Below are 113509 nucleotides of genomic sequence, written 5' to 3' on the forward strand. Positions count from 1 at the left end.
CCCAGTGGCGGGCGGCGGGGTGCCGGTGCTGGGTGGCGGGGTCGAGCCGTCGGGCGCGACCGCCCGGCCGGTGGACGGCGAGATCATGCCGGGGCAGAGGTTGCGGCTCGTGAGGTTGGCCATGATCTGCCCGATGGCGTCGCGGGTGTTCTGGATCCCGTCGTGCATGAGGATGACCTGACCCGCCTGGAGGCGGCTCGCGTTGGACACGATCTGGCTGACGCTCGCGCCGTTCCAGTCCTGTGAGTCCACGTCCCAGATCACCTGGCGCATGCCGAGCGAGGACGCGACGGACTGAAGGGTGGAGTTGGTCTCCCCGTACGGCGGCCGGAACAACTGCGGCCGGACGCCGGTGGCCGACTGGATCGCCGAACTGGTCTGGGACAGGTCGGACTGCATCTGCGCCTGGCTCATCGAGGTCATGTGGGCGTGGTTCCAGCTGTGGTTGGCGACCCACATGCCGGCGGCCACCTGTGCCTGTGCCGCCGACCGGTTGTTCTGGACGTTCTGCCCGACGTTGAACATCGTGGCCCGTACGCCGTTGGCGCGCAGCACGTTCAGCAGCGCGCTGGTGCTGCCGGTCGGGCCGTCATCGAAGGTCAGGCCGACGTAGCCGTTGCAGGCGGCGGCGCTCGACGAGGTCGAGGTGGCCGCGAGGACGACGCCGCACATCGCCACGGCGGTGGTGAGGACGGCCAGTACCGCGCGCAACCGCCTCGACCGTAGGGCCGTGCCGGGGGAGAGCCTGCTCATCTGGTGCCCCTTCTCGCAGGCCGGATGCGCCCAGTGTGCGGGCAGCACAGTCCGGACAGGTGTGGGTGGATGGGAGGTCGAACCGCAACCGTCACGACGTCGATCACATTGACCTCGATGGATCGGAGTATTACAGCGGGAATTCCAACACGTCAACAAGTTCCGGTAATGCTCCGAAACGAATCGGGGGTGACGCATGGCGGACCACGCCGCGTCTGGCCAGGTGGGCGACCAGCGGTGCACACCGTTGGACCGTCGGGGGATCAGGTCCTGCTCGAAGTGATCCGACATTTGCCGAAACTATCGGTGTCGATCCGATCGCGCAGGCAGGTCGACTGGCGCGGCGGTGCTCGGCGCCGGTCGGCGCGGGTGACCGGGCGGTCCCTTCGCCCCTTCGGTGAACCGCGGCGCCGACGACCTGACGCGCTGATCCGGGTCCTGGCCGGCCCCGGCGTAGGTTTCGCTTTGATCAAGCCGTTGACACCGTCGTGCTGTGCCCGGAACTATCAGCGGCAGTCCACTGCCCCTGCCTTCATGTCACGAGTCTCATGACAACGATGTCAGGGCAACTCCGAAGGAGAGCGTGTTGGCCGAGACCGGCGCCCCCAGGGGTCCACTCTGCCCAGACGTTCGACGTACTCGACCCCGATCGAGTCGAAAGGCCCCGTCCCTCATGTCGCATACCCTCCATGCGCGTTCCCTGTCACCCCGCCTGATCGCCGCGACAACAGCCGCCCTGCTACCGCTGGGACTCCTCGTCGCCGCGCCCCTGGCCCACGCCGCGCCCACCACGGCGACGCCCGGCAACTTCAGCTCCTCGTTCGAGCCGGCCGACCCGCAGCCCGCCACCAGCACCGTGGAACTCGGCGCGAACGGAAAGCCGGTCCAGGCGAACCTGAGCGGCCAGATCACCACACTGCCCGGCAGCCTGCTCGGCCAGGTCAGCACCGTGACCGCGAGCGCCGAGCACCCCCCGAGCGAGGTCGCCGCGAACCTCACGGACGCCGACCCGTCGACCAAGTGGCTCATGTTCCAGCCGAGCGGTTGGGTGACCTACCAGCTCGCCAAGCCCGCGACGGTGGTGCGCTACTCGCTGACCGCGGCCAACGACGAACCGACCCGGGACCCCAAGGACTTCGTCGTGCAGGGGTCCAACGACGGCAGCACGTGGACCGACCTGGACAAGCGCACCGGCGAGACGTTCAGCGGCCGGTTCACCACCAAGACGTACAGCTTCACCAACACGAGCGCCTACGGCTACTACCGGCTGAACATCACCGCGAACTCCGGTGACGCACTCGTGCAGCTCGCCGACTGGAACATCAGCGACGGCTCGAACGTCCTCCCGCCGATGGTCAGCGAAGCCACCGCCGGCCCGGACGGCGGCTACACCACGAAGCCGGGCGCCGGGTTCACCGGACTGGCCGCGTTGCGTTACGCAGGTGGTGCCGACGGCAACGGCCGCTCGTACGCGACCAACAAACTGTTCGACGTCCACATCCCGGTCGGTCCGAAGACCCGCCTGTCGTACAAGCTCTTCCCCGAGTTCACCAGTGGGGACTCCCGGTACCCGTCCACCTACGCCGCCGTCGACCTGCACTTCACCGACGGCAGCTACCTGAGTGGTCGCTCGCCCGTCGACCAGCACGGCTACCCGCTGACGGGCACCGGCCAGGGCGCCTCGAAGGTGCTCTACGCCGACCAGTGGAACCTGGTGCAGGCCGACCTCGGCACCGTCGCACGCGGCAAGACCATCGACCGCATCCTGCTCGCGTACGACAACCCGCAGGCCACCGAGGAGACCCGGTTCCAGGGCTGGATCGACGACATCGAGCTGACCGCCGCCCCGGCGTCGATCGACGGGTCGACGTTGACCAACTACGTCGACACCCGGCGCGGCACCAACTCGACGTCCGGTTTCTCGCGCGGCAACAACCTGCCGATCACGTCGGTGCCGAACGGCTTCAACTTCTTCACCCCGGTGACCGACGCGACGTCCGACTCGTGGGCGTACGAGTACCACCGGACCAACAACGAGGCCAACCTGCCCATGCTGCAGGGTCTCGCCATCTCACACGAGCCGAGCCCGTGGATGGGTGACCGCAACCAGATGTCGGTCATGCCGGTCGTCGGCGACGGACCCCTCAGCGGTGCGCCCGCCAGCCGTGCGGTCGCCTTCAGCCACGACGACGAGACGGCACAGCCGGACCTCTACCGGGTCACGCTGCAGAACGGCCTGATCGCGGAGATGTCGCCCACCGACCACGCCGGGATCATGCGGTTCACCTTCCCGTCGGGACAGGCGCGGGGAAGCCTCGTCTTCCACAACGGCACGTTCACCATCGGCGCGGACGGCACCGTCACCGGCTGGGTCGACAACGGCAGCGGCCTGTCGGCCGGTCGGAGCCGCATGTTCGTGTCCGGCGCGTTCGACCGGGCGCCGACGGCCTCCGCCGCGACGTCCGCCACCTTCGACGTCTCGACGACCCGGGAGGTGACGATGCGCCTCGCGACGTCGTTCCTCTCCGTCGACCAGGCACGCCGCAACCTCGACCTGGAGGTCACCGGTAGGAGCTTCGACCAGGTCCACGCTGCCGCGACGGCCGCGTGGAAGGACCGGCTCGGTCGGGTCGAGGTGCGGGGCGCCACCGAGGCGCAGTTGGTCACGATGTACTCGAACCTGTACCGGCTGAACCTCTACCCGAACTCGCAGTCGGAGAACACCGGCACCGCCGCCGCGCCGCGTTGGCAGTACGCCAGCCCGGTTTCGGCGCCGACCGGCGCATCGACCCCCACCCGGACCGGTGCGAAGATCGTCGACGGGCAGATCTACGTCAACAACGGCTTCTGGGACACCTATCGCACCGTGTGGCCCGCCTACTCGCTGCTGTACCCCGACATCGCCGCCAAGATCGCCGACGGGTTCGTCCAGCACTACCGCGACGGTGGCTGGATCGCCCGTTGGTCGTCGCCCGGCTACGCCGACCTGATGACCGGCACCAGCGCGAACGTGGCCCTGGCCCAGGCGTACCTCACCGGGGTCAAACTGCCCGACCCGCTCGCGGCGTACGACGCGGCCGTGAAGGACGCGACCGTCGCGTCCGGGCGCGGCGCGGTCGGACGCAAGGGCATCGAGACCTCCCTGTTCCTCGGCTACACGCCGACGTCCACGGCGGAGTCGGTGTCGTGGGCGCTGGAGGGCTACATCAACGACTACGGCATCGGCAACATGGGTGCCGCCCTCGCCAAGGACCCGGCCACGCCGAAGTCGGAGCGTGACCGGCTCAAGGAGGAGTCGCGGTACTTCCTGGAGCGTGCCCAGAACTACGTCCACCTCTTCGACTCGAAGACGAAGCTCTTCCAGGGTCGCGATGCGGCCGGCAACTTCCTCGCCGGTGACCCACTGGACTGGGGTGGCGTCTACACCGAGACCAACGGGTGGAACTTCGCGTTCACCGCACAGCAGGACGGCCAGGGCCTCGCCAACCTGTACGGCGGGCCGAAGGCACTGCGGGACAAGCTCGACGCGTTCTTCTCCACCCCGGAGAACGCCGACCGTCCCGGTGGGTACGGCGGCATCATCCACGAGATGATCGAGGCGCGTGCGGTGCGGATGGGTCAGCTCGGCATGAGCAACCAGCCGTCGCACCACATCCCGTACATGTACGACTTCGCCGGTGCGCCGGCCAAGACCCAGTCGACGGTACGGGAGATCCTGCGCCGCCTCTACGTCGGCAGCGAGATCGGCCAGGGCTACCTGGGCGATGAGGACAACGGCGAGATGTCGTCCTGGTACATCCTCAGCTCGCTGGGCATCTACCCTCTGCAGGCCGGGTCGTCCGGGTGGGCCATCGGGTCGCCGCAGTTCACCAAGATGACCGTGCACCGCGCCAGCGGCGACATCGTCGTCAACGCGCCGAACAACAGCACGCGCAACGTCTACGTGCAGGACGTGTCGGTCAACGGCAAGAAGCAGCGCAGCCTGTCGGTGGATGTGGCCGCGCTCGCCAAGGGCGGCACCATCGACTTCCAGATGGGCCCCAACCCGTCGTCCTGGGGCAGCGGCAAGAACGACGCGCCACCGTCGCTGACCAAGGGTGACAAGGTGCCGAAGCCGTTGCAGGACACCACCGGCCCCGGTATCGGCACCGCGACCGCGACGGACGGCCAGGACGCGTCGAAGCTGTTCGACGACTCGTCGACCACGCAGCTGACCTTCACCTCGGCGACCCCGCAGATCAACTGGGCCTTCCGAACCGGCAAGCAGAAGCCGACGTACTACACGGTCACCTCCGGGGCGAGTGCCGGCGATCCGGCGGACTGGCGGTTGCAGGGTTCCAACGACGGCATCACCTGGACCACTGTGGACTCCCGCAAGGACCAGGCGTTCCCGTGGCGCAACCAGACCCGCCCGTACACCATCGACAAGCCGGGGCGGTTCGCGCAGTTCCGTCTCGCCGTGACGAAGACCGTCGGCGCCGCGCAGACCAACCTCGCCGAGATCGAGTTGCTCGCCGGGGGTGACGTCGACCTCACCGGAGGCGACATCGCAGTGACCGCCGCCGGCAGCGTGCACGCGACGTCCGGCGTACCGGTCTCGGTGCCGCTGGCCTCCGTAACCGGCGGCACCGCCAGCGGTTACCAGGCCACGATCGACTGGGGTGACGGCACGCCGGTCACCGCGGGCACCATGACGCTGAGCTCACGGACCGTCTACCGCATCGGTGGGTCGCACACCTACGCCACGCCGGGCTACCACCAGGCGAACGTCACGGTGACCGACGGCGAGAGCCAGAGCTCCGCGACGGTCGGCGTCGAGGTGGGGTACGCCCCGAGCTCCGGACTCACCGCCGCGTTCGACACCGTCTGCGTCGGCGACGAAGGGGTCCTCGCCGCGGACTGCGACGCCAAGTCGTGGGCGTACTCGCGGGCGGCCCTGGCGGCGGGCGGCGCGACCCAGGGCCAGCGGCAGCAGGTCCCGGGAACCGCGCTGCAGTTCACGCTGCCGGTCATCCCGGCCGGGCGGCCCGACAACGCCTCCGGCAACGGTGCGACGGTCGTTCTCGACCTTCCGGACGACGCCCGGAGCATCTCCTTCGTCGGCGCCGGAACGCAGGGCAACCAGAGCACCACCGGCACGGCGACGTTCAGCGACGGCAGCACGGCCAGCATTCCGATCCAGCTGAGCGACTGGACGTTGGGCGGCAACCCCGACGGCACCCCGTCGTACGGCAACATCGTCGTCGCGAAGACGGCGTACCGCCTGTACGGCACGAGCCGGGACGGCGCCCAGCCGTTCCTGTTCGCCACCGCGCCGTACCAGATCCCGGCGGGCAAGACGCTGGTGTCGGTGACCCTGCCGACGCAGACCGGCGATCCTCGCTCGGAGGGCCGGATCCACGTGTTCGCCGTCGCCAACGACGGCACGCCGGCCCCCGCACTCGCCACCGTCGCCCCGAAGGACCAGACGGCGAACGTCGGTCAGGTTCTCGCGGCGAACCTCGGCACGGTGACCGGCGGCGTTCCCGGCACGACGGGCTACCGCGCCCGCGTCCAGTGGGGTGACGGCACGGTTCCGGACGACGTCACGATCGGTGCGTCCGGTGCGATGAGCGGGCAGCACACCTACGCGCGGGAGGGCACCTACACCGTGCGCGTCACCGCGTGGGACACGCTGTCGAGCAGCACCGGGTCCTTCACCGTGACCGTGGCAGGTGGCAGGTCCCAGCCGACCATCGCGTTGTCGGCCGACAGCACCGTCGCCACTGGCGCGGCGATCACCGTCGACGGCAGCGGGTTCGCCGCCGGCGAGCAGGTGACCGTCACCGTCGGCACCGACCCGGCACGGACCACGAAGGTCACGGCGTCCAAGGCGGGAACGGTCCGAGCCTCGGTCACCACGTCCGGTGACGCGCAGCCCGGCCGGTACGCGGTCACCGCGACGGGAACCTCCTCGCGTACGCCGGCCACGGCCACGGTCCAGGTGACCGAGCAGCAGGCCGCGCTGACGTACCAGCCGCGGGTCGCGCTGACGACCACCTCGGGGCCGCGCGCCACGTCGATCACGGTCGACGGTTCCGGGTTCGCACCGAACGAGGCGGTCACGATCACCTTCGGCAACGGCCTCGCGGTCAGCACCGTGCGCGCGAACGGCGACGGTGTCATCTCCGGCGCGACGGTCAGCGTGCCGGGTGCGGCGAAGACGGGCGCGACCAGCGTCACGCTGACGGGTGCCACGTCCGCGACGAAGGTGGCCCGACCGTTCACCGTCACCGGCTAGAACCGGACCGGCGCTAGTTGGTGCCGCAGTGTCGGGCGGGCCGTGCTCACGGCCCGCCCGACCTGCGTCACTACCGCCAGGGCGGGGACACCGCACCGGAGGCGCAGGTGATGGCGTACGACGCGCAGCTCGCCGACGTCGCCCGGGCAGGGCTCGACGCCTTCCAACGGCGGGCTGACCCAATTGTGGTGTCTGCGGGTGGCAGCACCCGTACCGTCAGGCGCGGCCGTCACGACGGCGCGGCGGTGTCATTGTCGGCCGGTATACCGCAGAGTCATATTCATACCTCTGAGGTATATCGCTCACTGGACCATCGACCCGCCGGTGGCGGCTCAGCCTGCTCGCGGTGCGGACAGTCGTAACTGCCAGCGCGCACCCTGGCTGGTGAGCCGGATGATCGCCAACGGCTCCACGTCCAACTGCCGGTACGTCGCGGTCGGCAGGTCGAGGGCGTGGACGACCGCGACCCGGATCACCAGCGGGTGGGCGACGGCGATGATCCGCTGGCCGCGTGTGCGTTGCCCGTCCAGCCAGCGACCGACCCGGTCCCGCACCGTCGCGACGGATTCGCCTCCGTGGGGTGCGGAGTCCGGCGTGGACAACCACTCGTGCAACGACTGCGGCTGCTCGGCGGCGATCTCCTCGAACGACCGTCCGGCCCAGTCGCCGTAGTCACAGTCGGCCAACGCCGCTTCGACGGTCGGCAGCAGACCGAGGGCGTCGGCGGTCTGTGTGGCGGCTGCCTCCGGACTGGACAGGCAGGCGTCGTCGACGCGCAGGTGACCGCGCCGGCCGGATGCGGCGCTGGCCTGGGCGAGGGCGGCACGCAGGCCGCCCTCGTCCAAGCCGTCGTTCGTCCCGCCGAACCGGGCCCGGCGCAGGGCGGTGGTGTGACCGTGGGCGACCAGCCGGAGGCTGGTGGGGCTCACGTGCTCGGCAGCGCGGCGGCGGTTCGACGGCGCCGATCGTGGTGCATCAGCGCCGCGAACAGCAGGCCGATCCCGGTCCAGAGCACGACCTGGGTGCCGAGCGAGGCCAGCCGGAAGTCCCACAGCAGAGTTGCGGGGAAGTCGTCCGGGACCTCCTGGAAGGAGGGCATCACCACGTAGGACACCACGGTGACAAGCAGGAACCCGCCAGCGGCCGCAGCGGCACGTTGCCACGTAGGCGCGTCGTTGCCGACCGCCCGATAGCCCAGTGACCCGGCCCAGACCGCCACCAGGCCGAGCACCACCATCAGCAGATAGGTGACGGTGCGCTGGTTGATGGTGGCCGGGTCGCCGACGGCCGGAGGGTTCGCCGGGTACTTCAGGAACGGCACGATCACCGCGCCGAGCAGTGCCGCGCCGGCCAGCAGCAGGCCCGCCCGACCGTCGTCGTAGGTCCGCCGCCGACGGGACAGCAGGACGTACGCCGTGGCCAGCAGGCCACCCATCGCGGCGCCGAACAGGCCGGTGGCCAGGAACAGGCCGCCACGCTGGCCATTCCGGCTGACCAGGGCGTCCTCGTGGTCGTGCCCACCGGCTGCGGACTCGGCGTGCGCTGCCGCCGCCTCCTCGATGGCGATGGCCGCGTCGACGTGCGGCTCACCGGCGACGTAGGCGAACGCCCCGGCGAGCAGGCCGGCGATCAGGCCGGCGAGCAGGCCACGAACGAGGACGGTGACGAACGGGGGAGCGGTGGTGGCTGTCAGTGGCACGGGACGCCCAGCAGGTGCCGACCGTCGTGCATCAGCTCGTGCAGGTACATGCCACTGCGCGAGACCGCCCCCTGATCGAAGGCGACGAGGTAGGTCAGCAGGCTGAGCACGGCAACGGTCGCCAGGACCGTCCACAGGAGACGTGAGCTGCCAGCGGGGTGCACCAACGGCTGGCTGGACGTGGAAGTAGACATACGAGCACGAACCTCCCCGGGAATGACGCGTCCCCATCGCAAGGCTGCGGACGACCGAGCGTCCTGGCTCGCGGACCCCGGTGAGGCCGAGGAACCGCTTACAGTGGCGCGACCGCGCCGGATTCACACCGGCTTCCCTCGCGTCGCCGCAGATAGTGGGTCGACGGTATCGGTGCCGCCTCTGGTGGTCAACCCGCCCCCACCAAGGCCGGACGGGCGGCAGAAGAATAATCGACATACCTAGATGCCAAAGATATGATGCTTGATTGCGCCGAGAGTGCCCTCAGTGACCCATCGGCGCCCTGTTGCCGCTAGCATGGTCGAACTGCCGGGTGGTCCGCAGCGTCGGGCCGACCCCGGACATCTGACCAATGACTGGGCGGGGTGTGGGTGTACGTGAGCGCGCCGGGACGTGTCCGATGACGACCAACGAGGCTCTGCCGGGATCCGGCATCGTGGACGCGCACCATCACCTCTGGGTCCGGGCGCGGCACCCGCAGCCCTGGATCGACCCGCACACCATGGCCGCGATCGACGCCGACTTCACCCCGATCGATCTGGCCCCGGCGGCCCGGGCCGCCGGAGTCACCCAGACCGTCGTCGTGCAGTCCGTCGCCGTCCGGACGGAGACGCCCGAGCTGCTGGGCATCGCGGCCGACGATCCCCTGATCGCCGGCGTCGTCGGCTGGGTCGACCTCACCGCCGCCGACGTCGGCGATCGCCTCGACCGGCTCCGGGCCGCACGGGGCGGAGACTGGCTGGTCGGGATCCGGCACCTCGTCCAATCCGAACCCGACCCGGCGTACCTCGACCGCCCGGACGTCCGGCGGGGCATCGCCGCCGTCGGCGCGGCTGGCCTCGCCTTCGACCTGCTGGTGCGTGACCACCAGCTCCCGGCGGCCACCCGGCTCGTCCGTGACCTGCCCCAGATGCGGTTTGTCCTGGACCACCTCGGCAAACCATCGCTCGGGCGTGCCGGCCTCGGCGACTGGCCCCGTCACCTGCGTGCGCTCGCCGCCGAGCCCAACACGACGGCGAAGCTCTCCGGCCTGGTGACCGAGGTGGACAGCCCGTCCTGGACGACGGCGGACGTGCGGCCCGCCGTCGAGTGCGCGCTCGACGTGTTCGGCCCGAACCGGCTGATGTTCGGCTCGGACTGGCCGGTGTGTCTGCTGGCCACCTCGTACACCCGGTGGGTCGAGGCCCTCACCGACCTGCTGGACCCGCTCCGCGACGACGAGCGTGCGGCGATCTGGGGACGCACGGCCCGTCGGGCGTACCGGCTGGAGACGTCGTGACGCCGTGGCGGCCCGCGGCCTGACGGGCCGAGGGCCCCGCCGCCTGGGCCTGCTGATCGATCGGTCGTAGGTTGTGCCAGTTTGATCAGACGTATGCCCGCAGTGGCCTGGGTATCGCCGACAAAACATGTCGGCAAGACCTTGGCAACATATGTAGATGCGTGGCAAGGTAACGCCTGATCGAGGGAAACATCCGACCTATCTCTACGGGCGGTGCCCGGGCATGCGAGGTCCGACGATGAGTACGGTCGAGGCAACCGCCGGCTCGCAGCGCGGCGAGTTCAGCGACTGGGTCCGGGAACGGATCTCCCACGCCGTCTCCGAGCTGACCGCGGCGACCGCGCTCGTCGTCCTGTTCATCGCGTTGAGTTTCGCCAGCCCCTACTTCCTGACCGCGGACAACCTCTTCAACATCGGGGCGCAGACCGCGGTGATCGCCATCATCGCCACGGCGCAGACGATGGTCATCATCACGAAGGGCATCGACCTGTCCGTGGGGTCGGTCGCCGCGCTGGCCGGCGTCCTGGGCGCGATGGTCGTCCGCGACCTCGGCTTCTCGCTCTGGGCGGCGACGGTCGTCGCGATCGGCGTCGGCGCGCTGGCCGGGCTGCTGAACGGGTTGCTGGTGACGGTGGCCCGGATCCCGCCGTTCATCGCGACGCTGGGAACGATGTCCGTGGGCCGCGGTCTCGTCTTCATCTTCAGCGGAGCGGTCGGCGTCTACGGTCTGCCCCGATCCTTCCAACTGCTCGGCAACGGGGAGATCCTCGGCATCCCGTTCGCCGTGGTGATCACCGTCCTTGTCGCTGTCGGGGTTGCCTTCCTGCTCTCCCAGACTCGCTTCGGCCAGTACACCTACGCGATGGGCTCCAACCTGGAGGCGGCCCGCCGCTCCGGCATCGGGGTGCGGCGTCACCTGACCGGGGTGTACGTCCTGGCGGGTGTGCTGGTCGGGCTGGGCGGCATGATCGCCGCGTCCCGGGTCAACTCCGGCCAGCCGAACTACGGGATCTCGCTGGAGCTCGATGTCATCGCCGCCGCGGTCATCGGTGGCGCCAGCCTCTTCGGAGGCCAGGGCCGGATCGTGGGGACCATCATCGGCGCGTTCCTCATCGCCCTGGTGCGCAACGGCGCGGTCCTGCTCGACATCAGCATCCACTACCAGCAGGTGATCGTCGGCCTGATCATCTGGGCCGCCGTCTACTTCGACCAGTACCGCCGACGGCGGCTGGAAGCACGGGGTTGACATGCCATTCCGAGAGTCCGAACGAGGAAGGACACGCACCATGGCGCACACCACCACCAGCCGACGGACGCGACGGCCCATCCTGCGCGCACAGGCCATCCTGGCCCTGGCCGCGGCGACCGCCCTGCTCAGCGCCTGCGGCGGCGTCGAGGTTCGGGACGGAGGCGACGGCGCGACCAAGGACGCGAGCGGGCCGTTGAAGCTCGCTGTCGTCCCCAAGGCGGTCGGGGCCGACTACTGGAACACGGTGAAGGCGGGCGCGGAGTGCGCCGCGCAGCGCGCGGGGGACGTCACCGTCCAGTGGGACGGGGTGACCACCGAGACCGATGTCGAGGGCCAGGTCAACCTGATCCAGAACTTCGTCACCAAGAAGGTCGACGGCATCGTCTACGCGGCGACCGACTCCAGTGCGCTGGCGCCCGCCACCGACAAGGCGCTCGCCGCGAACATCCCGGTCGCGATGATCGACTCTGGCACCAGCCCGCAGCCGTCGAACGTGCCGCTGTTCGCCACCGACAACCGCGCGTCGGCGACCGAGGCCGCGAAGCTGCTCGCCACCGAACTCGGCCCCGGCGACCACCAGGTGGCACTCGTCGAGTTCCAGCCCGGATCGCAGACCAACACCGAGCGGGTCGACGGCTTCAAGGCCGGCCTCGCCCAGTTCCCCAACCTGAAGCTGGTCGGCCAGCAGCCCAGCCGCAGTGACGTCAACGAGGCACGACGCGTCACCGAGAACATCCTCACGGCCAACCCCAACCTCGCCGGCATCTTCGCGGCCAACGAGCCGAGTGTGCTCGGCGCCGCGCAGGCCATCCAGGCGGCAGGGAAGTCCGGCAAGGTGGTCATCATCGGCTGGGACGCCGCCCCGGACGAGATCGCTGGGGTGCGCAGCGGCCAGATCTCGGCGCTGGTTGTGCAGAACCCGTTCAAGATGGGCTACTTCGGCGTCGACAAGATGGTCAAGCACCTGCGGGACAAGGCGCCGCTGGCGTCGGCGGACACCGGCGTCACGTTCGTGAAGAAGGAGAACATCGACTCCGCGGAGATCAAGGCGGTCCTCGAACCGAGCTGCGCCAACCCCCCGGTGCAGTGATGGCCACCACCCCGACGGCCACCGCCGACAGCGAACGGCAGCCGACCGCCACCGAACCGCCGGTCCTCGAAGCCCGTGGCATCGTCAAGCGGTTCGGGCACGTCGAGGCGCTGCGCGGCGCCGACTTCACGGTCCACCGGGGTGAGGTCGTCGCGCTGATCGGCGACAACGGCGCCGGAAAGAGCACCCTGATCAAAACGCTGTCCGGTGTGCACCCGCCCGACGAGGGCGAGATCCGGGTGGGCGGCCGTCCCGTCCAGTTCTCCACCCCGCTGGACGCGCGGCGCGCGGGGGTGGAGACCGTCTACCAGGATCTCGCCGTCGCCGACGACCTCAGCGTGGCCGCCAACCTGTACCTCGGGCGGGAGATCCTGCGTTCCGGGCCGCTCGGTCGGCTGGGGCTGCTGGACAAGCGCGCCATGCGGAACGGCGCCGCCGCGGCCCTCGACGAACTGGGTGTCCGGATCCCCCGGGTCACCACCCCGATCGCGATGTTGTCCGGTGGGCAGCGGCAGTGCGTCGCGGTGGCCCGCGCCATCATCTGGGCCACCAGCGTGGTCATCCTGGACGAGCCCACCGCGGCGCTCGGCGTGGTCCAGACCCAGCGGGTGCTCGACGTCGTCCGGCGGGCCCGCGACGCCGGCATGTCGGTGGTGCTGGTGAGCCACAACATGCCTCAGGTGCTCGAGATCGCCGACCGGGTCGAGGTGCTGCGTCTCGGCCGGCGGGCCGCCCGGCTGCGCACGGACGAGGTCACCACCGACGACCTGGTCGCGGCGATGACCGGAAGCCTCAGCGCGGAACGGGACGAGCGCTGACGGCGGCTCAGAACCGTACCGGCTCGGCGTTCGTGTCACCGTCGTCGGGCAGCCCGTGCAACGACTCCTCCACCCCGATCAGGTGGTTGGCCATCCGGATGCGGGCCCGCTCCGGGTCGCGGGCCCGCAGGGCCCGCAGGATGGCGACATGTTCGTCATGGGTACGTCGGTCCGCGCCCTCCTCGTGCAGGCTCCGCCAGAGCCGCCCGCGTAGGGTGCGCCCGGCGAAGGCCTCGATCAGCCCGACGAGCACCGGATTCTCGGCGTGCACCGCGATGATCCGGTGGAAGGCGATGTCGATTTCCATGATCCGCTCGTGGTCCTGCGGCGACTGACCGGCGATCCGGGCCGCCTCGTCGAGCAGTTCCCCCGCCTGGGCGAGAGCCTCGTCGGTGATCCTGGTCGCCGCCAACCGGGCGGCCTCGCACTCCAGCAGCCGCCGGACGGTGTGGATGTGCCGTGGGTCGCCCTGGCCCTGGAAGTCCACCACGAAGCCCATCGGGGCCAGCAGTTGCGGCGCGTCGAGGTTGGTGACGTAGGTGCCGTCACCCTGGCGGATGTTGACGATGCCGAGGATCGACAGGGCCGACATTCCCTCGCGCAGCGAGCCCCGCGAGACGCCGAGCGACTCGGCGAGGTCCTTCTCGATGGGCAGCCGGTCCCCGGGCTTGAACCTTCCTTCGAGGATCATCCGCTTGATGCCGTTCACCACCTCGTCGGTGCGCGACATGACACCTCCTAGCGGCCAGCGGGCGTGGCCGTCCCACCCGCGATGACGTACGGCTCCGGAGATGACACGGTAGTCGGCTGGGCCGCGGCCCAGTAGGCGCCGTCGGGGAAGCGGTAGAGCGCGACCGACTCGGGACGCATCCGCGTGGAGTAGCCGGGCTGGCTGGGCAGGACGTAACCGCTGCCGGAGCCGGCGTCGCGGATGATGCACGGGTCGGTGAAGTGCTCGTGCAGGTGGTCGACGAACTCGGTGACACGGTCGGTGAGATCACCCGAGATCGAGACGTAGTCGAGCACCGAGACGTGTTGCACCATCTCGCACAGCCCGACACCGCCGGCGTGCGGGCACACGGGGACGTCGAACTTCGCGGCGAGGAGCAGCACGGCGACGATCTCGTTGATGCTGGCCAGCCGGCCGGTGTCCAGTTGGCAGAAGTCGATGGCCCCGGCCTGGAACAGCTGCTTGAACATCACCCGGTTGTGGCAATGTTCGCCGGTGGCGACTCCGATGGGAGCGACGGCGCGGCGGACGGCCGCATGGCCCAGGATGTCGTCGGGGCTGGTCGGCTCCTCGATCCACAGTGGCTCGAACTGGGCGAGGGCCTTCACCCACTCGATCGCCTGTCCCACGTCCCACACCTGGTTGGCGTCGATCATCAGGTTGCGGTGCGGGCCGAGGATCTGGCGGGCGATCCCGCACCTGCGGATGTCGTCGTCGAGGTTGGCGCCGACCTTGAGCTTGACGTAGCCGTAGCCGCTGTCCACCGCCTCCTGACACAGTCGGCGCAGCTTGTCGTCGCCGTAGCCGAGCCAGCCGGCGGAGGTGGTGTAGGCGGGGTAGCCGGTCCGGTCGAGCTCGGCGAGACGCTCGGCCTTCGTGCTCTCCTTGGCGCGCAGGATGGCCAGTGCCTCGTCCCGGGTCAACGCGTCGGACAGGTAGCGCAGGTCCGCGATGTCGACGAGCTGCTCGGGGGTCATGTCGACGAGCAGCCGCCACAGCGGCTTGTCGGCGATCCGGGCGACCAGGTCCCACGACGCGTTCAGCACGGCGGCCAGCGACAGGTGGACCACGCCCTTCTCCGGCCCGAGCCACCGCAGTTGGGAGTCGGAGGTGAGGAGGCGGTAGACCGCGCCCATGTCGGCTGCCATCGTCGCGACGTCCAGGCCCACGAGGCGCTGTGCCTGATGGACCGCCGCCGCGACGACGATGTCGTTGCCCCGACCGATGGTGAAGGTGAGACCGTGGCCCGCGAGGGGCGCACCCACGCTGTCGACGCCGTCGGTGTGCAGAACGACGTAAGCCGCCGAGTAGTCGCCGTCCTTGTTCATGGCGTCGGAGCCGTCAGCGGTCAAAGAGGTGGGGAAGCGGACATCCTCGACGGTGACGGCAGTGATCTGCGGCATGCGCTCCTCGCCCGGCTAGGCCAAAGATCAGATGATCTCTGCGAGTATACGGAGGGTCAATCCGGCGAGTCAACGACGTCGATCACCTCGGAATCGAAGACATCTAATGTTTTTCGGTGGTACGGATTCGTCGGTGTGCCGTCCTCCCGATCGTCGTACCCGGTCCGCGAGCACTGGCTGCAGTGGTGGCGGCATTCGTCGCGCTGGTGGGTGCCCTCGCGGTGCGGCGGCCCCTCCTCGACCCGGCGGCTGCTGAGACGCTCCCGGCCCGATGGGGGCAGTGGTGCGGGGCGTGGACAGTGGCCGAGAAGATTGGATGTCCACTGCGGAAAGCTGCATTGACGGCCGAATATGGGTAGGGACCTTTACATCTGAAGACTTAATACATCACACCTTTCCGAATGTCGACACCTGCTCGGGTCTCGCGTGCCGCGCGGGCATCGGCCGGCCGCGCGTCGGCAGGGCTCGGCCCCGTCGGCGCGGCCGGTGACGACCGTCACGGGCAGCACCGTCGACACGCCCGGGACCGACATGTGGGGTGTGACAACGGCAGCGTCCCTATATATGGTGTCGAGCGCAGCTGGTTCGGCCGCTCATCCGGAGCGGCCGAGGCAACAGGGAACCCGGTGGGAATCCGGGACTGTCCCGCAGCGGTGAGTGGGAACGACAGCCGTCATCAGCACTGGGCCACCAATCGGTCTGGGAAGCGACGGCCAGTAGGAGACCGGCGAACCCGGTCGTGCCCGCGAGTCCGAAGACCTGCCAGCGCGCCGCGTACCCGCACCCGGGTCGCGCGGCGGTCCGAGGCCGCGTGGGACGGCCGACGCCACCCGACCCACGTCCGCAGGGCGTGGCGTCCGCCGGTGTCTGCCTCCACGCGTCCGAGGGCCCTCAGGTCTCGAACTCGCGAGGAGTGAGTGGTGACAGTCACCGAGGTAGTCCCGGCCAGCGGCGACGCGGCTCTGCGACGGACGCCGATGCAGGTCCGCAAGCGCAACGGCAGCACCGAAACCGTCGAGTTGAACAAGATCGTCCGGGCGGTCGAGCGGTGGGCCGACGACCTGACCGACGTCGACCCGATGCGCGTCGCCACCCGTACGATCAGCGGCCTGTACGACGGCGCGACGACCGCCGAGCTGGACCGGCTGTCCATTCAGACCGCGGCCGAGATGATCGGTGAGGAACCGCAGTACTCGCGCCTCGCCGCCCGGCTCCTGTCCGGCTACGTCGACAAGGAGGTGCGCCGGCAGGGCATCGCCTCGTTCAGCGCGGCGATCCGGATCGGCCACGCCGAGGGACTCATCGGTGACGACACCGCGGCGTTCGTCGCCGCCCACGCCGCGCTGCTCGACGACGCCGTCGATCCGTCCAGCGACCGGAGGTTCGAGTACTTCGGCCTGCGCACGGTGTACGACCGGTACCTGCTGCGCCACCCCACCAGCCGGCTGGTCCTGGAGACCCCGCAGTACTGGCTGCTGCGGGTGGCCTGCGGGTTGTCCCAAACGCCGGACGAGGCGATCGGCTTCTACCGCCTGATGTCCAGCCTGGCCTATCTGCCCAGCTCACCGACGTTGTTCAACTCCGGTACCCGGCACACTCAGATGTCCTCCTGCTACCTGGTCGACTCCCCGCTGGACGAGTTGGACTCGATCTACCAGCGGTACGCCCAGGTCGCCAACCTGTCCAAGTTCGCCGGCGGGATCGGCATCGCGTACTCCCGGGTCCGGTCCCGGGGCGCCCTGATCCGCGGCACCAACGGGCAGTCCAACGGAATCGTGCCGTGGCTGCGCACGCTGGACGCGAGCGTCGCCGCGGTCAACCAGGGCGGCCGGCGTAAGGGCGCGGCGTGCGTCTACCTGGAGCCGTGGCACCCGGACATCGAGGAGTTCCTGCAACTGCGGGACAACACCGGCGAGGACGCCCGGCGCACCCACAACCTGAACCTGGCCAACTGGATCCCGGACGAGTTCATGCGCCGGGTCGAGGCCGACGAGATGTGGTCGCTGATCGACCCGCACGAGGTGCCCGAGCTGCCCGACCTGTGGGGGGAGCGCTTCGACGCCGCGTACCGGGAGGCCGAGGCGCAGGGTCGCTACGTGCGGCAGGTCCCGGCGCGGGAGCTGTACGGGAAGATGATGCGGACCCTCGCCCAGACCGGCAACGGGTGGATGACCTTCAAGGACGCCGCCAACCGACTGTGCAACCAGACCGCCGAAGAAGGCAACGTGGTGCACCTGTCCAACCTCTGCACCGAGATCGTCGAGGTGTCCAGCGACGCCGAGACGGCCGTCTGCAACCTCGGTTCGGTGAACCTCGCCGCCCACCTCACCGACGACGGCATCGACTGGGAGCGGCTGCGCGCCACGGTCCGTACCGCGGTGACCTTCCTCGACCGGGTCATCGACATCAACTACTACCCGACCCCGCAGGCGGCGGCGAGCAACCCCCGCTGGCGGCCGGTCGGGCTCGGCCTGATGGGCCTGCAGGACGTGTTCTTCGCACTGGGGCTGCCGTTCGACTCCCCGGTCGCGCGGGAGCTGTCCACCCGGATCAGCGAGGAGCTGTACCTGACCGCGCTGGAGACCTCCGCCGACCTGGCCCGCCGCTTCGGCGCGCACCCGGCGTTCGGGCAGACCCGGGCCGCGCGGGGCCAGCTGCAACCGGACCTGTGGGGTGTCGAGGGTACGCAGACCGCGCGCTGGGCCGCGCTGCGGGAGCGGGTCGAGGCGTACGGGCTGCGCAACTCGCTGCTGGTGGCGGTCGCCCCGACCGCGACCATCGCCTCGATCGCCGGGTGCTACGAGTGCATCGAACCGCAGGTGTCCAACCTGTTCAAGCGCGAGACCCTGTCCGGGGAGTTCCTCCAGGTCAACACCGCTCTGGTACGCGAGCTGAAGGCCCGCGGTCTGTGGACCGACCGGATCCGGTCGGCGATCAAACGCGCCGAGGGGTCGGTGCAGGAGATCGCGGAGTTGCCGGCCGCTGTGCGGGAGCTGTTCCGCACCGCCTGGGAACTGCCGCAGCGGGCGCTGATCGACCTGGCCGCCGCCCGCGCCCCGTTCATCGACCAGTCGCAGTCGCTGAACCTGTTCCTGGCCGCACCGACCATCGGCAAGCTCTCCTCGATGTACCTGTACGCCTGGAAGGCCGGGCTGAAGTCCACCTACTACCTGCGCTCGCGCCCGGCCACGCGGATCCAGCAGGCCACCGTCAGCGCTGTCGCACCCGTCGCTGTCGACGCGGAGGCGCTGGCCTGCTCGCTGGAGAACCCCGAGTCGTGCGAGGCCTGCCAGTGACCGCCGCCGACACCACCACCGACACCACCGATACGAGGACCACGCACATGCTGCTCGACCCCGGGATGGACCTCACCCTCCGCCCCATGCGCTACCCGCACTTCTTCGACCGGTTCCGCGACGCCATCCGCAACACCTGGACGGTCGAGGAGGTCGACCTGCACGCCGACCTCGCCGACCTGGACAAACTGTCGCCGGCCGAGCGGCACCTGGTCAGCCGGCTGGTGGCGTTCTTCGCCACCGGCGACACGATCGTCGCGAACAACCTGGTGCTCAACCTCTACCAGCACGTCAACAGCCCCGAGGGTCGCCTCTACCTGTCCCGGCAGTTGTTCGAGGAGGCCGTGCACGTCCAGTTCTATCTCAACCTGCTCGACACGTACGTGCCGGACGAGAGCGAGCGGTTCGCCGCCTTCGCCGCGATCGAGAACATTCCCTCGATCCGCCGCAAGGCCGAGTTCTGCTTCCGCTGGATCGACTCCCTCAACGACCTGCGGGAGCTGCGATCCCGGGAGGACCGGCGCACGTTCCTGCTCAACCTGATCTGCTTCGCCGCCTGCATCGAGGGGTTGTTCTTCTACGGGGCGTTCGCCTACGTCTACTTCCTGCGCTCCCGTGGCCTGCTGCACGGCCTGGCCTCTGGCACCAACTGGGTGTTCCGTGACGAGTCGATGCACATGGCGTTCGCGTTCGACGTGGTCGACACCGTCCGCGGCGAGGAGCCGGACCTGTTCGACGACGACCTCGCCGAGCAGGTTCGGCAGATGCTCACCGAGGCGGTCGAGTGTGAGGTGCAGTTCGCCGAGGACCTGCTGGGCCACGGCGTGCCCGGCCTGACGTTGGCCGACATGCGGGAGTACCTCCAGCACGTCGCCGACCGCCGCCTCGCCCAACTCGGCATCGCCCCGCACTACGGGTCGAGCAACCCGTTCGCCTTCATGGAGTTGCAGGACGTGCAGGAGCTGTCCAACTTCTTCGAGCGGCGGGTGTCGGCGTACCAGGTCGGGGTGACCGGCACCGTCGCCTTCGACGACGACTTCTAGGCGGCGACCGATCCGGGGGCCTGGCGTCGCTTGGTGAGCCACCGCATCACGTGCAGGGGATGCGACGCCGGGTCCGGAATCGGGTGGAAGACGTGTTCCACCTCGCCGTCGGCGATGATCAGGGTCAGCCGCTCGTAGAGCGTCATGTCACCTGCGGTGCGGGTCGGCAGACGCAGCGCGTCGGCCAGGGTCAGCCTCGGGTCGGGGATCAGCGGGTAGGGCAGCCGCAGCCGGTGCGCGAGTTCACGCTGATAGCCGGTCGACTGCGCGGACAGGCCGTAGACCCGGGCAGCGCCGGCCGCGCGGAGTTCCGCGTGGTGGTCGCGGAACCAGGTGGCCTGCTCGGTGCTGCCGCGCGCGCCGTGGATCTCCAGCAGCCCGTTGGGCAGGTCGACGCCCGGCCGCCCGGTCAACGGGTAGACGAAGATGACGCTTCGCCCGGCGCCGAGCGCACCGAGATCGACCGGACGGCCATCGGTGCCGTAGAAGGACAAAGACGGCAATCTGCTGCCGACCAGCGCGGACGGGTCGGCGTCGACCACGGGACCGCCGGGTGCGACCTGAGTCGCGGCCGCGTCGAGGCGAGCGTCCAGCGCGTCCCGCTGGGCGGTCAACTTGCCGATCCGTTCCTGCAGGTTGGTGATGGTGCTGCGGTACGTGGCCACCGCCGCCGCGCACACGTCGGAGTCGTCGGCACCGCCGGCGATCGACTCCACGAACGGGCGGGTCTCCTCGACGGTGAGGCCGAGCGCCATCAGCTCGCGGATCTGTGCCACCAGCCGGACGGCGATCGCGTCGTACTCGCGGTAGCCGTTGCCGAGCCGTCGCGGCACGACCAGCCCGACCGATTCGTAGTACCGCAAAGCCCGGACCGTGGTCCCGGTCCGACGTGCCAACTCACCCACCCGCATCCTGCGACCCTAAACCCGCACCCCAGGGTACGGGTCAACGTGTTCATCGTCGCGGTGTCACGGCCGCCGTTTCCTGTCAGTCTGGCTGCGAAAAGGCATCCTGAGCAGGGAGTGTGTGATGACGGCAATCAGTCGGGTGCGTGGTCGGCAGATCCTCGACAGCAGGGGTAACCCGACCGTGGAGGCGGATGTGGTCCTCGCCGACGGCTCGGTCGGCCGGGCCGCCGTGCCGTCCGGCGCGTCGACGGGGGCGAACGAGGCGGTCGAGCTGCGCGACGGAGATCGCACGCGGTTCCACGGCAAGGGCGTCAGTACGGCCGTCGCCGCGGTCAACGGCGAGATCGCCGACGCGGTGGTCGGCCTCGACGCGGAGGACCAGGCGCTGATCGACGAGACGATGATCGCTCTCGACGGTTCGAAGGACAAGGGTCGACTGGGCGCCAACGCGATCCTGGCGGTGTCCCTGGCGACCGCGAAGGCGGCGGCGCTGGCCCACCGGCAGCCGCTCTACCGCTACGTCGGTGGCGTCGGCGCCCGCCTGCTGCCGGTGCCGATGATGAACATCATCAATGGTGGCGCGCACGCCGACAATCCGCTCGACTTCCAGGAGTTCATGATCGCCCCGGTCGGAGCGCCGACCTTCGCCGAGGCGGTCCGGATGGGTTCGGAGGTCTTCCACACCCTCAAGGCGTCCCTGGCCGCCGCGGGGCACAGCACCAGCGTCGGTGACGAGGGTGGCTTCGCGCCGAACTTCACGGGCGCCGACGAGGCGCTGCGGTTCGTGCTGCGCGCCATCGAGGACACCGGCTACGAGCCCGGGACCGACGTGCTGATCTGCCTCGACCCGGCCAGCTCGGAGTTCTTCCGCGCGGGCGTCTACGACTACGTCGGGGAGGGGCGCAAGCGCACCGTCGAGGAGCACATCGACTACCTGCTCGACCTGGTGGCCCGATACCCGATCAGCTCGATCGAGGACCCGATGGCGGAGGATGACTTCGACGGTTGGAAGCGGCTGACCGCGATGGCGGGGGAGCGTGTGCAGTTGGTCGGCGACGACGTCTTCTGCACAGATGTCGATCGGCTGCGCGACGGAATCGCTGGTGGTTACGCCAACTCGATCCTGGTCAAGGTCAACCAGATCGGCACGCTCACCGAGACCCTCGCGACGGTGGACGCCGCCCACAAGGCGGGCTACCGGGTGGTGATGTCGCACCGGTCCGGGGAGACCGAGGACACCACCATCGCTGACCTGGCCGTGGGCGTCGGCTGCGGTCAGATCAAGACCGGCTCGCTGTCGCGCTCCGACCGCACCGCCAAGTACAACCAGCTCATCCGCATCGAGGAGGAGCTCGGCGACCGCGCCATCTACGCCGGGAGCCGTTAAGCGTACCCGGTTGTGCGGCGCCCTGGTTTCCTCAGGTGGTGGGGCTCAGCTCGGCGAGCAGCTTCTCCACCCGGCCGCGGATCTCGTCGCGGATCGGGCGGACGGCCTCGACGCCCTTGCCGGCGGGGTCCTCCAGCTTCCAGTCCTCGTAGCGCCTGCCCGGGAAGACCGGGCAGGCGTCACCACAGCCCATCGTCACGATGACGTCGGAGGACTGCGCGGTCGCGTACTCCAGGAGCTTGGGGGTCTGGTCGGTGATGTCGATGCCGACCTCCCGCATGGCCGCCACGGCGGCGGGGTTGACCGTCTCGGCCGGCGCGGAGCCGGCCGAGCGGACCTCGACGGTGTCGCCGGCGAGGTGGCGCAGCCAGCCGGCGGCCATCTGGGAACGGCCGGCGTTGTGGACGCAGACGAACAGGACGCTGGGCTTGTCGCTCATGGTGTGGCGCCTTCCGGTTTACGCGGTGCGGGAGTGCGTGGGGGTGAAGAAACGGCGACGCGCCCACAGGGAGACGTAGACGAGCCCGACGAGGACGGGCACTTCGATCAGGGGGCCGACGACTCCGGCGAGGGCCTGGCCGGAGGCGACGCCGAAGGTGCCGATGGCGACGGCGATGGCGAGTTCGAAGTTGTTGCCGGCGGCGGTGAACGCGAGGGTGGTGGTGCGTTCGTAGCCGAGGCCGATGGCCCGGCCGAGGGCGTACGAGCCGGCCCACATCAGCGCGAAGTACACCAGCAGTGGCAGGGCGACGCGGACCACGTCCAGGGGGCGGCTGGTGATGGCGTCGCCCTGCAGGGCGAACAGGATCACGATCGTGAACAGCAGTCCGTAGAGGGCGGCGGGTCCGATCCGTGGCAGGAAACGGCGCTCGTACCAGGCGCGGCCCTTGGCCCGCTCGCCGAGACGGCGGGTGAGGTAGCCGGCGAGCAGCGGGACGCCCAGGAAGATGAGCACGTTGCGCGCGATGTCCCAGGCCGAGATGGTCAACTCTGCCCCGGACAGGCCCAGCCAGCCGGGGAGCACCGAGAGGTAGAACCAGCCGAGCAGACCGAAGGCGACGACCTGGAAGACGGAGTTGAGCGCGACCAGGACCGCCGCGGCCTCCCGGTCGCCGCAGGCGAGGTCGTTCCAGATGATGACCATGGCGATGCAGCGGGCCAGGCCGACGATGATCAGGCCGGTGCGGTACGCGGGCTGGTCGGCCAGGAAGATCCAGGCCAGTGCGAACATCACCGCGGGGCCGACGAGCCAGTTGAGGACCAGCGAGGAGATCAGCAGGCGGCGGTCGCCGGTGATGGTGTCGAGGCGGTCGTAGCGGACCTTCGCGAGCACCGGGTACATCATGATCAGCAGGCCGATCGCGATCGGCAGCGAGATCCCGCCGATCGTCACCGAGTCGAGCGCGCTGTTCAGGCCGGGGATCAGTCGGCCGAGGAGCAGCCCCGCAACCATCGCCAGCCCGATCCAGAGCGGGAGGAACCGGTCGAGTCGGGAGAGTCGGCCGACGATGGCGCTCTCCGGCGAATCGCTCCGAATTGTGGTGCTCATGCGGCCGGTGCGACGGTGAGCAGGGCGGCGAGCTGGCGCAGGATCGCCGGCCGGGCGCGGTAGTAGACCCAGGTGCCCCGACGCTCGGCGTCGACGAGCCCCGCTTCCCGCAGCGTCCTGAGGTGGTGCGAGATGGTCGGGCCGGTCAGGTCGAACGCGGGGGTCAGGTCGCAGACGCAGATCTCGCCGCTCTCCGCGGAAGCGATCATCGACATCAGTTGCAGACGCACCGGGTCGCCCAGGGCCTTGAACGCGGACGCGAGCACTGCGGCGGCCTCGGCCGGCACGCGTCGCTCGGTCAGGGAAGGACAGCAGGACGCGTCCACGGCCGGCGCGGCTTGATTCGACATTTCTCTAGGTTGACACTGATCTAATCAGCGTGCAACTGTCTGTTTCGACGGACGTCGAGTCAGGCGTCCGATGTCTTCCGGGAGGGGAACCCGCTGATGGTCGACATCACCGTGCGTCCCATGGTCGCCGCCGACGCCGACCGGGTCCTGGCGATCTACCAGGCCGGCCTCGACGCCGGCAACGCCAGCTTCGAGATCACCGCGCCGACCTGGTCGGCGTTCGACACTGCGCGGCTGAGCGCGCACCGCTTCGTGGCTGTCGACCGCGACGGCGGCGTCCTCGGCTGGATCGCCGTCTCGCCGACCTCGACCCGCGCGGTGTACGCCGGTGTGGTCGAACACTCCGTCTACGTGGACCCGGCCGCCCAGGGCCGTGGCATCGCCCGGCTGCTGCTCGACGCGCTGATCGCCTCGACCGAGGCGGCCGGCATCTGGACGATCCAGTCGGGGATCTTCCCGGAGAACGCCGCCAGTCTGACGCTGCACCAGCGGGCCGGGTTCAGGGTTGTCGGCGTACGCGAACGGGTCGGTCGCCACCACGGCCGCTGGCGCGACGTCGTCCTGCTCGAGCGACGCAGTCGCGTCATCGCCTGACCGATCCTGGCCCGGAAACCGGGCCTCCGCCCACCTTTTTGTTTCGACAATCTTCTAGATAGAGGAGTTGTGTGATGAGTGCCCTGGACGAGCTTCCTGTCGTGGTGATCGGCGCCGGCCCGACCGGTCTCGCCGCGGCGGCGCACCTGCACGAGCGCGGCCTGACCTTCGCCGTCCTCGAAGCCGGCGAAAACCCGGGTGCCGCCGTACGGCAGTGGGGGCACGTGCGCGTCTTCTCACCGTGGCGTTTCAACATCGACCCGGCCGCCCGCCGGCTCCTCGACGAGGCCGGCTGGGTCGTCCCCGACCCGGAGGCCCTGCCGACCGGCGCGGAGCTGGTTGGCGACTACCTCCAGCCCCTCGCGGAGCTGCCGCAGCTCAAGCCGCACCTGCGGTACGGGGCACGCGTCGAGGCGATCAGCCGCCTCGGCCTCGACCGGCTGCGCACCGCCGGACGCGACACCGCGCCGTTCCTGCTCCGCCTCGCCAACGGCGACGAACTGTTCGCCCGTGCCGTCATCGACGCCTCCGGCACCTGGCGTACGCCGAACGTCCTCGGTGCCTCCGGCCTGCCCGCGCGGGGTGAGGCGGACGCGACGGCGTACCTGGAGCACGCGCTGCCGGACGTGCTCGGTGTCGACCGGGACCGGTTCGCCGGCCGGCACACCCTGGTCGTGGGCGCCGGCCACTCGGCCGCGAACACACTGCTGTCCCTGGCGGAACTGGCCGAGTCCACACCGGGTACCGAGGTGACCTGGGCGATCCGGACCGCCTCGCCGGCGCGTACCTACGGCGGCGCGGAAGCCGACGCGCTGCCCGCACGCGGCGCCCTGGGCGCACGGCTGCGTACGCACGTCGACGCCGGGCGGATCCGGCTGCGCACCGGGTTCGCCGTGCATACCCTCGCCCCGGCCGACGGTCGGGTACGCGTGGTCGTGCGGCACGTCGACGGCACCGACGAGTCGGTCACCGTCGACCGGATTGTCGCTGCCACCGGCTTCCGCCCCGACCACTGGATCGCCGCCGAGCTGCGACTGGACCTGGACCCGATCCTGGGTGCCACCCGTGCTCTGGCCCCGCTGATCGACCCCAACGAGCACTCCTGTGGCACCGTTGCGCCACACGGCGTGGACGAACTCGCCCACCCGGAGAGCGGCTACTACGCCGTCGGCATGAAGGCCTACGGTCGGGCGCCGACGTTCCTCATGGCCACCGGCTACGAGCAGGTCCGCTCCGTCGTCGCCGCCCTCGCCGGGGACTGGGAGGCCGCTCGTGACGTCCAACTCGACCTGCCCGCAACCGGCGTGTGCAACAGCAACCCCGCCGACGGTCAGCTTGACGGCTGTTGCGCCGGCTGATCACCGACTACGACGACGGTCCCCGCCACCGGCCCGTTCGACGGGGACCGTCACCGTCGGTCGGCGCAGGCGACGCACGTACGCGCCGACGGGCGGGCGACGAGCCGTTCGGTGGGGATTGGACGGGAGCACCGTTCGCACACGCCGTAGCTGCCGGCGTCGACGCGTTGCAGCGCGACGTCCAGCTCGGCGAGGCGTTGGCGGGTCGCGTCCAGGACGGCGGTGAGCTGTGCGCGTTCGAAGGCGATCGTGCTGCCCTCGGGGTCGTGTTCGTCATCGGCGTTGGACGACCGGGACGCCTCGAACAGGCTCCGCAGGTCGCCGTCCAGTGCGGTGGCCTGAGTTTCGGTCTGCTCGCGTAGCCGCAGCAGTTCCTGACGAACCGCGCTGGAATCCTGGTTCATGGCCGTTCCACCGTACTCCGGGATGACGGTGGTCACAGGACCTGGCATTCCGAGACGACCGGTCATATCGTGGTGTCTGTCAGCCAGCCGGGATCCGGGGAGAGGAGTGCCAGGAGATGCCACGACCGAAGTCGCAAGCCTCCGCCGGGACCAGGCAGCGGCTGTCCGACGCCGCGTTGGACCTGTTCCACCTGCGCGGCTACAACGGGACGAGCGTCCAGGACATCGTGGCCGCCGCCGGGGCGCCCAAGGGCACCTTCTACAACCACTTCGCCAGCAAGGAAGACCTCGCTCTCGACTCGGTGGCGAGGTACTCCGCGGCGATGGGGTTGGAGATGCTCGACGAGAAGCAGGGCGGCACGCCGCTCGAGCGGATCACCAACCATCTCCGCTTCATCACCGGCCTCAGTGACACCATGGGTGACCGTGGTTGCCTGCTCGGCAACTTCGCCACCGAGATCCCGGCCCACAGCGGCGTTCTGCGGGACGCGGTCGACGCCGGCTTCGGCCGCTGGGTCGCCGCTCTCGCGGTGGCGATCGAGCAGGCGCGTGCCGCCGGTGAGCTGCACGGGAACGAACCTGCCCGGGAGTTGGCCGGCTTCGTCGTCTCCAGCTACGAGGGGGCGGCGGCGCGGGCGAAGGCGTCCGGTGACCCGACAGCCGTCCAGGAGTTCTTCGCGATCACCACGGCGCGGATCCTCACGTGATTCGCGCCGGATCCAAACCGTAGTAGTCCGCGTTGTCCTGTTTGTCGCGGAGTGTATCCGTTATAAGACGACCGGTCGTACGCATTCGACCGGGCAACCATCACCCCATAGGAGTGAGACATGAGCACGTACCTGATCAACCACCTGCGTATTCCGGGTGGAGTGCCGACCGAGGAGTCCCTGCGTTACCTGGAGCAGGTGGAGGCCACCACCAAGCCGTACGGCGCGAAGTGGCTCGTCCTGGACGCCCAGGTGCAGGTCATCGAGGGCTCCTGGGAGGGCTCGGCGGTCCTGATCGAGTTCCCGGACGCGGAGACCGCGAAGACCTGGTACAACTCCGCCGAGTACCAGGCGATCCTGCCGCTGCGCGTCAACCACACCATCAACGACCTGATCCTGGTGGACTCCGTCAGCCCCGACTTCACGGTGGCCGGCTACGCGCAGAAGATCCGGACCCTGCTCGGTCAGTGACCAGAGGTCGCTGAACTGCCGTACCTCGACCCCCGCGCACGCCACGGCCTGCGCGGGGGTCGGTCACATGAAGTTGCGGGTGTGCAGGGCGGAGAGCGCGGCGGCCTCGTCCGGGCGGAAACCCAGCCGGACCAGTCGACGCTGGCGGCCCTGGTCCATCGCGTGCTGCAGAGCCTGCACCCGGTCGAAGCCGGCGGACACGTCGTCGGGGTGCCAGCCACCCGCCGCGAGCACCACCAGCGCGTCGAAGACGTCCGCGTTGAGGCCCGCAGTGTCGACGAGCGCGTCGTGGCGGCGGTGGATCGCCGCCCGCAGCCGATCTCGCAGCAGCGGGTCGAGCTGGGCCTGATGCTCCAGGTGCGCCATGCCGAACACCACGTGCCGGCGCTCGTCCTGCATGGCGAGCCAGCAGACCTGCCGGGTCACCGGGTCCGGAGCGTTCTGGTGCAGAAACGACAGCAGATCGACGAAACTGCCCTCGCCGAGCACGGAGAGCAGGAACGAGGCCAGCGCGAAGTCGGACTCCGCGACGAGCGTGAAGAGCGACTGCCGGCCGCCGGCCGACGACGTGCCCAGCTCGGCACCCCGCAGCAGCGCCCGCCGGCTGAACACCTCCATGTGCCGCGCCTCGTCGGCCATCTGCACGGCGAGAAGCTGCACCACCTCACGGAAGTGCGGGTGGATGCGCCCCACGAACCGGGCCGGCACGACGAGCGCGGCCTGCTCGTTCTCGACCAGGTAGGTCATCACCTGCACGACCGCGGCCTCGACATCGGCCGGCAGCGCGAACGGATCGTCCCAGGGCACCGCGGTCTGTGGATCCCACTGTCGCGCGGCTGCCTGGGCGTACAGGTGCGGAGCGACATCGGCCCACACCAGGTCACGGTCGTCCAGGTCGAACCGGGCCTCGGGACCGCCGGCTTCGAGCAGCGCGCCCCGGGCGCCGAGCCCCCACCGTGCCGGCGGGCGGCTGCTCAGTGCCGACGGAAGGGCGGGCCCGGCCCGCTCCGCGCCGAACCAGCGGTCGTCATCCGCCGTACCCCGGACGACCACGGCGACCAGCTCGCTCCGGTCGCCCAGGTCCGGCCATTCGACCCGATGGCCCCGGACACGACACCAGGCCGGCAGGTGTACGGGAAGCGCCGGGTCGCGCCCGGAAACCGCCAACCGGCCTCCGGGTGGCAGCCCGGCCAGAGCACGTTGGACGAGTAGGTGCGCCCCCCGGCCGAAGCCGAGGTCGCCGAGGTGGACCTCGACGTCGGCGCCCGGGGCCGCGCTCACGGCCGGTAGTCCGTGGCCGTCACCCGCCCGTCGGGCGAGAAGAAACCGGTGGCGTCGACCGCCCTGGCGAGGAGGTCGTACCCCGAGGTGCGGCCGTCCTTCCAGGCCGTCAGCCCCTCCAGGTCGAGCAGCGGGCGCACCTGCGGATCGGCGTACGACATGCCGAGCAGAAGCGTCCCGAAGAGCTGGACCCCGGCGGACTCCGGCTCCCGGACCGTCATGTTGCAGTGGTCGTACCGGGCGGTCTGCGCGATGATCCGGGTGCCCTCGGGTGGCAGCGTGCCCTCCTTCACGAACGCCAGGTGGTTGGCGTCGATCATGCACGCGGCGTCGACCTCGCCGGCCACCAGGGCGCGGGCCGCGTCACGCTCGCCGCCGATGTGGTCGCCGTGCAGGCCGACGCCGACGTCGAAACGGCGCACGTCGACCTCGACCCCGGCCGCCGCGAGGTGACCCAGCGGAATCAGCGTCGCCTGTGGACTGTCGACCGCGCCGACGGCGACCACCATCCCGGCGAGGTCCGCGACCTGCCGCGCCGGTGAGTCGGCGCGGACCACCACGATCGAGGTGAGGTCCTGGTCGGTGTCGCGCATCGTGAGCGCGCGGACGGCCGTGCCGTTGGCGGCCGCCAGTCGCTCGGCCCGTAGCCAGGCCAGGGGTGAGTTCCATGCCGCGTCGATCCGCCCGGCGACGAGATCCTCGACCTGGCGCTCGTAGTGCGAGTAGAGCACGAAGTCGAAGTCCAGGCCGCGTCCGCGCAGCCAGGCGCGGAAGCCCTCCCAGATGGTCACCACCTTGGGGTCGTACGCGACAGCGCCCATCAGGACGGTTGGCGTCGACATCAGCGATTGGCCTCGTCGAGCAGCGGCAGCCCGGTGGCTACCCGACCGACGAAGTCATGCAGGGCGTCGGTGGTCGGGGCCATCACCCGGGCTGCGCGCGAGTCGCGGAAGCGGCGTTCAAGGCCCAACTCCTTGCGGAACGCGCTGCCACCGCAGAGTTGCATCGCGCCATCGGTGACGTCTGCGGCCGTTTCGCCGCCGAGCGCCTTGACCTGCAGCACCCGCAGCATCGCGTCGTCGCGGCCGGTCTCCAGTGCGGTGAGGGTGTCGCCCAGGAAGGCCCGCAGCGCGTCGGTGCGGATCATCAGGCGGGCGAGGTCGCGTCGGGTGACGGGCGCGTCGCGGAGGGCGGCCCCGGTGTGCGCGAGGGTCGTCCCGGTGAGGTGCCGGCCGGCCTCGGCGACCGCGCTGTCGGCGAGGCCGAGACAGAACGCGCCGTTGAGCACCAGGAACCAGGGGAGGACCGCGCCGAGCGCGGTGTCGAGCCCGGCGCCGTCGGCCGCGAGCATCGCCGCCGACGGGACCCGAAGCCCCTCGGCGGTCATCGGCCGGGAGCCGTTGCCACGCAGGCCGAGCCCGTCGAAATCGCCGGTCACGCTCAGGCCGGCGCTGCCGGCCGGCACCAGCCACAGCGTCATCGGACCGGCGTCGCCGGACAGCGGGAGGCTCGACCAGACGTAACTGTCGGTCTCGCCGGCGGAGGTGACCCAGCTCTTGCGGGCATCGAGGCGGACGCTGCCGTCGTCGGTGACGCTCGCGGTGCCGGTCGGGGACCAGAAGTGGCTGCGCGAGCCGTACTCGGAGAAGGCCAGCGTGGTGAGATGACCGCCGGTGGCGATGGCCGTGCGGACCTCGCGCGGGCCGTGCGCCTCGATGACGGCGGTCGCCGCGTAGTGCATGAGCACCACCATCGCGGTGGAGCCACACTCGGCGGCGAGCCGCTCGATGACCTCGGCGACCGTCCGCATGCCGTGGCCGCTGCCGCCGACCTCGGTTGAGGAGGCCAGGCCGAGCAGGCCGGCTGCGGCGAGGGCGGCGACACCCTCACGGGGGAAGGTGCCTTCGCGGTCGACGTTCGCGGCCTGCGGGCGGATCACCTCGTCGAGGACCGTGCCGAGCCGGTCTGCGACATCGGCGTCGGATGGGGCATTGTCGACAATGGTCGTCATGCGGGTGTCCCTTCAGTCAGACCGGGTGGGACCGCCGTCGACACTATCCGAATTGGATGACACCGCGCGAGCGTCGGATTACCGTCTGGAGCGGGTGCCGTCCCGGTGGGGCCGTCCGTGCCCGTCGTCCCCGTATCCGGAGGCCGAGGGGGCTGGCTGGACTCGATGTTGCTGTTGGGCCGCCGGCAGTTGGCGCTGCACCGTTTGCACCCGTGGCTGATCGAGGTGAGTCACCGGACGGCCGGCATCGGTCCCGAGAGCCTGGCCTGGTTCGACAACTGCATTCGGATCCTGGAGCCGGTGCCGGCCGTTGTCGCCGCGAAGCTCGAGGCGATCGCGAAGATGAACGGCGTGGTGACCCTCTTCGCCCGCAGCGAGGCCGCCTCCGGGGCATTCAGCTTCGCCGGTGCCGACCTCGCGGCGTACCCGCACCTGGTCGCGGCGTTCCGCCAGCCCGCCGCGCCCGCGCCCCGAACCGACCTCTTCGAGCGGGCCCTGCGCAGTCTGCTGAGCGGTCTGCTGCTCGCCGAGCCGTCCGAGGCGCCTGACGGGCCCGGCGCCCAGGTGGTGTCGGCCGTACCGTCCTCCGGCGTGGCCCCGGCTGGTCTACGTTTCGATGGTGGGGGACCGGCGGGTGAGCGTCGACGGGCGACGAGAAGGTCGCGCGTGAGCTGGTGAGAGGTGCGCAATGGCAGATTCTGATCTTGCCGGTCTGCGGGAACGGGCCGCGAACGGTGACCGGGACGCAATCGACCAGCTCGTCGAGCTTGCCGGCGAACGGGGCGATCTGGCCGAGTTGCGCCAGCTCGCGGAGGATGGCAACGCCGACGCGGCGGCCCAACTGGTTGAGCTCGCCAGCGAGCTTGGTGACATGAACGAGCTGCGGCGTCTCGCCGACCGAGGCGACCGGGACGCGGCCGATCAACTCGTCGAGTTGGCGGCGGAACGGGCCGACGTGGGCGAGCTTCGACGGCTCGCCGACGGGGGCAACCGCGCTGCGGCCGACGTGTTGGCCGAGCTCACCGAAGAGGAGACCGAGGAAGAGTAGTCGGCGCGTCACGGCCGACTACCGGGCGGGCGACGGGACGTGGATGCCGCGGCCCACCCGGTGTCAGCGTGGTCGATGGTCGGGTCAGGCCTGCGCCGCCCGGATGGCATCGCGCAGCGGGGTGCTCGGCCGGCCGATCAGCCGGCTGAGGTCGTCGCTGTCGGTCACCAGCTCACCGATCGCGATCGAATGGTCGAGCGCGGCGACGAACCCGGCGGTGCCGGCGTCGAGCCCGACGCCCTCCAGGGTCGCGGCCAGCTCGGCGGCCGACAGGTCCTGGTGGACGACAGTGGTGCCGGTGACCTCCGTGACCGCGTCGGCCAACTCGTCGAAGGTGAACGCGGTGCCGCCCAGTTCGTAGACGGCGTTGCCGTCCTCCTCGCGGGTCAGCGCCGCCACGGCGGCCCGCGCGTAGTCGGCCCGGGTCGCGGCGGAGACCTTGCTGCCACCGGTGGCACCGAGGATCGTGCCGGACTTCAGGTACTGCGGCAGCTGGTCGGTGTAGTTCTCGGTGTACCAGCTGTTGCGCAGCACGGTGTAGGCCAACCCCGACGTGGCGAGGACCTCCTCGGTGGCCTTGTGCTCCGGGGCGAGCGGGTTCGTGGTGGTGTCGGCGTTCAGGATGCTGGTGTAGATCAGGCGCTCGACCCCGGCGAGCTTGGCCGCGTCGATGACCGCGGTGTGCTGCGCGACGCGCTGGCCGGGAGTGTCACCGGAGATGAGCAACAGGCGGCGTACGCCGGCCACGGCGCCGGGCAGCGTCGACGGGTCGTCGTAGGTGGCCTTGCGGATCTCGACCCCGCGCGCGGCCAGGTCGGCGGCCTTCTCCGGGGTGCGGACGATGGCGGCGATGTCGGTGGCGAGTACGCCGGTGTCGAGGAGCTGGTCGATGACCAGACGGCCGAGCCGACCGGTGGCGCCGGTGACGGCATAGGTGGGCATGGGAACCTCCGTTAATGCAGTGGCAGATCTGCAGGCACTTACGAATCTATAGCACTAGCTCTTGGGTAAGCTTAAGGTAGGCTGGTGAGGTGAGCGACAATCCGTCCCAGCACCCGGCGGGGCCTACCCAGGAACTCGTCAGCGATGTCTTCGCGCGGGGCTGCACCTCCCGTGCCGCCTTCGAGGACGTCACCTCGAAGTGGGCCTCGCTCGCCCTGCTGGCGCTCGGCGAGGGCCGCTACCGGTTCAACGCGCTGCGTCGCCGTATCGACGGGGTCAGCGAGCGGATGCTCTCGCAGACCCTGCAGACCCTCGAACGCGACGGAATGCTCACCCGCGAGGTGCTCACCGCGATCCCACCGCGCGTCGAATACTCGCTGACCCCCCTCGGCGCCCGGGTCGCCGAGCAGCTACGCGGCCTCGCCGACCTGCTGGAAGCCTCGGTGCCCGAGTTGCAGACCGCCCGCGACACCCACGAGCGCGACCGGGCCTAGCTCACGGGCGCGGGGTGCGGCGTCAGAGCGGGGCGAGTGCTTTTGCGATGTTCCGTTCGGCGAGGTCCAGCATCCACTGCCGGTTGGGGAAGTCCGTGGCAGCGATACGCAGTGGTCCCTCGATCAGGGACAACACCTGTGCGTACCGGTAGAGCTCGAGCCGGTGAGGGTCGAGGTCGACGGGACGCAGTGCCGGGTACGCGTCGCCGAAGCGCAACTGGAGCCAGGCGTGCTCCCACTCGACGTCGAAGTACGTCAGGCCTTCAATGTCAATCATGGCGGGTTCGTTGGTGCCCGTGACGAATACGTGGTCTGGTCCCAGCTCGCCGTGTATCAGCCCGTACGTCTGCCGTGCGGTGACCGCGCCGCGGAGGTGACGCACGTGGGCGGTGATCCGGCCGTGTGCGTCCGCGAGCCGAGCGTCGCCGGTCGCCACCGTGTCGAGATGACCGAGCGCCCGGTCCACGATGATGTCCTCCGCGCATCGCCTCGGGGATGCGTCGTCGCGGGCGATGGTCGCGAGCTTGCCGTGGCGCGGGCCGAGTGTGGTGTGCATGCGGTGCAGGGCGTCACCGAGCGCGGACAGAACCGTGGCGGCTGCGGACGGGTCGCGATCCATCAGCGCCTCGAGCGTCAGGTCACCGACGTCCTCGACCAGCGCGATGTCGGAGCGGAGGTAGCGGCCGTCGCGGTCGAGCATCAGCAGCCGCGGGATCCGTACGCCCGCAGCGGTGAGCGCCTCATGGTTGATGGCGAACAGTTCCGCCCCCGACGCGTCGGTGAACGGGTCGTCTGGGACTGTCGGCGACGGCGGCCAGTAGTTCTCGCCGGCTGCCCACACGTAGAGGATCACGCTCGTCTGGTCGTCCAGCCGAAGTCGGTAGACACCCTTCTTGCTGCCGCCGGTCAGCCGGTCCAGAGCAGTGAGTCTCCGGGCACTGCCCAGTTGCTCCGCCACCAGGTCACGCACATCGCCCGGCCGCAGGAAAGCGCGTGTCATGTCCGTCTCCTCCCGGCACAGGGCGTGCACCACGCGCCACGCCTCAGGCGTGCAGCGTCTCGCGCGGCGGCACGCCGTAGCTGGCGTGGTAGCGGGCGGTGAACCTGCTGTGGCTGGCGAAGCCCCATCGACTGGCGATCGCCGAGACGGTCTCCTGGCGGGGATCGGCCCGTACCAGGTCGTGGTGGGCCCGAGCGAGTCGGATCCGACGCAGGTACGCCATCGGGGTGGTGCCGCGATGACGGCGGAAGGCGAGTTGCACCGCCCGCAGGGAGACGCCGGCGGCAGCCGCGATGTCGGCCGCGCTGATGTCCCGGTCGGCGTGCTCCTCCATGAAGGTTATCGCTCGTCGCAAGGTGGCGGTGCTGGCGTCGTGTCGATCCGCGGCGGTCGGCTCGGTGAACGCGGTGTTGGGAAAGACGGCGAGCGCCGCGGCGGCGAGCATCCGCGCGGCGTTGCCGATCACCAGCGGTTGCGCGCTGGCGATCGGGCTGTTCAGCACGACGTCGGTGACGAAGCTGGTGGTGATGCGCCACTGCCGGGCGAGCGCCGCGTCGGCGGGACCCAGGTGGGTGAACTGGATCGGACCGGGCCGTCGGGCCGGCGCGGTGGTGGCCACCTGCTCCAGCACTGACAGGTCCAGCACGCAGATCTCCACCTCGCCGGGTAGCCAGCGTGCGCTGCACGGCTCTCCGGGCTTCGTGACGAGGTAGACGTCGCCGGGTCCGAACCGGTTGGCCGATGCGCCGCAGGTGCGGTCGATCCGGGCGGTGCGGGTGTGGGTGATGGCCAGCCCTCCGAGGTTGCTCGCTCGCATGTCGAGTTGCCCCGTGTGGCGGACGGTCGCCATGGCGAAGGGTCCGGTCTCCACGCTGTGATGGGTGAACCGGTATTTGCTGCTGCTGTGGATGCGCAGTTTCGGGTCATACGCGGTGGACAGGAACCCGTGGATGGCCACCGGGTCCCAGCTGTCGAAGTGTCTGGTCTGCACTGTTGATGACGTCATCCGCTGTCTCCGTCCGGTGAAGGTGCCGCCGGGTGATGGAACGGGACCGGTGGCGAGATCGGGACGTGCCGGGGTGCTCGGCGGTGACCCGCAGATTGCTGGCCGGCGGTGTGGTGCGGTGGAACGTCGCGAGCGGGACGGCAGCGACCGGTCGGGGTGGCGTCGTAGCTGGCCTGATCGGTGAAGGGAACGCGTACGCAATATCTGTCGATGGGAATGTCACCATACGACAACCGTCGTCGGCCGTCCCACGAACAGCAGGGGTGTGTCGGCAGGTCGACTTCGCTTTCCGACTAGCGCGCCGGCTGACTCTGCGCCTTCGGGCCTAGCCATCTTCGCGGTGGACAGCGAAATCTTGTTCACGTTAACCCGGAAGTCGGGGGGCGACCGGGCTACCGCCGAGTGACTGGCCTGAGGAGGGGGTAAACCTTGGACAGTACCGATCCTGACCGCATCGTTCGACTGGCCGTGGCAGAGGTGCTGGCCCGGGTGGCGGACGAGGACAGCTTGGGGCTGGGCGAGGGCGACGCGTTGGAACGGCTCGGGGCCGGCCTGCGCGAGGTGCTGCGGCGCGCACTCGACGACCGGGTGCCGCTGACCACACCGGACTTCGTCGACCAGTGCCGTGACCTTGGCCTGAACCGGGAAGCGTTCGACCTGCTGGGGCACTACCTGATGACCGCGCTGCTGACCCACCACGTCGGGCCGGACGCTCTGATCCGGGTGGGCGTGCTCCTCGGCACCGTCGGGCGCTACCTGCCCGGGGCCCGTCCGGTCCCGCATCGCAACGGACGCCCCGTGCCGCAGCGACGCGACGTGCGCGCCGACAACAGTGTCGTCGGCCGATACCGCCGAGCGAAGCTGCCCGAGCACCTTCCCAACGCGCCGAGCTGGACCTGCACCGGATGCGGAGGTGAGTGGCCCTGCGCCACCAAGCAGAGTCAACTGCTCGCCGAGTACGGTGGCGCGCGCGCCGCTCTCGCGGTCTATCTCGGCTCCTGCCTCGTCGTCGCCGCCCAGGACCTGCCCACGCTGCCGCTGACCCGGGTCCGGAACCGATTCCTGGGTTGGCTGCCCCGCGCCCGGATCTGACCAGGCCGTCGGGCGTCCCAGCCGGAGGCCGGTCAGCCGCCGGGATTGGCACTAGGCAAAAAGGTCATCGATGCGATGGAATGTGCACCACGCGTCGCGCCCTGGGAGGACACCCATGACGTCTGCTCCGTCGTCCGTCGGCACCCGCGCACGAGTCGCCAGCATCCTGGTCGGCATGCTGGTGGCGGCGCTGCCCGCAGCCCCGGTGGCCGCGTCTCCCGGGACCGGGTCCCCGGCGGCCCAGGCCGGGTCGGCGACCCGCCACCACCCCGTTCCGCCGCACGTCGTGGGTGACCAGACGGTCCCGGCCTACTCCTACGCCGACGCGATCCGGGAGAGCGTCTGGGTCCAGACCCGCGCCGACAGCGACGGTGACGGCGTCCGAGACCGGGTGGCCGTGGACCTCGTCCGGCCCCGCGAGGCCGCCGCCGCAGGGGTCCGTGTGCCGGTCATCATGGACGCGTCGCCCTACTACCTCTGCTGTGGCCGGGGCAACGAGAGCGAACTCAAGACGTACGACGCGAACGGCGTGATCGCCAAGGCACCGCTCTTCTACGACAACTACTTCGTCCCGCGCGGATACGCCTTCGCCGCCGTGGACCTCGCGGGCACCGCCCGCTCGACCGGCTGCGAGGACGTCGGCGGCCCGGCCGAGGTGGACAGCGCCACGGCGGTGATCGACTGGCTCAACGGGCGGGCTCGCGCCTACACCGCCGACGGCCGGCCGGTGAGCGCTGCCTGGAGCACCGGACAGGTCGGCATGATCGGCAAGTCGTGGGATGGCTCGGTCGCCAACGGGGTCGCCGCCACCGGGGTGCCGGGGCTGGCCACGATCGTGCCGATCTCGGCGATCTCCAGCTGGTACGACTACATGCGTTACCAAGGTGTTCTTCGTTCCACCGACTATCCCGGCTACCTGCACTCGTACGTCAATGGTCGCGACGACGAAGCCTGCGCGGACGTGCTGGCCCGGCTCCGCGCGGACAGCGGCGAGGAGACCGGCGACTACAACAGGTTCTGGGCACAGCGTGACTACCGGCCCTCGGCCGACCGGGTCCGGGCCAGCGTGTTCGTGGCGCACGGCCTCAACGACCTGAACGTCACGACCAACCAGTTCGCCGACTGGTGGCAGGAGTTGGCCGACGAGGGCGTGCCCCGCAAGCTCTGGCTCTACCAGGCCGGCCACGAGGACCCGTTCGACGTTCGGCGAGCCGAGTGGGTGGCCGCCCTGCACCGCTGGTTCGACTACTGGTTGCAGGGTCTGCGCAACGGGGTGATGGACGAGCCGCGGGTCGACCTGGAGACCGCTCCGGGTACCTGGACGACACAGCGGGACTGGCCGGCCCCCGGCACCCGGGACGTCCGGATCGCACTCGGCGACGGTGACGGCCTGACCGGCACCCTCGGCGGTCGCGGCGCGCGGCCGGGCCAGGAGCGGGCGTACGTCGACGAGTTACTGACCGAGGCCGAGCTGGTCGCCGAGCCGAGCACGGCGACCGCCGGCCGGCTGGTCTTCCTCTCCGGCACGCTGACCACCGCGCTGCGGATATCCGGCAGCCCGTCGGTACGGCTGCGGATCCGGGTGGATCGGCCGACCACCGAGCTGACCGCCCGGCTGGTCGACTACGGCACCGCCGAGCGACTCCAGTACGGCACCTCGGAAGGGGTGCGGACGTTGGACACCGAATCCTGTTGGGGAGCCTCCACGGACGCCGACGATGCTTGCTACCGGGACACCGAGGAGATCACCGACGGCACCGACCACGCGGTGCTGACCCGAGGTTGGCTCGACGCCGCACACCACCGCTCGCTGCGCCTGCGCACCCCGCTGCTGCCGGATCGGTGGTACACCGTGACCGTGCCGCTGAACGCCTACGACGCGGTGCTGCCCGCCGGGCACGTACTCGGTCTGGTGCTCGGTCAGAGCGACCCGGAGTTCACCGAGACCGACGACCGGGACGCCACCGTCCGGGTCGACCTGGGCCGCAGCGAGCTGATCCTGCCGATCGCCGGCCGAGCCGGCCTGCCCGCGGTCGACGCCGCACCACCGGTGCGGACCGCGCCGGCCGATCCGTCGGCCGCCCGGACGGCCCGTGACACCCGGCCGGTGCCCTGACCCGGCCCGGTCAAGGCTGGTCCCGATTGGACACTCCGCGCGTTCGAGGGGTCACCCACTGCTGCCCCGACCTGCGCTCCGCGCAGGTCGGGGCAGGGTGTTCATCGGGCGCACTCGCCGCGTACGACGGGTGTTCACCGTCCTCTCCGAGGCTCCTTGATCGAAAGAGCATTCGCTTGATCGAGGAGAGGCTCTCACGTGAGAGACATGCAACCCGAAGAGACCGAGCGCGCGCAGCTGTCGCGGCGCAAGCTGGTCAAGTACGCGGGCGTCGGCGCGACGCTGGCCGCGGCCAGCCCGCTGGTCGGTGCCAGTGCGGCGTGGGCCGACGAGGACCGTCGGCCGGGTGACGACACGAGCGACCGGGGCAGCTCCAAGAACCGCGTGTGGCGCGCTGGTGACCACCACGTCCACTCCGAGTACAGCGGTGAGTTCGACACCACGAAGTCCCCGATCGTCTTCCACAAGGGCGCGGACGCGGTCTACCCGATCGTCACCAACGCCATCATGGCGAAGAACTTCGGCCTGACCTGGGCGATGTGCACCGACCACGGTGGACCGACCCACTCGAAGGTGAACATCGAGCAGGCCTACCCCGATCTGCTGCGGTCGCGCAAGCTGGTCCCCGAGGTGCTGCAGTTCTGGGGCATGGAGTTCGACGCGCCGTCGCTGGACCACCACACCCTGATGATTCCGCGTCACGACGACGAGGCGAAGCAGCTCTTCGAGCTGGAGAGCCGGTTCGCCAAGTACGACGCGTTCCCCACCGACCCGGCCCGGGACACCGAGGCCAAGATGGTGGAGTTCCTCAAGGTCGCCCGTGGCATGCCGCACAAGCCGCTGGTGATTGCCCACCACGCGTCGCGCTCGGCGCCCGGCCTCGGCGTCTACGGCCAGGACACTCCGCGCGAGTTCCGTAACGGCAACAATGCGGCGCCGGACGTCTACATCGGCTTCGAGGGCGCCCCGGGCCACCAGGCCGGCCCACTCAACGGTGGCGCGCGGGGTGGTTACAACAACCACCCCACCTACGGCGGGTTCGACCAGATGACCGCCCGGGTCGGCGGGTTGTGGGATTCGCTGCTCGGCGAGGGCCGTCGCTGGTGGATCACGGCGACCTCGGACTCGCACGTGCACTGGACCCGCGGTGGCTCCGACTTCTGGCCGGGCGAGTACAGCAAGACGTACGTGCACGCCCGCCAGGACTACGGCGACATCATGGACGGACTGCGCAACGGTCGGATCTTCGTCACCACCGGTGACCTGATCCGCAACCTCGACGTCACCGCCAAGTCCCAGGGCAAGACCGCCGCTGTGGGCGAGACCGTCACGGTCAGCCGGCGCAGCCGTACCGATGTCGAGATCGAGATCAAGTTCCGGCCGCTGGGCGGCGTGAACGGCAACGGCGACCGGCCCGAGGTCCGCCGGGTCGACCTGATCGTCGGCCAGATCACCGGCCCGAGCGCCAACCTGGACGCCGACACCAACCCCACCACCAAGGTGGTGGCCCGGTTCGGCCCGCGTGACTGGCGTCGGCAGGGCGAGGACTACGTCATCCGGCACACCCTGCGCAACGTCGAGGCCGACACCTACGCGCGGGTGCGGGGCACCAGCACCGACGAGGCCGAGCCGCTCGCCGACGGGCTGGAGAGCCCGTGGGACGACCTGTGGTTCTACTCGAACCCGGTGTTCGTGCACGTGCGCTGACCCACCGCGACAGCGGACAGCGGGTCCGTCCGGCATCACCCGACGTGCGGCGTCGGGTGGAGCCGGGCGGACCCGCGTCGCGTTTCTCCCCTGGTTGCGGCCGTCCCCCGGGTCAGTCGGTGCTGCTGCGGCGGCCTCGGGGAGTGGCGGTGCGCCCGCCACGGACGGCTGCCGCGCCGGCCCGGCCGGTCGCGGGTGCCGTCGCCGGCTTGACCTGCGCCACCACCGCACAGAGGTCACGCAGCGGGTCGGTCGCCTGGGCCGAGCAGGCGACCCGCTGGAGCAGTGCCCGCAGCGTCGCCGACTCGGTTGGCACGAGCGCCCCCAACAGGTGTGCCTCGACCTGCCGCAGCGCCAGGCGGCGTTGCTCCCAGGCGGCGCGGCCGACGTCGGTGACGTCGACCAGCCGGTTGCGCCGATCGGCCGGGTCCGCCCGGCGGGCGACGAACCCGGGTCGCTCCAGGTCGTCGATCAGGTACGTGAGGACGGTGCGATCGATGCCGAGCTCCTCGGCGATCGCACCCTGGTTTCGGGCTGGCCCGTTGATCGCCACGGTGAGCACCTGGTAGCCGCGTGGGCCACCGGGGAAGTCGGTGAGCGCGTGCTCGGCCGCCCGGACGTAGCCACGGAAGACGATCCCGAGCATCCAGCCCAGGTCGTCGTCGAGCGGATCGGGCCGGTCCGGCCGTTGGGTGGCGTCCGTCATCCCCCGACAATAGCGCAGTGGCGCAGACCTTGTTGGCAGAAGATGTTCTGTGTGGCATAAGGTTTAGGCCATGACGCATCGCCCGAGGCGTCGCGTGAAACGGGAGGCTCGCACATGAGCGACTACGGCCATGACCTGCTCTTCGGATCCTTCGTCACCCCCAGCGCCGGCGATCCGGGCCGCACGGTCGGCGTCGCCGTCCTCGCCGAGCAGGTCGGGCTGGACCTGGTCACCTTCCAGGACCACCCGTACCAGCCGGCGTTCCTCGACACCTGGACACTGCTGAGCTTCGTCGCGGCCCGGACCAGCCGCGTGCACGTGGCGGCGAACGTGACGAACCTGCCCCTGCGCCCACCGGCGGTGCTCGCCCGCAGCGTGGCCAGCCTGGACCTGCTCAGCGGCGGCCGGGTCAGCCTCGGCCTCGGCGCGGGAGCGTTCTGGGAGGCCATCGAGGCGATGGGTGGCCGACGGCTGACCCCCGGGCAGGGCGTACGGGCGCTGGAGGAGGCGATCGAGGTCATCCGTCAGCTCTGGGACGCCGAGGCGCGCGGCGGAGTGCGTGTCGACGGCGAGTTCTACCGGGTGCGGGGTGCCAAGCGAGGGCCGGCTCCGGCACACGCGGTGCCGATCTGGCTGGGCGCGTACAAGCCTCGGATGCTCCAGCTCACCGGCCGTCGGGCCGATGGCTGGCTGCCCTCGCTGAGCTACCTCCAGCCCGGTGACCTGGCCAAGGGCAACGCGATCATCGACGACGCCGCGCAGCAGGCCGGCCGAGCCCCGCAGGACGTGCGTCGGCTCCTCAACATCGCCGGCACGTTCTCGGCCAGCGGGCGGGGCGAGCTCAACGGGCCGGCCGAGCAGTGGGTGCAGGAGCTGGCCGAACTGGCGCTGGGCGAGGGCGTCAGCACCTTCATCATCGCCAGCGACGACCCCGACGACCTGCGCCGGTTCGCCGGCGAGGTGGCCCCCGCGGTGCGCGAACTGGTCACGGCCGAGCGCGACCGCGGCACGGAGCCGGAGCGTACGCCGGAACCGGAGCTGGCACCGGAGCCGATGGCCGCGCCCCCGGTGCGGCCGAGCCGCGCGACCGTGACCGGCGGCGCCTTCGCTGTGGTGCCCACCCCGGACGATGGCGTGCGGCGCAGCGACCAGCAGGTCTGGGACGAGTCGACCCGACCCACCGGTCCCGCGCCCGATCCGAACCGCACCTACACCCCGCACGAGCAGGCCACCGGTGCGCACCTGGTGCAGATTCACGACGGCCTGCGCGGCGAGCTGGCCCAGATTCACGACCTGATCGAGCAGGTGGCGGCCGGCGAGATCGACGCGGGTGCGGCCCGGTCCCACATCAACACGATGACGATGCGGCAGAACCGGTGGACGCTCGGCGTCTACTGCGAGTCGTACTGCCGCATCGTCACCACCCACCACACGATCGAGGACCAGTCGTTCTTTCCCCGGCTGCGCGCGCGTGACCCCCGGCTCGGTCCGGTCGTCGACCGGCTCGAGCAGGAACACCACGTCATCCACGACGTACTGGAGGGTGTCGACCGTGCCCTGGTCGCCTACGTCGGATCCCCGGACGGCCTCGCCGAGCTGCGGGCCGCGGTGGACCTGCTGACCGACGCCCTGCTGTCGCACCTCAGCTATGAGGAGCGTGAGCTGGTCGAACCGCTGGCCCGGCTGGGCATCGCCTGATCGTCGCGGTGCCCGCCGCGGTCGGGGGTTGCCGACACTCAACGTGAGAGACTACTTTCGAAACATGTCTCTCAAGAATCCGTACGGGGATTTCGAGATCACCGAGCCGCAGGCGCTGCGGGCCCTCGCCCACCCGGTCCGGCTGGCCATCCTCGACCGCCTCCAGCGGCACGGCCCGGCCACCGCCACCGGGCTCTCGCCGCACGTCGGCGCCACGCCCTCGGTGGTCAGCTGGCACCTGCGGCACCTCGCGACGTTCGGCCTGGTCGCCGACGCGGAGGGCACCACCAGCAAGCGCGAACGCTGGTGGCAGGCCTCCGCCCGGGGGTTCCGCTTCACGCTGCCCGACGATGCCGAGGGGCAGGCCGCAGGCCGCCAGCTACGCGGCGAGATGTTCGCCCGGACCGCCGAGGCGCCACAACAGTGGCTCTTGCACGACGAGCCGCGGCTGGACGACGAGTGGCGCGGGCTGGCCGGGGTGGCCGACACCCGGTTCGTGGCCACCCCCGAAGAACTGCGTCAGCTGGAGACCGCGATCGAGGAGTTGCTCGCCCCCTACGTGCGACGAAAGGAGGACGACGCCTCGCCGGCCGGCGCCCAACTCGTCCGGATGCTGCGCTACCTCCTGCCCGAGCCCGGCGACGACCCGGCCGCGTCGTGACCGCCACCGGCACCGGGACCGCCACCGGCACCGCGCCCCGGCTGGCTCTGCACCGCGACCGGCGGTTCCGCACCTTCTGGCTCAGCGAGACGATCTCCCAGTTCGGTGATCGGATCAGCGAACTGGCCCTGCCGCTGATCGCCGTCACCTTGCTCGCCGCGACACCCGTGCAGGTCAGCGTCCTCACCGCGTTGATCTGGCTGCCCAACCTGCTGGGCCTGTTCCTGGGTGCCTGGGTGGACCAGCGCACCCACAAGCGACGACTCCTGATCATCGCGGACCTGGTCCGCGCCGCGGTGCTGCTCAGCGTGCCGGTGGCCTACCTGTTCGGCGCGATCACCCTCACCCAGCTCTACCTGGTGGCACTGCTCACCGGCGTTGGGGCGGTGCTGTTCGCCATGGCGCGTCAGGCGTTCTTCGTCGCCCTGGTGCCCCGCTCGGCGTACGTGGACGCGACCAGCAAGCTGAGCATGAGCCGGTCGCTGTCCTTCATCGCCGGCCCGGCCGTCGGCGGTGGGTTGATCCAGGCGCTCAGCGCGCCGGTCGCGATCGTCGTCGACGCGGTGTCCTTCCTCGGCTCCGCGCTGCTGCTCAGCCGCATTTCGGTGACCGAGCCGCCACCGCCGCCGCGTCGGACGTCCACCCTCGGCCTCGTCCGCGAAGGGCTGGCGCTGGTGCTGCGGCAGCCGGTGCTGCGGGCCGCCCTCGGCTGCACCAGCACCGTCAACTTCTTCACCTTCATCATCAGCGCGCTGCTGGTGCTCTACGCCAGCCGCGAACTGGACCTGTCGGCCGGCGCGATCGGCGTCGCCTTCGGATTCGGCGCACTCGGCGGGCTCGCGGGCGCGGCGCTCGCCCCACGGATCTCGCGCGCCATCGGGCTGGGCCGTACCGCCATGATCGGCGTGGTGCTCTTTCCCGCGCCGTTGGCGCTGACGGCGCTGGTGTCTGGACCCACGTGGACGAAGGTGGCCATGCTGGCGGCCATCGAGCTGGTCTCGAGCGTCGGGGTGATGCTGATGGACGTGAACCTGAACGCCCTCCTCACCGCCGTGACACCCGACGACGCGCGAGGACGTCGGGCAGGTGCCTACAGCGCCGTCAACTACGGGATCCGACCGCTCGGCGCGCTGGTCGGTGGTGTGTTGGGCACCAGCATCGGGCTGCGGCCCACCCTGGTCGTCGCCGGCCTGGGCGGCGTGCTCGCCGTACTCTGGTTGCTCATGTCGCCGGTGCGCCACATCAGGACCCTCGACGACCCGGTTGCCTGATCCGCGCGGGCGCTCACCTGAACGAGCGATATACCTCAGAGTCATGAATATGCCACTGAGGTATATCGCGCTCAGGGGACAGGCGAGCGGAGCAGCCAGTCACCGAGGCGGACGACCGCAGGTCAGGCGGCTTCGGCCGACAGCACCCGGGCCAACTCGGTGGGCTGGGAGAACATCGGCCAGTGGCCGGTCGCCATCGTGACCAGTCGCCAGCGGTCGCTGGTCAGCAGCTTGGCCACGGCGTCATTGGGCTCAGGCCCGTCGAGCAGGCATTTGATGTACGTCGCCGGGAGATCACCCAGTGCGCCGGTCAACACGGCCGGCTCGGTCAGCGTGGCACCCGGATGCGCAGTAGCGCCCTCGACGAGCCGTGTCACCTGTTCGTCGGTGAGCCCCTGACCGTCGAACTCGGCCGCACCGGGCTGCGGCCAGAAACCGTCGTCGGCAAGCATCGCCTCGAACGCCGCCCGGCCCTGCCAGAAGCCGGACGCGAACGACTCGCCGTCGACCGGCACCTCCGAGTCGACGAAGACCACCCTGGTCAATCGGTCGCCGATCCGCTCGGCGGCCTGACCCACCGGAATGCCCGCGTAGCTGTGCCCCACCAGCACCACGTCGCGCAGGTCGCGGCCCTCGACCTCGTCCACAATGTCCTGCACGTGGGTTTGCTGCCCAGCGGGCACGCCCCGCTTCTCGGCGAGCCCGGAGAGCGTCAGTGGGTGGGCGCCGTGGCCGGCCGCCCGAAGTGACGGCACCACCTCGGCCCATGCCCACGACCCCAGCCACGCCCCCGCCACCAGCACGAAATCAGCCATGACGAGGACCCTAGCGCCGCCCTGCGACAGATCGGCGGGTCACGACCAGGTGCGGGCCCCGGCGGCGAACACCTCCGGCGGACTCTCCACCGGAAGCACGCAGAGCAGGTGACCACCGGGTGCCCGCAGGATCCGGCATTCGAGCCACTGCGACACCTCGGTGGCGCCCAGGGCCAGCAGACGCGCGGTCTCGGCTGGCACATCGTCGGTCTCGATGTCCAGGTGGTAGCGCGGTGCGTCGTCGACCGCCTGAACCGCGGTGACCAGCCCCGGCAGCGCCTCATGCAGGCCGATGAACTGCGGCTCCGCCGGAACGGGCCGGGTGCTGACGCCGAGCGCCGCCGACCAGAACTCCGCCGCCCGGGCGGCTTCCGCCTCGGGAGTGTCGATCAGCAACGCGTACACGCGGCTTCGGTGCATGCACGGCACGATATCGAGGATGCGGGGCCAGCGCTCAACCGATCAGCGGGGGCGGAGGGCCGACCAGGGCGGCGAGCCGCTTCGGGGCAAGCACGCAGTAGCTCTCGGTGAGGAGTTCGCCGACCTCCTCCCAGTCGGTGTCCGTGTTCAGGACCATGCCCATCACGTTCGGGCCCCAATCCGGTTTGTAGAAGGGGTGCCCGCCGGCGAGGAGCCCGGCGATCTCGTCGAGTGGCGACCGGAAGGTCAGCAGGCAGGCGGGCTGGTCGAGTGCGGCGGCCCGCGCGAGGACCGCCTGGCGGTCGGGGTCGACGGTGTAGACGTGGGCGATGGTCCGCTTGCGGATCCGCCAGCGGGTGCCCACCCAGGCGGGCTCCTCGTAGGTCTCCGGCAGCCCGAGGCAGATCGGCCGCAGCCGGTCGAGGATCTCGGGTGCAACGTCTCCGGGTGCGCTCACGGGCAGCGACGCTAGCCGGCCGGTGTGACAAGTTCCGCTCGTCGAAGGCGGCCCGGGCCGGTGGTGCCCGCCGTGTCGATCCGCCAGGATGGGCCGAGGCGACCCCGGGCCGTCGTCCTGGCCCGACCCACCCCCGTGCCCGTTGAGGAGTGCCGTGCCGTCCACCCTGCTCTCCCGCCGCGACCTCGACTTCCTGCTGCACGACTGGCTGCGGGTGTGCCAACTCGTCGAGCGTCCCCGCTACGCCGAGCACTCCCGGGAGACCTTCGACGACGCCCTGGACCTCGCCGAACGGGTGGCCACCGAGCAGTTCGCCCCGCACAACCGCGCCGCCGACCTCGCCGAGCCCACCTTCGACGGGCAGCGGGTGCGACTCATCCCGCAGGTCCGCGCGGCGCTGGACAGCTTCGCCGAGACGGGCCTGCTCACCGCCGGGCTGGACGCCTCGGTCGGTGGTCTGCAACTGCCCCACGCCGTCGCGGCGGCGTGCTTCACCTGGTTCCAGGCCGCCAACGTGGCCACCTCGGCGTACCCGTTCCTCACCCTGGGCAACGCCAACCTGCTGCTGGCGCACGGCAGCGCCGAACAGGTCGACACGTACGTCCGGCCCATGCTGGAGGGGCGGTTCTTCGGCACCATGTGCCTGTCCGAGCCGCACGCCGGCAGTTCACTGGCCGACATCACCACCCGCGCCGAGCCTCAGGCGGACGGCACGTACCGCCTCTTCGGTACCAAGATGTGGATCTCCGGCGGTGACCACGAGTTGGCCGAGAACATCGTCCACCTCGTACTGGCCCGGATTCCCGGAGCGCCGCTCGGGGTGAAGGGCATCTCGTTGTTCATCGTGCCCAAGGTGCTGGTCGGCGCGGACGGGTCGCTCGGCGACCGCAACGACGTGGTGTTGGCCGGGCTCAACCACAAGATGGGTTTCCGGGGCACCACCAACACGTTGCTCAGCTTCGGCGACGGCGGGCACACCCCGGGCGGCCGTCCCGGTGCGGTCGGCCACCTCGTCGGCGCACCGCATCAGGGGCTGGCGCAGATGTTCCACATGATGAACGAGGCCCGGATCGGGGTCGGTGCCGGCGCCACCGCGCTGGGTTACACCGGTTACCTCAAGAGCCTGGCCTACGCCAGGCAGCGGCCGCAGGGCCGCCCGGTCGGTGCGAAGGACCCGGCGGCGGCGCAGGTGCCGATCATCGACCACCCCGACGTACGACGGATGCTGCTGGCACAGAAGAGCTACGTGGAGGGGGCGCTGGCGCTGGTGCTCTACTGTGCGCGGCTGCTCGACGAGCAGAAGACCGCCCCCGACGACGCGGACCGCGCGCGGGCGCATCTGCTGCTGGACGTGCTCACCCCGATCACGAAGAGTTGGCCGTCGCAGTGGTGCCTCGCCGCGAACGACCTGGCGATCCAGGTGCTGGGAGGTGCCGGCTACACGCGTGATCACGACGTGGAGCAGCACTACCGGGACAACCGGCTCAACCCGATCCACGAGGGCACCCACGGCATCCAGGCGCTGGATCTGCTGGGGCGCAAGATGACCATGCAGGGCGGTGCGGGCCTTGCCCTGCTGACCCGAACGATCGGGGACACGATCGAGCGGGCTCGGCGGGCCGGGGGAGAGGCGGCTGGTCTGGCGGACCGGCTGGCCGGTGCTGTGGACCGCGTCACCGCGGTCACCGGTCGACTCTGGGCCGACGGTGACCCGGTGCTCGCCTTGGCCAACGCCAGCGCCTACCTGGAAGCGGTCGGGCACGTGGTGATCGCGTGGATGTGGTTGGAGCAGGTGCTGGCGCTGCCCCCGGAGGGCGCCGGCGACGCGTTCCACGCCGGCAAGCGCCAGGCCGCCCGTTACTTCTTCACTGTCGAGTTGCCCCGGACCGGCCCGCAGTTCGACCTGCTGGCCAGCCGGGACCGGACCACCCTCGACATGCGGACGGACTGGTTCTGAGCGGGGCTGGTCTCACCGTCGGCGGGCCTGGTGGCTCATGGCCTGCCGTCCCTTGATCACGCCCAGGATGATCACGATCACCAGCGCGATCAGACCGATGATGATCAGCCAGCGGACCGCCTCGAGGATCAGCCCCAGCAGAATCAGCACGCCAGCGACCACGCCGACGACCCAGAGCATGGCACGCATCTCGACCTCCCGTAACTGGCCGCGCCTGGTGCGGCCGGCCCGGCTTCTCCTTCCCCGTCCGGGCGACACCATGCGCGAGGGGCATACCGGAGTCGGTCAGGCGCCGGCACGCGCCACGTAGACGGTGTTGGCGGACTCACCGCCGGTCAGCGGGTTGGCGAACGGCACGACGTGCGCCCGTACGCTCGCGAACACCTCGGAGAGGGCCGTGGTGAACTCGGTGTCCGGCGGGTCGTCGGACCAGAGCGCGAAGACCCCCTCCGGGCGTAGCAGGGCGGCCAGCCGGCGCAGCCCGGCCGGCGGGTAGAACGCCGCGTGGCTGGGGTGCAGGACGTTGCGTGGTGAATGGTCGACGTCGAGCAGTACGGCGTCGAACCGCCGCCCGGGCACCTCGACGTCGAAGCCGATGTCACCGGCCACCGCCGCGAAGAAGTCGGCCTGCACGAACCGGGTCCGCGGGTCCTCGGCGAGCCCCGCCGCGAACGGCAGCAGCCCCTGCCGGTGCCAGTCGATCACGTCTTCGATCGCCTCCACCACCAGCAGCGAACGCACCCGGGGGTCGCCCAGTGCCGCGCAGGCCGTGTAACCCAACCCGAGGCCACCGACGACCACGTCGAGCGAGTCACCGGCAACCTCGGCGAGACCGAGCCGGGCCAGCTCGATCTCCGCGACCGGGAACAGGCTGGACATCAGGAACTCGTCGTCGAGCTTGACCTCGTACACCTCGACCTGGAGTGCCGGGTCCCGGCGTCGGCGCAGGCTGATCGCGCCGATCGGGGTTTCCCGCCAGGCCAGCTCTTCGAAACGCGCGCCCACGGGTGCCCTCTCGCCGTCGGATTCGTCCCCGGATGCTACCGCTTGCCCCGTGCCGGCCACGCAGGGTCCACGGGACATCGACGCAACGCATATCCTGTGCCCGGCCGATCCACCGGAGGGGACCTCATGCCGTCGCGGCAGGACCAGCTGCACTCCTACCAGTTCAGCGTTCAGCGGGCGGTCGCCGCCCTGGTCATGCGGGAGACCGACCCCGCACAGTCGCCGTTTCGGCGGCTGGCCGGCGCCGGTCTGGCCAGCGTCCTGGTCGCCGCGATCGGGCTCGGTGGGTCGGCGCTCTACGGCCTGTTCGCCGGTGGCGGCAAAGGGTGGCGCGACCAGGGCGCGGTGATCGTGGAGAAGGAGTCCGGCGCCCGGTTCGTCTATCGCGAGCAGAAGCTGCACCCGGTGCTCAACTACGCCTCGGCGCTGCTCATCGTCGGCGCGGACACGTCGAAGACCGTGCTGGTGTCCCGACGCACGATCGCCGGTGTGCCGCGTGGCCTGCCGCTCGGCATCGCCGACGCGCCTGATTCGCTGCCCGCCGCCGGCCGGCTGGCCACCGCGGCCTGGACCGTCTGCTCGACGACCCCCGCGGGCGAGGCGCCCCGCTCCGCGCTACTGATCGGCACCGAGCCCGATGGTGGCCGGCTGCTGGGCGACGAGGCGTTGCTGCTGCGTCACCCCGACGGCGGGCTGCACCTGGTCTGGCACCAACGGCGCTACCTCGTCCGCGATGCCAGCAGGGTGTTGGCGGCGCTCGCCACCACCCGCGCGCAGGCGGTGCCGGTGGCGCCCGCCCTGCTCAACTCGCTGCCCACCGGCGCCGACCTCGCCCCGCTCGACCTACCCCAACTGGGCCAGCCCGCCACCCAGGTGCCGGGCACCACGATCGGCACGGTCTACCTGGTGAGCAACTCCGGTGGCGGCCGGCAGTACGCGGTGGCCCTCGACGCCGGGTTGGCCGGCATCACCGAACTGCAGGCGGGGTTGTTGCTGGCCCGCACCGGGCAGGGTGAGCCGGTGCCGATGACCCTGGGCCAGTTCGCCGCGCTGCCCACGGTGCCCGACCTCGCTCCGACCGGCCCGAACGCTCCGCCGCCGACCCCGCCCCGGCTCGCGGCCGGCGGCGAGGGCGCGCTCTGCACTCGGGTCGCCGACGACGGTGGGGTCGGGGAGGTGCGCTGGGGCGTACCGCTGCGGGACCTGGCGGCCGCGCCACGGACCGCGCCGACCGGCGGTGCGGTGCTGGCCGACCATGTCGTGGTGGAGCCGGGTCGCGGCGCGGTGGTCGAGGCCGCCGCGGCGCCCGGCGCGACCGGCGGCGCGGTCTCCGTGGTCACCGACCTGGGCCGACGGTACGTGCTGGCCGACCGGGAGGTCCTCGCGATGCTCGGCTACCGCGACGTGCGCCCGTTGCGACTGCCGGCCGGCCTGGTCAGCCTCGTGCCCGCCGGCGCCACCCTGGACCCGGCCGCCGCCCGGGCCGTCGCCGCCCCAGACTGATCACCCAAACCCCGCCCGCCCGCCCGCCCGCCGGCCGGCCTGCCTGCCGGCGGTGATCAAGAGGTTTGCGTCAGAAATTGGCGCGAGTCTGACGCAAACCTCTTGATCACCGGAAGGCAACGCGGGCGGAGGGGTGTCAGTCGGCCGGGCGGCGCAGGATGGTGACCGCGAACGGCGCGTCGTCGCGCCACGGGCGCAGGTCCCAGGTGGCGAAGCGCTGCTCCACGCGCAGCCCGGCGGCCACGGCGTCGGCGTCGAACGCGGTCAGGGGATAACCGCGTTCGGTGCCGAAGCCCACGGTCAGCACACCGTCGGGGCGTAGGTGCGCGGCGATTCGGCGCAGCACCTCCGGTTCGGTGCCGACGGCGACGAAGGCGAGGACGTTGCCGGCCAGCACCGCCGCGTCGAACAGCTCCGCCTCACCCAGCGCCGGTAGGTCCAACTCGGCGAGGTCGGCGACCAGCCACGTCGGGCCGGGATGGTCGGCGCGGGCGGCAGCCACCAGCGCGGGATCGGCGTCCACCCCGACCACGGTGTGCCCACGCTGGGCCAGCGCGGCACCAACGCGGCCGGTGCCGCTGCCGGCATCGAGAATCCGGGAGCCGGGCGCGACCAGAGCGTCCACCAGTCGGGCCTCGCCGGCCAGGTCCGCGCCCTCGGCCGCGAGCTTCCGAAACCGGTCGATATACCACTGCGAGTGCTCGGGACCGGTATCGGTCGCCCAGCGGGTCGGGTTGGCCATGTGGCCACCGTAACCGGGCCGCCGAGGGCGCGGCCGGAGACCCGGGGGAGACGCTCACCCCTTCTCCGCGCCGCTGGTCAGCCCCTCGGTGAGAAGCCGCTCGCTGGCGAAGAAGAGGATCACGATGGGCAGGGTGAGGACGACCGACCCGGCCATCAGCACCGTCTTGGGCACCTCCACCCCGTCGGCGAGCAGGGACAACCCCAACGACACCGTCCACCGGTCGGGTTTGTCGACGAGGAACAGCAGGGCGAAGAGGAACTCGTTCCAGGCGATCATGAAGTCGTAGAGCGCGACCGCCATGATCGACGGCATGGCGAGGGGCAGGCTGACCCGCCGGATGATGCCGAGCCGACCGGCGCCGTCGATGGCGGCGGACTCTTCCAGGCTGACCGGGATGGTCTCGAAGTAGTTCCGCAGCATGTAGACCGACACCGGCAGGGTCTGCGAGATGTAGACCAGCACCAGGCCGAACAACGACCCGCGCAGCTCGGCGAGGCTGAACACCACGAACAGCGGGATCGCGATGACGATCGACGGGAACAGGTAGACCGCCAGGAAGAGGAAGTCGACCTGCCGCCGTCCGAAGAACCGCAGGCGGGCCACCGCGTACGCGCCGGGGATCGCCACCACGAGGGTGAGCACGGTCGCCGCGACCGCGACCACCCCGCTGTTGCGGATGAAGGTGAGGAACCCCTGGCCACCGTCGTCGGTGGCCTTGAGGACCTCGGCGTACGTGGCCACGGTCAGCTCACCGAAGCCGACCACCAGCGAGCCGGGGTCGAGTAGCAGCCGCTCGATGGGGCGTACCGAGAGCACCAGCATGTAGTAGAAGGGGAAGACGGTGACCACCAGGAACGCGGCGATCACCAGGCGGCGCAGCCAACGCAGGCTCACCGTCTCGACGAGGTCCCGGTCCATCAGCCCACCCTCCGTCCGAAGAAGCGCAGGTAGATCAGCACGAACACGATGAGCACCACGGCCAGCACGACCGCCTGCGCGGAGGCGGCGCCGATGTCGGTACGGGCGGTGAGGAACTCGTACACCCGCACGCTCACCACCTCGGTGCCGGCCGCACCACCGGTGAGCAGGTAGACGTCGTCGAACTTGTTGAACGTCATGATGAAGCGCAGCACGCCCAGCAGCGCGATCACCGGCAGCAGTTGGGGCAGCAGGATGTGCCGGAAGCGTTGGGTGGGGGTGGCGCCGTCGACCCGGGCGGCCTCCTCCAACTCTCCGGGGACAGCCTGGAGCCGGGCCAGCAGAAACAGGAACGCGAACGGGAAGTACCGCCACGCCTCGAACACGATCACCGTGGTCAGTGCGGTCGACTCCTGGGAAAGGAACGGCACCGGGGCGTCCCAGCCGAGCAGCCGTTGACCCCACGCGTTGACGATGCCGAGCTGGGGGTCGAGCATCACCTGCCAGACGAAGGTCACCGCGACCACCGGCGCCACGTACGGCAGCAGCATGGACGCCCGGACCAGGGTGCGGCCCCGGAACGGCCGGCGCACCACCAGGGCGGCCACCAGACCGAGCAGGATCGACCCGACGGTGCCGCCGACGCTGTAGACGAGTGTGACCCACAGCGTGTCGGCGAAGCCGGGGGTGTGCAGCACCCGGTCGAAGTTGTCCATCGTGAAATCGCCGAACAGGCCGGTCTTTCGCAGGGTGGCGAGCCGGACCCGCTGGAAGGCCAGCACCACGGTCCACACGATCGGAATGCCGATGACGGCGATGGTGACGAGCAGGGTCGGTGCGACAAGCGCGAGCCCGGCGCGGGACTCACGGCGGCGCAGGGTCAGTGGTCGGCGTCGGCGGGCCCGTGCCGGCCGCTCCCCGGTGGGGGAGCGGCCGGTCTCGGGCGCGGTGGTGGTCAATTGACGCCCGCCTTGATGGCCTCGACGTCCTTCTTGGCCCGGCCGGCGGCGGCCGCGGCGTCGGACTTGCCGGAGTAGACGTCGTTCAACGCCTTGGGCACCGGTAGCTCACCGAGCATGGCGCCGACCAGCTTGCCCTGCCCCTGGGTGAGCCCCCAGCGCCCGAAGGTGTCGGGGCTGCGGCGCAGGTTGGCGAGCACCTCGTCGCCGTACACCTCGGCCAGCGGCTTCTTCACGTCCACCCCGGCCTGGCTGGTGTTCCACGCGGTGAGGAACTTCTCCGGTTCGGCGACGGTGCCCTTGCGCACCGGGAAGCGGCCCTCCGGGGACATCCCGAACCAGCGGGGGTAGCCGTCGCCGAGCATGAACTCCACGAAGGACTTCGCGGGGTCGGCCGCCGCGCCGTCCAGTACGGCCCACGAGCTGATCTCGCCGTACTGCGCCGGTTCGGTGCCGTTCGGGCCCTTGATGGCGGTGACGAACCCGCTGTTCTTCGCCAGGAACGTCGGATCGGCCTGGCACTGCGGGCAGGTCGGCTTGGCGTCGTTACGCAGCCCGGCCAGCTCGTCGAGGATGAACGGCGACCAGATCACCATGGCCGCCTTGCCGGCGAAGTAGGTGGCCCGGGTGGTGTCCACGTCCTGTGCGCCCTTCACCGAGCTGGTGCGGATCAGGTCGCCGTAGAAGCGGAAGGCCTCGACGCACTGGGGCGAATCCAGTGTCACCTTTCCGGAATCGTCGGTGAGCTGGCAGCCGTTGGCCAGCGCCAGGTGCTCGAAGGTCTGCTGGGTGAACACGTCGCTGGGGGCGGTCGCCGCGGTGATCCCGGCGACGCCGCCGGTGTTCAGTCTCGCCGCGGCGGCGGTGATCCGCTCGTACGTGTCGGGGGCGGCCAGCCCGGCGGCGGCGAACAGGTCCTTGCGGTAGACCAGCAGCTGCCCCCACCCGTCGCTGGGCACGGAGAGCTGCTTGCCGTCGTCGGCGGTGAGCGCCAGTGCTCGGGGGGAGAACGTCTGCTTGCCCAGCTTGTCGACGACCTCCGCGTTCGCCGAGGCGTGCAGCAGCTCGTTGCCGGCGAGCGTACGGATGCCGGCCAGGGAGACCGACCCGACCACGTCGGGCAGGTCGCCGGCGGCGGCGTTGGCGGCGATCAGGGACGGGAACTGGTCCTCGTTGACGGTCACGAGGTCGACCTGGATCCCGGTCTGCGCGGTGAAGTCGGCGATGATCGCCTTGGTGGCGGTGACCCGGTCGGCGACGTCCTCCAGGCTCCAGACGGTGATCTTCTTGCTGTTGCTGTCCGGTTCGTCGTCTCCGCAGGCGAGCAGGGTGGACGCTGCTAGTGCCATGATCAGGGTGGTGGCGAGTATCCGCCTCGGAGGTGCTGACATCGGTGGCACTCCTCTCGAAGGGTACATGCCGGATTCAACACCTTCGATAGATCAATAACAAGACATATTGCGATTTTGTGTCTATCCTGGAGCCCAGTGCTACCGGGATGTGACACATGGGCAACTGGGTTGTCTCACTCGCCGGGCCTCGACGGATCAGCCTCGAGCCCTGCCCGCCGGATCCGCTCGGCCCCGGCCAGGTCCGGGTCCGCACCTGCTACTCGGGAATCTCCGCCGGCACCGAGCTGACTCTCTACCGGGGCAGCAATCCCCGGCTCAGCAAAGACTGGGACGACACCGCCCGGATGTTCGTCCCCCGGCAGACCCCGGTGCCCTACCCGCTGATCGGCTTCGGCTACGAGGAGGTCGGCGAGATCGTCGAGGTGGCGCCGGAGGTCACCGACCGACAGCCGGGGCAGCTCGTCTGGGGCATCTGGGGGCACCGGGCCGAGGCGGTGCTCGCCGCCGACGCGGTCCGTCCACTCCCCACCGGGTTGGACCCCCTCGCCGCGGTCTTCGCCCGACCCGGCGCCATCGCCCTGACCGCCGTGCTCGCCGGTGACCTGCACCTCGGCGACTGGGTCGGCGTCTTCGGGCAGGGCGTCATCGGGCTGCTCGCCACCCGACTCGCCGTGCTCTCCGGGGCCCGGGTGGTGGCCGTCGACCGGATGCCCGACCGGCTGGCGCACGCCGCCCGCTACGGCGCCCGCACCACCGTGGACGTCGCTGTCGAGTCCGCCGCCGCCGTGCTGCGCCGGGCCACCGGAGGCCGGGGCGCGGACGTCTGCCTGGAGCTGTCCGGTGCGTACCCGGCACTGCACGAGGCGATCCGATCCACCGCACACGCCGGCAGAGTCGTGGCCGCCGGCTTCTACCAGGGCCAGGCCGACGCGCTCGGCCTCGGCGAGGAGTTCCACCACAACCGCATCCAGTTGGTGGCCGCCCAGGTCTCCGGGCCCACCCCCGCGCCGAGCATGGCCGGCCGGTGGACCGGAGACCGGGTGGCACAGACCTTCATGGATCTGGTGGCTGAGCACAGCCTCGATCCGATGCCGCTGGTCAGCCACATCGTCGACGCCAGCGCGGTCGCCGACGCCCTCGCGCTGCTCGACCGCGGCGCCGGTGACGTCCTCCAAGTGGTGCTGAGGTTCTGATGACCACCATCGCGCTGGCCTGCCAGGAACAACTCCTGCCGGGCACCGACCTGATCCAGAAGTACGCCCTCGCGACCGCCCTCGGCTACCAGGGCATCGAACTGCGCGGCCGAGGCGACCTGGCGTTCGCCCGCCGCCTGCCCGAGCTGCGCCGGGCCCGCGCCGCCGGGGTGGTGATGCCCACCGTCTGCGTCGAGATGGACCACTTCATCGGCGACTTCGACCCCACCCGGTCCGCCGACGCCGTCCGCAACCTGCGCTCACAGCTCTCGGTGATCGCCGAGCTGGGCGGCGTCGGGGTGATGACTCCGGCAGCCTGGGGAATGTTCTCCCGGCGGCTACCGCCGTTCGAGCCACCGCGCCCGCCGGCCGGCGACCGGCAGGTCCTCCTCGACGCCCTCGGCGAACTGGCCCAGCACGCCAGGGCCGAGGGGGTCACCGTCTTCCTGGAACCCCTCAACCGGTACGAGGACCACATGGTCAACCGTCTCGACGAGGCGGTCGCGCTCTGCGCCGCGCTCGGGCTGCCCTCGGTCCGGGTGGTCGCCGACACCTTCCACATGAACATCGAGGAGGACGACATGCACCGCGCGCTGCGCGCCGCCGCGCCGTACCTCGGGCACGTGCAGGTCAGCGACTCCAACCGGTTCCAACCCGGCGCCGGGCACCTGGACTGGCCCGCGCTGGTGCGTACCCTGCTGGAACTGGACTACCAGGGCTGGCTGGCCCTGGAGTGCCGGCTGCGCGGCGACCCGGTGCGCGCGCTGCAGCAGGCCGCCACGGTGTTGCGACACGCGCTGCCCCGCAGGGCCGCCGCGTGACCGCCGGTGGGGTGACCGCCGACGCCGACCCGGCCCGCACGGGTGGGCCGGGCGACGTGGCCGGGCTGCGCCGACTCGCGGTCGACACGCTCGACGCCAACTGGGAGCACGACCACACCGTGCCGTCGCGCACGCTCTACCCGCACCAGTGGAGCTGGGACTCCGCGTTCATCGCGATCGGGCTGGCCCAGGTCCGCCCCGAACGAGCCTGGCGGGAGCTGGCGAGCCTCTTTCGGGCGCAGTGGGCCGACGGGCGGGTGCCGCACATCGTGTTCAACCCGGCGATGCGCGTCGGCGCGTACTTCCCGGGGCCGGAGATGTGGCGCTCGGCGGACGCCCAGGGTGCCCCGACGGTGGCCACCTCCGGGCTGGTGCAGCCGCCGGTGCACGCGCTCGCCGCGTGGCTGGCGTACCGGCGGGCACCCGGCCCGGCCGGCCTGGACGCCCTGCGCCGGCTCTATCCCGCCCTGGTCGCCCAGCAGCGCTACCTGGCCGACCGGCGGGACGTCGCCGGCGACGGCCTGGTCTGCATCGTGCACCCGTGGGAGTCCGGGTTGGACAACAGCCCCGCCTGGGACGAGCCGATGGGCGCGGTCGGAGCCGACGCGGCCGTCATGCGGGCGTACCGTCGGCATGACACCACACACGCCGATGCCGCGCACCGCCCCACGGACCTGGACTACGCGCGCTACCTGGCGATCGTCACCGCCTACCGCGACCACGGCTACTCCGACCGCGACCTCGCCGACGCCCACCCGTTCCTGGTGGAGTGCCCGCTGTTCAACGCGGCGTTCGGGGCCGCCGAACACGCCCTCGCCGAGATCGCCACGCTCGTCGACGCCGACCCCGGGCCGCACCGGGTCCGCGCGGCCCGGGTCACCGAGGCACTCCTACGACGGCTGTACGACCCGAGCACCGGCACGTTCCAGCCCCGTGACCTGCGCACCGACCGGCTGGTCGGCGCCCGTACCGTGCTGGGGTTGACGCCGCTGATCCTGCCCGACCTGCCGGCGCGGCACGCCGACGCGCTGGTCGTCGAGGCCCGGTCGGCCCGGTTTGGGGTGGACCGGCGGATGGACCAGCCGTTACCCACCTACGACCGCACCGCGCCCGACTTCGAGCCGCTGCGCTACTGGCGCGGGCCGAGCTGGCTGAACATCGGCTGGCTGATCCGGCGCGGGCTGCTCGCGCACGGGCACCCGGAGCTGGCCGCCGGACTGCGCCGCTCGATGATCGGCCTGGTCGTCGGTGCGGGCTGCCACGAGTACTTCCACCCGGACACCGGCGCGGGGCTGGGCTCACCGGCGTTCAGTTGGACCGCCGCGCTGCTGCTCGACCTGCTGGCGGAGTGAGTCTGCACTCCACCGACGTGGGGTGGTAGCGTGCCCGGTCCCGGCGGCCGGAAGGAGCATCGTGCTGGCGGCGGGCCGCTGCGCCGCTGCCGCAGTTTGTCGGCGTCGGTCTCGGGTAACCGCCCGGGCGTGACCGACAGCGCGGGCGGCGACGGGTTTCCGCACTTCATCGACGCGGTGTCCCGGCGGTCCGGCCTACCTACCGAGCAGGCCGCTGCCCTCGCCCGCGCCGTCCTGCAGACGATGGCCGAACGGGTGACCGGCGGCCCGCCAGACGCGCTGGCCGGGCACCTTCCGAACAACGTGGGCGGCTACCTGACCGGGCCGACCTCGGATCCGGCCGGGGCCGTTGGCCCGGACCTCGACGTGGGGCCGTATGTGAGCGGTGGGGGCGGGTTGAACACCGGCGTGGGTCTGGAGGTCGGCGGCGCTGCACCTGGGCCGCCGACGGATGCCGGTCCGGCGGAGTTCCTTCGTCGGGTGGGACAGCGCGCCGGGGTGGACCCGGCGACCGCCCGGGCCGGTACCGGCGCCGTCTTCGCCACCCTGCGGGAGGCGATGACCGTAGGGGAGTTCCGGGAGATGGTGGCGCGACTGCCGCGCGACGACGACGGCGGTGGGGCAGCGTTCTGACCCGGCGGCGAACCGCGGATCCGGTTCGCTGCGGCGTGATCCGGAGGCCGGACGGGCGGTGTGCGCTGGGCTGATCACCGCTCGGAAGCGTCGTCCTCCGGCACGTCCTCCGGCTCGGCGACCCAGGCGGAGAAGACCGGCACCCCGTGCCACGGGCCGGTGGCGCCGTCGGCGCGGGTGTCGGTGGCGACGGCCACCACGGCGTACGGGTGGCCGAAGCGCAGCTCGGCGGTACGGGCCACGCCCTCCGGCGGCAGGCTGACCAGTCCGAACATGCCGGTCACCGCCGCCGCCTCGAAGCCGTAGCGGCCGTAGCGGGCCATCGCCGCCTGTCGCGCCTCGAAGCCCAGCACCGGCTGGGACAGCGCCTTCGCCAGCGCCGCCGTGGCCGCCGGAAAGCCGAGCGCCGCAGCGGTCAGGTCGTGCTCGCTGCGGGCCGACCAGCAGGGGAGTGTCGCGGTGTGTCGCTCCTCGCGGCCGTCGCGGGCCCGGGTCCGGACCCGCTCCTCGCTCAGCGTCCACAGCGGGGTCTCGCCGAGCGGCAGGTCGAAGAGCGAGCGGCTGCCGGCCGGTTGCGCGCCGTCGGCCGCGCCGGCGCTGAGGTTGTACGCGACGGCCAGCACCTCGGCCGGCGGCACCTGCGGTGCGGCGGCCACCGAGAGGACCACCAGACCCGGGCCGTTGTCGGTCTGTGCCGGCGCGGCGTGCACGATCACGTCACCGGCCCGGGTGTCGGACACGATGGCGCACCGGTGGCCGTGGCTCGGGCTGCGCAGGGCCCGGCGTAGGCCGCGTGCCCAGGCGCTGCCGGCGCCGAGCGCGTGGGCGTCGGTGAGGTCGAACGGGGTCGCCCAGGAGATCTGGGTGGCGAGCGCGCTGGCCAGGGCGAAGACCACGTCCGAGCTGACCTTCAGGGGAAAGGTGTCGATCAGGCCGTGGGTGTGCTCGCGTGCCCAGGCGTCCAACCCGGCCTGATCGGGAAGTACGCCGACGTCGGTCGTCGTGGGCAGCGCGGCTCGCCACTCGGTCGACCCGCGGCTGCCCTGGCCCGGCCGGTGCCAGAGCGCGGTGGCGGACGCGACCAGCGGATGCGGCGCGTCCAGTAGCGTCCGGGCGGCCTCGGCCGCGCTGGCCAGGTCGGTGCCCAGAGCGTCAGCCAGGTCCTCGGCGGCCGGGTCGGAGTCGGCCGCGGTGGCGCAGACGGCGAGCAGCAGCCAGGCGCCGAGCGGGGAGGCGACGTGGTGCCGGTCGCCGATCGTGGCGTGCAGCCGCGCGGCGTACGCGGAGAGCGGCCCGTGCAGATCGGTCGTCATGCCCCCACTCTGCCCGCCGACCCGGCTCACGACCACAGCTCGAAGGGCTCGTCGATGTCCTCGCCGGCGAGGAACGGGGTGATCAGCCCGGGAAGCCGCCCCGGGTAGAACCGGTCCCGACTGGACACCACCTCGGGCAGCGGCCACCAGCGGAAGCCGAAGTAGTCCTCCCGTTCGTAGTCCAGCCGGTGCGCCTCGTCCACGTCCGGGCCGGGCCCCTCCAACCGTACGGTGACGACCACCTCGTCCTGAACGTGCCGCAACTGGCGGTGCGGGAAGCTCGCCCGCCGGCGCCAGGTCGGCGCCCCCACCTGGTCGGCGGCGACCACGATGCCGGTCTCCTCGCGTAGCTCCCGCACGGCCGTGTCGAGGTAGGTCTCCCCGGGGTCCATGCCACCGCCGGGCAACTCCCACCAGGTGCCCAGCCGAGGATGGTCGGGGTCGCGGGTGTGGAACAGCAACACGCGGTCGGTGCCGTCGGTGACCACCACCCGCACCGCGCGCCGTTCCACGATCGGCAGGTCGTTGGGTAGGTCAATCATGGGCTCAGTCTGCCGCAGCAGTGCCCACGCCGACGGCCGGCGCGGCGGCGGGTAGGCTGCCCGCCGTGGCTGGTCTGTTGAGGAATGTCGCGGCTCGCATCTCCCGGGTAGGCGCGGTGATCCCGTCACCCCGACGGACCGGGCCGGCCCCCGCGCAGGTGGCCCGCCGCCGTCAGGTGAGCGCCCTGCAGCGGCGGGAGCTGACCTACGCACCGGAGCGGGACGGTCAGGCCGACCCCGGCGAGATCGTCTGGACGTGGGTGCCGTACGAGGACGACCCCCGGCAGGGCAAGGACCGGCCGGTCCTGGTCGTGGGGCGGCACAGCCGGACGCTGTTCGGGCTGATGCTGTCCAGTCAGAGCGAGCGGGACGGGCAGCGGCACTGGTTCGCGCTCGGGCCGGGTGAGTGGGACCGGGACAACCGGCCGAGCTGGGTCCGGCTGGACCGGGTGCTCACCATGCGCGAGGACAGCATCCGCCGCGAGGGTGCGGTGCTGGATCGGCCCCGGTTCGACCGGGTCGGGCAGGCGCTGCGCGCCGGCTACGGCTGGCGCTGACCCGCGCGCCGCTGCGGCTGCCCCTGTTCGAGGTCTCCCAGGCCGCCCGGCCGAGGTGTTCGGTGCGTGCCTGTCGAGCTGCCCCACAGATGGGGCGTCTGGGGTGGTGCCGCGCGGTCCGGTGGTGTGCTGGGCTGCGTGCTGCACCCGGCAATGGGGCGTCTGGGGTGGTGCCGCGCGGTCCGGTGGTGCGCTGGGCTGCGTGCTGCCCCGTTACTGGGGCAGCTCTACAGCGACGCAGGCAGGCGTCCTGGGTCAGGAGCCGGCGCGGACCTGATCGACGTGGTCAGGCCGACTCGCGGCTCGGGCCGACCGCGGCACCCTTCGCGTCCGGCGGCGGGTACGGCCGGTCGGCGAGCAGCCGCGCCAGGTGTGCGGTGTTGAGCGCCAGGGCCTTGGTGGTACGGCCGGTGGTGTCGGGTTTGGGTCCGGCGTCGCGGTAGTCCACCGTCCGCAGTGCCTCCCCGACCCAGTAGGTCGCCGCGGCGGCGGCGAGGGTGAACCCGACCTCGTTGAGTGCCTGCTGCACCTGGCCGATGGTGTGGTGCGCGCCGTCCTCGTTGCCGACGACGGCCACCCCGGCGACCTTGCCGTAGGTGCGGAGCCGGCCCTCGTCGTCGGTCTCGGAGAGTTCGGCGTCGAGACGTTCGAGGACCATCTTGCAGACGCTGGACGGCTGACCGAGCCAGATCGGCGTGGCGATGATGAGCACCTGGGCTGCCATCAGCTTGGCGCGGATCGCTGGCCAGCCGTCGCCGTCGCCCTCGTCTGTGGACACCCCGAAACGCACGTCGTGATCGACGACCCGGATCATCTCGCCCTGCACGCCCTGCGCGGCCAACTCGGCGAGCACCTCCCCACCGAGCTGCTCGGCGCTCGATGGCGCCGGCGACGGCTTGAGGGTGCAGTTGAGGACGAGGGCGCGGATGTTCGCCACGTCGAGTTCCTTTCGGCCGTCAGATGGGTTTCGTTCCCCATACCCGGCAGGCATACGTATATTCAATTCGCAAGTTGATACGACACCTTGAACGACTACCTGCGCGACCTGAAGGAGACCCCCCCCCACGGGCAATCTCCCTGACTGACGATCGACCGCTGCGCTGACCGGGCGGCCTCGCGGCAGCGGTCAGCGCTCCAGCAGGCGGACGCTGTCGATCAGTTGCCGGGGGGCACGTGCGCCGCCGAGGCTCTTCGCCTGGTACATGGCGGCGTCGGCACGGCTGAGCGCGTCGGTGAGCTGGGCCGGGCCGGTCACCGGGGCGAGCCCGACGGAGGCGGTGACGCGGACGCTGCACCCGTTGAGCCGAATCGGCGCGGCGACGGTCTCGCTGAGGCGGCGGGTGGCGTGCTCGATCCAGCGCCTGTCGACGGTGGGGCTGGAGAGCAGCCCGGCGAACTCGTCGCCGCCGAGGCGGGCGACGAGGTTGTCTCCGGCGAAACCGGCGAGGCGGTCGGCCACGCTGATCAGCACCTGGTCGCCGGCGGCGTGCCCGTACCGGTCGTTGATCTGCTTGAAGTCGTCCAGGTCGAGCACGACGGCGATCAACGGCTCGCCGGCCGCGTCGGTGAGCAGGGTGGCGGCCAGGCGGTAGAAGGCGCGTCGATTGGGCAGACCGGTGAGCGGGTCGTGGCTCGCGGCGTGCCGCTCGGCCGCGAGCTCGGCTTGGAGGTGGTCGATCTCGGCCTCGGCGCGCACCGCGCGTCGGCGCAGTTGCCAGGAGGAGACCAGCGCGCCGGCGGCACAGAGGCCGGAGGCGACACTCATCGGATCCGGCACGAACCCCCCCATCGCCTCGACCGCCTCCAGCCTCCGGTCGACGCGGCTCGCCGCGTCGGGCCACGTTTTGCCTGATGGTCACCCCTCTCGGGGTAACTCAACGTGAACGGATGGCCACCGATCATGTGCGTTATCATGCTCGCCGTCCGATGCAGATGCAATAGCAGATGCACGTGCACGACGGTCCAATGTCGATACCGCACCCCCTCGCCGTCACCGCTCCTCCCACGGCCACCGGCGGGCTCGTGAGCAGAAAGACGCCCTCATGCAACAGCCACCCAATGGCGTACCGATCCATCAGTTGCCCCCGCTGAGCTGGCAGAAGAGCCGCCGAAGCAACCCCAGCGGCAACTGCGTCGAACTCGCCGAACTGCCCGGGGGAGCGGGCATCGCGGTCCGCAACTCACGACATCCGGAGGGGCCGGCCCTGATCTACACAGTGGATGAGATCGCCGCCTTCGTGCTCGGCGCACGGGACGGCGACTTCGACCATCTGATCAACTAGGCGTTCGGTGGCGGAGGTCGTCCCGCCGACGAGACCGAATCGCCGGTCCGGAGGAGTTCAACTCACTGTCGGTCCATGGCATGCTTACACGTCGGCCGGCCCGGGTGTCCGGGCACCGTGGGTCGGTATGCGGAGGTCCGCACGTGACGATGGTTCCCGCCGAGGGCGGTCCGACAACCGGGCCGACCGTGCTGCGCATTCTGCTTGGCGCCCAGTTGCGCCGCCTGCGGGAGTCCAGCGGGGTGACCCGGGAGGGCGCCGGCTGGGAGATTCGCTCCTCCGAATCCAAGATCAGTCGGATGGAGCTGGGCCGGGTCGGCTTCAAGGAACGCGATGTTTCCGACCTGCTGACCCTCTACGGCGTCACCGAGGACCACGAGCGCGAGGCGCTGCTCAAGCTCGCGCGCGACGCCAACAGCCCCGGCTGGTGGCACCGCTACGGCGACGTGTTGCCGACCTGGTTCCAGTCGTACCTGGGGCTGGAGGCCGCGGCCGCGCTGATCCGCAGCTACGAGGTGCAGTTCGTGCCGGGCCTGTTGCAGACCCGGGAGTACGCCCGGTCGGTCGTGCTGCTCGGGCACGGCACGGCCGACCCGGCTGAGATCGACCGACGCGTCGCCCTGCGGATGCGGCGTCAGCAGTTGCTCCGCCGGGAGAACCCGCCGCAACTCTGGGCCGTCGTGGACGAGGCGGCGTTGCGCCGCCCGATCGGTGGTCCTGCGGTCATGCGCGGCCAGCTCGCCGCACTCATCGAGGCGACCAAGTCGCCCAACATCCGGCTCCAGGTCATCCCGTTCGCCGCCGGTGGCCACGCCGCCGCCGGGGGCGCCTTCACCATCCTGCGCTTCGGTGACCAGGAGCTGCCCGACATCGTCTACATCGAACAGCTCACCAGCGCCATCTACCTCGACAAGCGTGACGACCTGGATTACTACGCGGTGGCCATGGAACGGCTCTGCGTCGAGGCCGAGCCGCCGGAGCGTACGCCGGAAATTCTCGGCCGACTGCTGGACGACCTCTATCCCGCGTGAACGTCGGGTGGGGCCACGCCCCGCCCGACGTGGCACTAACATGGTCGGCGAACGGCTACAGTGGACACACGTCATTGCGGGGGCTGCCTTGACCACCGATGCTGCGGGCACGACGGCCGGCTCGCCCAGCGACCGGATCGACACATCCGTGGCGCACCCGGCCCGCCGCTACAACTACTGGCTGGGCGGCAAGGACAACTTCCAGGCCGATCGGGAGTCCGGCGACGCGATAACGGCCGCCTTCCCGACCGTCCGCACCGCCGCCCTGGAAAACCGCCGCTTCCTGCAGCGGACGGTGGGATACCTGGCCCGTGAGGCCGGCATCCGGCAGTTCCTCGACATCGGCACCGGCATCCCGACCGCCGACAACACCCACGAGGTCGCCCAGGCCATCGAGCCGGAATCCCGGGTGGTCTACGTGGACAACGACCCGATCGTGCTGGCCCACGCCCGCGCGCTGCTGAGCAGCTCGACGGCGGGTGCCACCGCCTACATCGACGCCGACCTGCGCGACCCGCAGCGGATCCTCGCGCACCCGGAGCTGAGCCGCACCATCGATCTGTCGCAGCCGGTCGCGCTCATGCTGGTCGCGGTTCTGCACTTCCTGCCCGACGACGACGACCCGTACGCGCTGGTGCGGCAGTTGCTCGACGCGCTGCCGGCCGGCAGCTACCTGGCCGCCTCGCACGGCACCCACGACTACCTTCCGCCGGCAGTCGCCGCGGACTTCAGGGCGAAGGCGCGAAGCGGCGGCCCGCACGGGCTGATCAACCTGCGCGCCCGTGACGAGTTCGCCCGCTTCTTCGCCGATCTCGAGTTGGTCGAGCCGGGCATCACCTCGGTCGCCGAGTGGCGGGCGGAGAGCGAGCCGCCGCCACGTCCCTCGGCCGTCGAGGTGAGCATGTACGGCGCGGTCGCCCGCCTGCCCTGACCCGGCTGGCCTCACCACGGTCCGGCAGCCCGCCGAGGAGAAGGTCCGGATCGCCGCCGAACTCCTGCTCGCTCCGCCCGTGGACGCCGCAGCACGCCGCGGTGCTCCTGACCCGGCCGAAACTCATTCCGGTACGCACGGGACGAACAGTGCAGGTCCGGGCACCGAGGGTGGTCGAGTGAGGCGTGGCCAGGCAGACTGGTGAGGCCATGTCGCCCTTCATGCCTACTCTCCGTCTCCACGACCGCTACGTACTGCACGAGCGGATCGGGCTCGGCGGCATGTCCGAGGTGTGGCGGGCCGACGACGACGTGCTGGGCCGGCCGGTCGCGATCAAGGTCCTCGCCGGGCAGCTCGCCGCCGACCCGCAACTGCGGGCCACCATCCAACGCGAGGCCCGCGCGGCCGCCCGGCTGACCCACCCCCACGTGACCCAGGTGTACGACTACGCCGAGGCGACCCTGGCCAGCGGCGTCGTGGTCCCCTACCTGGTGATGGAACTCGTCGACGGCCACAACCTGGCCGACCGGCTGCGGTCCGGGCCGCTGCCCTGGCCGGAGGCGGTCCGAGTGGCCGGGCAGATCGCCGCCGCGCTCGCCGCCGCGCACCGCATCGGCGTCGTGCACCGCGACGTCAAGCCGGGCAACGTCATGCTCACCGACACCGGTGCCAAAGTGCTCGACTTCGGCATCGCCGCGCTCGGCGGGCTCGACGGTCAGTCCGGCGAGCCGCTGATGGGCACACCCGCCTACTTCGCCCCGGAGCGACTCACCGCCGGCCCACCCGACCCGGCCAGCGACGTGTACGCCCTCGGCGCGCTGCTCTATCGCGCCCTCACCGGGCAGGCGCCGCTGCCCGTGCAGAGCTGGGAGGACGCGCTGGAGGTGCACCGGCGCGGCACTCCGGTGCCGCCGCTGCGGGTGCCTGGCCTACCCGCCGACATCGCCGAGCTGACCGTCGCCTGCCTGGCCGCCGACCCGGCCCGCCGGCCGAGCGCCGCGCAGTTGGCTCGCCGCTTCGGCGCCGGCCAGCCGATCGAGCCGCCCACCGAGCTGCTGCGCATCCTGCCGGCGGCCCACCCTCCCACGTTGATCGACCGCTCGGTGGCGCGTCCCGTCCCGGTTGCCCCCGTGCCGGCCCGCCGCCGATCGCGCCGTCCCCTCGCAGTGCTGGTCGCGGCCGCTGTCGCCGTGCTGGTCGGCCTGGGCGTCCTGCTAACCGAGGACCCGTTCGGCAACCCGGCCACACCCAACCCGGCCGAGGTCGCCGGTCCGCCGTCGACCTCCGCCCCGGCGCCCGCGCCCACGACGCAGTCGCCGACGCCGGTGGCGCCGTCGTCCCCGCCGCCCGCCAGCAGCGCCGCGCCGCCGACCGTCGGGCAGCAGATGCCGGTCAGCCTCCGGGAGGTGACCAGCGAGTTCGGGTCCGTCCTCGCCGCGGCGGTCGCCCGGGGGGACGTCGACCCGAAGACCGCCGAAGATCTGCGCGACGACCTCACCGACCTGAGTCGCCGTACCCGAGACCGGGCCAAGCGCGTCGCCGACCTGCGCGAACACATCGCCGAACTGGTGGACCGCGACCGGCTACCAGCGCAGACGGGCGCCCAACTCGACGCGTTGCTGACCCAGGCCAGCACCTTTTCCACCGGCCGTACGGACGACTGATACCTGTGCCTATGCCGCTGGCATGATGTCCCGATGCGGACACGTCTGATCTTCGTGCGACATGGCGAGTCACTCCACCAGCTCGAAGGAATCGTGGGTGGGCCACGGGGTTGTCGGGGCCTCACCGCCCTCGGCCACGAGCAGGCACACGACCTGGCCAACCGGCTCACCGGTGACGTTGCTGCCGACGGACCAGTAGCGGTCTACTCGTCGGTCCTGCGCAGGGCCGTCGAGACGGCGCAACCGATCGGCGCGGCGCTCGGCGTCCGACCGGTTGCCGACTGTGGTCTGTGCACCTGGCACACACCCCCGTACGCCGACGGCCTGCCGACCGCCCGCTTCCGTACCGAACACGCGGTGGCCGGTGGGGGTGTGTTCCGGCCGTTCGAGGAGGGCAACGAGAGCTGGGCCGAACTGGTGGTCCGCGTCAGCCGCGCGATCATGGAGATCGCCCACCGGCACCGGGGCGCCACCGTCGTCCTGGTCGGCCACAGCGAGACCGTGGAGGGAGCCTTCCATGCGCTCGCCGCGCAGCCGATCTTTCGGGCGTTCGACCTGGACGTGCCCCCGGCCTCGATCACCGAATGGACCACCGACCACGATCCCGGCGGTTGGCCGCCGGCCCGCTGGACGCTACGTCGCTTCGCCGACACCGGCGGGTGGCCTAGGGCGTGATCCAGTACCGCCGTGGCGGACCGAGGTCGGTGTCCCGGATGCCCTCCAGGACGCCGCCGCAGCGCTCGATCGTCTTCGCCGACCCGATGTTGGATGTCGCCGGCACGGCGAGGTCGTCCCCCGGCGCCCGCCGGCCGTAGTCTCACCGGATGACGACAACGCAGACGCACACCCTCGCCGTACCCGGCGTCGACCTGGTCTACGACGTCCGCGGCCCGCTACCCCCGTCCGGCGGGCGCCCCGCGCTGCTCATGATCGGCCAGCCGATGACGGCGGAGGGCTTCAACGCTCTTGCCCCACACTTCACGGACCGCACGGTTGTCACCTACGACCCGCGGGGCCTGGGCCGCAGCGTCCGCACGGACGGCCGCACCGACCACACACCGCAGCAGCAGGCAGCCGACCTGCACCTGCTGATCGAGGCGCTCGGCGCCGGCCCGGTCGAGGTGTTCGCCAGCAGTGGCGGTGCGGTGACGGCACTCGAACTCGTCGCGACCTACCCGGGTGACGTCGTCACGTTGGTGGCGCACGAACCACCGATCAACGCGGTGCTCCCCGACGCCAGCGCCGCCGAGCGCGCACGGGCCGACTTCTACGAGGCGTACCAGGCCAAGGGCACCGGCGCCGGCATGGCCGCGTTCATCGCGATGACGTCGTGGCAGGGCGAGTTCACCGATGCCTACTTCGGGCAGCCCGTTCCCGACCCGGCGACGTTCGGGCTGTCGACCGAGGACGACGGCACCCGCGACGATCCGCTGCTGTCGGACCTTTCGTGGGCGATCAGCGACTACCGCCCCGACGCGGGCCTGCTCACCGCGGCGCCGACGCGGATCGTGGTCGCGGTCGGCGAGGAGTCGGCGGGGACGTACACCGCGCGTACGGCCCTCGGCCTGGCGGCCATGCTGGGCCAGCAGGCCGTGGTGTTCCCGAGTCACCACGGCGGCTTCCTCGGTGGTGAGTTCGGATACGCGGGCAAGCCCGAGGAGTTCGCGGCACGGTTGCGGGAGGTGCTGGACGCCGGGTGACCGCGCGCACTACTCGTTCAGGAGTTGCTCACGCAGGATCTCGGCGTGCCCGCAGTGCTGGGCGAGCTCGCGCAGCACGTGCAGGTACACCCAGCGCAGCGGCAGTGGGCCACGCCGATGGCCACGAAGCACGTCATCCAGGCTCAACGAGGACGTCGCGCGGCGGGAGGCTTCGCAGGCCTCCCGGTGTGCTCGTTGGATGCTGGCGATCGTGTCGGCGTCGTCGAGGATGAACGACTCGTCCGGCGTCGCGGGAATGCCGATCTCGGCACGGGACCGGCACGTGACGGCCTCGTCGAACCAGACCTTCTCGACGAACGCGGCGTGCTTCACCAGACCCAGCAGTGTGGTCCGCGACGGCACCAACGATCGCCGCGCCTGCTCCTCGGTCAGCCCGTCCAGGTAGCCGTTGAGCGCTCTGCGGTGCTCGTCGATGAACGCCTCGAACTGCGCCTTGGCCGGTTGGCCGATGACGTCGTCGGCGAAGGTCGGCGGAAAGGTGGTCATCCGCGAAGCATCCCAAGGTCATGGTCGAGGCGCAAACAGCAGCCACTCAGCCGAACGAGACGAGAGCACCCCGCTCGTCGAAGCGGGCCGTGCCGGCCCAGGCGATCTCCCAGCGGTTGCCCTCCGGGTCGGCAATGTAGCCGGAGCGCCCACCCCAGGGCCGGTCGGTCGGCTCCGCCACCACCGTCGCGCCGGCGGCGACCGCTGCAGCAAATGCCAGGTCGACCTCCTCTCGGCTGTCGACGTTGCAGGCCAAGGTGACACCGGACCACCCGCCGGCCGGATCGGGCACACCCGGCGCCGCCTCGGCGGCCAGCTCCGGCAGCGGGAAGAGCGCGAACAGGACGCCACCGAGCAGGAAAGCCGACCAACTGTCGTCACTGGCCGGCAGCTCGGACCAACCCAGTGACCGATAGAACGACCGCAGCGCGCCGATGTCGCGTGCCCCCAGCGTGACCACTGACAGTCGAGAGGGGAGTGTGCCCATGCGGATGATCCTGCCCCAGGCGTACGACACTCCGCCCGGCAAACGCAGATGCTGCCTTCAGGTGATCGCGACGCTGATCAGCTCGTCCGGCTCGGTGCCCGCCCGCGCGTGCACCTCGCCGGCCGGCGTCCAGACCCCCGACTGCCCGGCCGCCTCGGTGTAGCCGCCGCCGGTCGCCCCGGCGAAGCTTGCTATCGCCACCCAGACCCGGTGCGCGGCAACGATCCGCTGCGCCCGCTCGTCCACCACGGCGGCATCACTTGCCAATTCCAGAACTCCCGCCGCGTACACGTCGATCCCGAGTGCGGCGGTGCGCGCCGCGTGCGCGGCGACACCGGTGTCCTTGCAGATCGCCAGCCCCACCCGCCAGCCGTCCACATCGAGCACGGCGGGCGTGTCGCCCGGCCGGAACCGGCGGGACTCCGCGTCACCCAGCCACATCTTCCGGTACGCCACCGACACCCCGTCGCCGGTCACCGCCAACATCGCGATGTGGTCGCCGGCGACGGGCGCGCCCGCCAGCGCCAGCGTTCCCGTCTCGGCGCAGGCCTCAACCAGCGGCGCCAACCGTGGGTCGTCGACCGCCACGACCGGCCCGTCCAACTCGTACCCCGTCAGCGACAGCTCCGGAAAGAGCACCACCCGGGCACGCGCCGCGCGGACGGCGGCGGCGTGCGCCCGAGCGTTCGCCGCGACATCCAGGGGTACGCACAGCGGCTGCACCGCCGCGAGCCGCAGCGGGGTGCGGGTTTCCGCATCCCTGCCGGTGTGGTCATCCTGCGTGGTCGGGTGGTCAACCGCATGGTCGACTCTCAGGATCACTTCGTACGGTGGGCGCATGATTCGAACGTCCCACGCCGTGCTCGCCACCGGAACCCCCACCGCCGCAGCGGAACCGCCACAGGGTGGGATCGTCGGATACGTCAGTGACCTGGTGGAACGGCTGGGCGGCCCGGGCGCCGGCCTGGCGGTGGCGTTGGAGAACCTGTTCCCGCCGATCCCCAGCGAGGTGATCCTGCCGCTGGCCGGGTTCGTCGCGGCGCAGGGCCGGATCAGTCTGATCGGTGCGATCTTCTGGACCACGCTGGGTTCGGTGGTGGGCGCGCTGGCGCTCTACCTGATCGGCGCGTCGCTCGGTCGCGACCGGATGCGCGCCATCGTGGCCCGGCTGCCACTGGTCAAGCTCAGCGACGTGGACCGGACCGAGGCGTGGTTCCTCCGGCACGGCGTGAAGGCCGTCTTCTTCGGCCGGATGATTCCGATCTTCCGGAGCCTGATCTCCATTCCGGCCGGGGTGGAGCGCATGCCGGTGGCCACGTTCCTGCTCTACACCACGTTGGGCAGCCTGATCTGGAACTCCACCTTCGTGCTCGCCGGCTACCTGCTCGGCGACAACTGGCACCTCGTCGAGGGGTACGTCGGCGTGCTCCAGAAGGTGGTGATCGTGGTCTGCGTGGCGGCGGCCGCCTGGTTCGTCGGCTCCCGCGTGCTGCGAGCCCGCCGCGCCGCCCGCAACCCCGAGATGGCCGAATCCGGCATCCCCGGTCCCGGCGAGCCCGCGCCCGGGGTGCCTGATCCCGGCGGGCGCGGGACGCTCTATCGGAGTGGCACCTGGGCCTCCGACGACCACTAGCCCCGATTCGGACATAAGGTCGCTTACTGTCGCCAGATCCCGGCCGTGCCGAGCTAGCTGGGTGGGGCGGGGGGTCGCGGGGGCGTGATCGACTCCATGTCGCCGATGTGGGGGTGTCGCGCGCCGGGGATACCGCAATGTCGGCGATCTGGAGTGGATCAGGCGGGTGATCCGCGACGCGAGGGCTACCTGTGCCGGGCGTATGGTGGTTTGTCCGGTCCGGGGAGGTCGGACCTGCCCGACCCCATCGTGTGTGGCGGATGGGTCGCGGGGGGTGGGCGGGGTGGTCGCCGGGGGTGGCGGGGGCGTGATCGACTCCATGTCGCCGATGTGGGGGTGTCGCGCGCCGGGGATACCGCAATGTCGGCGATCTGGAGTGGATCAGGCGGGTGATCCGCGACGCGAGGGCTACCTGTGCCGGGCGTATGGTGGTTCGCCCGGTTTAGGGCGGCCTGGCCTGTGACCGGTGGCATCCGTGGCCCGGAATCATGGCCGGGCCGGGGTCGTTACACACCCTGACGATCGCAGCACCACCGGCCGGCCCCGTGCGTTGGGGTGCTGGTCGCGGGGTTGGAATGCCGACCCCCACCGGGTCGTTGTGATCCCCACGAACGGCCGCCCGGCCGCCGCCTCGACGAGGCTGCTGATGGACGGGCCGCCCCCGGAATGACCCCGGCCCCCGGGTCGTTACACACAGACCCGGCGCCGCAAGCCCTCGCTCGTGGCCCACCCCGGGGAATGACTCCGGACCGCGGGTCGTTACACACAGACCCGGCGCCGCAAGCCCCCCGCTTGCAGGCCGCCGCCCCCGGCGCACGAGCCCCCCGCTTGTAAGCGCCGACCCCTTGCAGACTTTTCCCGTTAGTGCAGCGCCCGGACGAGGTGCTCACACCCGGCACGCCTTCCCCCTGGTGTGTGGGTGTCCTTACCCCCGAAGGAGCTACCCCCATGAACACGATCATGCGTAAGAGTGTCCTGTCCGTTGCGGGTCTCGCGTTCGCCGGTGGTGTCTTCGCCGGTCCGATCGCCGCCCACGCCAACCCGGCCGTGGACGCCAAGCCCGCCGCTGTCGCGGTGCAGGCTGACAAGCCGGACACCGCCAAGCTGATCCCGCACGGCACCCAGGGCGACCAGTCCCACATCACCCTCGACGACGAGCAGGTCGGCAACGCGAAGGCGATCATCGCGGCCACGAAGAAGGCCGGCCTGCCCGAGCGGGCCGCGGTCATCTCGATCGCCACGAGCCTGCAGGAGTCGAAGCTGGAGAACCTGGGCCACCTCGGCGACATGAACGACCACGACTCGCTGGGCCTGTTCCAGCAGCGCCCGTCCAGTGGTTGGGGTACTCCGGAGCAGATCACCGACCCGGCCTACTCGACCACCGCGTTCCTCAAGGGCCTCAAGCAGGTTGATGGGTGGCAGGACATGCCCCTGACCCAGGCCGCGCAGACCGTCCAGGTCTCCGCCTACCCCGACGCCTACGCCCAGTGGGAGCAGCAGGCCGCCGACCTCGTCGGCCAGTACTGGAACAGCTGACCCCCGCACCACCCGAACACCCGACCGCTGGCCGGCACCCCGAAACCCGGGGTGCCGGCCACCGGCATACCCAGGCTGGGGTGCGCGCTCCACGCTCAGCCGAACCGCCGAACCGCCGAACCGCCGATCAAGCCGACGGCGACCAGCGGTCAGAAGAGGACCGTGGCGAGGGTGCCGATCGGTTGGAAGCCGCAGCGCTCGTAGACCCGGCGGGCCGGAAGGTTGAAATCGTTGACGTACAGGCTGACGGTGGGGGCGACTCGCAGCAGCGCATCGCGGACCACGGCTGCCATGGCGGCCGTGGCGATCCCTCGACCCCGCCATTCCGGTGCCACCCAGACGCCCTGGACCTGCGCCGTCCGTTTGGTGACCACGGCCAGTTCGGCCTTGAACACGACTTTGCCGTCGACGAAGCGGGCGTACGCCCGGCCGGAGCGGACCAGGTCGTTGACCCGTCGGCGGTAGCTGCGCCCGCCGTCCTCGGCCAGCGGGGAGACGCCGACTTCTTCGGTGTACATGGCCACCGCCGCCGGGAAGAGTCGGTCGACCTCGCCGGGGCGGACCCGGCGTACCTCCGGGTCGGCAGGTACGGATGGCAGGGCGTCGGCGGCCAGCAGTGGCTGGTTGGGGCGGACGTCTCGGGCTGGCCCCCAGGTGTCGGAGAGCCGGTCCCACAGCCCGAGGACGGCGTCCGCACGACCGACGATGGACGAGCAGAGTCGTTCCTCGCCCGCGAGTAGGTCGGCGAAGGCGGCCACCGCGGCGTCGGTCGCCAGCACCGGAGTCAGGTTGCCGCCGAGCCAGCAGAGCGATTCCAGGTTGCGGCGGGCGCCGTACCCCAGGATCCTGCCCTCGGCCCGCCACCAGGAGAGTCCGCGCGCGGCGATCCGCTCGGCGACCTGCGCGCCCGCGAACGGGTCGTGGTCGAGTAGTCGCTCGACCGCGCGGCGCTCCGATTCCCCGAGTTGCCGTACCGGCACCGTCAGCACGACTCCCAGCCTGCCAGATCGACCCCCCGCTCCGCCGGTCGAGTGACGATGCCGCAATCAGACGGTCGCCGGTTCTGCGGGCTCGCTGACCGGCCGAGTCCGGCCGGCCCAGCGGACGACCGGCGGCACCAGTGCCCCGAGCAGGAGGAACAGGGCACCGAGCACAAGCCAGCCCGGTACGCCCCAACCGAGCGCGAGGGTGGTCACCACGACCGGCGCGAGCATCTTGCCCAGTTCGTAGCCCATGCCGTACGCCCCCTGGTACTGCCCCTGGGCGTCCGCTGGTGCCAGCCCGAAGGAGATGCCCCAGCCGGCAGCGGAGTGCCACAACTCCCCGATCACGTGGGCGAGCGCTCCGACGCCGAGCAGGCCCACGGCGCCGGCGGTTGGTAGCGCGCCGCTGGCGGCGAAGAGTACGCAGGCCAGGGCGATGGCCACGCCCGCTCGACGGGAGGCGCGGGCGGCTCCGGGCAGGGTGGCGGCGGTGCGCGCGACGCGGACCTGTAGGAGCACCACCAGCACGGTGTTGACAAGCGTCAACGCGGAGATCATCCAGGCGGGTGCCCGGGTGTGGTCGGCGATCCACAGCGGCAGGGCGATGGTGAGCAGGCTGAAGTGCATCGACATCAGCCCGTCGACCAGGGTGAAGGCGAGGAACGGACGGTCCCGCAGGGCGATCAGCCGGGGGCCGTGCGTGGGGGCGGCGATCGGGGCGACGGCGGGCAGTCGGAGGAAGATCGCCGCTGCGGCCAGTGACGCTGCCGCTGCGGTGAGGATCAGCGCGACGTACCCGGTTCGGGTGTCGGCGGCGATGGCGAAGCCGCCGAGGACGGCACCGACGGAGATTCCGACGTTGGTGGTGGCCCGCAGGTAGGCGCGGGTGCGTACCCGCTGGTCGGCCGGGAGCGCTCCGGCGATGAGCGCGCCTCGGGCACCGCGTTCGATCGCGTCGGCGAGCGCGGTGGCGGTGCCCACCAGCACGAACGTGGGGAACGACCGGACGGCGATCAGACCGATGGTCATCATGCCGGCGGCGAACAGCGCCCCGACCTGGACGCCGCGCGGGCCGACGCGGTCGGCCAGGTAGCCGCTCGGCGTGCTGGCCAGGACACCGACCAGCGCCGAGATGGTCAGTCCGATACCCACCTGGGTCGCCGACAGGCCGACCGAGCGGGTGAGGAAGAGGGCGCTCGCGACGAGCCAGAGGCCCCGGCCGACGGTCTTGACCAGGGTGCCGACGGTGAGGACCCGGGCCGGGCCCGGCGGGGGAAGCAGGTGCATGATCGGCACTTTAGCAAGACGTACGTACGGTTTACAAAGAGAGGGTTGTCGGCGATGCATTGCCGATATATCGTTGATGCATCAGCGACAGTACGAAGAGAGGAAGAACCCGATGAGGTTCCACCGAGAGCACCACCCGATGCACGAGGCCCGGATGCGTGGATTCGGCTTCCCGCCGATCCCGCCCGGCCCGCACGGCCACGAGCGCGGACACGGCGGCCCCTGGGGCGGTCGGGGGCGTGGACGGGGTCGACGCCCCAACGTCCGAGGCGCCGTGCTGGCCCTGCTCACCGAGCGGCCGATGCACGGCTACGAGATGATCCAGGAGATCGACTCCCGCACCGGCGGTGCGTGGCGGCCGAGCCCGGGCTCGATCTACCCCACCCTCCAGCTACTGGAGGACGAGGGCGTGATCGTCGCCAGCACGGAGGAGTCCGGCGGCGGGCGCAAGCGGTTCACGGTCACCGAGGTCGGTCAGGCGGAAGCCACCGAGGCCGCGCAGACCCCACCGTGGGCGGACGTCGCCCAGGGCACGGTGAGCAGCTGGCACGACATCCGGGACTCCGGCGCGCAGGCGATGAACGCCCTGCGCCAGGTGATGATGAACGGCACCGACGACCAGCGTGAGCGGGCCGCCCAGGTGCTCGACGAGACCCGCCGCAAGCTGTACGCGATCCTCGCCGAATCCGAGTGACGCGAAGCCGCACCTCAGCACCGGCCTGCCACGCACCGGCGGGTCGGGGAGACGAGAAAGCGGCCGTTCCCTGTTGGGAACGGCCGCTTTTTCCACCTGGAAAATCAGTGCACGGTGACGGTCGGGCCGGTGACCAGCCCGCGCAGCTCCTCGGGAAGCTCGGCGCCCATCTCGTCGGCGATTCGCAGCGCCTCCTCGATCAGCGTCTCCACGATCTGCGCCTCGGGCACCGTCTTGACGACCTGCCCCTTGACGAAGATCTGGCCCTTGCCGTTGCCGGAGGCGACGCCGAGGTCGGCCTCGCGAGCTTCGCCCGGACCGTTGACGACACAGCCCATCACGGCGACCCGCAGCGGCACCGGCAGTCCTTCCAGACCGGCGGTGACCTCTTCGGCGAGCTTGTAGACGTCCACCTGGGCGCGTCCGCAGGACGGGCAGGAGACGATCTCCAGGCCCCGCTCACGCAGGCCCAGCGACTCCAGGATCTGGTTGCCGACCTTGATCTCCTCGACCGGCGGGGCGGACAGCGACACCCGGATGGTGTCGCCGATCCCCTCGGCGAGCAGGGCGCCGAAGGCGACCGCCGACTTGATGGTGCCCTGGAAGGCCGGGCCGGCCTCGGTGACGCCGAGGTGCAGCGGGTAGTCGCACTGCTCGGCGAGCTGCCGGTACGCCCGGATCATCACGACCGGGTCGTTGTGCTTGACCGAGATCTTGATGTCGCGGAAGCCGTGCTCCTCGAACAGCGAGCACTCCCACAGCGCCGACTCGACGAGCGCCTCGGCGGTGGCCTTGCCGTACTTGGCCAGCAGCCGCTTGTCCAGCGAGCCGGCGTTGACGCCGATCCGGATCGGAGTGCCGGCGGCGGAGGCCGCTGCCGCGATCTCCTTGACCTTGTCGTCGAACTGGCGGATGTTGCCCGGGTTGACCCGGACGGCCGCGCAGCCGGCGTCGATGGCGGCGAAGACGTACTTGGGTTGGAAGTGGATGTCGGCGATCACCGGGATCTGCGACTTCTTGGCGATCGCGGGCAGCGCCTCGACGTCGTCCTGTGATGGCACGGCCACCCGGACGATCTGGCAGCCGGACGCGGTCAGCTCGGCGATCTGCTGGAGGGTGGCGTTGATGTCGGAGGTGAGGGTCGTGGTCATCGACTGCACGGACACCGGCGCACCACCACCCACCGGCACCGAACCGACCATGATCTGGCGGCTGGCCCGGCGGGGAGCGAGCGGCGGGGGCGGCATGGCGGGGATACCGAGACGGACAGCGGTCACTTCAGCACTCACCTTGGGAAGAGCGTGATCGGGTTGACGACGTCCGCGGTGATGGTCAGCAGCGTGAACACGCCACCGATCAGAATCACCACGTACGTGAAGGGCATCAGCTTGAGGTAGTCGACCCGGCCGGGGTCGGCGCGGCCGATCCGTGCGTACAGCCAGGAGCGTGCCCGTTCGAACCAGGCGATGGCGATGTGGCCACCGTCCAGTGGGAGCAGCGGCAGCAGGTTGAACACGCCGATGAAGAAGTTCAGCGAGATGAACAGCGTCACGAACAGCAGCCACGCCTTGTTGGCGAACGCCTCGCCGCCGAGGCGGCTGGCGCCGACGACGCTGATCGGGGTGTCCACGTCACGTTCGCCGCCGGTGATGGCGGTCCACAGGGCGGGGACCTTCTGCGGCAGTCGCTGCAACGCCTGGACGGTGCCGACGGCCAGCTCGCGGGTGAAGTCGCCGGTGGCGCCGAAGGCCGCGACCGGCCCGTACGTCACGCGGGTCGGGGTGGTGACGGTGAGCGCGACGCCGAGCGCGGCGACCGGGCCGACAGCACCCTTCGGGTCGTCGATCGGGGGACGCTGCGTCTGCGCCAGCACCGTGCTGGTCTGGCCGGGCTGCCCGTCGCGGACGTACCCGATCTGCGCGGTCTCACCCGGCTTCAGGGCCCGCAGGCTCGCGAGCATCTCACCGTAGTTGTTGATCGGCTTGCCGTTGAGCGAGGTGATCCGGTCGCCGTCCCGCAACTGGGCCTGGGCGGCGGGACTTGCCGCGTCACCCGGCGCGCAGGCGCGGGGCGTGCTGTCCGGCACCACACAGTCGGAAATCGAGATGACCGCCGGCTCCTGCCGGATCTCCGCGTCGTTCGTGGGGAACTTGGGGTTGGGCAGGCCCAGGGAGACGGCCGCCACCCAGATGGCGATCAGTGCCAGCGCGAAGTGGGTGATCGAGCCCGCGGACATGACGATCGTGCGCTTCCACACCGGGAAGCGCCACATCGCCCGCGGCTCGTCGGCCGGATCGACGTCGTCGTCCTGCGCGGTCATCCCGACGATCTTGCAGAAGCCGCCGAGCGGGATCCCCTTGAGGCCGTACTCCGTCTCACCCCGCTTGAACGACCAGACGGTGGGGCCGAAGCCGACGAAGTACTTTGTGACCTTCATCCCGAACGCCTTGGCGGTGAGCATGTGCCCCGCCTCGTGCAGGCTCACCGAGATGAGGATGGCCAGGGCGAAGATCGCCACCCCGAGCAGGTTTGCCATCAATTTCCTTCCACCGGACCCGCGATGATCTCCTGCGCGTGCGCGCGTGCCCACGACTCAGCCGTGAGCACGTCCTCGACGGTACCTGGTTCGTCGAAGTCCGGAGCCTCCTCCAACACGCGTTCGAGGGTGTCGACGATGCCGAGGAACGGCAGCCGGCCCGCCACGAACGCCGCCACGCACTCCTCGTTCGCCGCGTTGTAGATCGCCGGCCGGCAGCGCCCGGCCTCGCCGGCGGCCTTGGCCAGTGCGACCGCCGGGAACGCCTCGTCGTCGAGCGGGGCGAACTCCCAGGTGTGGGAGGCCGTCCAGTCGACCGCGGCGGCGGCGCCCGGCACCCGGTCCGGCCAGCCCAGCGCGACCGCGATGGGCAGCCGCATGTCCGGTGGGCTGGCCTGGGCGATCGTCGACCCGTCGACGAACTCGACCATCGAGTGGATCACCGAGGTCGGGTGCACCATCACGGTGATGTCGGCGTAGGGCACGTCGAACAACTCGTGCGCCTCGATCACCTCAAGCGCCTTGTTGACCATGGTGGCCGAGTTGATCGTGATGACCTTCCCCATGTTCCAGGTCGGGTGCGCGAGCGCCTGCTCGGGCGTGACCTGCGTCAACTCGTCGCGGGTCCGGCCCCGGAACGGGCCGCCGCTGGCGGTGACGATCAACCGACGCACCTCCGGGCGCGTCCCGCTGCGCAGGCACTGCGCCAACGCGGTGTGCTCCGAGTCGACCGGAACGATCTGCCCCGGCCGCATCACCGCGGCCTTGACCAGCGGGCCGCCGGCCACGAGCGACTCCTTGTTGGCCAACGCGAGAGTACGACCACCACGCAGCGCGGCCAGCGTAGGAGCGAGGCCCAGCGAGCCGACGACCCCGTTGAGCACGATGTCGCACGGCCACTGGGCCAGCTCGGTCATCGCGTCCGGGCCGGCCACGATCTTCGGAAGCTTGAAGTCGCCGGTGGCCCAGCCACGCCGGCTCGCCTCGGCGTAGAACGCGAGTTGGAGGTCCTGCGCGGCGGACGCCTTGGCGACCCCGACCGCTTCGACGCCCAGTTCGAGGGCCTGCGCGGCGAGCAGCTCGACGTTACCGCCGCCGGCACCCACCGCGACCACCCGAAACCGGTCCGGATTGCGCCGGACGATGTCGATGGCCTGCGTGCCGATCGAGCCAGTGGACCCGAGCAGAACAAGGTCGCGGGGGGAAGTCACGCGGCCATTCTTCCCCACTGCCGCTGTACGCCCGCTGGGAGCCTCAGCCCTCCCCGCCGTCCGGCTCCTCCTCGTCCAGCAACTCGGCCGGGTCGATGGAGAATTCGAACGGCTCCCGCATCGCGAAGGTGCTCCCTGCCGCAGCGGCGGCCAGCGGCCGGTACTCCCCGTCGACCAGCTCCAGCAGCGCCATGGTGGGCACCCGATTGCGCAGGTCGACCCGGAGGAAGAACGGCACCCCGGCGGCGGCGTACTCCCGGGGTCTGTCGATCACGTCCTTGCGCCGATTTCCGGGCGACACGATCTCCCCCAGCAGCACCGCCTCGGCGATGGGGACCGTCGTGCGGCCACCGCCTGATTTGCGCAGCACAGCGATGTCGGGGATGAAGAGGTCATCCCCGGAGATGACGTTGATCTCCGGGTAGACCCAGAAGCCGGCCTTCCGCGCAGCACGGTGCAGCACGTACGGCAACTCCCGCTCGACCGACTGATGATCGATTCCCGCGTGTGGTGTCACGATCACGCTTCCGCTCAGGACCTCAACCTTGGGGCCGCTGGTCTCCGGCAACAGGTCGAGGGCGAGCTGCGCAGTCCAGGGTTCGTCGTGCCACCGCAGCACGTCGAACGACGGCTCGGTGTCCTGCGGCGCCGGCTCCGGCGCGAACGCTGCCTGGGCCATCCGGGCTCACCCCCTCAGCGGACCATCCTGCTCAGCTCAGCCTAGTCGCGCAGCCCCGACAACAGGCACATCGCACGCGGTGTCCGCCAACGGGCGTGCGGGCTTCACGCCCCGCCGACCCACCCCGCCCCCGACCCCGGCCCGCCGACGTCGATCGGCCGCGCATCGACGGAGATCTTGGACACTTTCCGTTCCGCGCGGACGGAAAGTGTCCAAGATCTGCGCGCCCGTCCCTCAGCTGGACGGAATCTTGGGACCGGGGCCGACCGCGATCAGATGACCCTCGGTGAGGACGATGATCTGGTCGGCGGCGACCGAGACGATCCGGCCGACCTGTTGGGGCAGAGCGACGGACCAGATCGTGTGGCCTGTCTCGATCTCCCAGACCCGAAGAGTCCGGTCGGCGCAGCTGGTGGCGACCACCGGGACACCATCGAGGACCGTTGGCCGTATCGCCAAGACCTTGTTCGGATGGGCCAGGGCCGGTCCGGACGGCTCCCCGGTGGCGATGTCGGCGCAGGTGACGGTGTCGTCCACGGCCACGATCACGACGGAGCCGAACACATCCAATCCGGTGACGGCCGCCGGTCCGGGCCAGTCCAGGCGCCTGACGGCGGGGTGGTTGGGTCGCTCGGCGAATCGGCCTGGTGGGGTGATCTCATTCAGGTCGGCGCTGTCGAACCAACGAATCCCGCCGCCTTCGGTGCCGGCCAGTACCACGGTGCGGCCGTGCAGGTCAGCGAGCGCAAGCGAGATCGTCCCGTATACGTCGGCCAGTTGGAGCGAAGCGCGCAGCGTCAGGGTGGCCGCGTCCCAGACAGCGAGTACACCTTTATCGTTTGTCGCCGCTATGAGGCCGTTGCCGGTGGCGATCAACCGAGGTCCTGCTGGGCTCAGCGACGACTCGGCTGCGGTGTGGGTATCGCCAGTGGCCGGGTCGACGGTCGTCGGGCCGCACTCCGACACGACGACAAGGAGATCCCGGTCGCCTGCGGTGACAACTCCCGGTCGGGGGTACCAGACTGCGGTCCGGAGTGTGATTCTCCGTTCGGCGGCCGGGTCGCCGAACCTCCGCCCATCGGCCGCGTCGATGACCTCGAACGAGCCGTCCGCGTCCACGGCGATGATCGCGGGCCGCCCGTCGATCGTGGCTGGGACGGCGTCTCGGAAGTACGGCCGGTCCTTGTCGTCCTGCGCGAGGGGATCGGTCAACTCAAGGAGGTTGGTCCGCACGTCCCCCGCCGCGAAGACGAACGTGCCGTGCACGGCGACCCTGTCGACGCGGTGGGTGAAGTCAGTCCGAATCGTCCCGCGCACCGTGCCGTCCCGAAGGTCCATGATGCGCAGCGCCGAGTCCTCGTCGAGCACCACACAGGCCCCGCCAGCGATGAAGACCAGCGCTTCGCGTAGGCGTGCCGCGGTGGCAAACTGTGCCACCGGTGCCGCCGCGACAGGATCCCAGACGGTCAGTAGGCCCTCTTCGGCGACTGTCACCGCCCGCCGCTGACCGTCCAGCACCGTCCAGCCGCCGCAACCCGTCTGCGCGGGCACAGCCACCTCGCCGGTGCGACGGAACCCGTCGAGGTCATGGAAGCACAGCGTCTCCGTGAATCTGTCCTCGCCGCCGAGGCTCAACACGGTCGGAGCGCTGTCGGTGCTGATCGCCACGCGGGTGACATGACCGCTGTGGGCGGCGGTCCTGCCCAGCAGCCGACCGTCGGCCAGATCCCACTTCAGCAGATAGCCGTCCTTGGTGCCGGTGACCGCCACTCCGGCACCGATCGCGAGGCTCCGCAGGGGCGCCGCGCGGAGGGGAATGGCATCCGGGTCGGTCGCCAGTAGCAGCATCCCCGTCACGAGGTCCCACACGAGCAGCCGCTCGTCCTCCACGGCGACGACTGTCGCATCGTCGAACACGGCGTCCCAGTAGAAAGACTCGTGTCGGCCCTCCAGGCGCAGCCGTTGCGCCTCGCCGCCGGCAAGGGGCATCCGGTAGATGCTGCCGTCGACCATCGCCCAGGCGTACGTGTCGTCCACGCGAACCGCCCTGATCGAGTACGCGAACTGATGCACCTGCCGCAGCGCAGGGCTCAACGGCTCGCCGGCCGTCCACCGGGGCAGCAGCGCCCCGGGCGCCTCGGCCCGTAGTTGATCGGCACGAGCCGTCCGTCCACTGCGTAACAGCGCCACGATGTGTTCGAACCGGTCCACCCCGCACCCTCCCCAGAAATCGCGGGGAGGCTAACCCGGGCCTGCGACAGATCTTGGAGGGAAATCGCCCCTCCCGGGGCCGAATTCTTCCAAGATCTCGGTGAACGAGTTCGCCCTGGCGGCTCAGCGGCGGTTGTTTACCTGCCGTGGGCGGGTTGACGCGATGAAGGCGGTCCAGGCCGAGGGGGTGAAGGTCAACTCCGGCCCCTGCCGGTCCTTGCTGTCCCGCACCCCGACCGCGTCGACGAACCCGGCCACCTCGACGCAGTCGCCGTCGCCACCGGATCGGGAGGACTTGCGCCAGACTCCGTCACGCACCATCGGCCATCTCCTTCGCTATCGCCGCAATCAACTCGCGGGACTCGGTCGGGGGCAGCGCTCGCTCCCCTAGTGAGCGCCACACGTTCTCGTAAAGCTCGATTTCGTGGGCCTTGTCAAGGTAGACCGCGCCGCAGGGGCCGTCCATATAGATCGTGGTCGGCTCCGGCTCCCGTACCTCGGACGGGAAGTCGAGCATGGTGAAGGTGCCCGACGATGCCCAACGGAACAGCCCAGCAGCCAGTGGCAGCACGCGCAGGCTGATGTTGTGGCGCTCGCTCGTCACCACCAGGGCATCCAGTTGCCGGACCATTGCCGCTCGGTCGCGCAGCGGCCGACGCAGCACGGATTCGTTGAGGATCACGTCGAGATGCGGGGCACGGGGCACCGCCCGCGCCAGCAATCGCTGCCGACGCAGCCGGATGTCCACCCGAGCCTTGCGCTCCGCCTCGCCGAGCTGCGGGTGGTCGGTGGCGATGACCTCGGTCATGTACTCGACCGTCTGCAACAGACCGGGCACGAGGTCGGCTTCATACTTCCGAATGCGGGTGGCGGCGGCTTCCAGGCCGACGTACAGCTTGAACCAGTCCTTGATCGCTTCGCCGTAGCTGTGCCACCAGCCGTGTGCCTTGGTCTCCCGCGCCAGCGCCCGCATCGTCTCGATCGTCTCCGGGGACGCGCCGTAGACCCGGCACATGGCCGCCACGTCGTTCGGGTGCATCGGGACCTGGCCGGTTTCGTAGCGCCAGATTCGGGGTGACGACCATTCCAATTCCTTGGCCGCCGCGGTGACCGTCACATAAGCATTTTCGCGAAGCTCTCTCAGATATCTGCCGAGTTGCCTCCGCGGGACTGTGCTGCCGGAGTCGTCCACGTCATCTCCCTGGCTGTCGTCGCGTAAGGCACCTCATCCCTTGGTCTGCATTCTGCCGCGAAAGATTGCGTTGGACCATCCCCAGAATGACCATCGTGGATCACCAGGCCACTAGCGAGACCGCAGTGAAGGAGAGCCATGGACCCGGTTGGCGAGATCTACGATGACCTGCCACTGCCGCCCTACGTGAGCGCCGAGGACGTCGTGTTCGCGTTGCGGGCGATCAGCGTGCATACCCCCGAGCAACGGCCCGACGGTCAGCGGTGCCGCAAGGACCAGGCCGCGCACCCGTGCCGGCTGCACCGCTGGGGCCGTCACGTCCTTCAGAAGCGCGGCCTGACCGGCGGGCAGATCCAGACGCTGCTCACCGGAGGAACAGTGGTACTGCGATGACCCCCGCGACCGGGGACCACCCGCCACCACCAGCGATGCCAGCAGCGCAGCGGTGGATCATTCACCTGCCGACCACCTTGACCAGCCTGGACGAGGTCACCGCTCTGGCCGTGGCGCTGCGCGACTCGCTCGGCCATCTCAGCGTTCTCGACTTCGGCGAGACCACGCTGAGCGAGGAGGACGCGCAGTTCCTGCGTACCCGAGTGTTTTGTGACGCCGCGCTCCGCGGCGCCGGTCGCTGCCGGCGGTCCGACGCCCACGACGGACTCTGCGCCGCAGTGCCCAGCACGGAAGTCGGGGTGCCCGCAGACCGCGGACCCCCCGACTTCACTCAAACCGTGTCGATCAGGGAGTGATGACGAACTGCGAGCCCGGCTGGATGACGATGTTGCCGTCGGCCGAGTTCGTGATTGTCACGCTGGTCAGGTTGGCGTTGCCGCGGGCCCCGCTCATCGCGAGGATGCCCGCACCGTTGTTGGACTTGTCGATCCGCACGTTGGTGATGGCGACGTTCGGCATGTTGCCGCCGCCGTTCTTGAACTGGATCCCGTCGTACGTCGAGTCGATGATGTCGGTGTCGCGGATCGTGACCCCGACGATGTCCCTGGTGGCGGGGAAGAGCGTGATGGCACCGAACTCCTGGTCCTCGTTCCAGAATGCGCCGCCGGTGCGGTAGAGCCCGTTGTTGGCGATCAGCGTCGTCCCGGAGAAGGGCAGCGGGTCGTGGTCGGTCGCCAGCATGATGCCCGGGTAGTTGGCGGTGTCATAGACCAGGTTGTTCTCGATCGAGTTGTCGTAGCCGCCGTAGATGGCAATGCCATTCGCCCGCCAGGGCAGCTGGATGGTGTTGTTGACGAAGTGGTTGTCGTGGGCGATGTCGACGTTGCGGTCCTTGACGTACGGGTTGGCCCAGACGGCGAGCGCGTCGTCCCCGGTGGTGCGGAAGGACGAGTTGAACACCCGCGAGTTGCGCGTGCCGTTGCTGAAGTTGATGCCGTCGGCGTACGTGTTGCGGATCCGCATGCCGCTGAACTCCAGCCCGTCAGCCGGCCCCCAGAGGTCGGGGATGTTGTCGTAGTCACGACCCACCCAGACGCCCACATTGGCGTGCTCGATCCAGACGTTGCTGATCCGGGTGCCGGTTCCGAAGCGACCGTTCAGACCAACGCCACCCTCGGCGTTGCCGTCGCCACCACGGATCCGGCCCGAGCCGAAGATGGCGATGTCGGAGATCTGGGTGTTCTTGTCGATGTCGAAGCCGAAGTTGCCCTCGTGCGGGTGGTTGATGCCGCCCACCACGTTCTGCGGCTCGGTCAGCGTGTAGAGCTGCGAGTGCCACATGCCGGCGCCCCGGATGGTGACGTTGCTGATGCCGACCTGGTTGTGCGTACCCCGGTTCAGCGGGTCGTCGGTCAGGATCTTCTGCTCCTGCCGCCACTGCCCGGCGGGGATCCAGACGCAGCCGATGACGCCGTTCTGGTCGTCGGTCACCGCCCGCTGGATGGCCGCGGTGTCGTCGAGGCCGTCGTTCGGGACCGCACCGTACGAGGTGATCGAGGTGCAGCCCGCCGGCTGGCTCGCCGCCGGTGCCACCTGCTCCAGGTCGATCATGTCGATCACATAGAAGGAGGCCGAGTCCCCCGAGTCGCGCTGCAACTTGAACCGGGTGCCGGCCGGGTACGACTGCGCCAGCAGCGCGTTCGACTCGTCGAACAGTCGTCGGGCGTCGGCCTGCGGGGTGTTGGTCAGGGCCTCCGGCCCGTCGGTGTTGCCGTAGAGCCAACTGTGCCGAGACGACAGGGTCAGCTTCCGGGAGAAGACGTCGTTGACGTAGAGGCTGATGGTCGCCTCGATGCCGCCGCCACCCGGCGCGTCCGGGATGGAGTTGCGCACCACGATGGAGTTGGCCTGGTTGGTCGACGTGAACTCGACGAAATGGCCGGTGCTGTTGAGCCGTACCGACTTGCGGCCCGAGGACTCGGAGGCGAAGTTGGTGTGGCCGAAGGTGCGCAGCGGGTCGGTCTCCAGCAGGGTGCCCTGGAAGCGACCGGCCTCGGCCTCGTAGGAGACGTACGGGACCGCCGCCCCACGTCCGACCACGATCGACTGACTGAACGCGTTGTTGGTCTCGTTGGTCTCGGTGACCGCGTTCGTCGCGTCGGCGGTGGCCGTGATGGTGGCGCCGCCGCTGGTGGCGGTCCAACTGCCGGTGACGGCCACGTTGACCGTCGCGCCGGCGGCGACCGAGGCGGTGTTGGTGTTGAGCGTGGTGCCGCCCACCACCAGCCGGGTGACAGTGGTCGCGCCGGTCGCGGTGGTGCCTCGGTTGCGAACCGCAACGGTGAACGTGACGGACGCCCCGACGGCCGGGTTCGGCGGGTTCGAGGCGATGCTGAGCACCTGCAGATCGGGGCCGGGGGCCTGCGCCACCACCAGCGGCGACGCTGCCGTGAAGCTGTTGTTGCCGTTGTTCTGCTCGACGATCGTGATCGTCGGGTCGACCACCGCCGCGACGGCGTAGCTGCCCATCGGCCGCGTACCCGCGTTGAACGACACGGTGGTCGAGGCGCCCGCGCTGAGCGCGCCCACCGTGGCGCTGCCGACGACCGCGCCGGCCAGGCTGAAGTTGACAGTGGTCGCACCGGCGGACGCCGAGCCGATGTTCTGCACCACGGCGGAGAGCGTGACCGGGGAGACCTCGCTGGGCGACGTGGGCGACCAGGCCACCGAGCTGACGACCAGGTCCGGGTTGGGTGCCGGCGTGCCACACACCTCGAGCTCGGCCACCTGGCCGGACGGAGCGCCGGTGTTGCCGGTGAACCGCAGTTGCACGTCCGCCGTGGTCGCGCTGACCGGGATGCTCACCACGTTGGCGCCCTGGGCGAACTGGTAACTCGCCGCCGACACCAGATTGGCGTACGTGGCTGACGTCTGGTCACGGCCGAGGACCTGGATGGTCTGGGTGCGGGTGCCCCAGGCCGGGTCCGGGTTGAGCTTGACGGTCACTCCGGAGATGGAGTGGTTGGCGCCGAGCGCAACGGTCAGGTTCTGCGGGTAGCTCGCCGCACCCTCCCAGTACGTGGTGAGCTGCCCGTCGTTCGCCTTCTCCGGGGTGAAGGTGAAGGTGGAGCCGCTCGCCGTCATGGTCTTGCCCTGTGCCACGTTGGTGCAGGCGGGCGGATTGCTGCCGGTCCGGGTGACCGTGTTGCTGTTGCCGGACAGGTTGCCGGCACCGTCGCGGGCACGGACGTAGTACGACACGGTCGCCGTCGCCGGCTGGGTGTCCTGGTACGTGAGGGTGGTGCCCAGCGTCGCGATCAGGTTGCCGCCCCGGTAGACGTTGTAGCCGGCGAGACCGCTGCCACCGGAGTCGGTGGAAGCACCCCAGGTGAGCGTGATCGTGCTGCCCGACGTGCTCTGTGCCAACGTCCCCGGGACGCTCGGCGCGGTCGTGTCCCCGGTGGTGCCGCTGCCGTACACCTCCAGTTCGGAGAACTGGCCAGCCGGCCAGGCGCTGTTGGCGGTGACGTTGATCCGCACGTAGCGGGTTGTGGTCTGACCGAAGTTGATCGTGACGGTACTGCCGCTCGCCGGGTTGAAGGTGTAGGTCTGCGACCCGACCAGGTCGGTGAACGACGAGCCGTTGGCGCTGCCCTGCACGCTCAACGTCTGCGTACGGGTGCCCCAACCGGAGGTCGGCACCTTCAGCACGACCTGGTTGACGCCCTGCGCCGAGCCGAGATCGACCTGCACCCACTCGGGGAACGAGTTGTTGGCGCTCTCCCAGTAGCTGCCCGCGTTGCCGTCGACGACCTTCGACGAGTCGTAGACGTCGGCGTGGCCACTCTCCTGGGTGGGACGACCCAGGGCGAGGTTGGTGGCCGCCGGGGCGAAGCCGCTGCTCGGCGCGGCCGCCGCGTCGGCAGGGCGGGCGGCGCTGGCCGGGCTGGCGAGGGCGGTGAGCCCTGCGCTGGCGATCAGCGTGGCCGCGGCTGTCGCCGCCACCGTCCTGAACAGATTCCTTCGTCTCATCACAGTCCTGTCATTGGGGGGACGGCTGCCGCAGGCGGCTGGACCAGGAGGGAGCCCGCTGAATCTTCCGAAGGTGTGCACGAAACCTGCACGTCTTTGTCGAAATCTTGCGCGACTTTGACCAAAGGTTACTGACGTGCTACGGGAGCGTCAACACTTCGACCAACTTGACTATTGATGGCCGCGCTCGCGGCGAGAGCCAGCCGCTGCTCTGAGCCGTATACCTCAGAGTCATATTCATGACCCTGAGGTATACGGCTCATCGGGGCGCAGGGCGGCTCACGCGCAGCCGCCGAACGGATCAGTTGGTTGGTGCCGCCAGGACGAAGGTCTCCAACTCCTCGCCGCCGTACCAGTCGGTGCGCCGGCCCACGTGGGCCATGCCGAGTCGCCGGCAGACCGCCATCGACGGCTCGTTGCCCGGCGACACGAGCGCGTAGATCTCCGAGGTGCCGGCGGCGAACTCCCGCGCGAGGAGCGCACTGGCCGCCTCGGTGGCGTAGCCGTGACCCCACGAATCCGGGTGCAGGTGCCAGCCCGTCTCGATGTCCTCGGTGAGCTGCGTCTCCGGCGTTCCGGGCAGCGGCTTGAGCAACACGGTGCCCGCCACCACGCCGGTCTCGCGTACCTCGATCGCCCAGGTGCCGTACCGGCCGCCGTCGGCGGCGTGCCGGTCCTGCCAGAAACGCAGCCGCTCGACGGCCTGGGCCGGGTCGGTCATCGGCAGGCCCGGTGACACGGCCAGCCAGCGGGTGATGTCGGGGCGGGAGTAGATGTCGTAGATCCGGGCCAGGTCGGCCGGATCGTCGGTCCAATCGCGCAGGATCAGACGTTCGGTGGTGAGAACAGTCATGGCAGGCGATCTTAGGGAGTGACGGCCCCGACCACAGGGAAAGAAATCACGATGGGCAGCGGCTGGCAGCGGGCGAAGCGGATCACCAGTGCCGCGTTCCGACCCGTGCGCGGACGCGACCTGTCACTGCACGCCGCGGCGATCACCTTCTACGGCGCGATCGCGGTCGTGCCGGTCGCGCTGCTGGCGATCTGGCTCACCTCGCTGGCAGCCGGGGCGGACCGGGTCCGCCGGCTCACCTCGTACGCCGTGGAAGCCCTGCCCACCGCGATCGGCGCGCCCCGGGCGGTGCATGCGCTGGTCGACGCCGGGGTGGAGCTGACCCCACTGCTGGCGCTGGCCTCCCTGCTGCCCGCGTCGCTCTACGGCGAAGGGCTGCGCCGGGCGTTCGTCTCGGTTGCCGCACCCCGCTCCGACGAGCACCTGGTCGGCTGGCGGGGCCGGCTGTTGCTGCTGCCGCTGCTCGCGCCGGCCCCGGCACTGCTGCTGTCGATCCTGCTGGCGCTGCCGCTCACCACCCGGCTCGTACGTCAGGGCGGCTGGCTCGGCGTGCTGGGCGTGGTGCTGTCGTTCCTGGCGGTCTGGCTGGTGCTCACGCCCGTGCTGGTCTGGGTGTTCCGGGTGGTCGGGCCAGCCTCGCCGGACTGGCTCTCCACCCTCGCGATCGGCTCGTTCACCGCGGCGAACCTGTCCGGCTTCATGCACGGCTTCGTGCTCTTCGCCTCGCTCCCCCTGAACCTGGGCGTGCCGTTCGGCGGCTTCGACGAGATCGGCGCGGGTGTGGCCGTACTCCTCTGGCTCTATTTGTTCCACGTGATCGTCCTGGCCGGCTACTCCGCCACCCTGGCCCTCTCCCGCTGGCGAGCCCAGCACGGACAGCGGAAGGGCTGACCGGGCCGGTGGGGCGGACTAGGCTGCCGCGGCATGAGCAGTGAGATTCCGGCCCGCGCCGACGTCGTGATCGTCGGTGCCGGGCACAACGGTCTGGTCTCCGCCGTCCTGCTGGCCCGCGCCGGTCTGGACGTCCTCGTGCTGGAGGCCGCCGACGTGATCGGCGGCGCCACCCGCACCGAGAACCCGTTCCCGAAGGTGCCGGGCCTGCGGCACTCCACCGGTTCGTACCTGCTCGGGCTGATGCCGCCGGAGCTGCTCGCCACGCTCGACGTACGGATCCCGGTGCTGCGCCGCGACCCGCACTACTTCCTCCCCACGCCCGGCGGCCTCGGCTCGCCGTACCTGCTCAACGGCCGCGACACCGCCGCCACCCGGGCGCAGCTCGCCGAGTTCTTCTCCCCCGCCGACGTGGCCGCCGACGACGCCATGCAGGCCGAGCTGGCCGCGCTGCGTGCGGATCTCGCCCCGGCCTGGCTGGCCGAGCCGCTCAGTGTCCAGGAGACCGCCGAGCTGCACATCCGCCCGGCGCTACGACAGGTCTTCGTCGACCTCGTCCAAGGGTCGGTCGCCGACTACCTGGCCCGATTCGAGTTCCGCTCCGAGCTGTTGGTCAGCATGTACGCGGTCACCGACGGGCTGTCCGGGCTCAACGCCGGCCCGGACGACCCCGGCACCGGCCACAACTTCCTGGTGCACAACATGTGCAGACTGCCCGGATCCGGCGGCACCTGGATGATCGCCGAGGGCGGGATGGGCACGGTGTCGCGCACGTTCGCGGAGGCCGCCCGTGCCGCCGGGGCGACCATCCGAACCGGTACGCCGGTGAGTGCGGTGACCCTGGACGGCGGCGCGGCCAGCGGCGTGGTGCTGGCCGACGGCCGACAGGTCGCCGCCCGGGTGGTGCTCGGCGCGTGCGACCCGTACCGGCTGATCGACCTGTTGCCCGACGGCGCGCTCCCGGCGCCGCTCGGTGAACGGATGGCGGCGGTCCGCCGCCCCGGCACCACCCTCAAACTCAACCTGGCGCTCACCGGGCTGCCACAGTTCGCCTGCCTACCGGCCGGCACGCCCAGCCCGTTCGGCTCGACCATCCACCTGCTGCCCGGCTCCGCATCGCTTGTCGGCGGGGACACCACCTCGCCGATGACGGCGCTGCGCGCCATGTGGGCGGACGTGCAGGCCGGGCGGCTGCCGGCGGAGCCGACCATCGAGTGGTACCTGCACACCACAGTCGACCCGTCGCTCTCCGACGCCGCCGGGCACCACTCGTCAGCGCTCTTCGTCCAGTCGGTCCCCTACGAGCTGGCGGGCACCACCTGGGACGCGGCGCTGCCCGGCTACGTCGACCGGCTCATCGAGATCGTCGAGCGGTACGCCCCCGGCACCGGCGATCTGATCGCCGACGCGGTGCCACTGCCCCCGCCCGGCATCGAGGAGCACTTCGGCATCACCGGCGGGCACATTCACCACGTCGACAACACGGTCTCGTTCACCGATCGGATGCCCTACGCCACCGGAATCGACGGCGTGTACGCCGGCAGCGCCGGCTGTCACCCGGCCGGCAGCGTGATCGGCGCGGCCGGCCACAACGCCGCCCGCCGCATCCTCACCGACCTAGGCCGCTGACCCCACCCCACCCCATCCCACCTCGTTGATCATGAGGTTATTGCCTGCCGTGTCGGCGAGTCGTGACAATAACCTCATGATCAACGAAGGGGGTCAGATCACGGCTTCGCCGGCGGGGGCCGGAGCCTCCGCGTCCACCCGGTGGGCGCGGACCTTGTGGCCGACGCTGGTCAGGCAACGACCGCTGGGCAGGTCGAAGCGCCAACCGTGCAACTGGCAGGTGAGCTGGTCACCCTCGACGATGCCGAACCGGGTCAGGTCCGCCTTCAGGTGCGGGCAGCGCCGCTGCACCACCCAGTCGCCCAGGGTGATGTCCTCGGCGTCGGTGCTGCGCTCGTGCTCGTCGTACCAGCCCTCGGCGTACTGGAGCCGCTCTTCGGAGAGGCACTTGAAGAACGCGTAGACGAACTCGTTGTACTGGCCGATCCGGGCCGCCGAGAACCGGCAGGACAGGAAGAGTGAGTTGACCCAGTCGACCTCGTCGATGAAGAGCAGGTGCTCGATCAGCGCCCGCTCGGTACGGAACCGGTAGCGCACCTTCTCGTCGGCGTACGGCCGGACCTCCTTGCCGGGGAAGTCCACCACGATCGACTCGACGCTCTCGCCGTCGTACCCGACCAGGTCGAAGCGGACCGGGCCGCCCACACCCTTGGCGAGGTAGATCGACTCTTCGAGCAGCGGCTCGATCCGCTGCTTCATCTGGCCGAGCACGTCCACCTCGGGGTGCCGCCAGGACGCCTTCTCCGCCTCGATGACGGGGCGCTTGCGCTCCCGCATCTCCTCCAGGTGGGCGACCTTGTTCGCGAAGAACTCGTCGACCGGCACCGGGTGCGTGGTGGTCGCGCCCTCGGTGGTGACCTCGGTGACGCTGCCCGGCAGCAGCACGATGCCGTTGGTGCCGCCGACCTTGGCGTACTCCGACAGGAACACGGACTGGTCGGGGAAGATGTTGCCCTCGTCGCCGTGGATGTCGTTGAACTGCCACAACGCGTCGTCGAGGAAGCACGGCGGGCCGGCGATCGGGAAGACGTGGTCGGCCTTCAGGTCGTCGATGTAGCGCCAGGTCCGGTCGAACTGCCGGTCACGCTTCTGCTTGCCGAACGCCGTCTTCGCCGCCTGCGGCAGCTCGTAGACCATCGGGTACCAGATCGCGCCGGAGAACTGCAGCAGGTGCGCGTGCACGTGCCCCAGGTCGGCGAAGACACTCAGGTCGGTGGGGCGGGCGTCGTTCTGGTTGAGCAGCCGCACCCCGTCGTACTCGACCCAGAGCGAGGAGTCACCGATCGGCCCGTCGGTCGGGCTGGTCAACGCCTGAATCATGATCTTCAGACCGCGGGGCAGCTCCACCACCTGCTCGTTGGGGGCCTTCAGGAACTTGGTGAAGCCCAGCGCCCGGAACTCGTCCTCCATCTCCGAGGTGGGGAACTCGGGCAGCAGGACGGTGGCGTCCTTGGAGACGAAGTCCCGCAGGTGCTTCGCGTCGAAGTGGTCCCGGTGCAGGTGGGAGACGTACAGGTAGTCGACCTGGCCCAGGCTCTCCCAGTCGAGCAGGGAATTGTCCGGGAAAGGGAACCACGAGGCGAAGTAGGCCGGATTGACCCACGGGTCGCACAGGATGCTGCCCGCGGCCGTGTCGATCCGCATGCTGGCGTGCCCGGTTCCGGTCACTCGCACCGCACAGTCCCCCTCAAACAGACAATCAGGTGTACGCCAAACGCTACCGGAGTGAGTCTGACTGCCGCCCTGCGACGCCGGTAGTGTCGTTCGGCCCAGGTCGGCAGGGCTGATGGCCGGGAAACCCCCACCGCACCGCACCGCGTACGAGGCGTGCCAGACTAACCAAAGATCCGATCGCGAGGGAAGGACCGACAGTGGCAGGAAGCGAGCCGGTAACGTCGCCAGACCAGCACAAGCCCGGGCAACGGAAGCTCGGGCGGATCGGCGCGGTGCTGTCCGCGCTGGCGCTGCTGGCGATGATCTGCGGCAACCACGAGGGCAAGGTCGAGGACATCTGGCTGATCGGCCTGGCCGCACTGCTGCTGATCATCGTGATCGGCGACGCCGTGCTGCGGCGCAACGGTCTGCGCTCCTGACCCGACCAGCCGCCGGACGACCGGCCACCGTACGCCGAGGGCCCGCCCCACCGGGGACGGGCCCTCGTCCGTACGTGTCGGGGTCAGCGCCCGAAGAGGATGTCCTGCACGTCCTTGAGCGCGGCGTCGACCTCGGCCTCGAAGTAGCCACCGGGCACCAGGCCGAACCGGAGCGTGTCCAGGTCCTTCGGGTCCACCGGCATCGGATTGCGGCGCTGCATGCCACCGAGCAGGGTGTCGAAGAACCGGTCCACCTGGTCCGGGTCGTACCCGCTGCCGAACCGGCGGACCTGGAAGCTACGGCGGATCTGGTCGACCCGGTAGAGGTCGCTGCCGGGCGGACCGGCCATCGGCGGGCCACCCATCGGCGGGCCACCCATGGGCGGGCCGGCAACGGCGGGCGGACCAGCCATCGGCGGGCCTCCGATGCCCTGCTGCGGCATCGGAGGCGGACCGGCGGGGCCCCGGCGCATGTCGCGCAGGTCCCGCTCCGGCATCCGGATCTCGGCGGTCATGTCGGTGCGGCCGTGCCGGCCGGCCTCGAAGCCGTCGAAGCGCGGCTCCTCCGTCGGGTAGCCACCGGGGGCGCGCTGGTCGTCCGGGCCGTACCCACCGGGAGCACGGTGGTCGTCCGGGCCGTAACCACCGGGGCCGCGCTGGTCGTCCGGGCCGTAACCACCGGGGCCGCGCTGGTCGTCCGGGCCGTAACCACCGGGGCCGCGCTGGTCGTCCGGGCCGTAACCAGTGGGGCCGCGCTGGTCGTCCGGGCCGTAACCAGTGGGGCCGGCGGGCAGGCCGCGCGGCGGAACACCGTGGCCACCCATCGGACCCGGGCCCATCGGGCCGCCGGGACCCATCGGGCCGGGGCCGCCCGGGCCGCGCGGCGCGTCGTAACCACCGCGGGGGGCGTCGTACCCGCCGGCGAAGGCACCGGTGGGCTCGTCGTAGCGGCCGTAGCGGTCGGCGGGCGGGCCGGCCTGCGCGGGCATCGGCCGGGGCGGCATCGGCTGCGGAATCATGCCCCGGTCATCGCGCATCGGCGGCCCCATGCGATCCGGTGGGCCCATCCGGGGGTCGCCGCCACGGCCGGCGCTGTTGCGTTCCTCAAGCTCGGCCAACTGCCGCTCGACCCGGTCCAGGTGCAGGTCGACCTGCCACTCGTCGTAGCCGTTGAAACGGACCCGGAAGACGACGTCGTGGACCTCCTGCGAGGCCACCGGCGCACCGACCTGTCGGCCGTCGAGCGTCGCCTCGACCCGGTCGAGGAAGGCATCCACCTCGTCGACCTTGTATCCCCGGCGGAGCGCCTTGCGCCGGAAACGCTGACCCTGACTCGCCACTATGTCTCCTGGTCTCGTTCGCCACGCCCGGTCACGCCGGTGCCTCTCCGGCGCGGTCGGTGAAGGTGTCGTTGTCCTCGGCGGCGGCGAGCTGACCACACGCGCCGTCGATCTCGCGACCTCGGGTGTCCCGTACGGTGGTGGACACCCCGGCGTCGCGCAACCGCCGGACGAACTCCCGCTCAACCGGCTTCGGGCTCGCGTCCCAGCGGCTGCCCGGCGTCGGATTGAGTGGGATGAGGTTCACGTGGGCCAACTTGCCGGCCAGCAGCCGCCCGAGCAGATCGGCTCGCCACGGCTGGTCGTTCACGTCCTTGATCATCGCGTACTCGATCGACACGCGACGGCCCGTGCGGGCGGCGTAGTCCCACGCCGCGTCCAGCACCTCAGCAACCTTCCAGCGCTGGTTTACCGGCACGAGTTCGTCGCGCAGATCATCATCGGGGGCGTGCAACGACAGCGCAAGGGTCACTGAGAGGTCTTCGCTGGCCAGTCGGCGGATGGCCGGAACCAGGCCGACCGTGGAAACGGTGATGTGCCGCTGGGACAGGCCGAGCCCCTCCGGAGCTGGGCTGACCAGGCGGCGGATGGCCGCGATGACCCGGGAGTAGTTGGCCAGTGGCTCGCCCATGCCCATGAACACGACGTGTGACAACCGCGGCGGGGAACCGGCGACGGCACCGGACGCCGCCACGCCGGCCAGATACACCGCCTGGTCGACGATCTCGGCGGTGGACAGGTTGCGGGTCAGCCCGGCCTGGCCGGTCGCGCAGAACGGGCAGGCCATGCCACAGCCCGCCTGGCTGGAGATGCAGACGGTCACGCGGTCCGGATAGCCCATCAACACGCTCTCCACCAGCGCGCCGTCGTGCAGCCGCCACAGCGCCTTGCGGGTCGCGCCGTCGTCACACGCCAGCTCACGCACCGGCGTGAGCAGCCGGGGCAGCAACTGCTCGGACAGTCGTTCCCGGGTCGCCGCAGGCAGGTCGGTCATGGCCTGCGGGTCGCGGACCAACCGCCCAAAATAGTGGTTCGAGACCTGCTTGGCACGGAAAGCTGGCTCACCCAACTCGGTGACCAGCGCCTGGCGGCCGGCCAGGTCCAGGTCGGCAAGGTGCTTCGGCGGCATGGAGGCCCGGCGCGCGGCGGGGGCGTCCGAGAGGGCGGGGATCAACGGCAGGCTCGTCATGGCTGGTCCAGTGTGTCACGCCCTCGGCGGCAACTGCCGATCCGGAGGTGCCGAACAGGCCCCGACCGGTGGAGCCGGATGACCGGGACACCGTGATTCATGCCTCAGCTCACCACCGGCACGAAGATCGCCAGCAGCAGGTAGGCGGTCGGCACCGCGAACAGGATCGAGTCCAGTCGGTCCATCAGACCGCCATGGCCGGGCAGCAGGTTGCTCATGTCCTTGACACCGAGATCCCGCTTGATCATCGACTCGGCCAGGTCGCCGAGGACCGCCGCGCCGGAGACCGCCACCCCGAACAGGGCACCCCACCAGGGGGCCACCTCGAACATCAGCCACAGCAGCAGCGCGCTGCCCAGGGCCGCGGCGGTGACCGAACCGGCGAAACCCTCCCAGGACTTCTTCGGGCTGATCGACGGCGCCATCGGGTGTCGACCGAAGGAGACACCGGCCGCGTACCCGCCGGTGTCGGAGAGGACCACCGCGATCAGCGTGGCCAGGATGCGCCGCGGGCCGTCGTCGGGGGCCGCCGCCAGCAGCGCCGCGAAACCGCCGAGGAACGGCACGTAGACGGTGATCAGGGTGGCCGCGGTGATATCCCGCTGGAAACCGGCCGGGCCGTCGCCCAGCCTCCAGATCATGGTGCCCAGCACGGTGACCAGCAGCCCCAGGCTGAGCGCGTCCGGGCCCGCGAACCAGGCCAGACCCACGGTCAGCACACCACCGGCGAGCAGCGGAACGAGTGGCGGGTGGGCGCCGCTGCGCCGAACTGCCCGGGCCATCTCCCAGATGCCGATGGCGATGGCAGCGGCGATCACCGGCAGGAACGCCAACGGGAAGAACACCAGCGGCACCACGATCAGCGCGCCGAGGCCGAGCCCCACGCCGATCGCCGCCGGGAGATTACGGCCGGCCCGCCCATTGCCCACCTGCTGGGTGGCCGGTCGGTCGGCGCTGGCCCGGCGTCGACCCTTCGGCCGTCGACCGGTCGGCGCCGGGACCTCGTCCGGCGCCAGGTCGGCCCGGACGGGCGCGAGCTGCTCGGTCGGATAACCCGGGTCGTCGACACGGGCCGGAAAGCCCTGCTCCGGCTGCTCCGGGCCGTCGAAACGGGACGACTCGTCGAACCGCCCCCGGTCCGGGCCGTCGAAACCCCTCGGCCCGTCGCCAACGGCGGGCGACCGGTCGAGGTAGCGGCCTGCGCGACCCCGGTCGTCGTACCGGTCGGGCTGGTTCCGGTCGTCCTCGTACCGGTCCCGGTCGCCGAAACGATCGTGCCGGTCGCGGTCGTCGAAGCGATCGTCCGGACGGACCGCACGACCACGCTCGTCGTACGGGTCCGTCGGGTGCGGGTCGGCGTGCGGCCGGGTGTGCGGATCGGCGTACAGCTCAGAGCCGGCGGCCGGACGGCCGTTCCACTGGCCGGCGTCCAGGTCCTGATCGGGCCAGGGCAGCGTCACCGGGTGCTCCGGGCGGTCCCAGCCTCGGGGCTCGCTGGCGTAGGGGTCGGGGTGGGACATCACGCACCGCGACGCGGCACGAGAACCACCACATGACGCAAGACCACAAGCATCCCCTACACGCGCGATGTTCCTCCGATTGACCGCCCCGACGGTCGGTCGATTCCCGGTGTTCACCGCCCGGTGGCCGGGAATCCTGCAGAGCCTACTGCACCCGCCGCACGGGCATGGCGGACGAGGCACGGCCACGGCCGTAGCCCCGCCGACACAGGACGGCCCATCTGCCCCGTGGGCCACTCCCCCGACCGGCGTACGGCACGAGGCCCGCCCCCGCACGGAGGACGGACCTCGGAGCACCTCACCCGCACGGCGGGCGGACGATCACACCTCGAGCAGCTCGGTTTCCTTGTGCTTGACCAGGTCGTCGATGTTGGCGACGTAGCGCTGGGTCAGGTCGTCGAGTTCCTTCTCGGCGCGGCGACCGTCGTCCTCGCCGGCCTCGCCGTCCTTGACGACCCGGTCCAGCTCCTCCTTGCCTCGGCGGCGGACGTTGCGGATCGCCACCTTGGCTTCCTCACCCTTGTGCCGGGCCACCTTGATCATGTCGCGGCGGCGCTCCTCGGTCATCTGCGGGAGCAGGATGCGCAGCTGGTTGCCCTCGTTGTTCGGGTTCACCCCGAGGTCCGAGTCGCGGATCGCCTTCTCCATCGCGTTGATCTGCGAGTTGTCGTACGGCTTGATGATGGCCATCCGCGGCTCGGGAACCGCGATCGACGCCATCTGGGTCAGCGGCGTGGGCGTGCCGTAGTAGTCAATGATGACCTTGGAGAACATGGCGGCGTTGGCGCGACCGGTACGGATGGCGCCGAACTCCTCCTTGGCGTGCTCAACCGCACGCTCCATCTTTTCCTCGGCCTCGAGGAGGGTGTCGTCGATCACCGGTCTCCTCGCCTCCTTCTGTGCTCGTCGTGGGCTCTGCTGAAAGTCGTCAGACCGCCGCTGCCATCGCCGTCGGCGAGACTCAGGCGGTGATCAGGGTGCCGATCTTGTCGCCACCCACCGCGCGGATGATGGTGTCGTCACCCTGCGCACCAAAGACCAGCATCGGCAGGCCGTTCTCCATGCAGAGGCTGAACGCCGCGGCGTCCGCCACCCGCAGGTTGCGGCGCAGCACCTCGGAGAAGGTGATCGAGTCGAGCTTGCTGGCGGTGGGGTCGATCCGGGGATCGGCGGTGTAGACGCCGTCCACGCCGTTCTTGCTCATCAGCACCACGTCGGCCCGGATCTCCAGAGCCCGTTGGGCGGCCACCGTGTCGGTGGAGAAGTACGGCATCCCCGCGCCCGCACCGAAGATGACCACACGGCCCTTCTCCAGGTGGCGGATCGCCCGCAACGGGATGTACGGCTCGGCGACCTGGGCCATGGTGATGGCGCTCTGCACCCGGGTCTCGATGCCTTCCTTCTCCAGGAAGTCCTGCAGCGCGAGGCAGTTCATCACGGTGCCGAGCATGCCCATGTAGTCGGCGCGGGCCCGGTCCATCCCGCGCTTCTGCAGCTCCGCGCCACGGAAGAAGTTGCCGCCGCCGACCACCACGGAGACCTGCACACCGCGGCGGACCACGGTGGCGATCTGCCGGGCGATGGCCTGGACGACGTCCGGGTCGACACCGATCGCGCCGCCGCCGAACACCTCACCGGAGAGCTTCAGCACCACCCGGCGGGCACGTCCCGGCGGCGGTGCCGTCGGATCGTCCATCGCCAGCGTTCGGTCACTCACAACCTGCGTCATCCGCCCCGCCCTTCCCCACGCGCACGCCCCGTGCGGCGCGTACCGCGAACCTGCCGCTGCCGACCCTATGTGACGAGGAGGCCGCGGTGCCTGTCACGTACACCGGCGGCCTCCTCGTTGACGTCTCCTGCCCACGGGCGCTCGCGGCGCCCGGTGGCGGCTCAGGCCTGGCCGACCTCGAACCGCACGAAGCGGGTGACCTCGATGCCAGCCTCGGCCAGCGTCTGCTTCACGGACTTCTTGTTGTCGGCGACGGACGACTGCTCGATCAGGACGTAGTCCTTGAAGAAGGAGTTCACCCGACCCTCGATGATCTTCGGCAGGGCCGCCTCGGGCTTGTTCTCCTCGCGAGCGGTCTGCTCGGCGATGCGCCGCTCGGACTCGACGACCTCGGCCGGAACCTCGTCCCGGGTGAGGTACTTCGGCCGCATCGCGGCGATCTGCATGGCCACACCACGGGCGTCGGCGTCGCCCGCCTCGTCGGTCTTGCCGGTGTACGACACCAGCACACCAACGGCCGGCGGCAGGTCCTGGGCCTTGCGGTGCAGGTAGACAGCGGTGGTGCCCTCGACCCGGGCGAACCGGTTGAGCACCAGCTTCTCGCCGATCTTGGCGGACTGCTCCTGGATCAGGTCCGCGACGACCTTGCCGTCGAGCTCGGTGGCGAGCAGCTCCTCGGCGGTGTTCACGCCCACGCGCTCGCCGTGCTCGACCAGCTGCTGGCCCAGCGCGATGAACGACTCGGTCTTGGCGACGAAGTCGGTCTCGCAGTTGAGCTCGAGCAGCGCCTTGCCGGAGTGGGCGACCAGGCCGTTGGCGGCCGTACGACCGGCCCGCTTGCCGACGTCCTTGGCGCCCTTGACGCGCAGGATCTCGATGGCCTTGTCGAAGTCGCCCTCGGCCTCGGTCAGCGCCTTCTTGCTGTCCATCATGCCGGCGCCGGTGAGGTCGCGGAGCTTCTTGACGTCTGCGGCGGTGATTTGGGACATGGCTCTCTCTTCGATGTTGAGACGGCGTGTGGATGGTCAGAGGTGCCGGTTACCCGGATCCGGGCGGATCGTGCCCGGCGTACCGTCGCTGCCCCCGGCCCGAAACGGACAGCGGGGCAGCGACGGTGCGATCACTCCGCGGTGGCGGCCGCCGGCTGCTCGGTGGCGGCCTGCGCCGGCTGCTCCGCAGCGGCGGGCTGCTCGGCGGCGGGCTGCTCGGCGGCGGCAGCGGCCGGCTGCTCAGCCGGGGCGGCCGACTCGTCGGCCTTCTTCGGCTCGAGCAGCTCGCGCTCCCACTCGGTCAGCGGCTCGTCGCTCGCGACACCCTCGGGCTTCTCGTCGTTGCCCCGGCGACGGCCGGAACGCGCGATCAGACCATCCGCCACGGCAGCGGCGACGACCTTGGTCAGCAGCTCGGCCGAACGGATCGCGTCGTCGTTGCCCGGGATCGGGAAGTCGACCTCGTCGGGGTCACAGTTGGTGTCCAGGACCGCGATCACCGGGATGCCCAGCTTGCGGGCCTCGTCGACGGCGATGTGCTCCTTCTTGGTGTCGACGATCCAGACCGCGGCGGGAAGCTTCTGCATGTCCCGCAGACCACCGAGGGTGCGGGTCAGCTTGATCTTCTCGCGGGAGAGCTGCAGGGTCTCCTTCTTGGTGTAACCGGCGGCGGTGCCGCTCAGGTCACCCAGACCCTCCAGCTCCTTCATCCGCTGGAGCCGCTTGTACACCGTCTGGAAGTTGGTCAGCATGCCACCGAGCCAGCGGTGGTTCACGTACGGCTGGCCGACCCGGGTCGCCTGCTCGGCGATCGCTTCCTGGGCCTGCTTCTTGGTGCCGACGAACAGGATGCTGCCGCCCTCGGCGACGGTCCCACGCACGAACTCGTACGCCTTCTCGATGTACTCGAGGGTCTGGCGCAGGTCGATGATGTAGATGCCGTTGCGCTCGGTCATGATGAAGCGCTTCATCTTCGGGTTCCAACGCCGGGTCTGGTGCCCGAAGTGGACACCGCTCTCCAGCAGCTGGCGCATGGTCACGACGGCCATGGTTGGGGTACTCCTCAAGATCCCTGGTTGTCACGCCCGGCCGGTGGCCGGGCGTCCTGGCGCCTGGTCGCCGACCCATGGTGGACCCGATCAAGATCGGGACCAGGGAGGCCGTCGCTCCACGACGATTCGTGAAGAGGGCGCGCGAGGTCGACCGCACGAGGCGGTCGCCAGTTGGCCAGTGTACGCCCCTCACCCGTTCAGCCGCCCCCGGGTACGCGCGAGCTGCCCCGGGGGGGTGCCGCCCCCACCCGGAGCACGCGCGGGGTGGGGACGCCCGGGGGTGCCGTCCCCGCCCGGAGCACGCGCGGGGTGGGGACGCCCGGGGGTGCCGTCCCCGCCCCGGGGATACGCGCGGGGCGGGGCCCGCCCCGGGTACGCACGGGGTGCCCCCGCCCCCGGGTACGCGCGGGGCGCCGCCCCGCGTGTGACCGTGCCGGAGTTCCGGGCCACCGGTGCCGCCGAGGGTTGATCGACTCAACACCGCCGATGGTGGGGCATCCAAGCCGCGCGATACCGCCACAACGCCGATATCGAGTCGATCATGCGAGCAGTCTCGGCCCGGGATTCTGGAAGATCGCCCCAGAACATGGAAATAGTGGCCTCCGCGTCGCCGGAGGCCACTATTTCCTGGTTGTTGGCGGAATCAGCAGCCGCGGCGGGCCGGCTGCGAGCGCGGGTCAGTTGGCGGCGAGCGCGGCGGCCACGAAGAGCACCAGGCCGACGGTCAGGTAGGCAGTGGGCGGGCGCAGCCAGCCCCGACCGCCGTCGCCGAGCGCCAAACCTCCGGTTCGTAGCCCGTACAGCCCGGTTGCGAAGATCGGCAGACCGGCGACCAGGGCGATGCCCACCACCACGTTCCCGGCGTCCACCGGATCGCCGGTCACCCCGGCCAGCAACACCCGCAACGCGGGAATCTCGAAGATCAACACCAGCAGAGCGAAGAGTACGGCCAGCACGGGCCGCCGAGTCCGGTAGACGCCGTCGGCCGTTGCCGGGTACACCGAGGGCTCCGTCGCGGGCAGGTCCGTGCGGGGGCTGATCCCCGGCATCGGGCCGGTCGGCATCTCCAGCGGGTGCGGCGTCTCGCCGCCGCCCCGGGTCGGCTCGATGATCGGGTACCCGCCGAGCGGGGCCGGACGCGCCTGGTCGGCGAGCACCGCGGCGGGCGTGTCGGTGGGCGGCGTTCCCGCACCGGCGGGTGCCTCGCGGCTGCCTACCGTCGGCGGGGGACCCGCTGCGCCCGGCTCCCGGGCCGCCCGGCGACCGGGCAGCTCACCGGAGATCTCCGAGGGATCCCGGTCCGTCCGCCGTGAGCGGGCAGCCCGGTAACCGTCGGCCTCCGGCCGTGCGTCCGACAGCGGGTCGACCGCCCCAAACCGCCCGGAGTCGGCCTCGGCCGTACCGAAACGAGCAGCCTGGGCGTCGACGGCCCCAAAGCGACCGGAGTCCGGCTCGGGCGAACCAAAACGGCCGGTGTTCACCACGCCAAAGCGGCCCGAGTCCGGCTCCGACGAACCGAGACGACCCGGGTCCACCGCGCCAAAACGCCCCGAGTCCGGCTCCGGCAAACCGAGACGACCCGGGTCCACCGCGCCAGAGCGGCCGGAGTCGGGCTCGCGGCGCCGGCCGGCGCCGGTGTCCTCGCCGTAGCGACTCTCCTCGGCAGCGCGCTGCTCGGGAACCTCGTTGTCCCGGTACCGCTGTTCACCCGCGCCACGCCACTCCGACTCGCCGAAGCCGCGACCCCGCTCCTCGGGATACCAACGCGACTCCTGATCTTCGGGAAAGCTCCGTCGTCCGTCCACGTCGGCACCGTATGCGACCGACTGCTCCCGCGCCATTTCAACCCCGGCCCCGGGGTCGAGCCGGCTCGGGGCTCAACCGGCTCGGGGCTCAACCGGCTCGGGGCTCAACCGGCTCGGGGCTCAACCGGCTCGGGGCTGAGCCGACCCGCGCCTGATCACTTGATGCTGCGTCGGTCAACCCCGTTGCGTGGGAGCAGAAGCCCGGCGGGGCCTGGGGCAACTCGCCGTGGCGCGTCGGCGGTTCTACGCCAGCCCCCGGCCCGCGCGGGTGCCGTAGCACAGCCGGGCTTGATCGTGCGGTTGTCCACAAGGCACCCGTTGTCCACAGGCGGCCGTCGCCGGGGTCGCAGCGCGTCCGCCTCGTCGGGCACCGTGCCGGCCATGACGAAGCGGAACCAGGCGGTCGGCGCGTACGGCGAGCGGTGCGCCGCCCGGCACCTGACCGAGGCAGGGCTGCGCCCGATCGTCCGAAACTGGCGCTGCTCGACCGGGGAGATCGACATCATCGCGTGGGACGGGTCCGTGCTCGCCTTCTGCGAGGTGAAGACCCGCCGGGGCGACGACTTCGGCACCCCGGCCGAGGCGGTCGTGCCGTCCAAGGCCCGCCGGCTGCGGGGGCTCGCCGCACGGTGGCTGAGTGAGACCGGCACGACCGCTGACGAGGTGCGTTTCGACGTGCTGTCGGTACGGCTGCCCGACGCCGGCCCAGCCCAGGTCGACCACCTCAAGGGCGCGTTCTGAGATGCGCGCCCGAAGGATCGGTGACGCGCCATGAGCTACGCGAAGGTGCTGTGCGTCGGGCTGGTCGGGGTCACCGGCCATCTGGTCGAGGTGGAGGCCGATCTGGCCGCCGGCCTACCGGCGGTGGTGATCTCCGGCCTGCCGGACACCGCCCTGCACGAGGCCCGCGACCGGGTCCGCGCCGCCGTGGTCAACTCCGGCCAGCGCTGGCCCAACCGGCGGATCACCCTCAACCTGCTGCCCGCCACGCTGCCGAAGTTCGGCTCGGCCTTCGACCTGGCCATCGCCGCAGCTCTGCTGGGCGGCTCGGGTGAGCTGCCGCTGCTCCCACTGGAGGGGGTGGTGATCCTCGGCGAGCTGGGGCTCGACGGCACGGTCCGACCGGTGCGCGGGGTGCTCCCGATGGTGGCCGCGGCAGCCCAGGCCGGCGTCGGGCGGGTGATCGTCCCGGTCGGCAACGCCGCCGAGGCCGCGGTCATCCCCGGGGTACGGGTGCGAGCGGTGGACACCCTGCACCGGCTGGTCGCCTTCGTCCGCGACGGCACCCCGCTGATCGAGCCGCCCACGGCCACTCCCGCACCGGCCGTCGACGGGCCGGATCTCGCCGAGGTCGCCGGGCAGCAGATGGGCCGGCGCGCACTGGAGGTGGCCGCCGCCGGCGGGCACCACGTGGCACTGCTCGGTCCTCCGGGCGCCGGCAAGACGATGCTCGCCGAACGACTGCCGTCGATCCTGCCCGAGCTGGATGACGACGCGGCACTGGAGGTCACCGCGCTGCACTCGGTCGCCGGGCTGCTGCCGCCGGGCGGCCGGTTGCTGCGTCGCCCGCCGTTCCAGGCACCGCACCACACCGCGACCGTGCCGTCGCTGGTCGGGGGCGGCTCCGGGCTGGCCCGACCCGGCGCGGTGTCGTTGGCGCACCGCGGCGTGCTCTTCCTCGACGACGCGAAGGATCAGCATTGACGCCAGCCCTATAAAGCGGCCCCGGCAGACGCGCCAACGTCTGTGATCCGGGGCCTTGACGGACTTCGGAGGTCCGCCCGCTGTGAGTGTAGAAGCTCTGTCATGGGCGCTCAACGATGCGCCCGACGTACCCCCTGCCTGCCTGGCTGTGCTGATCGGTCTCGCCAACCACGCGCACGCCAACGGCCGAGCCGCGTACCCGTCTCAGGAACGGCTTGCCCACTACTCCCGCAAGTCGACCCGCTCGGTACGCAGCGACCTTGCGACGTTGGAACGGCTCGCCATCATCCGGCGAGGCGATCAGCGGCACGTCTTCCACCTGCCCACCGACCGGCGTCCGGTTGTGTGGGATCTCGCGATGGAGCGTCGGCGCACCGTCCCCGACGCGCTTGACCCGTTCGCCGAGCCGCAGCCTGGTCGACCGACCGAGGTCCCCGAGCCTGTGGATAACCGCCCGGAAGCAGACTTCCGCCCGGTACCGACCGACCGGAAGCAGAGCGTCGAGCGGCCGGAAGCAGGCTTCCGCACCGACCGGAAGCAGGCTTCCTACGAACCGTCCTTGAACCATAAAGAACCGTCCTTCCGCGCAAGCGCGGGAGAGAGTTCTCCGAAGATCAAGGGCAAGAAGACCTTCACCCCTCGCGCTCTCACTGGTGCCGCACTGCCTGTCCAGCGGGACACGGATCAGTGCCCGAGGCACCGAGGCAGCTCGGCTGCCAACTGCGGCCCGTGCCGCTCTGAGGCTCTGGCGGGTGGCCGATGAACGAGACCGCTGCCTACGCGCTCGCCCTGGTCCTCATCGGCGGACCCCTGGCGATGCTCGCGCCGTTCGTGATCGCTCGCCGGCTGGTCGACCAGCACGGCGACCAGGTCGCCGACAACGTCGCGCACTTCCCCCACCTCGACACCACCCCCGCCACCACCCGCAAGGAGCACAGCCACCGATGACCACCGCGACGATCACCAGCGCCTACCCGCGTCCCATCGATGACCTGCTCCCCGCTGCCCGCAACCTCGCCGACAGGCTCGGTGAGATCCCGTCTCGGAACCGGATCATGCGTGAGTTCAAGATCGGTGCGCCCAAGGCTCAAGCTGTCCGGCTGGCCCTGGTCGAGCCCGTCACCATGCCCGACGAGGTCGAGACCGAGCCTGCCTCGGACCCGTGGGAGTACGCCGAGCCTGCCCCGGTGACCACCCCGGTTCCGCCGGTTCCCCCGGTCGACACCACCCCGGTTCCGCTGGTTCTGCCGGCCGAGCCGGTCGCCGACCCGTCGCCCGAGGTCGACCAGGTTGGACACTCGCCGGTCACCACCGACACCACCCCGGTTCCGGTCAAGCGTCGCCGGCTGGCTTCCTGGCCGGTGGTGCTGATCTCTCTCCCCGCGTTCGTGGCCATCTGGTCCGGCTGGGTCGGGCTCGGCGGACTCACTGGGTTCGGGGTGGTCCACCCGCTACCCGGTATCGCCGACGGGTTCAGCATCAACACGGCGATCACGCTCCCGATCGGTGTGGAGGTGTACGCCGCGTACGCCTTGCGAGCCTGGCTGTCGGGTCTGGTTCCGCCTCGGGCTCGCCGGTTCGCCAAGTGGTCCGCCATCGGGTCTCTGATCGTGGGTGCCGCCGGTCAGGTCGCCTATCACCTGTTGGTTGCTGCCGGCATCACGTCTGCCCCCTGGTGGATCACCACCCTGGTTGCCTGCCTGCCGGTTGCGGTGCTCGGCATGGCGGCTGCCCTTGCTCACCTGGCGCACGAGGGGAGCGACCAGTGACCGAGATCGAGCGAGCGATCCGCAAGCTACAGCGCAAGCACACGGTCTCTCGGGTGGCGTACCGGTACCTGTCTGGTCGGCCGCTCGACGGCCGGCAGGGCTACCCGTACCGGCACCGGGGACCGGGCCGGCTGGCCGGCTGGCAGCGTCAAGCCGTACGCCTCGGGGTTCCGGCCGCAGCCGTCATGGCTGCGGCCTACCCCGGGCAGGCTGGCGGGGTGCTCGGCACTGCCGTTGCCGTCACTGGCTGGCGGGTGCGTCGCCGGTTCACCATGCGCCGGTTCAACCGGGAGTACGTCACCCCGACCCTGGCTGCCCTTGCCCCGGCGATGGGTCTACAGACCGGCGTGCACCTGCACGTTGATCCGTCGTTGGGCACCCTCACTCCCCGGCTGGCCAAACCGTTGAGCCCGGCCGAGGTTGCCATGCGGACCTGGTACGGCGAGAAGGTCGAGCCGGTGATCCGCTGGCTTCCCGAGCGTGCCCAGCGGGCAGCCTGGTCGATCCAGCGCAAGGCCGAGCCGGTCACGTCCAAGCTGGCCGTGTTCCGCCGTCCGGTCGACGGCGACCAGGGTCCGCGTATCGAGCTGACCGCAGACACCCCGTACCTGACGAAGGAACAACGGCAGCTTGTCTCCTCCATCATCGGCAGCAAGATCCCCGTTGCCGACCTGGTCGAGTCGTGGCACCAGGTCGGCCCTCGGGTGCGGGCTACCTGGACTGTGCGCAAGCGTCCCCCTGCTCGGGTTGGTGTCGACCAGGTCGCCGAGCACCTGCCCCGGCTGGCTGAGTGGGAGTTTTTTATCGGGATGGGTGCTGGCGATCGGCCGGTCACTCTGTCCCTGCGGGATGACTCCCCCCACCTCGCGGTGAGCGCGGGCACGGGTGCGGGCAAGAGTGTCCTTGCCGAGCTGATCGCCGTTCAGGTGCTCGCCCGTGGCGGACGGGTGGTGATCCTCGACCGCAAGGGCTCGCACCGCTGGGCGCTCGGGTTGGCCGGGGTCGACTACTGCACCAAGCCCGCGCAGATGCATGACGCCCTGGTGCGCCTCGCCGTTCTGGCCGACGAGCGGAACAGCCTCGCCCTGCACGCCCCGGAAGACTGGGATCCAGGCGCGCGGGTGCTGGTTATCTGCGAGGAGTTGAACGCGACCATCGGGCAGCTCGTCAACTTCTGGGCCGAGGCTCGCGGCAAGGGTGACCCGAAGCGCTCCCCTGCCGTGTCGGCGCTGGCTGACCTTCTCTTCATGGGTCGCAGTGCCAAGGTCAACGTGCTGGCCATCGCGCAGATGCTCACCGCTCGGGCGATCGGCGGACCCGAGGCACGCGAGAACTTCGGCATCCGCTGCCTGGCTCGGTACACGGCGAACAACTGGAAGATGTTGGTCCCCGAGGCAGCCATGCCCCGAACATCCCGCACCCTCGGACGGTGGCAGATCGTGATCGGTGGTCAGGCGACAGAGACGCAGGTCGCCTACCTCACCGCTGCCGAGGCTCGCGAGTTGGCTTGTCCCCGGTCCTCGGGGACATCCGAGGTCAGCGGCCTATCAAGCCCTTCCGGGGACTTCCTGACGCTGCGGCAGGCAGCCGAGGCGGGAGTCATCCCGTGGAAGCTCGACGCAGCCAAGAAGCGACTACAGCGCGGAGTCGGCGAGGTGCCCGCACCGAGAGGCAAGGACGGAAACGCCGACCTGTACGCGCGTCAAGATCTCGCCCGCTGGGCAGAGACCGGAGAGAGGATCAGCCAGTGATCGAGACCATCACCTACGCCGACCACGTTGCCCACCTCGACCCGATGACCGGCGAGGGGTTGTTGATCCTCCCCCGCGTTGCCGACGACATCGACCCGCTCGCCGGTCCGGTCACCTTGCAAGCTGCCGGCTGGGATCACGCGATCAGGGATCTCAACCAGCGAGGCTGGGAACCGAGCGAGGATGACGACGGCGGAACCATGGACGTTGGCACCACGGCGGACGGGCGACAGGTCATCGGTCTGTACGGGCGAGAGCCGGTGATCTCTGAGCCGAGCGCCGAGCAGGCTGCCGAGGCGTGGCGGGAGTTGCTTGCCGTCGCCCAGGTGGTCACCGAGTAGCCAGCAACGAAGATGCCCCGGCACCCATCACGGGTGACCGGGGCTCTTGCTGTCGTTGGGGTGAGCCCGGTCACGACTGCTTCTAGAACGCCGACCTGAGCCGGAATAGAAGTTGGAGGGTCAGTCAGCCTGGTCGGGTCGGTGCTCAGCGATCCAGCGGGCAACGTCCCGCCGTCGCCACACCTTGCCCATGGCAAGCACGGCAACCGGGTCAGGGAAACCCTTGCTGTTCGCAATGATGCTGACCCGCTGGCGAGAGATGCCGCCGAGCATGTCTCGGATCTCCGCAACGCCGACGAGGTCCACGCCCTTGACAGTAGGCAACGACGCATGCTAGCCGAGCGGCAACGTGTCACGTTGGTGATGCACGTTGTTGACGCATGCCATCCCACACCGACAGCATGTGAGCATGCCGTCACGCCACGCTCCCTCCGGTCACTGCCTCCCGATCTCCGTTGGCCACGCACCCATCCGTCCGATCTGGCACTGCCGCCGAGGCTGCGGAGTCTGGCCGTGCCCGACTGCCCGACTGACCCTGCGCGCTGTCTTCGATGACGACCCGGCGGGGCTGTCGATCGAGATGGCTTGCTACCTGTTTGAGGCGACCGGGGACCTGGTGAAGCTCAACCCCAACGAGGTGCCCGGACCTGACGCACTGTTCATCAGGTTCATCGGGTGGACCCGTCGAGGTACCCCCCGGTAGACCGGGGCTGCGGCCGGCTGAGAGCCACGCTGCGGGGCGAACGGCCGGCAGGGGTAGTCCTGTGTAGGTGTCGAGCGACAACGACGCTGAGAGGCTGTCAGTGAGTTTGGGTGAGTCGCGCCACAGGGACCGCTAAAACGGCCAAGATCAACCCGTCTTAACTGTAGAGGGTGCGGAGCGAGCGCCCCCTACACCGGGCCGAGCGAACCGGCAAGCATGAGCCGCGTCACACATCCCGGTAAAACGCCAAGATCATCCGGTATTACTTGTAGAGGGTGTGAAGCGAGCGCCCCCTACACCGGGTCGATCAGACCGGCAAGCGTGAGCCGCACCACAGGAGCGCATCAAACTCCAAGATCATCCCGAATTACTTGTAGAGGGTGTGAAGCCAGGCCGCCCGGCAGGCAAGTCCCGTGACCCCGGTCACGACTGCTTGCAGAACGCCGCTCTGAGCCCGACTTAACTGTGAGGGCATCTCGCCGAGCGGGTCGCCAGAACAGCCAGAGTGACCCCGGTCACGACTGCTTGCAGAACGCCGCTCTGAGCCCGACTTAACTGTGAGGGCATCTCGCCGAGCGGGTCGCCAGAACAGCCAGAGTGACCCCGGTCACGACTGCTTGCAGAACGCCGGTCTGAGCCGGACTTAACTGTGAGGGCATCTCCCGACCACCTGAGCAACACCCCGCACGCCGTGTCCCACCAGGGATGCGGCGTTTTTTGATGCCCATCGATCGGTAGGACACCTACTACAACCAGGAGGAACACCCGTGAAGACCACCACGATCAACGGCGTCGAGTACGTCGAGACCAACCAGGCAGCGGCGATGCTCGGGCTCAGTGCCCGGACCCTGATCAACGCTCGCAGCGAGGGTCGCCCGCACGTCCCGTACATCAAGCACCTCGGGAGGGTGCTCTACCGGCTCGCCGACGTTGAGGCTCTGGCTGCCCGGGATGGCCGTTGAGCGACGAACTACGGCGCATCGCCGAACGCATCGCCAGCGAGGCACCGCCCCTCACACCGGACCAGCGAGCACGGCTACGCGGCCTGCTCAGCGGCGAGTGAACCAACCACCCCGACCTGACACGGAGTCAGCCAGTGACGACCCTGCCCACAACCCACATCGAGCCCGAGACCTATCGCCGGCTACGCAACCTGCTCGACCCGACCAGCCGGCAGCGCATGGCTGACGTACTTCACCGGCTGACCAGCCTGCCCCGATGGACCCACGACGACGACCAGGAGGTGACCGAGCCGTGAGCCACGCCAGGATCGGCCGGATCCTCGCCATCGTCGAGGCCAAGGAAGCCGAGCAAGTCGAGCAGGCCAAGCAAGCCGAGCGCGTACAGGTCGCACGGGAAGCCGAGCGCAACCCGGAACCCATCGCACCGCCGAACCTCTCCGGTGGGCTTGACCCGATGGGCATCGGCGACGACGACCGATCGGAACTTGCCGAGTGGTACCGCAGCGTCAGCGGCGCAGCCAGCAGGAAGCCCGGCATCGGGTCCATGTACTTCCCGTCGACCAGGGGGGCCGAGCAGTGATCGACACCGACACCGTTGCCCCGGCAGGCGTGATGCGCCAACGGGTACGAGAGATGCGCCAGCGAGCGAGGCGAGACAAGTCCCCCCGTGGTGCCTGGCTGCGCGGCGTGCTGGCAGACGGACGGCTAGACCTGGAAATTCAGTACGTCTCGACGTACGCCTACGAGGTCGCCGACCCGTTGGGACGGTTCAGTGAGTCGGACCTGATCGCAGCGATGGAGGGTCGGCAGTGAGCACCAGCGGCCGAGCCGTTCTGTTCGACTGGCTCGATGCGTTCGGCCAGGTGAACCGCACCGGCAAGTACTTCTCTGCGGCTGAGATGGGCATCATCTTCTCGGCGGCGACCTACGCCAACACCAACACGGGCGCGGGGATCTTCCCTGGCTACAAGCTGTTGCAGACCAACACCCGGGCCAACCGGAACACCATCAGCAAGGCGCTCGACAAGGCTCGGGCGGCGCGGGTGTTCGTGCGGGTGGGTGAGGGTGACTGGCAGCGGGGCACGTCGGATGAGTACCGGCTCGGGTCGCCGAGCCTGTGGAACCTGTCGGCGCTGGCTGATCCTGGCGACCCGTCGAGTACCGAAATCGATACTCGGGAGCAGGTGCCCGAGGATCCCCCGAGTACCGAAATCGATACTCAGTCGAGTACCGAAATCGATACTCAGCCGGGTACCGAAATCGGTACTACAACTACCCATGTAACTACCCATGTAACTACCCAGGGATCTCCGGGGATCTTCGTCAGGCCGAGTCAGGTTGAGGCTCCCGAGCCTTCCGTCTGGGACCTGGTCGAACCTCTCCCGCCGGCTACGCCGGCCATGCCGGTCAAGGTCGAGACCAAGCCGACCGTTGACGTCTGGGCACTCGCCGAGAAGCGGTAGCCCTGGGGCGCTGTGCGCTGTGCGCTCTGTGCCGCTGCGCTCTGGCTGACCAGGCAGCGGCGAGAGCATGAGCGGCCGAGGCCGCATCAACCGGGGAGACCTGGTCACCAGGTGGTGCCCCTCCGGGGCGCACTCGGTTCTGCCGCTGACCCATCCGCCCCGAGGTGCCCCGGCGCTCTGCTTCGCCCTGGGCCACTGCACCGGGAGCACCCTCATCACCCCTGCCGCCGGACTCATCTGCCGGCGCTCCCCCATGGAGTTGATCAACATCAGCAAGACCAGCAAGTCCGAACGCGAGGCAGCACGCAACCTCGCCGAGCAGCGATGGGCCATCGCCCACGACGTGAAGCGCAACGCCGCTGACCGACTCGCTCGGGTGCAAGCCGATCCCGACTCCACCCCTGCCGAGATCACCGCAGCAACGGAAGCACTGAGCGAGGCAACCAGCCTCTACCGCTCTGCTCAGGCTGCCGCCCGGCAAGCCGGCTGACTCACCCTCACGACGAACAGGAGAGCGCCACCCCTTGTCCCACATCAACCGCACTCCCTTGTCCCATCGACTCCCCCGCACGATGACTCACCCGCAGTCGGACATGGTTCTGCCGACGCTTGTCTCTCAGGTGCTCACCAACGCCTGCGGCGACCTGGTCGACGTTCAGTCGTCCGCCACCCGTGGGCGGACCCTCGCGCCTGACAAGCTCCCGGCGATCCGCATCCGTCCCCGTGGCAGCGCGTGGTCCGCCGATGGTCGGATGACCGGCCGGCTGGTCGTGATCACGTTCATCGAGGGCAGATCCCCGATGATCATCAACCCGCTATACCTGGTTGATCGGATCACCGGGGATGTCCTGCCGGAGCACATGGCCGGTCTGCCTGGCGTGTCGATGAAGCTGCGGACCGTCGCCAAGAGGCGCGGCAACAACTGGCGGGACGACCTTCCCTCCTACGCCGCTCACTACTGGTCCGCCGTCGCCACCCTCGCCTGACCGAGCACCACCCACAACCGAACAGCACCACCACCTACGGGCCGGCTACCTGCCGGCCCTTCTTCGTGTCCAAGAAGGAGCAACACCAGTGGCTACCGCCAAGAACACCCGCACCACCACCGCCCGTACCGACAACCGCACCGCTTCCGAGATCGCTCGGGAGAAGCTGACCGAAGCTGTCGCCCTGGTCGCCACCCGCAAGGCTGAGCACGAGCAGGCCGAGATCGCTCGGGAGGAGTTGGCCGCTCGCCTGTCCAGCGGCGACGACACGATCACCTCGCTTGACTTGGCTGCGGCTACGTTCGCCATCGAGCGTGCCGAGCTGCTGGCCAAGGCTGCCGGCAAGCGCATCAAGCCGGCTGAGACTGCGCTCGACTCCGCTCAGGCGATCGACAACCCGAGCCTTGCCCGGTTCGTCGCCGAGCGGATCGAGGCTGACCCGTTCGTGTTCGGCGTGTACGGCTTCCCGGTCGCGGTCAACGCCGACGACCGCAGCAACCCAGGTGTGTACGTCAACCAGGCGACGGCGACGAGCACCGACCCGACTACCGGCATCATGTCCGGCAGGGTCGGGATCACCGTGGTCTCGCCGAAC

Annotated in this window: 111 protein-coding genes, 1 pseudogene and 2 riboswitches (1 of these 114 only partly in view); of the genes and pseudogenes, 57 read left to right on the forward strand and 55 right to left on the reverse strand. The window is 70.4% G+C overall.

Translation table 11 applies throughout. The annotated features are described in order from the left end of the window. On the reverse strand, positions 1-753 hold a 753-nt coding region (locus C7C45_RS04300; protein ID WP_110562521.1), incomplete at its 3' end, for a polysaccharide deacetylase family protein. A 673-nt stretch (positions 754-1426) separates the two neighbouring features. On the opposite strand from C7C45_RS04300, the gene C7C45_RS04305 reads away from it, so the two are divergent. Further along, positions 1427-7033: a GH92 family glycosyl hydrolase gene (locus C7C45_RS04305; protein ID WP_110562314.1), complete on the forward strand. Its 5607-nt coding sequence runs from the start codon at positions 1427-1429 to the stop codon at positions 7031-7033. Positions 7034-7365: 332 nt separating this feature from the next. Here the strand turns inward: C7C45_RS04305 and C7C45_RS04310 are convergent, their stop codons facing one another. The 3 genes from C7C45_RS04310 to C7C45_RS04320 are packed head-to-tail and all read right to left on the reverse strand — an operon-like array spanning position 7366 to position 8926. Then, positions 7366-7962: a histidine phosphatase family protein gene (locus C7C45_RS04310; protein WP_167454643.1), complete on the reverse strand. Its 597-nt coding sequence runs from the start codon at positions 7960-7962 to the stop codon at positions 7366-7368. Then, positions 7959-8732 carry a CbtA family protein gene (locus C7C45_RS04315; protein ID WP_110562316.1) on the reverse strand — a complete coding sequence of 258 codons (774 nt, stop codon included), beginning with the start codon at positions 8730-8732 and terminating at the stop codon, positions 7959-7961. The genes C7C45_RS04310 and C7C45_RS04315 overlap by 4 nt, the downstream gene beginning before the upstream one ends. Then, positions 8723-8926 carry a CbtB domain-containing protein gene (locus C7C45_RS04320; protein WP_110562317.1) on the reverse strand — a complete coding sequence of 68 codons (204 nt, stop codon included), beginning with the start codon at positions 8924-8926 and terminating at the stop codon, positions 8723-8725. The genes C7C45_RS04315 and C7C45_RS04320 overlap by 10 nt, the downstream gene beginning before the upstream one ends. A 34-nt stretch (positions 8927-8960) precedes the next feature. Next, a riboswitch (cobalamin riboswitch) is annotated at positions 8961-9115 on the reverse strand. Positions 9116-9345: 230 nt separating this feature from the next. On the opposite strand from C7C45_RS04320, the gene C7C45_RS04325 reads away from it, so the two are divergent. The 4 genes from C7C45_RS04325 (at position 9346) to C7C45_RS04340 (ending at position 13381) form a co-directional block, all read left to right on the forward strand. Further along, a complete protein-coding gene (locus C7C45_RS04325) occupies positions 9346-10224 on the forward strand; it encodes an amidohydrolase family protein (protein ID WP_110562318.1) in 879 nt (292 codons plus the stop codon). Positions 10225-10462: 238 nt separating this feature from the next. After that, positions 10463-11470: an ABC transporter permease gene (locus C7C45_RS04330; RefSeq protein ID WP_110562522.1), complete on the forward strand. Its 1008-nt coding sequence runs from the start codon at positions 10463-10465 to the stop codon at positions 11468-11470. A gap of 40 nt (positions 11471-11510) precedes the next feature. Continuing rightward, entirely contained in the window at positions 11511-12563 is a 1053-nt protein-coding gene (locus C7C45_RS04335; protein WP_110562319.1) for an ABC transporter substrate-binding protein, read from the forward strand. Then, a complete protein-coding gene (locus tag C7C45_RS04340; RefSeq protein WP_110562320.1) occupies positions 12563-13381 on the forward strand; it encodes an ATP-binding cassette domain-containing protein in 819 nt (272 codons plus the stop codon). The genes C7C45_RS04335 and C7C45_RS04340 overlap by 1 nt, the downstream gene beginning before the upstream one ends. A 7-nt stretch (positions 13382-13388) precedes the next feature. Here the strand turns inward: C7C45_RS04340 and C7C45_RS04345 are convergent, their stop codons facing one another. Both C7C45_RS04345 and C7C45_RS04350 read right to left on the reverse strand, forming a co-directional pair. Next, the gene (locus C7C45_RS04345) at positions 13389-14111 is read right to left on the reverse strand and encodes a FadR/GntR family transcriptional regulator (protein ID WP_110562321.1); all 723 of its coding nucleotides are present in this window, start codon (positions 14109-14111) and stop codon (positions 13389-13391) included. An 8-nt stretch (positions 14112-14119) separates the two neighbouring features. After that, the gene (locus tag C7C45_RS04350) at positions 14120-15514 is read right to left on the reverse strand and encodes an enolase C-terminal domain-like protein (RefSeq protein ID WP_110562322.1); all 1395 of its coding nucleotides are present in this window, start codon (positions 15512-15514) and stop codon (positions 14120-14122) included. A 564-nt stretch (positions 15515-16078) separates the two neighbouring features. Next, a riboswitch (cobalamin riboswitch) is annotated at positions 16079-16295 on the forward strand. Between the two features lie 196 nt (positions 16296-16491). On the opposite strand from C7C45_RS04350, the gene C7C45_RS04355 reads away from it, so the two are divergent. Continuing rightward, complete coding sequence (locus tag C7C45_RS04355; protein WP_244200250.1) at positions 16492-18810, forward strand: ribonucleoside-diphosphate reductase subunit alpha; 2319 nt, start codon at positions 16492-16494, stop codon at positions 18808-18810. Between the two features lie 47 nt (positions 18811-18857). Beyond that, positions 18858-19853, forward strand: a complete 996-nt coding sequence (locus C7C45_RS04360; protein ID WP_110562523.1) for a ribonucleotide-diphosphate reductase subunit beta — start codon at positions 18858-18860, stop codon at positions 19851-19853. On the opposite strand, the gene C7C45_RS04365 is transcribed toward C7C45_RS04360, so the two are convergent. Beyond that, positions 19850-20764 carry a MerR family transcriptional regulator gene (locus C7C45_RS04365; protein WP_110562324.1) on the reverse strand — a complete coding sequence of 305 codons (915 nt, stop codon included), beginning with the start codon at positions 20762-20764 and terminating at the stop codon, positions 19850-19852. The two genes, C7C45_RS04360 and C7C45_RS04365, sit on opposite strands and share 4 nt — an antisense overlap. Positions 20765-20882: 118 nt before the next feature. Between C7C45_RS04365 and eno the strand changes: the two genes are divergently transcribed. Further along, complete coding sequence (gene eno, locus C7C45_RS04370) at positions 20883-22148, forward strand: phosphopyruvate hydratase (protein WP_110562325.1); 1266 nt, start codon at positions 20883-20885, stop codon at positions 22146-22148. A 31-nt stretch (positions 22149-22179) separates the two neighbouring features. Here eno and C7C45_RS04375 read toward each other — a convergent pair whose 3' ends face one another. Genes C7C45_RS04375 through C7C45_RS04385 form a run of 3 tightly spaced genes read right to left on the reverse strand, consistent with a single transcriptional unit; the run spans position 22180 to position 24047 of the window. Next, positions 22180-22587 carry an arsenate reductase ArsC gene (locus tag C7C45_RS04375; protein WP_110562326.1) on the reverse strand — a complete coding sequence of 136 codons (408 nt, stop codon included), beginning with the start codon at positions 22585-22587 and terminating at the stop codon, positions 22180-22182. Positions 22588-22605: 18 nt separating this feature from the next. Further along, positions 22606-23697 (reverse strand): ACR3 family arsenite efflux transporter, encoded by a 1092-nt coding sequence (gene arsB, locus C7C45_RS04380; protein ID WP_110562327.1) that lies wholly within the window; start codon positions 23695-23697, stop codon positions 22606-22608. Beyond that, positions 23694-24047, reverse strand: a complete 354-nt coding sequence (locus tag C7C45_RS04385) for an ArsR/SmtB family transcription factor (protein WP_110562328.1) — start codon at positions 24045-24047, stop codon at positions 23694-23696. Before C7C45_RS04385 ends, arsB begins: the two co-directional genes overlap by 4 nt. Before the next feature lie 96 nt (positions 24048-24143). Here C7C45_RS04385 and C7C45_RS04390 point away from each other — a divergent pair, with 96 nt between their 5' ends. Both C7C45_RS04390 and C7C45_RS04395 read left to right on the forward strand, forming a co-directional pair. Next, positions 24144-24641, forward strand: a complete 498-nt coding sequence (locus tag C7C45_RS04390; protein WP_110562329.1) for a GNAT family N-acetyltransferase — start codon at positions 24144-24146, stop codon at positions 24639-24641. Positions 24642-24715: 74 nt separating this feature from the next. Continuing rightward, positions 24716-25999 (forward strand): FAD-dependent oxidoreductase, encoded by a 1284-nt coding sequence (locus C7C45_RS04395; protein WP_110562330.1) that lies wholly within the window; start codon positions 24716-24718, stop codon positions 25997-25999. 50 nt (positions 26000-26049) lie between these two features. Here the strand turns inward: C7C45_RS04395 and C7C45_RS04400 are convergent, their stop codons facing one another. Then, positions 26050-26403 carry a TraR/DksA family transcriptional regulator gene (locus tag C7C45_RS04400; RefSeq protein WP_110562524.1) on the reverse strand — a complete coding sequence of 118 codons (354 nt, stop codon included), beginning with the start codon at positions 26401-26403 and terminating at the stop codon, positions 26050-26052. 116 nt (positions 26404-26519) lie between these two features. On the opposite strand from C7C45_RS04400, the gene C7C45_RS35465 reads away from it, so the two are divergent. Both C7C45_RS35465 and C7C45_RS04410 read left to right on the forward strand, forming a co-directional pair. Further along, positions 26520-27110, forward strand: a complete 591-nt coding sequence (locus tag C7C45_RS35465) for a TetR/AcrR family transcriptional regulator (RefSeq protein ID WP_110562331.1) — start codon at positions 26520-26522, stop codon at positions 27108-27110. 120 nt (positions 27111-27230) lie between these two features. After that, the gene (locus C7C45_RS04410) at positions 27231-27581 is read left to right on the forward strand and encodes a DUF1330 domain-containing protein (RefSeq protein ID WP_110562332.1); all 351 of its coding nucleotides are present in this window, start codon (positions 27231-27233) and stop codon (positions 27579-27581) included. Positions 27582-27644: 63 nt separating this feature from the next. Here the strand turns inward: C7C45_RS04410 and C7C45_RS04415 are convergent, their stop codons facing one another. From C7C45_RS04415 to C7C45_RS04425, 3 genes are read right to left on the reverse strand one after another with little or no spacing between them, the layout of a single operon-like run. Further along, the gene (locus tag C7C45_RS04415; protein ID WP_110562333.1) at positions 27645-28862 is read right to left on the reverse strand and encodes a ferritin-like domain-containing protein; all 1218 of its coding nucleotides are present in this window, start codon (positions 28860-28862) and stop codon (positions 27645-27647) included. Continuing rightward, the gene (locus C7C45_RS04420; protein ID WP_110562334.1) at positions 28859-29704 is read right to left on the reverse strand and encodes a phosphate/phosphite/phosphonate ABC transporter substrate-binding protein; all 846 of its coding nucleotides are present in this window, start codon (positions 29702-29704) and stop codon (positions 28859-28861) included. Before C7C45_RS04420 ends, C7C45_RS04415 begins: the two co-directional genes overlap by 4 nt. Further along, positions 29704-30873: an acyl-CoA dehydrogenase family protein gene (locus C7C45_RS04425; RefSeq protein ID WP_110562335.1), complete on the reverse strand. Its 1170-nt coding sequence runs from the start codon at positions 30871-30873 to the stop codon at positions 29704-29706. The genes C7C45_RS04420 and C7C45_RS04425 overlap by 1 nt, the downstream gene beginning before the upstream one ends. Before the next feature lie 165 nt (positions 30874-31038). On the opposite strand from C7C45_RS04425, the gene C7C45_RS04430 reads away from it, so the two are divergent. Further along, positions 31039-31551 (forward strand): hypothetical protein, encoded by a 513-nt coding sequence (locus tag C7C45_RS04430; protein WP_208641062.1) that lies wholly within the window; start codon positions 31039-31041, stop codon positions 31549-31551. A 10-nt stretch (positions 31552-31561) separates the two neighbouring features. Continuing rightward, positions 31562-31921, forward strand: coding sequence for a hypothetical protein (locus tag C7C45_RS04435; RefSeq protein ID WP_110562336.1), 360 nt, complete (start codon positions 31562-31564; stop codon positions 31919-31921). Positions 31922-32005: 84 nt separating this feature from the next. Here the strand turns inward: C7C45_RS04435 and C7C45_RS04440 are convergent, their stop codons facing one another. Next, positions 32006-32863, reverse strand: coding sequence for an SDR family oxidoreductase (locus tag C7C45_RS04440; protein ID WP_110562337.1), 858 nt, complete (start codon positions 32861-32863; stop codon positions 32006-32008). A gap of 89 nt (positions 32864-32952) precedes the next feature. On the opposite strand from C7C45_RS04440, the gene C7C45_RS04445 reads away from it, so the two are divergent. Then, positions 32953-33357, forward strand: coding sequence for a winged helix-turn-helix transcriptional regulator (locus C7C45_RS04445; protein ID WP_110562338.1), 405 nt, complete (start codon positions 32953-32955; stop codon positions 33355-33357). Between the two features lie 22 nt (positions 33358-33379). Here the strand turns inward: C7C45_RS04445 and C7C45_RS04450 are convergent, their stop codons facing one another. Both C7C45_RS04450 and C7C45_RS04455 read right to left on the reverse strand, forming a co-directional pair. Beyond that, positions 33380-34357, reverse strand: coding sequence for a phosphotransferase family protein (locus C7C45_RS04450; RefSeq protein ID WP_110562525.1), 978 nt, complete (start codon positions 34355-34357; stop codon positions 33380-33382). A gap of 43 nt (positions 34358-34400) precedes the next feature. Beyond that, complete coding sequence (locus tag C7C45_RS04455) at positions 34401-35363, reverse strand: helix-turn-helix transcriptional regulator (RefSeq protein ID WP_146247265.1); 963 nt, start codon at positions 35361-35363, stop codon at positions 34401-34403. Positions 35364-35792: 429 nt separating this feature from the next. Here C7C45_RS04455 and C7C45_RS34775 point away from each other — a divergent pair, with 429 nt between their 5' ends. From C7C45_RS34775 to C7C45_RS04470, 3 genes are all read left to right on the forward strand, one after another. Next, positions 35793-36455, forward strand: coding sequence for a hypothetical protein (locus tag C7C45_RS34775; protein WP_244200239.1), 663 nt, complete (start codon positions 35793-35795; stop codon positions 36453-36455). Positions 36456-36570: 115 nt separating this feature from the next. Further along, positions 36571-38571: a Xaa-Pro dipeptidyl-peptidase gene (locus C7C45_RS04465; RefSeq protein ID WP_110562340.1), complete on the forward strand. Its 2001-nt coding sequence runs from the start codon at positions 36571-36573 to the stop codon at positions 38569-38571. Between the two features lie 207 nt (positions 38572-38778). After that, positions 38779-40278 carry a CehA/McbA family metallohydrolase domain-containing protein gene (locus tag C7C45_RS04470; protein WP_110562341.1) on the forward strand — a complete coding sequence of 500 codons (1500 nt, stop codon included), beginning with the start codon at positions 38779-38781 and terminating at the stop codon, positions 40276-40278. Positions 40279-40390: 112 nt separating this feature from the next. Here the strand turns inward: C7C45_RS04470 and C7C45_RS04475 are convergent, their stop codons facing one another. Then, positions 40391-40984, reverse strand: a complete 594-nt coding sequence (locus tag C7C45_RS04475) for a MarR family winged helix-turn-helix transcriptional regulator (protein ID WP_110562342.1) — start codon at positions 40982-40984, stop codon at positions 40391-40393. A gap of 114 nt (positions 40985-41098) precedes the next feature. On the opposite strand from C7C45_RS04475, the gene C7C45_RS04480 reads away from it, so the two are divergent. The 3 genes from C7C45_RS04480 (at position 41099) to C7C45_RS04490 (ending at position 44614) form a co-directional block, all read left to right on the forward strand. Continuing rightward, the gene (locus tag C7C45_RS04480) at positions 41099-42682 is read left to right on the forward strand and encodes an LLM class flavin-dependent oxidoreductase (protein WP_110562343.1); all 1584 of its coding nucleotides are present in this window, start codon (positions 41099-41101) and stop codon (positions 42680-42682) included. Positions 42683-42746: 64 nt separating this feature from the next. Next, positions 42747-43343 carry an ArsR/SmtB family transcription factor gene (locus C7C45_RS04485; protein WP_110562344.1) on the forward strand — a complete coding sequence of 199 codons (597 nt, stop codon included), beginning with the start codon at positions 42747-42749 and terminating at the stop codon, positions 43341-43343. Further along, positions 43340-44614, forward strand: coding sequence for an MFS transporter (locus C7C45_RS04490; RefSeq protein ID WP_110562345.1), 1275 nt, complete (start codon positions 43340-43342; stop codon positions 44612-44614). Before C7C45_RS04485 ends, C7C45_RS04490 begins: the two co-directional genes overlap by 4 nt. Positions 44615-44736: 122 nt before the next feature. Here the strand turns inward: C7C45_RS04490 and C7C45_RS04495 are convergent, their stop codons facing one another. From C7C45_RS04495 to C7C45_RS04505, 3 genes are read right to left on the reverse strand one after another with little or no spacing between them, the layout of a single operon-like run. Then, positions 44737-45429 (reverse strand): alpha/beta fold hydrolase, encoded by a 693-nt coding sequence (locus C7C45_RS04495; RefSeq protein WP_110562346.1) that lies wholly within the window; start codon positions 45427-45429, stop codon positions 44737-44739. 39 nt (positions 45430-45468) lie between these two features. After that, positions 45469-45849 carry a VOC family protein gene (locus C7C45_RS04500; protein ID WP_110562347.1) on the reverse strand — a complete coding sequence of 127 codons (381 nt, stop codon included), beginning with the start codon at positions 45847-45849 and terminating at the stop codon, positions 45469-45471. A gap of 34 nt (positions 45850-45883) precedes the next feature. Then, entirely contained in the window at positions 45884-46306 is a 423-nt protein-coding gene (locus tag C7C45_RS04505) for an MmcQ/YjbR family DNA-binding protein (RefSeq protein ID WP_110562348.1), read from the reverse strand. Between the two features lie 154 nt (positions 46307-46460). Here C7C45_RS04505 and C7C45_RS04510 point away from each other — a divergent pair, with 154 nt between their 5' ends. Continuing rightward, positions 46461-48263 (forward strand): acyl-CoA dehydrogenase, encoded by a 1803-nt coding sequence (locus tag C7C45_RS04510; RefSeq protein WP_110562349.1) that lies wholly within the window; start codon positions 46461-46463, stop codon positions 48261-48263. 12 nt (positions 48264-48275) lie between these two features. On the opposite strand, the gene C7C45_RS33905 is transcribed toward C7C45_RS04510, so the two are convergent. Together C7C45_RS33905 and C7C45_RS04515 are read right to left on the reverse strand one after the other, a co-directional pair. Continuing rightward, positions 48276-48452 carry a hypothetical protein gene (locus tag C7C45_RS33905; protein ID WP_167454644.1) on the reverse strand — a complete coding sequence of 59 codons (177 nt, stop codon included), beginning with the start codon at positions 48450-48452 and terminating at the stop codon, positions 48276-48278. Between the two features lie 96 nt (positions 48453-48548). Then, a complete protein-coding gene (locus tag C7C45_RS04515) occupies positions 48549-49268 on the reverse strand; it encodes a polyamine aminopropyltransferase (protein WP_110562350.1) in 720 nt (239 codons plus the stop codon). 126 nt (positions 49269-49394) lie between these two features. Between C7C45_RS04515 and eccB the strand changes: the two genes are divergently transcribed. Next, entirely contained in the window at positions 49395-50771 is a 1377-nt protein-coding gene (gene eccB / locus C7C45_RS04520; RefSeq protein WP_110562351.1) for a type VII secretion protein EccB, read from the forward strand. A 136-nt stretch (positions 50772-50907) separates the two neighbouring features. Here the strand turns inward: eccB and C7C45_RS04525 are convergent, their stop codons facing one another. From C7C45_RS04525 to C7C45_RS04540, 4 genes are read right to left on the reverse strand one after another with little or no spacing between them, the layout of a single operon-like run. Continuing rightward, positions 50908-51513: a class I SAM-dependent methyltransferase gene (locus C7C45_RS04525; protein ID WP_110562352.1), complete on the reverse strand. Its 606-nt coding sequence runs from the start codon at positions 51511-51513 to the stop codon at positions 50908-50910. A gap of 54 nt (positions 51514-51567) precedes the next feature. After that, positions 51568-52434 carry a carbohydrate ABC transporter permease gene (locus C7C45_RS04530; RefSeq protein WP_110562353.1) on the reverse strand — a complete coding sequence of 289 codons (867 nt, stop codon included), beginning with the start codon at positions 52432-52434 and terminating at the stop codon, positions 51568-51570. Next, on the reverse strand, positions 52434-53393 hold the full coding sequence (locus C7C45_RS35470) for a carbohydrate ABC transporter permease (RefSeq protein WP_110562354.1): 960 nt from the start codon (positions 53391-53393) through the stop codon (positions 52434-52436). The genes C7C45_RS04530 and C7C45_RS35470 overlap by 1 nt, the downstream gene beginning before the upstream one ends. Then, positions 53390-54784, reverse strand: coding sequence for an ABC transporter substrate-binding protein (locus tag C7C45_RS04540; protein ID WP_110562355.1), 1395 nt, complete (start codon positions 54782-54784; stop codon positions 53390-53392). Before C7C45_RS04540 ends, C7C45_RS35470 begins: the two co-directional genes overlap by 4 nt. A gap of 116 nt (positions 54785-54900) precedes the next feature. Here C7C45_RS04540 and C7C45_RS04545 point away from each other — a divergent pair, with 116 nt between their 5' ends. From C7C45_RS04545 to C7C45_RS04560, 4 genes are all read left to right on the forward strand, one after another. Then, entirely contained in the window at positions 54901-55938 is a 1038-nt protein-coding gene (locus C7C45_RS04545; protein ID WP_110562356.1) for a zinc-binding dehydrogenase, read from the forward strand. Continuing rightward, positions 55938-56759 (forward strand): sugar phosphate isomerase/epimerase family protein, encoded by an 822-nt coding sequence (locus tag C7C45_RS04550; protein WP_110562357.1) that lies wholly within the window; start codon positions 55938-55940, stop codon positions 56757-56759. The genes C7C45_RS04545 and C7C45_RS04550 overlap by 1 nt, the downstream gene beginning before the upstream one ends. Then, positions 56756-58111: an MGH1-like glycoside hydrolase domain-containing protein gene (locus tag C7C45_RS04555; RefSeq protein ID WP_425271109.1), complete on the forward strand. Its 1356-nt coding sequence runs from the start codon at positions 56756-56758 to the stop codon at positions 58109-58111. Before C7C45_RS04550 ends, C7C45_RS04555 begins: the two co-directional genes overlap by 4 nt. Positions 58112-58240: 129 nt before the next feature. After that, a complete protein-coding gene (locus tag C7C45_RS04560) occupies positions 58241-58744 on the forward strand; it encodes a DUF2267 domain-containing protein (protein ID WP_110562358.1) in 504 nt (167 codons plus the stop codon). 74 nt (positions 58745-58818) lie between these two features. On the opposite strand, the gene C7C45_RS04565 is transcribed toward C7C45_RS04560, so the two are convergent. Together C7C45_RS04565 and C7C45_RS04570 are read right to left on the reverse strand one after the other, a co-directional pair. Beyond that, positions 58819-60057: a hypothetical protein gene (locus C7C45_RS04565; protein ID WP_110562528.1), complete on the reverse strand. Its 1239-nt coding sequence runs from the start codon at positions 60055-60057 to the stop codon at positions 58819-58821. 26 nt (positions 60058-60083) lie between these two features. Next, positions 60084-60599 (reverse strand): NUDIX hydrolase, encoded by a 516-nt coding sequence (locus C7C45_RS04570; protein ID WP_208641064.1) that lies wholly within the window; start codon positions 60597-60599, stop codon positions 60084-60086. A gap of 65 nt (positions 60600-60664) precedes the next feature. Between C7C45_RS04570 and C7C45_RS04575 the strand changes: the two genes are divergently transcribed. Beyond that, positions 60665-61156, forward strand: coding sequence for a type II toxin-antitoxin system PemK/MazF family toxin (locus tag C7C45_RS04575; RefSeq protein ID WP_030336385.1), 492 nt, complete (start codon positions 60665-60667; stop codon positions 61154-61156). Between the two features lie 286 nt (positions 61157-61442). Here C7C45_RS04575 and C7C45_RS04580 read toward each other — a convergent pair whose 3' ends face one another. Further along, the gene (locus C7C45_RS04580) at positions 61443-62093 is read right to left on the reverse strand and encodes a flavodoxin family protein (protein WP_110562359.1); all 651 of its coding nucleotides are present in this window, start codon (positions 62091-62093) and stop codon (positions 61443-61445) included. A gap of 189 nt (positions 62094-62282) precedes the next feature. Beyond that, on the reverse strand, positions 62283-62933 hold the full coding sequence (locus C7C45_RS04585) for a GGDEF domain-containing protein (RefSeq protein ID WP_110562530.1): 651 nt from the start codon (positions 62931-62933) through the stop codon (positions 62283-62285). Positions 62934-63198: 265 nt separating this feature from the next. Between C7C45_RS04585 and C7C45_RS04590 the strand changes: the two genes are divergently transcribed. The 6 genes from C7C45_RS04590 to C7C45_RS04620 all read left to right on the forward strand — a co-directional run bounded on the left by C7C45_RS04590 (position 63199) and on the right by C7C45_RS04620 (position 68764). Then, positions 63199-63438: a DUF397 domain-containing protein gene (locus tag C7C45_RS04590; RefSeq protein WP_074309213.1), complete on the forward strand. Its 240-nt coding sequence runs from the start codon at positions 63199-63201 to the stop codon at positions 63436-63438. Between the two features lie 149 nt (positions 63439-63587). After that, entirely contained in the window at positions 63588-64469 is an 882-nt protein-coding gene (locus tag C7C45_RS04595; RefSeq protein WP_425271113.1) for a helix-turn-helix domain-containing protein, read from the forward strand. 88 nt (positions 64470-64557) lie between these two features. Next, complete coding sequence (locus C7C45_RS04600) at positions 64558-65400, forward strand: SAM-dependent methyltransferase (protein WP_110562361.1); 843 nt, start codon at positions 64558-64560, stop codon at positions 65398-65400. A gap of 221 nt (positions 65401-65621) precedes the next feature. Then, complete coding sequence (locus C7C45_RS04605) at positions 65622-67064, forward strand: serine/threonine-protein kinase (protein ID WP_244200240.1); 1443 nt, start codon at positions 65622-65624, stop codon at positions 67062-67064. A gap of 33 nt (positions 67065-67097) precedes the next feature. Continuing rightward, positions 67098-67739, forward strand: coding sequence for a histidine phosphatase family protein (locus C7C45_RS04610; RefSeq protein WP_110562363.1), 642 nt, complete (start codon positions 67098-67100; stop codon positions 67737-67739). A 149-nt stretch (positions 67740-67888) separates the two neighbouring features. Further along, positions 67889-68764, forward strand: coding sequence for an alpha/beta fold hydrolase (locus C7C45_RS04620; protein WP_110562364.1), 876 nt, complete (start codon positions 67889-67891; stop codon positions 68762-68764). Between the two features lie 9 nt (positions 68765-68773). Here C7C45_RS04620 and C7C45_RS04625 read toward each other — a convergent pair whose 3' ends face one another. From C7C45_RS04625 to C7C45_RS04635, 3 genes are read right to left on the reverse strand one after another with little or no spacing between them, the layout of a single operon-like run. Beyond that, positions 68774-69271 carry a DinB family protein gene (locus tag C7C45_RS04625; protein ID WP_110562365.1) on the reverse strand — a complete coding sequence of 166 codons (498 nt, stop codon included), beginning with the start codon at positions 69269-69271 and terminating at the stop codon, positions 68774-68776. A gap of 46 nt (positions 69272-69317) precedes the next feature. After that, positions 69318-69758 carry a VOC family protein gene (locus tag C7C45_RS04630; RefSeq protein ID WP_110562531.1) on the reverse strand — a complete coding sequence of 147 codons (441 nt, stop codon included), beginning with the start codon at positions 69756-69758 and terminating at the stop codon, positions 69318-69320. 57 nt (positions 69759-69815) lie between these two features. Beyond that, positions 69816-70598 carry a carbon-nitrogen hydrolase family protein gene (locus C7C45_RS04635; RefSeq protein ID WP_110562366.1) on the reverse strand — a complete coding sequence of 261 codons (783 nt, stop codon included), beginning with the start codon at positions 70596-70598 and terminating at the stop codon, positions 69816-69818. Between C7C45_RS04635 and C7C45_RS04640 the strand changes: the two genes are divergently transcribed. Then, positions 70597-71391 (forward strand): DedA family protein, encoded by a 795-nt coding sequence (locus C7C45_RS04640; RefSeq protein ID WP_110562367.1) that lies wholly within the window; start codon positions 70597-70599, stop codon positions 71389-71391. The two genes, C7C45_RS04635 and C7C45_RS04640, sit on opposite strands and share 2 nt — an antisense overlap. A gap of 948 nt (positions 71392-72339) precedes the next feature. Continuing rightward, on the forward strand, positions 72340-72927 hold the full coding sequence (locus tag C7C45_RS04645) for a hypothetical protein (RefSeq protein WP_110562368.1): 588 nt from the start codon (positions 72340-72342) through the stop codon (positions 72925-72927). Between the two features lie 149 nt (positions 72928-73076). Here C7C45_RS04645 and C7C45_RS04650 read toward each other — a convergent pair whose 3' ends face one another. Next, positions 73077-73916, reverse strand: coding sequence for a GNAT family N-acetyltransferase (locus tag C7C45_RS04650; protein WP_110562369.1), 840 nt, complete (start codon positions 73914-73916; stop codon positions 73077-73079). A gap of 57 nt (positions 73917-73973) precedes the next feature. Further along, on the reverse strand, positions 73974-75197 hold the full coding sequence (locus C7C45_RS04655) for an MFS transporter (RefSeq protein WP_110562370.1): 1224 nt from the start codon (positions 75195-75197) through the stop codon (positions 73974-73976). Positions 75198-75309: 112 nt separating this feature from the next. Between C7C45_RS04655 and C7C45_RS04660 the strand changes: the two genes are divergently transcribed. Then, the gene (locus C7C45_RS04660) at positions 75310-75891 is read left to right on the forward strand and encodes a PadR family transcriptional regulator (protein WP_110562371.1); all 582 of its coding nucleotides are present in this window, start codon (positions 75310-75312) and stop codon (positions 75889-75891) included. Positions 75892-75995: 104 nt separating this feature from the next. Here C7C45_RS04660 and ispG read toward each other — a convergent pair whose 3' ends face one another. From ispG to C7C45_RS04695, 7 genes are all read right to left on the reverse strand, one after another. Next, positions 75996-77168 (reverse strand): flavodoxin-dependent (E)-4-hydroxy-3-methylbut-2-enyl-diphosphate synthase, encoded by a 1173-nt coding sequence (gene ispG, locus C7C45_RS04665; protein WP_110562372.1) that lies wholly within the window; start codon positions 77166-77168, stop codon positions 75996-75998. Positions 77169-77176: 8 nt separating this feature from the next. Further along, positions 77177-78427: a M50 family metallopeptidase gene (locus C7C45_RS04670; protein ID WP_110562373.1), complete on the reverse strand. Its 1251-nt coding sequence runs from the start codon at positions 78425-78427 to the stop codon at positions 77177-77179. Beyond that, positions 78427-79638, reverse strand: a complete 1212-nt coding sequence (gene dxr / locus C7C45_RS04675; RefSeq protein ID WP_110562374.1) for a 1-deoxy-D-xylulose-5-phosphate reductoisomerase — start codon at positions 79636-79638, stop codon at positions 78427-78429. Before dxr ends, C7C45_RS04670 begins: the two co-directional genes overlap by 1 nt. A gap of 43 nt (positions 79639-79681) precedes the next feature. Further along, the gene (locus tag C7C45_RS04680; protein WP_110562375.1) at positions 79682-80317 is read right to left on the reverse strand and encodes a Uma2 family endonuclease; all 636 of its coding nucleotides are present in this window, start codon (positions 80315-80317) and stop codon (positions 79682-79684) included. A gap of 234 nt (positions 80318-80551) precedes the next feature. Next, positions 80552-82528, reverse strand: coding sequence for a WD40 repeat domain-containing protein (locus C7C45_RS04685; protein ID WP_110562376.1), 1977 nt, complete (start codon positions 82526-82528; stop codon positions 80552-80554). Positions 82529-82651: 123 nt separating this feature from the next. Continuing rightward, a complete protein-coding gene (locus C7C45_RS04690; protein ID WP_110562377.1) occupies positions 82652-82849 on the reverse strand; it encodes a DUF397 domain-containing protein in 198 nt (65 codons plus the stop codon). Further along, entirely contained in the window at positions 82839-83720 is an 882-nt protein-coding gene (locus tag C7C45_RS04695) for a helix-turn-helix domain-containing protein (RefSeq protein WP_110562378.1), read from the reverse strand. The genes C7C45_RS04690 and C7C45_RS04695 overlap by 11 nt, the downstream gene beginning before the upstream one ends. Positions 83721-83858: 138 nt before the next feature. Between C7C45_RS04695 and C7C45_RS04700 the strand changes: the two genes are divergently transcribed. Both C7C45_RS04700 and C7C45_RS04705 read left to right on the forward strand, forming a co-directional pair. Further along, complete coding sequence (locus C7C45_RS04700) at positions 83859-84113, forward strand: hypothetical protein (RefSeq protein WP_110562379.1); 255 nt, start codon at positions 83859-83861, stop codon at positions 84111-84113. Next, positions 84110-84469, forward strand: coding sequence for a hypothetical protein (locus C7C45_RS04705; protein WP_244200241.1), 360 nt, complete (start codon positions 84110-84112; stop codon positions 84467-84469). The genes C7C45_RS04700 and C7C45_RS04705 overlap by 4 nt, the downstream gene beginning before the upstream one ends. Here the strand turns inward: C7C45_RS04705 and C7C45_RS04710 are convergent. Together C7C45_RS04710 and C7C45_RS04715 are read right to left on the reverse strand one after the other, a co-directional pair. Continuing rightward, positions 84459-88145, reverse strand: coding sequence for a CARDB domain-containing protein (locus C7C45_RS04710; protein ID WP_110562380.1), 3687 nt, complete (start codon positions 88143-88145; stop codon positions 84459-84461). The genes C7C45_RS04705 and C7C45_RS04710 overlap by 11 nt on opposite strands. A 301-nt stretch (positions 88146-88446) precedes the next feature. Then, positions 88447-88998, reverse strand: coding sequence for a GNAT family N-acetyltransferase (locus C7C45_RS04715; protein WP_110562381.1), 552 nt, complete (start codon positions 88996-88998; stop codon positions 88447-88449). A 51-nt stretch (positions 88999-89049) separates the two neighbouring features. On the opposite strand from C7C45_RS04715, the gene C7C45_RS04720 reads away from it, so the two are divergent. Beyond that, positions 89050-89889: a YhjD/YihY/BrkB family envelope integrity protein gene (locus C7C45_RS04720; RefSeq protein ID WP_110562382.1), complete on the forward strand. Its 840-nt coding sequence runs from the start codon at positions 89050-89052 to the stop codon at positions 89887-89889. 33 nt (positions 89890-89922) lie between these two features. Next, entirely contained in the window at positions 89923-91518 is a 1596-nt protein-coding gene (locus tag C7C45_RS04725; protein WP_110562383.1) for a phytoene desaturase family protein, read from the forward strand. Positions 91519-91611: 93 nt separating this feature from the next. On the opposite strand, the gene C7C45_RS04730 is transcribed toward C7C45_RS04725, so the two are convergent. Then, positions 91612-93192 (reverse strand): Rieske 2Fe-2S domain-containing protein, encoded by a 1581-nt coding sequence (locus tag C7C45_RS04730; RefSeq protein ID WP_110562384.1) that lies wholly within the window; start codon positions 93190-93192, stop codon positions 91612-91614. A 197-nt stretch (positions 93193-93389) separates the two neighbouring features. Here C7C45_RS04730 and C7C45_RS04735 point away from each other — a divergent pair, with 197 nt between their 5' ends. Further along, positions 93390-93611, forward strand: a complete 222-nt coding sequence (locus C7C45_RS04735; protein WP_110562385.1) for a DUF2631 domain-containing protein — start codon at positions 93390-93392, stop codon at positions 93609-93611. 83 nt (positions 93612-93694) lie between these two features. Here C7C45_RS04735 and C7C45_RS04740 read toward each other — a convergent pair whose 3' ends face one another. From C7C45_RS04740 to C7C45_RS04775, 8 genes are all read right to left on the reverse strand, one after another. Then, on the reverse strand, positions 93695-94951 hold the full coding sequence (locus C7C45_RS04740) for a DivIVA domain-containing protein (RefSeq protein ID WP_110562386.1): 1257 nt from the start codon (positions 94949-94951) through the stop codon (positions 93695-93697). 31 nt (positions 94952-94982) lie between these two features. Continuing rightward, entirely contained in the window at positions 94983-96140 is a 1158-nt protein-coding gene (gene rlmN / locus C7C45_RS04745) for a dual-specificity RNA methyltransferase RlmN (protein WP_110562387.1), read from the reverse strand. Positions 96141-96244: 104 nt separating this feature from the next. Continuing rightward, entirely contained in the window at positions 96245-97660 is a 1416-nt protein-coding gene (locus C7C45_RS04750) for a phosphatidate cytidylyltransferase (RefSeq protein ID WP_110562388.1), read from the reverse strand. A gap of 321 nt (positions 97661-97981) precedes the next feature. Beyond that, on the reverse strand, positions 97982-98539 hold the full coding sequence (frr, locus tag C7C45_RS04755; protein ID WP_110562389.1) for a ribosome recycling factor: 558 nt from the start codon (positions 98537-98539) through the stop codon (positions 97982-97984). Between the two features lie 82 nt (positions 98540-98621). After that, positions 98622-99389 (reverse strand): UMP kinase, encoded by a 768-nt coding sequence (gene pyrH / locus C7C45_RS04760; RefSeq protein ID WP_110562390.1) that lies wholly within the window; start codon positions 99387-99389, stop codon positions 98622-98624. 161 nt (positions 99390-99550) lie between these two features. Further along, the gene (gene tsf / locus C7C45_RS04765; RefSeq protein ID WP_110562391.1) at positions 99551-100378 is read right to left on the reverse strand and encodes a translation elongation factor Ts; all 828 of its coding nucleotides are present in this window, start codon (positions 100376-100378) and stop codon (positions 99551-99553) included. Positions 100379-100509: 131 nt separating this feature from the next. Next, a complete protein-coding gene (gene rpsB / locus C7C45_RS04770; protein ID WP_110562392.1) occupies positions 100510-101427 on the reverse strand; it encodes a 30S ribosomal protein S2 in 918 nt (305 codons plus the stop codon). A 680-nt stretch (positions 101428-102107) separates the two neighbouring features. Then, positions 102108-103235 carry a hypothetical protein gene (locus tag C7C45_RS04775; protein WP_244200242.1) on the reverse strand — a complete coding sequence of 376 codons (1128 nt, stop codon included), beginning with the start codon at positions 103233-103235 and terminating at the stop codon, positions 102108-102110. Between the two features lie 381 nt (positions 103236-103616). Between C7C45_RS04775 and C7C45_RS04780 the strand changes: the two genes are divergently transcribed. The 7 genes and pseudogenes from C7C45_RS04780 to C7C45_RS04810 all read left to right on the forward strand — a co-directional run bounded on the left by C7C45_RS04780 (position 103617) and on the right by C7C45_RS04810 (position 108800). After that, positions 103617-103976: a YraN family protein gene (locus C7C45_RS04780; RefSeq protein ID WP_110562394.1), complete on the forward strand. Its 360-nt coding sequence runs from the start codon at positions 103617-103619 to the stop codon at positions 103974-103976. Positions 103977-104006: 30 nt separating this feature from the next. Next, positions 104007-104930, forward strand: a pseudogene (locus C7C45_RS04785) (YifB family Mg chelatase-like AAA ATPase); the annotation flags it as partial. 91 nt (positions 104931-105021) lie between these two features. Beyond that, positions 105022-105702 (forward strand): helix-turn-helix domain-containing protein, encoded by a 681-nt coding sequence (locus tag C7C45_RS04790; protein ID WP_167454645.1) that lies wholly within the window; start codon positions 105022-105024, stop codon positions 105700-105702. Beyond that, entirely contained in the window at positions 105699-105887 is a 189-nt protein-coding gene (locus tag C7C45_RS04795) for a hypothetical protein (protein WP_110562396.1), read from the forward strand. Before C7C45_RS04790 ends, C7C45_RS04795 begins: the two co-directional genes overlap by 4 nt. Further along, on the forward strand, positions 105884-106708 hold the full coding sequence (locus C7C45_RS04800; protein ID WP_110562397.1) for an ABC transporter permease: 825 nt from the start codon (positions 105884-105886) through the stop codon (positions 106706-106708). The genes C7C45_RS04795 and C7C45_RS04800 overlap by 4 nt, the downstream gene beginning before the upstream one ends. After that, positions 106705-108459, forward strand: a complete 1755-nt coding sequence (locus tag C7C45_RS04805; protein WP_110562398.1) for a type IV secretory system conjugative DNA transfer family protein — start codon at positions 106705-106707, stop codon at positions 108457-108459. Before C7C45_RS04800 ends, C7C45_RS04805 begins: the two co-directional genes overlap by 4 nt. Beyond that, positions 108456-108800, forward strand: a complete 345-nt coding sequence (locus C7C45_RS04810) for a hypothetical protein (protein ID WP_110562399.1) — start codon at positions 108456-108458, stop codon at positions 108798-108800. Before C7C45_RS04805 ends, C7C45_RS04810 begins: the two co-directional genes overlap by 4 nt. Positions 108801-108920: 120 nt before the next feature. Here the strand turns inward: C7C45_RS04810 and C7C45_RS04815 are convergent, their stop codons facing one another. Beyond that, entirely contained in the window at positions 108921-109106 is a 186-nt protein-coding gene (locus C7C45_RS04815; RefSeq protein ID WP_110562400.1) for a hypothetical protein, read from the reverse strand. A 1164-nt stretch (positions 109107-110270) separates the two neighbouring features. Here C7C45_RS04815 and C7C45_RS04825 point away from each other — a divergent pair. The 8 genes from C7C45_RS04825 to C7C45_RS04855 form a co-directional block, all read left to right on the forward strand. Beyond that, the gene (locus tag C7C45_RS04825) at positions 110271-110465 is read left to right on the forward strand and encodes a helix-turn-helix domain-containing protein (RefSeq protein ID WP_110562401.1); all 195 of its coding nucleotides are present in this window, start codon (positions 110271-110273) and stop codon (positions 110463-110465) included. 134 nt (positions 110466-110599) lie between these two features. Further along, on the forward strand, positions 110600-110761 hold the full coding sequence (locus tag C7C45_RS33910; protein ID WP_167454646.1) for a hypothetical protein: 162 nt from the start codon (positions 110600-110602) through the stop codon (positions 110759-110761). Next, positions 110758-111045, forward strand: a complete 288-nt coding sequence (locus C7C45_RS04830) for a hypothetical protein (protein ID WP_110562402.1) — start codon at positions 110758-110760, stop codon at positions 111043-111045. The genes C7C45_RS33910 and C7C45_RS04830 overlap by 4 nt, the downstream gene beginning before the upstream one ends. Further along, positions 111042-111278, forward strand: coding sequence for a hypothetical protein (locus tag C7C45_RS04835; RefSeq protein WP_110562403.1), 237 nt, complete (start codon positions 111042-111044; stop codon positions 111276-111278). Before C7C45_RS04830 ends, C7C45_RS04835 begins: the two co-directional genes overlap by 4 nt. Next, positions 111275-111928 (forward strand): hypothetical protein, encoded by a 654-nt coding sequence (locus C7C45_RS04840; protein ID WP_110562404.1) that lies wholly within the window; start codon positions 111275-111277, stop codon positions 111926-111928. Before C7C45_RS04835 ends, C7C45_RS04840 begins: the two co-directional genes overlap by 4 nt. A 67-nt stretch (positions 111929-111995) precedes the next feature. Further along, positions 111996-112418: a hypothetical protein gene (locus tag C7C45_RS34410; protein ID WP_110562405.1), complete on the forward strand. Its 423-nt coding sequence runs from the start codon at positions 111996-111998 to the stop codon at positions 112416-112418. A gap of 82 nt (positions 112419-112500) precedes the next feature. Further along, entirely contained in the window at positions 112501-112914 is a 414-nt protein-coding gene (locus C7C45_RS04850; RefSeq protein WP_146247266.1) for a hypothetical protein, read from the forward strand. A gap of 88 nt (positions 112915-113002) precedes the next feature. Then, positions 113003-113509 carry the start of a hypothetical protein gene (locus C7C45_RS04855; protein WP_110562407.1) on the forward strand. The gene runs 627 nt beyond the window's last position, so only the first 507 of its 1134 coding nucleotides appear in the window; its start codon is at positions 113003-113005; its stop codon lies off the right edge, out of view.

It is taken from the genome of Micromonospora arborensis (genome assembly GCF_003205615.1).
Taxonomy (GTDB): domain Bacteria; phylum Actinomycetota; class Actinomycetes; order Mycobacteriales; family Micromonosporaceae; genus Micromonospora; species Micromonospora arborensis.

Bases quoted from the DNA above. Each gene is read 5' to 3' on its own strand.
- C7C45_RS04305 (WP_110562314.1), top strand. From the start codon at position 1,427: ATGTCGCATACCCTCCATGCGCGTTCCCTGTCACCCCGCCTGATCGCC.
- C7C45_RS04320 (WP_110562317.1), bottom strand. From the start codon at position 8,926: ATGTCTACTTCCACGTCCAGCCAGCCGTTGGTGCACCCCGCTGGCAGC.
- C7C45_RS04325 (WP_110562318.1), top strand. From the start codon at position 9,346: ATGACGACCAACGAGGCTCTGCCGGGATCCGGCATCGTGGACGCGCAC.
- C7C45_RS04330 (WP_110562522.1), top strand. From the start codon at position 10,463: ATGAGTACGGTCGAGGCAACCGCCGGCTCGCAGCGCGGCGAGTTCAGC.
- C7C45_RS04335 (WP_110562319.1), top strand. From the start codon at position 11,511: ATGGCGCACACCACCACCAGCCGACGGACGCGACGGCCCATCCTGCGC.
- C7C45_RS04340 (WP_110562320.1), top strand. From the start codon at position 12,563: ATGGCCACCACCCCGACGGCCACCGCCGACAGCGAACGGCAGCCGACC.
- C7C45_RS04345 (WP_110562321.1), bottom strand. From the start codon at position 14,111: ATGTCGCGCACCGACGAGGTGGTGAACGGCATCAAGCGGATGATCCTC.
- C7C45_RS04350 (WP_110562322.1), bottom strand. From the start codon at position 15,514: ATGCCGCAGATCACTGCCGTCACCGTCGAGGATGTCCGCTTCCCCACC.
- C7C45_RS04355 (WP_244200250.1), top strand. From the start codon at position 16,492: ATGCAGGTCCGCAAGCGCAACGGCAGCACCGAAACCGTCGAGTTGAAC.
- C7C45_RS04360 (WP_110562523.1), top strand. From the start codon at position 18,858: ATGCTGCTCGACCCCGGGATGGACCTCACCCTCCGCCCCATGCGCTAC.
- C7C45_RS04365 (WP_110562324.1), bottom strand. From the start codon at position 20,764: ATGCGGGTGGGTGAGTTGGCACGTCGGACCGGGACCACGGTCCGGGCT.
- eno (WP_110562325.1), top strand. From the start codon at position 20,883: ATGACGGCAATCAGTCGGGTGCGTGGTCGGCAGATCCTCGACAGCAGG.
- C7C45_RS04375 (WP_110562326.1), bottom strand. From the start codon at position 22,587: ATGAGCGACAAGCCCAGCGTCCTGTTCGTCTGCGTCCACAACGCCGGC.
- arsB (WP_110562327.1), bottom strand. From the start codon at position 23,697: ATGAGCACCACAATTCGGAGCGATTCGCCGGAGAGCGCCATCGTCGGC.
- C7C45_RS04385 (WP_110562328.1), bottom strand. From the start codon at position 24,047: ATGTCGAATCAAGCCGCGCCGGCCGTGGACGCGTCCTGCTGTCCTTCC.
- C7C45_RS04390 (WP_110562329.1), top strand. From the start codon at position 24,144: ATGGTCGACATCACCGTGCGTCCCATGGTCGCCGCCGACGCCGACCGG.
- C7C45_RS04395 (WP_110562330.1), top strand. From the start codon at position 24,716: ATGAGTGCCCTGGACGAGCTTCCTGTCGTGGTGATCGGCGCCGGCCCG.
- C7C45_RS04400 (WP_110562524.1), bottom strand. From the start codon at position 26,403: ATGAACCAGGATTCCAGCGCGGTTCGTCAGGAACTGCTGCGGCTACGC.
- C7C45_RS35465 (WP_110562331.1), top strand. From the start codon at position 26,520: ATGCCACGACCGAAGTCGCAAGCCTCCGCCGGGACCAGGCAGCGGCTG.
- C7C45_RS04410 (WP_110562332.1), top strand. From the start codon at position 27,231: ATGAGCACGTACCTGATCAACCACCTGCGTATTCCGGGTGGAGTGCCG.
- C7C45_RS04420 (WP_110562334.1), bottom strand. From the start codon at position 29,704: ATGTCGACGCCAACCGTCCTGATGGGCGCTGTCGCGTACGACCCCAAG.
- C7C45_RS04425 (WP_110562335.1), bottom strand. From the start codon at position 30,873: ATGACGACCATTGTCGACAATGCCCCATCCGACGCCGATGTCGCAGAC.
- C7C45_RS04430 (WP_208641062.1), top strand. From the start codon at position 31,039: ATGTTGCTGTTGGGCCGCCGGCAGTTGGCGCTGCACCGTTTGCACCCG.
- C7C45_RS04435 (WP_110562336.1), top strand. From the start codon at position 31,562: ATGGCAGATTCTGATCTTGCCGGTCTGCGGGAACGGGCCGCGAACGGT.
- C7C45_RS04440 (WP_110562337.1), bottom strand. From the start codon at position 32,863: ATGCCCACCTATGCCGTCACCGGCGCCACCGGTCGGCTCGGCCGTCTG.
- C7C45_RS04450 (WP_110562525.1), bottom strand. From the start codon at position 34,357: ATGACACGCGCTTTCCTGCGGCCGGGCGATGTGCGTGACCTGGTGGCG.
- C7C45_RS04455 (WP_146247265.1), bottom strand. From the start codon at position 35,363: ATGACGTCATCAACAGTGCAGACCAGACACTTCGACAGCTGGGACCCG.
- C7C45_RS04465 (WP_110562340.1), top strand. From the start codon at position 36,571: ATGACGTCTGCTCCGTCGTCCGTCGGCACCCGCGCACGAGTCGCCAGC.
- C7C45_RS04470 (WP_110562341.1), top strand. From the start codon at position 38,779: ATGCAACCCGAAGAGACCGAGCGCGCGCAGCTGTCGCGGCGCAAGCTG.
- C7C45_RS04475 (WP_110562342.1), bottom strand. From the start codon at position 40,984: ATGACGGACGCCACCCAACGGCCGGACCGGCCCGATCCGCTCGACGAC.
- C7C45_RS04480 (WP_110562343.1), top strand. From the start codon at position 41,099: ATGAGCGACTACGGCCATGACCTGCTCTTCGGATCCTTCGTCACCCCC.
- C7C45_RS04485 (WP_110562344.1), top strand. From the start codon at position 42,747: ATGTCTCTCAAGAATCCGTACGGGGATTTCGAGATCACCGAGCCGCAG.
- C7C45_RS04495 (WP_110562346.1), bottom strand. From the start codon at position 45,429: ATGGCTGATTTCGTGCTGGTGGCGGGGGCGTGGCTGGGGTCGTGGGCA.
- C7C45_RS04500 (WP_110562347.1), bottom strand. From the start codon at position 45,849: ATGCACCGAAGCCGCGTGTACGCGTTGCTGATCGACACTCCCGAGGCG.
- C7C45_RS33905 (WP_167454644.1), bottom strand. From the start codon at position 48,452: ATGCGTGCCATGCTCTGGGTCGTCGGCGTGGTCGCTGGCGTGCTGATT.
- eccB (WP_110562351.1), top strand. From the start codon at position 49,395: ATGCCGTCGCGGCAGGACCAGCTGCACTCCTACCAGTTCAGCGTTCAG.
- C7C45_RS04525 (WP_110562352.1), bottom strand. From the start codon at position 51,513: ATGGCCAACCCGACCCGCTGGGCGACCGATACCGGTCCCGAGCACTCG.
- C7C45_RS04530 (WP_110562353.1), bottom strand. From the start codon at position 52,434: ATGGACCGGGACCTCGTCGAGACGGTGAGCCTGCGTTGGCTGCGCCGC.
- C7C45_RS04540 (WP_110562355.1), bottom strand. From the start codon at position 54,784: ATGTCAGCACCTCCGAGGCGGATACTCGCCACCACCCTGATCATGGCA.
- C7C45_RS04545 (WP_110562356.1), top strand. From the start codon at position 54,901: ATGGGCAACTGGGTTGTCTCACTCGCCGGGCCTCGACGGATCAGCCTC.
- C7C45_RS04550 (WP_110562357.1), top strand. From the start codon at position 55,938: ATGACCACCATCGCGCTGGCCTGCCAGGAACAACTCCTGCCGGGCACC.
- C7C45_RS04565 (WP_110562528.1), bottom strand. From the start codon at position 60,057: ATGACGACCGATCTGCACGGGCCGCTCTCCGCGTACGCCGCGCGGCTG.
- C7C45_RS04570 (WP_208641064.1), bottom strand. From the start codon at position 60,599: ATGATTGACCTACCCAACGACCTGCCGATCGTGGAACGGCGCGCGGTG.
- C7C45_RS04590 (WP_074309213.1), top strand. From the start codon at position 63,199: ATGCAACAGCCACCCAATGGCGTACCGATCCATCAGTTGCCCCCGCTG.
- C7C45_RS04595 (WP_425271113.1), top strand. From the start codon at position 63,588: ATGGTTCCCGCCGAGGGCGGTCCGACAACCGGGCCGACCGTGCTGCGC.
- C7C45_RS04605 (WP_244200240.1), top strand. From the start codon at position 65,622: ATGCCTACTCTCCGTCTCCACGACCGCTACGTACTGCACGAGCGGATC.
- C7C45_RS04610 (WP_110562363.1), top strand. From the start codon at position 67,098: ATGCGGACACGTCTGATCTTCGTGCGACATGGCGAGTCACTCCACCAG.
- C7C45_RS04620 (WP_110562364.1), top strand. From the start codon at position 67,889: ATGACGACAACGCAGACGCACACCCTCGCCGTACCCGGCGTCGACCTG.
- C7C45_RS04625 (WP_110562365.1), bottom strand. From the start codon at position 69,271: ATGACCACCTTTCCGCCGACCTTCGCCGACGACGTCATCGGCCAACCG.
- C7C45_RS04630 (WP_110562531.1), bottom strand. From the start codon at position 69,758: ATGGGCACACTCCCCTCTCGACTGTCAGTGGTCACGCTGGGGGCACGC.
- C7C45_RS04640 (WP_110562367.1), top strand. From the start codon at position 70,597: ATGATTCGAACGTCCCACGCCGTGCTCGCCACCGGAACCCCCACCGCC.
- C7C45_RS04635 (WP_110562366.1), bottom strand. From the start codon at position 70,598: ATGCGCCCACCGTACGAAGTGATCCTGAGAGTCGACCATGCGGTTGAC.
- C7C45_RS04645 (WP_110562368.1), top strand. From the start codon at position 72,340: ATGAACACGATCATGCGTAAGAGTGTCCTGTCCGTTGCGGGTCTCGCG.
- C7C45_RS04655 (WP_110562370.1), bottom strand. From the start codon at position 75,197: ATGCACCTGCTTCCCCCGCCGGGCCCGGCCCGGGTCCTCACCGTCGGC.
- C7C45_RS04660 (WP_110562371.1), top strand. From the start codon at position 75,310: ATGAGGTTCCACCGAGAGCACCACCCGATGCACGAGGCCCGGATGCGT.
- C7C45_RS04670 (WP_110562373.1), bottom strand. From the start codon at position 78,427: ATGGCAAACCTGCTCGGGGTGGCGATCTTCGCCCTGGCCATCCTCATC.
- C7C45_RS04680 (WP_110562375.1), bottom strand. From the start codon at position 80,317: ATGGCCCAGGCAGCGTTCGCGCCGGAGCCGGCGCCGCAGGACACCGAG.
- C7C45_RS04690 (WP_110562377.1), bottom strand. From the start codon at position 82,849: ATGGTGCGTGACGGAGTCTGGCGCAAGTCCTCCCGATCCGGTGGCGAC.
- C7C45_RS04700 (WP_110562379.1), top strand. From the start codon at position 83,859: ATGGACCCGGTTGGCGAGATCTACGATGACCTGCCACTGCCGCCCTAC.
- C7C45_RS04705 (WP_244200241.1), top strand. From the start codon at position 84,110: ATGACCCCCGCGACCGGGGACCACCCGCCACCACCAGCGATGCCAGCA.
- C7C45_RS04710 (WP_110562380.1), bottom strand. From the start codon at position 88,145: ATGAGACGAAGGAATCTGTTCAGGACGGTGGCGGCGACAGCCGCGGCC.
- C7C45_RS04715 (WP_110562381.1), bottom strand. From the start codon at position 88,998: ATGACTGTTCTCACCACCGAACGTCTGATCCTGCGCGATTGGACCGAC.
- C7C45_RS04720 (WP_110562382.1), top strand. From the start codon at position 89,050: ATGGGCAGCGGCTGGCAGCGGGCGAAGCGGATCACCAGTGCCGCGTTC.
- C7C45_RS04725 (WP_110562383.1), top strand. From the start codon at position 89,923: ATGAGCAGTGAGATTCCGGCCCGCGCCGACGTCGTGATCGTCGGTGCC.
- rlmN (WP_110562387.1), bottom strand. From the start codon at position 96,140: ATGACGAGCCTGCCGTTGATCCCCGCCCTCTCGGACGCCCCCGCCGCG.
- C7C45_RS04750 (WP_110562388.1), bottom strand. From the start codon at position 97,660: ATGTCCCACCCCGACCCCTACGCCAGCGAGCCCCGAGGCTGGGACCGC.
- pyrH (WP_110562390.1), bottom strand. From the start codon at position 99,389: ATGACGCAGGTTGTGAGTGACCGAACGCTGGCGATGGACGATCCGACG.
- tsf (WP_110562391.1), bottom strand. From the start codon at position 100,378: ATGTCCCAAATCACCGCCGCAGACGTCAAGAAGCTCCGCGACCTCACC.
- rpsB (WP_110562392.1), bottom strand. From the start codon at position 101,427: ATGGCCGTCGTGACCATGCGCCAGCTGCTGGAGAGCGGTGTCCACTTC.
- C7C45_RS04780 (WP_110562394.1), top strand. From the start codon at position 103,617: ATGACGAAGCGGAACCAGGCGGTCGGCGCGTACGGCGAGCGGTGCGCC.
- C7C45_RS04795 (WP_110562396.1), top strand. From the start codon at position 105,699: ATGAACGAGACCGCTGCCTACGCGCTCGCCCTGGTCCTCATCGGCGGA.
- C7C45_RS04800 (WP_110562397.1), top strand. From the start codon at position 105,884: ATGACCACCGCGACGATCACCAGCGCCTACCCGCGTCCCATCGATGAC.
- C7C45_RS34410 (WP_110562405.1), top strand. From the start codon at position 111,996: ATGAGCGGCCGAGGCCGCATCAACCGGGGAGACCTGGTCACCAGGTGG.
- C7C45_RS04850 (WP_146247266.1), top strand. From the start codon at position 112,501: ATGACTCACCCGCAGTCGGACATGGTTCTGCCGACGCTTGTCTCTCAG.